The organism is Phenylobacterium sp. (assembly GCF_036501465.1).
Taxonomy (GTDB): domain Bacteria; phylum Pseudomonadota; class Alphaproteobacteria; order Caulobacterales; family Caulobacteraceae; genus Phenylobacterium.
The window spans coordinates 1-90955 of sequence record NZ_DASYAF010000091.1 but is presented as its reverse complement, the minus strand read 5'-3'; the positions used below and the strand labels follow the sequence as shown (position 1 = coordinate 90955).

The window sequence follows — 90955 nt, the reverse complement described above, 5'->3', positions numbered from 1 at the left end:
CCATGGCCCGCGCCACCTGCCAGCTCCTGCGCCGCACCGAGAACCCGGACGGCAAGGTCTGGAAGCCGCAGCCCTGGGACGTTCCCAAGCCGGCCGACATCGCCCCGCCGGCCGACAGCCGCGCCGGCATGGGCGGCATGTGGGCCATGCGCCGCATCGAAGGCGACTTCGGCTCGGTGGGCCGCAAGAAGGGCTGGCTGTCGGAGGTGCGCGAGCTGGTGGGCGGCCGGCCGCTGACGCCGTTCGTGCGGGTGGCGGTCTCGGCGGACTTCGCCAGCCCCTTCGCCAACGCCGGCGACAAGGGCCTGGAGTTCATCAACTCCGACGTCACCGTCTACCTGCACCGCGAGCCGGCGGGCGAGTGGATCGGCTATGAGGTGGTCAACCACGGCGCCACGGACGGCGTCTCGATCGGCGAATGCTTTCTCTACGACGAGCAGGGGCCGATCGGCTCGGCCTCCTGCTGCGCGCTGGCGCAGCGGCGGGCGCCGCGGCCCTGACCAAGAGGGCCGGATCGAAGGGTTCTGATCGGATAAGACGGGCCGTTTCGGGGGAGGAAGCGCCTCGAAACGGCCCGCCGTGCGTCGCGTGTGGTTGCTGATGCCGCGAAGCAACTGGAGATTGCAGCCAATACCCCCGAGTCGTTAACGTGGCAGGGCGTCACATCGTAGTTGTACGGAGGCCGGACTGCCCGCCGCGCGCGGCGGGAGCCGAGGCGTTGTGACTCCCGGAACCGCCGTGCCATGCTGCGCGCAAGGGCCGGCAAGGGCCCGCCGTTCCCGGAGAGGAAATCCATGCGCCCGATCAAGCTCGCCGCCGGCGCCCTGGCGCTCGGCCTTCTGGCCCTGGCCGGGCAAGCGTCCGCCAATCCGAAGAACGCGCTGGACGCCTATGTCGCCAAGCCCGATCCCGCCTTCGCCTGGAAGGTGGTCGGCCAGGTCTCCGGGCCCGGCTACCACGCAGCGGTGCTTGAGCTCACCAGCCAGACCTGGCTCACCGCCAAGCAGGTCGACAAGCCGGTCTGGAAGCACTGGCTGACGGTGATCACGCCGGACAAGGTGGACCACAAGACCGCCTTCATGTTCATCACCGGCGGCAACAACACCGACGCGGCGCCGACGAAGGCCACCGACCGCTTCGCCAAGATGGCGGTGGAGACCCATTCCATCGTCACCGAGCTGGACGACGTGCCGAACCAGCCGCTGCGCTTCACCGAGGACCCGAAGCCGCGCGTCGAGGACCAGATCATCGCCTACCAGCAGGCGAAGTTCGGCCGCGACCACAATCCGCTCGACCTGGTGCGCCTGCCGATGGTCAAGAGCGGGACCCAGGCGATGACCGCCATCCAGCAGTACCTGGCCAGCGACGCGGGCGGGAAGCTCCCGGTCGACGGCTTCGTGGTCTCCGGCGGCTCCAAGCGCGCCTGGACCACCTGGCTGGTGGGCGCGCTGGACCCGCGGGTGAAGGCGATCATCCCGATCGTCATCAACGTGCTCGACGTCGACGCCACCACCCGCCACCACTGGGAGGCCATGGGTTACTTCTCGCCGGCCCTGAAGGACTACGTCGAGAACGGCCTGATCCCGGCCCAGATCGGCAAGCCGGGGATCGAGGCGGACAACGTGATCGAAGACCCGCTGAACTACCGCGACCGGCCCTCGATGAAGATGCCGAAGTACATCATCAACGCCGTGGGCGATGAGTACTTCCCGCCGGACAACACCCGCTTCTCCTACCACCTGCTGCCGCAGACCAAGCGGCTGCGGATGATCCCCAACTCCAAGCACTCCACCGCCGGCACCGACATCAACGAGAGCATGACCGCCTTCTACGACGCGGTGCTGAACCACCGGCCGATCCCGAACTACTCGTGGATCGTGCGGCCGGACGGGGCGATCGTGGTGAAGTCGCCCACCAAGCCCACTGAAGTCCGCCTGTGGCAGGGGACCAACCCCAAGGCCCGCGACTTCCGGGTCGACACCATCGGCAAGAGCTTCACCTCCACCGTGCTCACCCGGCAGAAGGACGGGACCTGGGTCGGCAAGGTGGCCAAGCCCGCCACCGGCTGGACCGCCTACTTCGTCGAGCTGACCTATCCCTCGGCCTCGCCCTATCCGTTCAAGTTCACCACCGAGGTTTCGGTGATCCCCGACACCCTGCCCTACAAGTGGAAGGACGCCCGGCCGATCACAGCGCCAGATGGGAAGTAGGGTCTTCCCGTCGCGTAGGGGGTTCATCTCGGCTGCGGCTGCCCCTATGTCGGGAGCCGTAGCAGGGGATAGCCGCCGATGATCCTGATCGGGCAGTACGATTCGCCGTTCGTGCGGCGGGTGGCGATCGCGCTGTCGACCTATGGATTTGCGTTCGAGCACCGGCCCTGGTCCGTCTTCGGCGACGCCGAGGAGATCGCGCCGTTCAATCCCCTTCGCCGCGTGCCGACCCTGGTGCTGGACGACGGGGCGGTGATCACCGACAGCCTGGCGATCGTGGAGCTGCTCGACGACCTGGTGGGCGCGGACCGCGCGAGCCTGGCCCGGCCCGGCGAGAACCGGCGCGACCTGTTGCGCATCTCCGCCTTCGCCGCCGGGGCCGCGGAGAAGGGGGTGAGCCTGCTCTATGAGCGCGTGCTGCGCGCGGAACAGCTTCCGCTGTGGGTCGAGCGCTGCCGCGCCCAGGTGGGCGAGACGCTGGACCTGCTCGACGCCGAGCGGGCGAAGCGGACCACGCCCTGGCTGTTCGATGCGGCGCTCAGCCACGCCGACGTGGTGCTGGCGACGGCGACACGCTTCGTGCGTGAAGCCTTCGCCGCCGAGTTCGACTGGGGCCGCTGGCCGGCGCTCGCCGCCCATTCCGACCGCTGCGAGGCCCTGCCGCTGTTCGCGCAGATCTCCCAACCCCTGATCCCGCCGGGCAAGAGCCGATGAGTTTCGACGCCAAACCCCGCGCCGAGGTCCAGGCCCTGCGGATGTCGGAGATCCGCGAGGTCGCCAACGTCGGCATGGCCCGCGACGACATCCTGAAGTTCTGGGTGGGCGAGAGCGACCAGCCGACCCCGCAGTTCATCCGCGACGCCGCCGTCCAGGCGCTGGCGGAGGGCAAGACCTACTACACCCACAACCTCGGGCGGCCCGACCTGCGCGAGGCGCTGTCGGCCTATCTCACCCGCCTGCACGGCCAGCCGATGGCGTTCGACCGGCTGGCGGTCACCAGCGCCGGCGTCAACGCCCTGATGCTGGTCAGCCAGGCGGTGGCCTCGCCCGGCGACAAGGTGGTGGTGACCGCCCCGGCCTGGCCCAACATCGTGGAGATCCCGCGCATCCTGTCGGCCAGGCTGGAGATCGTCGCCCTCGAGCGCGCCCAGGGGCGCTGGCGGCTCGACCTCGACAAACTAATGGATGCGCTCACCCCCGACACCAAGGCGCTGTTCCTCAATTCGCCGAACAATCCCACCGGCTGGACCCTGCCGGCGCAGGACCGCGCCGCGATCCTGGAGCGGTGCCGCCGGTATGGCGTCTGGCTGATCACCGACGATCCCTACGAGCGGCTGATCTTCGGCGCCCCGTCCGGAAACATGGGCGACTGCGCGCCGTCGTTCCTGCCGCTCAGCGGCGACGACGAGCGGGTGGTCTCCACCAACACCTTCTCCAAGGCCTGGCGGATGACCGGCTGGCGGATGGGCTGGATGGTGCTGCCAAAGAGCCTGGTGGCCTCGATGGGCGTGGTCATCGAGTACAACACCTCCTGCGCCCCGGACTTCATCCAGTCGGCCTGTATCGCCGCGCTGAACGACGGCGAGCCCGCGATCGCGGCGCTGCGCGCCGAGCTGGCGGCGGCCAAGGACCAGGTGGTGGGCGCGTTGCGGCAGATGCCGGGCGTCGAGGCGCCGGAGCCGGAGGGCGGCATGTACGCCTTCTTCCGCGTCGACGGCGTCACGGACTCGGTCGCCGTGGCCAAGGACATGATCGACAAGGCCGGCATCGGCCTGGCGCCCGGCTCGGCCTTCGGCGAGGAGGGCAGGGGCTGGTTCCGCTGGTGCTTCGCCAACCGGCCGCAGACCAACGCGGCGGGGCTGGAGCGGCTGGCGGGGTATCTGGGGCGGCGGTGATTTGTTCACTTTTTGTTCTTGACTTTCCCTCGGGTTGTGAGAAGATGAGGATCGGCGGGCATGCGGTCGCTGGGCGGTGAATGACGGGAGACGATGGAATCCCCGTCTCACGACCAGCAAAGGAATTCAGATGGGGCAAAACCTGTGGGACTCATTGGCGTCCGCTGCCGAAGACGAAAAGAAGCGCTGGTACCAGGCACGCAATGAGGCCATCGCAAATGCCCAGAACCTCTATGAACGGGGGCGGCAAGCCTACGCCGACGCCATCCGGACCGGCCAGGACGTCCTTGCGAGAACACCGCAGGAAGTGACCGCGCTGGGCAGCGCGATCAAAACCGGCGCGGGCGCGGCCAATGCAGGTGTCAGAGCAGCCGGCAACGCCATTTCGCTTGGTTCGGCGGACAACTTGGAAGCCGGAACGGAAGCGCTGTTTGGCATGGGCGGCTCCGGCGACTTCGGCCAGCGCTACCAGCGGCAACTAGCGCTACAACATCAGGCGGATGCCCAAGCCGCCCAAGACCTCCCAGAAATCTACAAGTGGGGCGGCCGGGCTGGCGCGGTCGCTGGCATACTTGGAGCCGCTGAACCGAGGGTGGCTGGAGCAACGTTGGGGTTCATTCCGGGGGTCGCCGACAGTCTTAAGGCCATCCAAGGGGCAAAGCGGATCGGGTTCATCGGGGAGGGGCTTCCCGCTATGGCGGCGGTCGGGGGCGGAGCGGTCGGCGGCGTCACCCAATTGGCTTCCGATGCAGCACAGGGTCGGCCGACGTCGGCACGCGATTTAGCGGGCGCAATCGGTGGTGGCGCGCTCGGGGGAGTGGAAACCATCTATGGCGGCCCTGTTTTGGGAGCCGCCGTTGGCGGCGGAGCGACTGGGCTGTTCCAAGGCGATGACCCGGATCAGACGCTCAACGACGCGGAAATTTCGGGCTACTTCGGGCGCGGCCTGGGTACGGCCGGCGAACTGACGGCCAATGCATTGCCAGGCAACATCAAGGGCGCTCTTGGCGAAGGACTTAGCTTCGCAAAGTCTTGGGCGCGCGGGGAACCTATGCCCTGGGAGCCAGCGGATTCAGCGACGGTCGCCGCCGCGTTGCCTGATGCGGGGGGCCGAGCAGGTCCTCAACAATGGATCAAGCTGCCCAACAATCGCTACACAATCGCCGATTGGATCACAAACCAGGGCCGCGCTGTCGAGTCGAAATTCGGGAATTCGGCGGGCCTCACGCCCAATCAAAAAATGGCAGTTCCGACTTTCGGCGACCGTTATCTTACCGACCATTGGCTCCCTCGAGACATTGGCGATTTCAGCGGCGGCTGGTTTGGTTCCGGCCTAGGACCGGCGGTGACCGACGATGGCGACAATCCATGAAGACGCCGCGTCGGAAGACGAAGCGCGTCCTCTTTGCCGATGCCATCCGGCGCGAATGTGGCCCGATGCTCTTCGAGCTTGGCTTCCGCAATCCTCGGCGACTGGATCGCGACCGATGGCGCGTCGCGACCCGACGCGACGTCTATCTCCGCTGGAGGGGAACGACATTCGACTGTTTGGAAGTAAGCTGGGACCGATATGCGATCCCGCGGTGTCGCCTCTATTTCGAAACCTCCATGGTCGAACAACCTTCGGCGGGCGGACACCCGGCGATCCGGTCGGTCACGCCTGGCAATTTGCGAGCCAGGTCATGGTCTGTCGCCTGGATCAGTCCCGACTACTTTGGTCGGTGGTGGCATTCGGTCGATCAGGATCTGGCGGAAATCAAGTGTAGCCTCTTAGCTTGGGAGGCGTTCCTCCAATCCGGAACGGTGGACTGGCGCGTATGGGTCGCTCCGTCTCGACGGATCGGGTTCGAGGGAGACGGAACCTCTCCCGGCTGGAGGATGAGGGGCGATCCCTGGCTCGATCCTGAGTCCGACTACAAGCCGGGGTGACTCCACCTGAGAGACCCGCCGTCGCTTTCAATCGAGCGTCCGATAGGGGCGCTTAGGTCCTTGAGCATCTTCATCTTACGCGTCGTGCCCGGCGGTGATCCGCTTGGGCACGAAGGGGATGACCAGCAGGATCGCCGCATAGACCGCGATGGTCGCCCACAGCGCGGCGTTGAAGCCGCCATGGTGCGAATAGAGGTCCGCGCCCCACAGGTCGCCGAACCGCTGGGCGATCCAGTACATGGTCAGGAACAGCATCATCATGGTGCCTTCCAGGCCCTTGGGGCTGGAGCGGATGGTGAGGTCGGTGAACGCCGCCTGGCCGATGCCGCCCAGCAGGCCCATGGGCACGGCCGCCCAGAGCGCGCCGACCGGCGAATGGATGAACAGCAGGCTCGCCATCTGCGGCACCGCCAGCACGCCGCCGATCCACACCAGGGGGCGCAGGGGAATGCGCTGGGCCAGCCAAGCGTAGAGGCCGTAGACCGGGATGAAGCCGCCGTAGAAGATCGTGTAGAACAGCCCTACCTGGGTGTCGGTGGCGTGGATGTCGTTGCTCAGGTGGAACTGCATGGCGATGCCGGCGCCGGGCGCGAACTGCCAGAGCAGCTGGATCAGCAGCGCCGGATAGATCGGCCACCATTTCAGCAGGCGGATGAAGTCGCGCCCCGGCGAGATCGCCTCGGGCTCGATCCGCCCGTCCTCGTAGACCCGCCTGGGCCCGAGGGCGCCGAAGGCGGCGATCAGCAGCATCAGCCCGGCCCCGATCAGGAACACCGTGCGCAGGGCGCGGCCCGCGGGCAGGGCCTCGGTGGAGTCCGCCAGCAGGCCGCCCAGCCAGCCGCAGGCCACGGCGGGGATGATGATGGCGGTGTTCATCGCCGTCGACATCTGGCCGGACATGGCGTGGCGGCGACCGATGGCGGTGGCGATGCCGCTGGCCGCGCCGGTGACGAACTGCAGCAGGATCCCCACCAGAACGCCGCCGGCCAGCAGGACGGCATAGGTCGGCGTCGCGAAGGCGAGTGCGCCATAGGCCGCCGCCACGCCGAGGCCGAACACCACCAGGTGCGCCCGGTCGCCGCCGCCGAACGGGCTCCAGCGGTCGCGGACGAAGCCGCCCAGGAAGCCCACATAGGTTGGCGAAGCCGCGATCAGGGCGAACAGCGCCACCTGGTCGGGGCTCTGGTGCAGCCGGTTCTTCAGGAAGAACACCAGCGGCAGGGCGATGAGCTGCAGGTAGGGCGCGGCGAAGTTGATGACCAGGACCGGGACGGCGATCCAGAGCAGCAGCCGGGTGCGCTCGCCGGCCGGCAAGGCCGTGGCCGCGACGCCCGGGATTTCCTCGACGCCGGGCTCGATGGCGGACGCGCCGGCGGTCACGCGCGCGGCCCCGGCGTCATTGAAAGCTCTGGCATGTCTGCGTTCCCCGAACGCCTAGGCGTAGCGCGGCCCCGAGCCCGGCGGAAGGGGGCGCGAACGCGGCTGTTCGCCTCGGCGAGCGGTGCTAGGGTCGCGCCCGCACACTCAAGCCAAGGCCTACTCAGGCCAGGAGGGGACGATGGGGCGCGGACTTTGGGTTTCGATCCTGGCGGCGGGCGCCGTCGCGGGCGCGGCGATGGCGGCGGGCGTCCCGGCCAACATCACCGCGGCGCTCGGCGACCTGAAGCGCCCGCCCGCCGACAGCTCGCGCGACCTGGCCCGCAAGCCGGCCGAACTGCTGGCGCTGGCCGAGGTGAAGCCCGGCCAGAAGGTCTGCGACTTCATGATGGGCGGCGGCTATTTCACCCGCATCCTGTCGCCGGCCGTCGGGCCCAAGGGCCATGTCTACGCCTACCAGGCCGCAGAATTCGTCGGGTTCCGGGCGCAATACGGGACCGACCAGGACAAGGTCGTCGCCGACTACGCCAACGTCACCCCGCTCAGGGCCTCGCTCGGCAGTCCCGGCCTGCCGGACGGCCTGGACCTGGTGCTGACGGTCCAGAACTACCACGACCTGCACCTGAAGGCCTTCCGGCCCGACACCGCCGAGGTGATCAACCAGGACGTCTTCAAGGCGCTGAAGCCCGGCGGCCTCTACGTGATCGTCGACCATGCCGCCGCGCCGGGCGCCCCGCTCAGCGTCGCCGACAGCCTGCACCGCATCGACGAGGCGACCGTCAAGAAGGAGGTCGAGGCCGCCGGCTTCAAGCTGGTCACCGAGGACGACAAGCTGCTCGCCAACCCGGCCGACCCGCACGACAAGCTGGTGTTCGACGCCTCGATCCGCGGCAAGACCGACCAGTTCGTGCTCAAGTTCCGCAAGCCGAAGTAGCGGCGGCTTGCGCCCGCGCCCGCGAGTCCACACCTGCAGGGTGAAGCTTTAGGGAGGCCCCAAATGTTCGACCACCTGTCCGTCGGCGTCCGCGACCTGGCCGCCGCGCGCGCTTTCTACGATGCGTTCCTGGCGCCCCTGGGCTGTTCGGCGACGCAGTCCAGCGCCGCGGAGCTGGCCTATGGCGCGGGCGGCCTGGGCGCGCAGTTCTACCTCTATCCCGTCCGCGGCGATCAGGTGGCGGGCCTGGGGACCCACATCGCCTTTTCCGCCGACAGCCGCGCGGCGGTCGACGCCGCCTACGCCGCGGCCCTGGCCGGTGGGGCGCTCAGCGTGCGCCCCGCGGGCGCGCACCCGGACATCGCCGCCGACTACTACGGCTGCGTGCTGCTCGATCCCGATGGCAACAAGCTGGAGATCGTCGCGGGGACGATGCACTGAGGCGGAGACGGCTCCCCTAGCCGAACGGCAGGCCCGGCCGATCCGCGGCCTCGGGGCGGCGCGCATGGCCGGCCACGGCGATGAAGCGGCCCCCCTGCCAGAGTTCGACGCGGACGTCCGCCCTGGGCGCCGGCCGCAGGCGCGCCAGCGCCTCCTCGTCGGTCTTGCAGTAGAAGCTCGCGTCGGGCTCCTGGCGCCCGTCGTCGTGGACCAGGTAGATGCGATAGATGGCCATGGTCTGCTCCTTGGGGGCCCCCCTCGGGCTGGCGAACCGCTTCTAAAGGCGCAACGCGACGAGGGTGTGTCGGCCAAAAGTCCGGCGCGTCATGCCCGCGCCTTAGTTATGGCGGAGCTTTTCTGAGTTTGATGCGTTTCCGGTGTTACCGTCGAGGTGTGCGCGCGTCCGCGGCGTCGGGGAAGACGTACTCATCTAGATGTAGGTGGTAGGCGTAGTCAGGAAGGCGACTGAACGATGTTCCGCACCCTGCTCCAGGCATTCGTAAGCCCGGTGGCCGGACCCGTCGGCTTCATCCTGGCGCTGGCGATGTGCGGCCTGCTGGTCAGCACCGTCTACAACGCCGAAACCCGGGAGGCCGACCTGAGGGGCCAGATCGCCCAGCTCACAGCCCAGGCCCAGAGGAACGCCATCGCCCTGCATGCGCGGCTGGCGGCCTGCGAGGCGACGCCGGTCACGCTCGACCAGCGGCGCGCCGACAACGCCCGGCTGACGCCCGAGCAGCGGGCCCAGCGCCTCGCCGCCAATTCGCCACAAGGCTTTGACGTCTGTGCGCGCATGGAAAGCGCTGACCGCGCCGTGCTCGAGACCCTGAAATGAGGCTTCGGACCTGGGGTGCGGCCGCGGCCGCGGGCGGCTGCGCGCTCGCGCTCGGCGCCTGCCAGACCCTGAAGCCGAAGCCCCTGCCGCACCTGGACGTGCCGGGGCCGCCGGTCGCCGCCGCCAAGCCCCCGCCCGCACCCCCGCCGCCGGCCCCGCCCAAGGTGGTCGAGGTGCCGGTGAAACAGGCCTGCGTGCCGAAAACCTTCCCCAAGGCGCCCAAATATCCCGACTCCGACCAGGCGCTGCGCGACGCCGGCGGCGCGGCCGACCGCTACCAGCTCATGGCCGCCGGCCGGGTGCTGCGCGAACGCCGCCTCGCCGAACTCGAAAAGCTCGTCGAGGGCTGCCGCTAGCGGTCGGCAGAGCGCCTCGCCCTACTTGCCGCCCGTCGCCGCGCCCTTGGCCGCCTTGGCTTCCTTCTCCTCGGTGCGCGCGCCCGCCAGGATGCCGGGCAGGGCGTAGTTGCCCTCGTGGCAGGCGTATTCGTAGATCGGCCCCTTGGTGGAGTTCAGCGCCACCTCGCCGGTGTAGGGGGCGGTGTAGATCTGCGGGTCGTCCACCGTGAAGCTGTACTTGATCTGGCTGGGCGAGACGCGGGTGAAGCGCTCGACGATCTTCGAGCCGACCGAGGCGCCGCGGAAGTTCTGCTCGGGCCGCATGTTGGTGGTTTCCACCACCAGGGTGTCGCCGTCCCAGTGGCCGACGCTGTCGCCCATCCACAGCTTCATGTTGGCCGGGACGTGGCCGCCGGTCAGGTGGATGTGGCGCACGTCGTGGACCATCTCCACCTCGATGGCGATCTCGTCCTTGGTCTGCACGATCTGGTAGTTGTTGTTGTAGAGCAGCGGCAGCATCGGCGGGCCGGCCGAGGAGCCGAAGCTCATGATGCAGCGCTCGCCAAGCGAGCGGCCTTCAGGGTTGTCGGCGGCGCCCGCGCCGCCCCGGCCGCGGGCCCCGCCGAAGCGGGCGCGCATCGCCGCCTGGGCTTCCGGCTTCATCGGCGGCAGGCGGCCGTTGGCCGGCGAGACGATGATCGAGTCGCGCTTGATCCCGCCCATGTCGATGATCCTGGTGCCCGGATCGACCCAGGCGGCGTTGTAGCCGCAGTTGACCCCGGTGAAGCCGCGCCCGCAGTCGGTGGGCAGGTCGGTCACCTTGGCCTTGGGATCGGTGGGCTTGTTGCCGTCGGCGACCAGCTGGGCGTTGGCGCCTTCCAGCGCCTTCACCTCCTGGTCGGTGAGCGCCAGGCGGTCGCCGTACTTCGTCTCGCGCTCGAAGGGCGTGATCGTGGCGTTGGTCCAGTTGCCCTGCAGGTCGGGCTGGCCGTCCGGCGTGCGCGGCGCGTGATAGGGCGCGGCGGCGGCCCCGCACGCCAGCGAAAGCGCCAGCGCCCCCGCGCCGGCCAGGATGGAAAGCGTGCTCGGCTTCATGTCAGCGTCTCCCTGCGCCTGCCTCGGCCGGGGTCCTGGCGGACTCTCTCGATACCGATCCTTTGAAGTCTACGCCCGACGCGGCGCAAGCGCCAAGGGCGGGAGGGGTCGGCCAGCCGCTTGAACATGAGCGGCCGGTGTGCGAGGGGCGGCGCCATGACCGATACGCTTCCCAACGGCCTGCCCGACCGGCTGGCCACCGATCCCGACAGCCCCTTCTACGACGCCGATGTCCTCGGCCGGAACGTGGGCGTGCGCTTCCGCGGCGAGGACAAAACCAACGTCGACGAATATTGCGTCTCCGAGGGCTGGGTGAAGCTGGCCGTCGGCAAGGGCGTTGACCGGCGCGGCAAGCAGCTGACCATCAAGCTTTCCGGCCCCGTCGAGCCCTATCTGCGCGAGGGCTGAGGCGCGTCGCGCCGCCGCAGCGGTCTTAACCTGACGGTCAGATCACCCGTGGCCTTATGGCTGACGGCTGCGACCATCTGCGCCCTGACCAAGCACGGCGTTCGGTGAAAGAAGGCGGCCCGGGGCAGGAGCGCGCGATGTTTGATCTGAGCGTGGTGGCTTCCGACGGCCGTTGGCTTCTGGTCGACGAGTCCGAGGGCGAGCTGGGCGAGTACGACACCTGCGACGAGGCCCTGAAGGCCGCCGGCGATTTCGCCGTGCTGGACCGCGAACCGCGCCACGTGCTGATCCAGGACGCCGCCGGCGAGTGGCAGGAAGCCGTCGTCGGCCCCCCGCAATTCCATTAGCTGCCATCCCGGGTTCGCGACACGCGAAGACCGGGACCCATGAACTCCAATCGTTCAGGACGAACGCAGCGTCGCCGCGCATTGCTGCATCATAGTGTCCATGGGTCCCGGTCTTTCGCTGGTGCGAAAACCGGGATGACACCGCGGCCACGCTTCGTTGCGCGCAGCGGGGCGGCTGAAACAGAGCGGCCCTAACGCGGCCCCCTTCGCGGGCGAGCAAGGCTGCGGCCGCCCGTCGCGGCCAAGCTGTGGAGCCTCCCATGACCCAGTCCGCCATCCCCGGGTCCGACGCGCGTCGGGCGAGCTGGCCCAACCTCCTGTGGCCGACCGCCCGGCGTCGCCGGGCCGGCGTCGTCGGTGAGATCGGCCGGGTGATGCACTGGACAGGCGTGATCGCCGCGGCGCTCTGCGGCCTGCTGGCGCTGGAGTTCCTGGTGGAAGGCTGGGCGACGCGGCTGTCGATGAGCCTGCTCGCCACCGCCGCCGTCCTGGTCCTCGCCGCCCGCGGCCTGCGCTGGCTGCTGGCCCGCGAGTAACTTGCCAACCGGGCGTCGCCGGGGCTTTGCTGGGCTCATGAGCGAGCCGACGACGATCCCCGAGGATGGCTGGAAGCACACCGGCGTGCGCGTCGTCCCTGGCGACCAGCTGGGCGAGGTCAGCGCGACCACGCCCGGCATGGACCGCCAGGTGGCCATCGACCGGGCCCGCATGGGCGCCCAGAAGCTGTGGGCCGGCGCCGTCCACATCCACGCCAACGCCAAGACCGGCGCGCACCACCATGGGCCACTGGAGAGCGTGATCTATGTGGTCAGCGGCCGCGCGCGCATGCGCTGGGGCGAGCATCTGGAGTTCACCGCCGAGGCCGGGCCGGGCGACTTCATCTATGTGCCGCCCTTCGTGCCGCACCAGGAGATCAACGCCTCGACCGACGAGCCGCTTTCCTGCGTGCTGGTGCGCTCCGACAGCGAGGCGGTGGTGGTGAACCTCGACATCGAGCCGGCTGAGAAGCCGGAAGGCGTCGCCTGGGTGGACCCGATCCACAAGCATCCCTAGATCCTGATGGGTTCAGGTCGAAGCGACCTGAACGCTGAATCGTGCTCTGGTGCCGGCCCGGCCGGCCGCCTAAGCTGTCCAGGCCGGGCGCCGTGCCGCCCGATCCCCACAATCGAAATCCATTGGAGCCTTGCGATGCTGACCTCGGCGCGCCTGCAGACCCTTGTCCGGACTTCCGACGTGGCCCGCGCGGGCGCCTTCTACGGCGGGGTGCTTGGCTTGACGCCAGCCGGGACCTCGCACGGCGCCCTGGTCTATGCGGTGGGCGGCGGCGAACTGCGCGTTTCGCCCGTGCCGGAAACCCGGCCGTCGGAACACACGGTGCTGGGGTTCGCCGTGGAGGACGTGGGCGCGGTGGCCGAAGCCCTCGCGGCCAAGGGCGTGGTGGCGGAGCGGTTCGAGGGCTTCGCGCATGATCCGCGCGGCGTCTGGACCGCGCCGGACGGGACGCAGGTGGTCTGGTTCCGCGACCCGGACGGCAACCTGCTGTCGGCAGTCCGCTATGGGTGAGCCGCCTACTTCACCTTGTGCAGCACGCCCGCAGCGATGGGGCGCAGGGTGGACGAGCCGGGCGGCAGCATGCCGAAGTCCACCTTGAGCTCGTCGGCGCCTTTCAGCTCGTAGCTCAGCCGGAACGCGGGCTGGCCCTCGTCAGACGCGCTGGTGAACACCGCCGAGCGGCCGGGTTTCACGCTCACCTTCTCGTAGCGGATCACATGGCCCTCGCCGTCCACATATTCCGCGCCGAGGCCCACGCCCGCGGCATAGATCAGCATCACCTGGCTGAAGCCGCCGGCCGCCTTGCCGTCGGGATTGGTGAGCTCGGTGCGGTCGCGGCGCAGCAGGGCGCTCCCGTCCGCCTCGGCGGTGAAGCTGGAGGTCCCCACAGAGGTCTGGCCCGTGTCGGCGACCTTGCCCGCGTCGGCCTTCCACGCGCCGACCAGGAACGACAGCCCCGCCAGCGGGCCTTTGAGGGGTCCGGCTGCCGGCCGGGGTTGGGCGAAGGCGGGCGTCGCGAGGACCAGGGCCGCGACCGCTAGGACGAGTTTCAACCTTCCCTCCGGTTCGCGGCTATTGCCCCAGGTACTTGTCGAACCAGCCCAGGATGCGCTGTTTCAGGTCTTCCTTATGGTCGGCGTCACGGATGCCGTGGCCTTCGCCGGCGTAGATCACCAAGCTGTTGGGTACGTGCATGGCGTCGAGGCCCGCGTGGAACTGCAGCGACTGGTCGGCCGGGCACTCTACGTCGCGCTCACCGACGTAGATGAAGGTCGGCGTCTTGGCGGCCTGGATGTAGCGGATCGGCGAGAACTTGTCGTAGGCGGCCGGGTCCTTGTAGGCGGTGGTGCCGAAGAACGGGACCATCCACTGGTTGATGCCGTTCTCGCCGTAGTAGCTCACCCAGTCGGCGATACCGGCGCCGGCCACGCCCGCCTTGAAGCGGTTCGAGTGGGTCACCGTCCACATGGTCATGTAGCCGCCGTAGGAGTGGCCGTAGACGCCCAAGCGCTTGTCGTCGACGGGGGCGACCTTCTCCACCGCGTCCACGCCCGCCAGGATGTCGCGCAGGTCGCCGCCGCCGAAGTCCTTGACGTTGGCCTTGGTGAAGGCTTCGCCCTGCCCGAAGGAACCCCGGGGATTGGGCTGGAACACGAAGAAGCCGTGCTGCACCAGGTCGTTGGTCGTGCCCTTCCACATGTAGGTCGGCTGCACGGCCGAGCTCGGGCCGCCGTGGATCAGCACGATCATCGGATACGTCTTGCCCGGCTCGATGTTGGTGGGGCCGGTCAGCCAGCCCTGGACATTGAAGCCCTCGTTGGTCCAGCGCACCGACCTGGCGGTGACCTGGGCGCTCAGCGCGTCGTTCTCGTGGGTGATGACCTTCGGCTTGTCGATCGGTCCGGCGCCGATGTGCGGCGGCACGGTGAAGGTCTCGCCGACGCTGGCCATCAGCTTACCGTCGGCGCTGAGCGAGACCTTGCCCTCGCCGGAGGAGAAGGTGGCCTCGGAGGTGAACAGGGTCTTCACCGCCCCGTTCGCCGGATCGACGCTCAGCACGCTGTTGTGGTCGCCCTCGATGGCGGTGGCGAACAGGGTCTTCCCGCGCCAGGCCAGCGAGGTGAGGCTGCCCTTGTAGCTGGGCGTCTTGTCGATGGCCGTCCCGCCCGCGTAGGGGGCCACATAGAGGTCGCCGCCGGTCGGGCCGAAGTCGGAGTGCAGGCCGCCGATGAAGGTCACGCTCTTGCCGTCCGGCGCCACCTTCGGCCACTTCATCTGCACGCCGGGGTCGGCGATCTGGCGGAACGAGCCGTCGGTGCCGACCGCCACCAGTTTGGCGATCCACCAGTTGTTGTCGCCGTCGCCCTTGGCGGCGGTGGCGGCGAAGCCCTTGCCGTCGGGCGTCCAGTCGTACTCGTAGACGAAGGTGTCGGCCGGGGAGAGGAACTTCAGCGGCGCGCCGCCCCCTTTGCCGTCATTGGCTGCGGGCAGGATGGCGATCCGCTGCTCGTCGGTGACGGAATCGATCACCCCGACCAGGGCCGCGCCGGCCTGGGTGGCGCCAGTCTGCTTGCGCGGCCGGTCGGTGGCCAGCACCGCCAGCGTCCGGCCGTCCGGCGACCACAGCGGGTCTTCCAGCAGGCCCGCGAAGTCCAGCACCGGCGTCGCCTTGCCGTCGCGCACCACCTGCAGCGTGGCGCTCTTGGTCTTGCGATTGGAGGCGACGAACACCAGCGCCTTGCCGTCCGGCGACCAGCGCAGGCCGGCGTAGAAACAGGTCTGGCAGGGATCGTACTGGGCCAGGATCTTGCCGTCGGCCCGCTCGCGCACGATCACCTGGCCATGCGGCTCGGCCTCGGAGGCGAAGGGGTCGTCCGATTCCACCGCCGCGACCTGGTCGCCCTTCGGCGAGATCATCACGTCGTGATATTGCCGGACGTGGTCGGGGACCTTGTTCGGGGGCGTCGCCGCGGCCGCCAGCGCCATCGCCAAGACCAGTCCCGCCATCGTCCGCACTCCCCCAAAACCAACTGCCGGTTTTGGCTATGGGATTAGGCGGCCGGCGGCAAGGGGCGCTTCGTCGGACGGCGTCGCGATCAGGGCGGCGACGCGCTGGGCGTCCCGCAATGTCGCCGGATTGTAGATCAGCAGGCTGAGGTCCGTGCGGCCGTCGACCGCGAAGGTGGAATATTCGAAGCCGACCGGCCCCAGGACCGGGTGGTTGATCTGCTTGACCATCTCGCGGTGGATGGCCGCCGGCAGTTCGTTTTCCCGCCACAGGGCCCGGAACTCGGGGCTGAGACGGCTGAGCTCCTCCACCAGGGGCTCCACGTCCGCTGCGGCGCCCGCGCGGGCGGCGTCCAGCCTGAAGGCGCTCACAACGAACCGCGCCACGCTGTCCCAGTGGTTGTGCGCCGCCCGCGCCCGGGGATCGAGGAACAGGTGGCGCAGCATGTTGCGCTCCGCCGGGGGCATGGCGGCGTAGTCGGCCAGCATGACGGCCGACCCGCGATTCCAGGCCAGGACATCCCAGGTGGCGGTGCGGATCAGCGCCGGGGTCGGATCCAGCGCGTCCAGCACCCGCTGCAGCCTGGGCGTCACGCCCTCGTTCTTGCGGTAGCGCGCCTCCGGCGGGCGGCCGAGGCCCAGCAGGAACAGGTGCTCGCGCTCGGTGTCGGTGAGCATCAGGGCGCCGGCGATCCGGTCCAGCACGTCGGAGGACGGCGCACCGCCCCGGCCCTGCTCCAGCCAGGTGTACCAGGTGGGGCTGATGCTGGCGCGCTGCGCCACCTCCTCGCGGCGCAGGCCCGGCGTGCGCCGCCGCTCGGGCGGGAAGCCAAAGGCCCCGGGATCGAGCCGGGCGCGGCGGTCCTTGAGATAGGTCCCGAGCAGGGTCTCGGGCGCCAGGTGTTCGCTCATCCTGTTAGCTTATATACCATGATAAGATCACGACTTTAACAGGATATACTTTGGGGCGATGATTGTCTCCTGAGCTTTTTTCGGAGATTTCCCCATGCGTGTTTTCCTGACCGGCGCCAGCGGCTTCATCGGCTCGGCGGTCATCGCGGAGCTGAAGGCCGGCGGCCACGAGGTGGTGGGGCTGGCGCGCAACGACGAGAACGCCGCGAAGCTCAAGGCCGCCGGCGTGAGCGTCCATCGCGGCGACCTCAGCCAGCCGGAGACGCTGGCGGCGGGCTCGGCGGCCTGCGACGGGACGATCCACTGCGCCTTCATCCACGACTTCAGCAAGTTCATGGAGAACATCGCCATCGACCGGGCCAATGTGCAGGCGATGCTCACCGCGCTGGAGGGCTCCGGCAAACCCTTCATCCTGACCTCGGGAACCCTGATGGCCGATCCCGGTCGGGAGGCGACGGAGGAGGACGGGCCCTCGACCGAAGGCGCGGGCGCGGGGCGAGGCGCCACAGAGTTGCTGGCCGAGGACTACGCCAGGCGCGGCGTGCGCGCGATGATCGTGCGCCTGCCGCAGGTGCATGACACCGAAAAGGCCGGCCTGGTCACCTACGCCATCGAGGTGGCGAAGGAGCAAGGCGTCTCGGCCTACATTGGCGACGGCAGGGCGCGCTGGGCCGCCGCCCACGTGAACGATGTGGCGAAGGTCTACCGCCTGGCGCTGGAGAAGGGCGTGGCCGGCGCGCGCTACCATGCGGTGGGCGAGTCCGGCGTCGCCATGCGCGACGTGGCCGAGGCGGTGGGCAGGCGCCTGAACCTGCCGGTGAAATCGATCACGCCGGAGGCGGCGCCGGCCCATTTCGGCTTCCTGGCCATGTTCGCCGGGCGCGACGCGCCGACGTCCAGCCGCCTGACGCAGGAGCGCCTGGGCTGGACGCCGAGCGGTCCGAGCCTGGTGGAAGACCTGGTCGCGGGGTGAGACTGGACAGCTCCTCCCCGCGACGCGGGGGAGGTGGATCGGCGCGGAACGCGGCGAGACGGGGGGGGAAATGGCGAGGTCCAGCGCCCCCTCCGTCAGCTTCGCTGACACCTCCCCCGAAGTCTTCGCTTCAGGGGAGGAGCGCTGGCGCTAAGCCGCGTCGACCAGCACGACCTCGGCGTCTTCCAGCGCCCTGACCACCAGCTTGCTCTCGCCGGTGATCGCGGCGCCGTCGCGGGCGTCGAGGCGCACGCCGTTCACCTCCACCGCACCCACGGCGGCCACCAGATAGGCGTGGCGGCTGGGGTCGATCTCATAGTCGGTGGTCTCGCCGGCCTTGATGGTCGCGCCGGCCACCCGCGCCGAGGTGCGGATCGGCAGCGCGTCTTCGTCGCCTTTCAGGCCGGAGGCCAGGGTCACGAACTTGCCGGCCCGGTCGCCTTTCGGGAACGGCTGGGCGCCCCAGGACGGCGGGCCGCCGGCCTTGTCCGGCTCGATCCAGATCTGGAACAGGGTCGTGGTCTCGGGCTCCAGGTTGTACTCGGCGTGGCGCACGCCGGTCCCCGCACTCATCACCTGCACGTCGCCGGCGCCGGTGCGGCCCTTGTTGCCCATGGAATCCTGGTGGGTGATCGCCCCGGTGCGGACATAGGTGATGATCTCCATGTCGCTGTGCGGGTGCGGCGGGAAGCCGGAGTTGGGCGCGATCTCGTCGTCGTTCCAGACGCGCAGGGCGCCCCAGCCCATCTTCCTGGGGTCATAGTAGTTGGCGAACGAGAAGTGGTGCCTGGCCTTCAGCCAGCCGTGGTCGGCGCCGCCGAGGCCCGCGAAGGGTCGTTTGTCGATCATGGTGATGATCCTTTCTCGAGGCGGAACATAAGCTGCCGGATCGAGAGATAAAGCTGGTCTGTGGCGGAAGATTATATCCGGATCGGAACTAGTAATGGATCATCAGCGGTAGGTCGGGGCGCAGGTCGGCCGTGCGGCGCTGGGCGGCATGGTCCAGGGTCACCTCCATCAGCCACGCCCGGCCTTCGTCGAGGCCCGCGGCGCCGGCGGTGCGGATATACTCCGCCGCCGGCGGCAGCCCGGCGGCGGTGGGCGAGATGATCCGCAACGCGGTCAGCCGCCGCGCCCCGTTCGGGTGGCGGAAGATCGCCGCGCCCGGCCCGCCCGCGCGGATGGCGGCCAGGTTGGCGGCCTCGTCCACGCCGTTGACCGGGATGAACAGGCTGACCCCATGGCTGGCGCGCGGCGTCAGCATTTCGATGGAGCGCCCGGCGCCCATCCAGTCGGCCGTGACGTTCCAGGTCTCGAACGGGAAGCTGGCCGGCGTCGCGGCGGTGCGGCGGAAGCCCACGGCGAAGGGCGACCAGTCGTCCTCGCGCCAGTTCGAGCGGGCCACGAACTTGGCCTTGGCGGCCATCAACTCGGGCGAAACCGGGACGCTGTCGTCGGGCCAGAGCAGCTCCAGGAAGCCGTTCTCGAATTCCACGGTGATCGAGGCGGTCCCCTGCCCATCGTGGCGGTTGACGGCGGGGTTGATGCGGAAGCCGGCCCGCTCCAGCGCGCGGCGCTCCGGCGCACCCGGCTTCACGGCGATCCAGGCGTGGTCGAGCACCAGGGGCGGCGGCGGGACGGCGGCGGCGGCGCGCGCGGCCCTGGCCGACGGGGCGGCCAGGGCACACGGGAGCGCGCAGGCCAGCGCCACCGCAATGCCGATGGATCGCAACAGCCCGCCCATCTCAGCCTCCCCTCGCTGGACAGGCGCACTAAAGTCACGCTTCGTGTCCGAACCGGGGCGAGGAGAAGGCGAAAGGTGCGCAGGCTGGCGAGCGGTTTGGCGGCCCTGGCCGCGGTGGGGTCGATGGGCGCGGCGCCGGCCGCCGGCTGGCGGCCGCTGGACCCGGCGAACACCCTGGCGATCGACACCTCCAAGGGCCGAATCGTGGTCGAGATGGCCCCGGCGCTCGCGCCCAAGGCGGTGGAGCGGGTGAAGCGGCTGGCGCGCGAGGGCGTCTACGACGGCCTGCTGTTCCACCGGGTGATCGAGGGCTTCGTCGACCAGACCGGCAACCCCAACAACCACGACGGCGGGACCTCGGCCTACCCGGACCTGCCCGCCGAATTCTCCGCCCGCGTACCCTCCGGGGCGGTGAGCGGGGTGGTGGCGCGCAGCGACGGCATGGAGGGCTTCGTCGGATCGATCCCGGTGGCCGGGGTCTCGGCTAAGGAACAGGCCTTGGGGGCCGATCACCGTCCGCGGGTCTGGGGCGCCTATTGCGCAGGCGTGGCGGGCATGGGCCGCCAGGCGGGGATCGACACCGCCAATTCGGAGATCTTCTTCATGCGCGCGCCGGCGCGGCGGCTGGACCACGACTACGCCGTCTGGGGCCGGGTGGTCGCGGGCCTGGACGTGGTGCGCGCCGTGGCGGTGGGCGAGCCGCCGCCGGACCCCGACCGGATGACCCGCGTGCGCCTGGTCGCCGACCTGCCGCCGGCCGAGCGCCCGCGCCTGCTGGTCGAGGACACCGCCGGCCCCGCCTTCCGCGCCCGCGCCGCCGCGCTGAAGGCCAAACTCGGCGCCCGCTTCAGCATCTGCGACCTCGCGATCCGAACGCGGCTCCTCCCCTGAAGCGAAGACTTCGGAGGAGGGAACCACGACGTGGTGCAGGGGGCGCTGCCTCTGTCGCGGCGGAACGATCGGCGCACGGCCCCAACGCCCCCTCTGTCAGCTTCGCTGCCACCTCCCCGCAGGCAGGGGAGGAGCGCGGCTTCCGCACCCGTGCCGATTGAACTCCGTACAACTACGAAGTGCGACAACTGACCGCATGTTGCAGCGCACACTCGCACTTGGTGTCTTAACCCCTGGAATCTATCGCTGCAGTTGCAGAAGGCGGGATTCCATGAAGCTCGAAGTGGTCGAAGACCAAGACAACTGGATCGTGCGGCGAGACGGCGAGGACATCGCCCGCCACCGCGACCAGGACCAGGCCCTGGCCGACGCGGCCGAGCGGCTGCGCGATTGCCCGCCGCAGGAGCGGACCTACTCCTTCACCGTGCGCTACATGGAGCGCGGCTGAGGTTCCCCAGGGGTCGAAGTCCAGCCCCATTCGTCATCCCCGGCCTTGTGCCGGGGCCCCATACGCGCGAGCGTCGAAGGCAATTCCGCGAAGGCGGTGTCTATGGATGGCCGGGACAAGCCCGGCCATGACGGGCAAAAAGGGTAGGTCGACTCGACCGTCGCCAGTCCCGGGGGGAAGATGCTGCGATCGCTGAGCGTGAGGGTGGTGATCGCCCTGGTGCTGGGCCTGGCGCTGGGGGCCGCGGTGGCGGCGTTCGGCGGCGCGGGGCTCAGGAACGGCGTCGAGCTGGTCGAATCCGTCGGCAATCTGTGGCTCAACGCCCTGCGGATGACCGTGGTGCCGCTGATCTTCGCGGTGATGGTCACCGGCATCGCCGGCGTCGCCGACGCGGCCGCCACCGGCCGCCTGGCGGTTCGCGCCCTGGTGCTGATCGCCGTCATGATGACCCTGAGCGCGGTCTTCGCGCTGGGCTTCGCCCAGGTGTTCTACGCCGTCTGGCCGGTCAGCGGGCCGGCCGCCGCGGCGATCCGCGCCGGGGCCCGCGCCGCGCCCGAGGTGGCCCGCGCCGCGCCTACCTTCGTGGGCTTCGTCTCCGGCCTGGCGCCCGGCAACATCCTGAAGGCCGCCTCCGAGGACGCCATCCTGCCGCTGGTGGTGTTCGCCAGCTTCTTCGCCTTCGCCGCCACCCGCCTGCCGGAGCCGCGGCGCTCGGCGTTCGTCGGCCTGTTCGAGAGCCTGGGCGAGGTGATGATCACCGTCGTGCGCTGGGTGCTGTGGGCCGCGCCGGTCGGGGTGTTCGCACTGGCCCTAGGCGTGGGCCTGAGGGCCGGGGTCGGCGCGGCCGGGGTCATCGTCCACTACATCACCGCCATCGTGCTGGGGAACATTGGCATGACCCTGGTGGCCTACGTCATGGCCATGCTGGGCGGGGTCTCGCTCGGCCGCTTCGCCCGCGCCGCGGCCCCGGTGCAGGTGACCGCCTTCGCCACCCAGTCCTCGCTGGCCTGCCTGCCGGCGATGATCGAACGCTGCCGCGACGACCTGAATATCCCCGACCGGGTGAGCGGCCTGGTCCTGCCGCTGGCGGTGTCGATCTTCCGGATCACCGGCCCGGTGGCCAATTTCGGCGTCGCGCTGTTCGTGGTCCAAGTCTACGGCCTGCATCCCAGCGCCATGCAGTACCTGGGCGCGACCTTTGTGGCGGTGGCGACGTCCATGGCCTCGGTGGGCCTGCCGGGCCAGGTGTCGTTCTTCGCGTCGATCGCGCCGATCTGCCTGAGTTTCGGCCTGCCGGTGGACCTGCTGCCGATCCTGATCGCCGTGGAGGTGATCCCCGACATCTTCCGCACCGTCGGCAACGTCACCGCCGACATGGCCCTGACCAAGGTGTTGGCGCGCGGGGAGCCGCAGGCGGCGTAGACCCTATTTCCGCGGGTCACACCCGCGAGGTGATCGCCTCGAGGGTCTGCACCCGGGCTTCGCAGTCGTCCACGAAGCGCCGCGCCAGGTCGCGCACGCCGGGCGGATAGGCGTCGCCGCCCTCGGCGATCTCGGCGGCCATGCGTTCCACGTCGGCGATGGCGCGGGTCAGCGCCTGCACGTGATCCTTGGCCAGGGTCTTGGCCTCCGCCTGCAGCCGGCGCACGCGTTCGGCGACGGTCTCCACGCGGGAGGGTTCCACTCTGGCGGTCTTAAGGTCGTTGTCCGCGACCACGGAAAGAGAGGGTGACATAGCCGAAGCCTTCCGATCCCAACTCAGGTTTGTACGGGCCGCCCGCCGATCCGGACTTAGGGGACCAGCTCCAGGCCGCCCGGCCTGTTCGTCTCAATTACGGACGAGAACAGCACAGGTTCCCTGGCTGCTGCATGAACGGCGCCGGGTGGGATGCGGCGGACACAGGGCCTGATCGGCGCCTTTTCCCAAGAGGGGACAAGGGCCACGGGCGGCTCAGCCCGCCATCTTGCCGATCCAGATCGCCGCGGCCTTCCAGGCGGCGGTGTCGGCGACCTGCGGCTGGGTGAGCTGTTGCAGCACCAGGATGGCGCCCCCGATCAGATAGACCGGGTGCGGCCGCCCGCGGGTGCGCCAGTCGTAGCCCATGGCGATCAGCAGCAAGATGTCGCCTACCAGGGCCGGGGCGACGGCGACCATGGCCGGCGGGGCGGCCATGGCGGCGATGTCGGCGGGCAGGGGCGGGCCGCTGGGGGCCGGCGGCGGCGCGCTGAAGGTCAGGAACCAGCGAGCGATGGGCGCGCCCAGCAGCGAGACGGTCAGCAGCAGAAGGAGCCGCTTATGCACTTCCGGCCGCTTCACATAGACCATGGCCAGGATGAAGGCCGGGATCACCAGGGCGATCGCGCTGATGCTGACCCAGGCGAAGCCCAGCACGCCGTCGGTGATCGCCGCCGGCACGCCCGGCGCCGAGGCCTGGCGGATGCGCATGGAGACCACTCCGACCACGATGAACACCATGGCCGTGAGGATCGAGACCCCGACCAGGCCCCAGGTGCGGTGGTCGGCCACCTTGCCCCGCGCCGCCAGCCAGCTCTGGAAGACGAAGAACGCCACCCAGGAGAATAGGATCATGCCGTGCAGGTGGACGATGGGCGGGGCGGCGTACCTGCCCTGCGCCATGGGCACGAAATAGGTCGGCAGGAAGCCCACCACCGCGATCGCCAGGCAGGCGCAGGCCATCCAGAAATAGAACTGCGGCCGCGCCGCCGCCTTGGCGCGCACGCCGCCCATCGTCGCTTCGGCCATGGTGTCTCCCCGCGTCGCCGTGGAATGCGCCTGACGGCGGACGCACGGCCCTCGATCCTCACCCCAAGTCCTCCCGCGGGGTACTGAACATTTTTGGCAGCTCGGGGAGTCGGCTAGGCGAGACCCATCTGGATGGCGAGGTCCGCGAGGCGCCGGTCGAAGGACCAGAGGCGCGTATCCGGGGTGAGCCGCGCGGACGCTAGCAGATGAGCATCGACATAGCCGACGCCCCGGCCATAGAGCCGCTCCCGGTCGATGAACTCCATCACCTCATCCTCCGTGGCGATCAGCGCGGCGGGAAGGGCGCGTAACGATCCCAGCACTTCGGCTCGCCGGCCCAGGTTCCCCATGGCCAGTTCGCCGATCACCAGGGGATGACCAAGCACTTCGCCCGCGTCCAGATAGGCGGCCAGCATAGGATCGCCGTTGCGCAGGTGATGCACCCATACGGAGGTGTCGACGAGGATCATCGCCGCCGGGACGGAACCTCAAGCTGCGGCTCGCTGCCGCCCAGTCGCGCGAGCCGGCGCGCGCTCTCCCGCTGGATGAGGGCGATAAGCCCCTCGCGCACCAACGCCGATTTCTCCCGTACGCCGGTCAGCGCCTGAGCGGTGACCATCAGATCGTCGTCAAGGGCTATCGTGGTCCGCATGGTCCGCTCCGTTCATGCACGGAAAATAGCATCAAGTGATGTCGAATTCCATGCCTTCGAAACAAAAGAAGCCTAGCCCTAAGGCCCCTTCCGTCGCCGGCCCCGCATCTTGCGCATCTCCTGCGCCTTCTCGGCCCGGGCCTCGGCGCGGACCGCCTTCACGGCCTCGCGGTCGCCGGTCTGGCCGGCGCCGGCCAGGGCGTCGGCGGCGAACTCCAGGTCGAGCAGCTTCAGGCGCTTGACCTCGTCGCGCAGGCGCGCGGCCTCCTCGAACTCCAGGTTGGCGGCGGCTTCGCGCATGCGGCCTTCCAGGTCCTTGAGCGTGGCCTTGAAGTTGTCGCCCAGGAACGGCTTGGCGCCGTCCTCGGCCACGCCGGCCGGGACGGTGACGCGGTCCTTCTCGTAGGGCGAGGCAAGGATGTCCTTGATCGAACTCTTGATGCTGGCCGGCGTGATGCCGTGGGCGGCGTTCCACTCCTCCTGTTTCTCGCGCCGGCGCTTGGTCTCGGCCATGGCGCGTTCCATGGAGCCGGTGACGGTGTCGGCGTAGAGGATCACCCGGCCGTCGATGTTGCGCGCGGCGCGGCCGATGGTCTGGATCAGGCTGGTCTCCGAGCGCAGGAAGCCTTCCTTGTCGGCGTCGAGGATCGCCACCAGGCCGCACTCGGGGATGTCCAGGCCCTCGCGCAGCAGGTTGATGCCGACCAGGGCGTCGAAGGCGCCCAGCCGCAGGTCGCGGATGATCTCGATCCGCTCCAGGGTGTCGACGTCGGAGTGCATGTAGCGCACGCGCAGGCCCTGCTCGTGCATGTATTCGGTGAGGTCCTCGGCCATCTTCTTGGTGAGCACGGTGATCAGGCTGCGGTAGCCGCGCAGCGCGGTCTGGCGCACCTGGTCGATGACGTCGTCGACCTGGGAGAAGCCGTCGGCGGCGACGGGCTTCACCTCCACCGGCGGGTCGATGAGGCCGGTGGGCCGGATGACCTGTTCGGTGAAGATGCCGCCGGCGCGCTCCATCTCCCACGGCCCGGGCGTGGCGGAGACATGCACCGTGTCCGGCCGCATGGCGTCCCACTCCTCGAACTTCAGCGGCCGGTTGTCGATGGCCGAGGGCAGGCGGAAGCCGTATTCGGCGAGCGTGAACTTGCGCCGGTAGTCGCCGCGGTACATGCCGCCGATCTGCGGCACCGTCTGGTGGCTCTCGTCCACGAACAGCAGGGCGTTGTCGGGGATGTATTCGAAAAAGGTCGGCGGCGGCTCGCCGGCCCGGCGGCCGGTCAGGTAGCGGCTGTAGTTCTCGATGCCGGCGCAGGAGCCGGTGGCCTGGATCATCTCCAGGTCGAAGGTGGTGCGCTGCTCGAGCCGCTGGGCTTCCAGCAACTTGCCGTTGGCCACCAGCCAGTCCAGCCGCTCCTTCAGCTCCACGCGGATCTGGTTGACCGCCTGGTTGAGCGTCGGGCGCGGGGTCACATAGTGGCTGTTGGCGTAGATCTTCACGCCCTTCAGGTCGGCGGTCTTGCGGCCGGTCAGCGGGTCGAACTCGGTGATGGATTCGATCTCGTCGCCGAACAGGCTGATGCGCCAGGCCCGGTCCTCGTAGTGGGCCGGGAAGATCTCCAGGGTGTCGCCGCGCCGCCGGAAGGCGCCGCGCTCGAAGGCCTGGTCGTTGCGCTTGTACTGCTGGGCCACCAGGTCGCCCATCAGCCGCTTCTCGTCGATCCGCTGGCCAGGCACCAGGGTGAAGGTCATGGCCGTGTAGGTCTCGACCGAGCCGATGCCGTAGATGCAGGAGACGCTGGCCACCACGATCACGTCGTCGCGCTCGAGGATCGCCCGGGTCGCCGAGTGGCGCATGCGGTCGATCTGCTCGTTTATGGATGAGTCCTTCTCGATGTAGGTGTCAGTGCGCGGGACGTAGGCCTCGGGCTGGTAGTAGTCGTAATAGGAGACGAAGAACTCGACGGCGTTCTCCGGGAAGAAGCTCTTGAATTCGCTGTAGAGCTGGGCGGCCAGCGTCTTGTTGGGCGCCAGGATCAGGGCGGGTCTCTGGGTCTCCTCGATCACCTTGGCCATGGTGAAGGTCTTGCCGGAGCCGGTGACGCCCAACAGCACCTGGTCGTGCTCGCGCGCGCTGACGCCGGCCACCAGCTCGGGGATGGCGGTGAGCTGGTCGCCCGCCGGCTGGTAGTCGCTGACCAGCTTGAAGCGCTTGCCGCCTTCCGACTTGTCCGGCCGCGCCGGCCGATGCGGCTTCCACAGCATCGGCATGGTGTGCTCGTCGTAGTCGAACGAGGCCGACATGTCGGCGACGCCGGGCGCTGTGGTGACGGGAGGAGCGGCCATGGCCCGAAGGTAGGTTTTCTCCCGGCGCGGCGCCACCCTCCGCGACGCCGTGGCGCGCGGTTGCTGACAACAGGTTGGCAGCAGGTCAGGCCGTGGCGGCGGCTTTGCGCACGGCCTCCTGCAGATGGCTCCAGTCGCGCGGCGGGCTGTCGGTGTTGGTCAGGGTCACCCAGGTGACGCCCAGGTCCGTGAAGGTCTCGATGTAGGAGGCGAAGCCCTGGATGCCGCCGCCGTGGCCGACGGTGGGGTGGCCCTCGTGCGGGTCAAGGGACACGCCATAGCCATAGTGGACGTCGGCCTTGCCACCCTTGCCGTCGGGCGTGGTCGGCAGCTTGCCGTCGTTGAGGGTGACCGGCGTGAGCATGGCCTTGAGCGAGCCGGGGTCCAGCACCTTGCCGCCCAGAAGCTGAGCGTGCCAGGCGCAGAGGTCCCCGGTCGTGGAGCGGATGTTGCCCGCGCCGCCGGGGTAGCTCATGGCGATGTAGGAGGCGTTGTCGAAGCCGCTCTCGGCCTTCTTGTCGTTCGAGTAGCCGCTGGCCCGGTTCGGCACGACCATCGCCGCGTCGTCCACCGCCGTGTGGCGCAGGCCGAGCGGAGCGAACAGGCGGGCCTCCATCGCCTTGGCGTAGGCCATGCCGGTGACCTTCTCGATCACCACGCCCAGCAGGACATAGGCGGTGTTCGAATAGCGCCAGTCGGTCCCCGGCTCATAGGCCAGCTTCTCGCTGGTGGGCTTCATGGCCTCGACCAGCTGGGCGGTGTCGCGATCGGTGCGGCTGGCCTGCAGGAAGAGGTCGGGCCTGACCGCGGTGTAGTTCCCCAGGCCCGAGGTGTGGCTGAGCATCCGCCGCAGGCCCAGCCGCTGGGCGTTGGGGAAGTCGGGCAGGTAGACGGCCAGGTTGTCGTCGAGACTGAGCTTGCCCTCGTGGGCGAGTTGCAGGATCACGCTGGCGGTGAACTGCTTGGTGATCGAGCCGATGCGGCAAACCGCGGCAGGGCTCATCGGCGTCCCGGTCTCGATGTCCTCCCAGCCGTAACCCTTGACGAACAGCGGCGTCCCGCGCCGCGCGACGCGGATCGAGACCCCGGGGATCGCGCGGTCGGCGACCAGCTTTTTCGCCGTGGCGTCGATCTCAGCCCAGTGATCCGGGGTCTTGGCCCCGCCGGCCGCCTTGGCGGTCTTCGCCGCGGCCAGGGCCGGGCTCGCCGCCAGGCTCAGCAGCCCCGCGAGCGAGGCGCGCCGATCGAGATCCATGATTCCGCCTCCCAGAACTTCCCGGCTGAGCTTGTGGCCACAGGCGCGCGCCATGCAATGCTCTCGTCGTGCTGCGGAGGACTTCATGGCCGACGACGATCCGACCGCCCAGGCGATCCGCGCCGCCCAGGGCGTGCTCGACGCCTTCATGGCGGCCTTCAACGCCCGCGACATCCCAGCCTGGCGGGACACCTTCAACTTCCCGACCGCGCGCCTGGCCAGCCGGGGCCTGGTGCTCCTCGAGAAGGGCGACCTGACGCCGGAGCGGTTCACCTCCGGGGCCCTGGCCGAATGGGACCACTCGGCCTGGGAGCGCCGCCAGGTGATCCATGCCGGGCCGGACAAGGTGCACATCGACACCCGCTTCATCCGCTACCGCAAGGACGGCTCGGTGATCGGCGGCTTCGATTCGATCTACGTCGTGGACCGCCAGGACGGCCACTGGGGCGTGAAGATCCGGTCGAGCTTCGCGCCGTAAGATCCCCCTGAAGGGGAGGCCCTAGGCGCTACCGCCGCGCGTCGAGCCAGTCCTTGACCGTCCGGTCCACCAGGTCCTGGGCGTCGTGCTGCACGAAGTGGCCGGCGGTGGGGATCATCAGGATGGTGGTGTCCTTGGTGACGTGATCCCAGGTGCCGTTGTGGCCGGCGGCGTTCAGCGCGGTGTCCTTCATGCCATGGATCACCAGCACCGGCACATTGACCATCGGGGTCTGCGGCGGCGGGGCGGCGCTGTCGCCCACGCCCTTCGGATAGTTGGCGCGGTAGTAGTTCATCATCGCGCCGAAGTCGGAGCGCTTGAAGGCTTCGATGTAGCCGGCCTTCTCCTTGGGGTCCTTGACCCAGCCGGCCAGGCCCTCGGCGGTCAGGTTCTTCTCCGAGCCTTCCTTCTGGAAGTTGCGGGCGTACTGGCTGTTGGCCTGCTGGGCCTTGTTGGTGGCCAGCTCTCGCGCCAGCCCGGCCGGGTGGGGCACGGAGAAGATGATCAGCTTGTTGACCAGCTCGGGCCTGGCGAAGGTGGTGTTCCAGGCGATCGAGGCGCCCCAGTCGTGGCCGATCAGGATGGTGTCCTTGGCGTGCTCGGCGGCGATCACCGCGGCCACGTCGCCCACCAGGTTCGGCATGGCGTAGGCGGCCTCGCCCTGCGGCTTGTCGGAGAGGTTGTAGCCGCGGTTGTCCATGGCCACGGCCCGGTAGCCGTCGGCCGCCAGCGTCGCCATCAGCGGCTTCCAGGTCGCCCAGTAGTCGGGGAAGCCGTGGACCATCACCACCAGCGGGCCGTGGCCCTCGGCGACGTAGTGGATCTTCACCCCGTTGTTGGTGGCGTAGTGGTCCTCGAACCTGGCGGCCTTGGCGGAAGCGGCGTGCGCGGGCTTGTGGGCGTCGGCCGCGAGCGCCGCGGCGGGCAGGGCCATGGCGCCCGCGAGCAGAGCGCCGGCGAAGAACAGGTCACGCATGTCTGGAAGCCTCCCCTTGAGGCAGTGACCCTAGCACGGTTTACGGCGTAAGCGACAAGCGCCTCCGCGATCGTCGTGATCCCAGCGATCATACTATGCGCTAGACAGTGTGTATCACACAGTATATGATGCACAGCATGCCGACCGAAGGCGACATCTACGAAACCCTCCGACTGGAGCTGCGGCGCGGATCGCTGATCCTCGCCGTCCTCGGCCACCTGCGCCGCGAGCACTACGGCTACACCCTGCGCAAGGCCCTGGCCGAGGCCGGCGTGGAGATCGACGAAGGCGCGCTCTATCCGATGCTCCGCCGGCTGGAGGCCCAGGGCCTGCTGACCAGCGAATGGCGGGAGGAGGAGAAGCGCAACAAGCGATTCTACCGCCTGTCGGACGAGGGCCGGACCGTGCTCGCCCGCCTGGCGCAGGAGTGGGGCGCGCTCAACGCCTCGATCGGCGACATCCTGAAGGGAGAGGCCTGATGGACCTCATCGAACGCTACCTGGCCGCCATCGGCCGCCAGCTGCCGGCCACGCAGGCCGGCGACATCCTGGGCGAGCTGCGCGAGGAGCTGCTGTCCCGGCAGGAGGAGCGCGAGGCCGCGCTCGGCCGGCCGCTGACCCGGCAGGATGTCGAGGCCCTGCTGCTGGAATTCGGCCATCCGCTGGTGGTCGCCGCCCGCTACCGCAAGACCCAGCAGCTGATCGGGCCGGAAGTCTTCCCCTTCTGGCTGACCACGATCCAGTGGAGCCTGGCGATCCTGGCCATCGTCTGGGTGGTGCTGACGGCGATCGGCGTCCTGCTCGGCAAGACGCAGGCGGACGCGCGGCACGCCGCCCCGGACCTCATTCCGACCGCCTTGACGGTATTCGGCGCGATCACCCTGGCCTTCGCCGCGTTCGAACGGTTCGGCAAGGCGGGCTTCCTGCGCGACTGGAAGCCCTCGCGCCTGCCGCCGCCGGACCGCGCCACGCGCCCGCGCGCCGGCATCGTCGCGGAGATCGCCGTCGATGTGGGTTTCATCGCCTGGTGGCAGGGGCTGATCCGTTTCCAGGATTTCTTCCCCTATCCGGTCCATCTGCAGGTGGCGCTGGCCCCGGTCTGGGCCGCCTGGCACTGGCCGATCCTGGCCTATGCGATCTTCGGGATCGCGGCCGATCTCGTGGCCCTGGCCCGGCCGGCCTGGGTGCGGACCAACACCGGTCTGCGCGTCGGGCGCTATCTCTACGGCGTGGCGATCCTGGTCGAGGTGTTCCGGGCCGGACACTGGGTGGAGGTGGGGTCTCCGCTGATTTCGCCGGGGGTCCTGTCGATCATCCAGACCAACTTCGACCTCGGGATGCGGGTTGGGATCGGCGTCGCGATCCTGGGCATGCTGCTGCAGGTCGGGCTGGATCTGAGGCGGGGCTACCGCCAGCGCCAGGCGCAGCCCGACGTGGCCGCCAAGGCCTAGCCTCAGAACCCGCGCGCGCCGGTGACCAGCATCAGGAGGCTGGCCGCCAGGACGGCGATCGCGAGCAGGATGTGGCGCACGGCCGTACAGCTCCCCCAAACCCTTTCGGGTCTTAGGAAACTATACGGCCAAGGTTAAGATTCGGACGCGAATCCGGAAATCCGCGTTCCGCCGCGCCGGCTTAGTTGTGCGGGTTGTTTTCCTGCACCTTGCCGGCCACGGTGCCGGCCGCCGCGCCGACCGCCAGGCCCACGGGGCCGGCGACCACGGCGCCAGCCGCGCCGCCGGCGGCGGCCTTCTCCTCGGTGTTGGTGGCGCAGGCGCCCAGTGCGGCGAACGCGCCGGCGATGACGATCAGGCTCAAGGTCTTACGCATGGCTTGGGTCTCCTCCTGTGTGTCGGCCAGACAAACGGCAGGCTTCGCGGGAGGTTCCGAGACGCGCGCGAGACGAAGCTGGGCCCTGGCAAGATTGGCCCGTGAATTGCGGACCTTAGCGGCGGTTTCCCGGAACAGGACATCTGGATGGATGACGCCGTTATTGTGTTGCAACGCAATATAAGCTTGCCAAACGGCCCGAAGCTGTTCATACCTCCTTCACCATTTTCCGTCGCCTGTCCCCCTCGAGTCCGGGCCAGGCGAGCCTGCGACCACCGCCAGCATGAGCAGGGGCGGCCGCGGCGACCAGGTCGGGGGGCGCCCACGCCCTCGTCGCGCAGGACACGCTTGTTTTGATTTCAGTTCTCCAGGCGCGCGCCGCGTTGCGCGGGCCGTTGGGCGCTGCTTTGATGGGCTCCGGCATCGGCCTGGCCCTGGGCGCCGGCTACATGACGGCGGGCATGGCGCAGGCCATTTCCGATCATCATCGGGCGGTGCGGATCGCCGAAACGGCAGGCGGCGGCCTGTCGGAAACCATGTTGCAGCGCGAAATAGGACGCATGGACCCGGCCGCTGTCCGGGTGGCCCGCGCGCACGATCTCAACGCCGCCGACGGCCCCGCCAACGGCGTCGCCGGCCCGGCCCAGGCCTGGCCCGGCCGTCCGGGCGAGCGCCTGCCGGCAGGCCGCCGCGGTTCGGCCCTGGAGGCTACCCGCGACCTCGACTGCCTGACCGACGCCGTCTACTTCGAAGCCCGGGGCGAGACCCCGCGCGGCCAGGCCGCCGTCGCCCAGGTGGTGATGAACCGGCTGGCCAATCCGAACTTCCCCAAGACCGTCTGCGGCGTGGTGTTCCAGGGGGCTGCGACCCACGGCTGCCAGTTCAGCTTCGCCTGCGACGGCTCCATGCGCCATGGCCTGGAGGCCGACGCCTGGGACAAGGCCCGCAAGGTGGCCGAGCGCGCCCTCTCCGGCGTGGCCCTGGCCGCCGGGATCGGCAACGCCACCCATTTCCATGCCCTGGGCGTCCAGCCGGTCTGGGGGGCGCAGATGCTGCGCGTCGCCCAGGTGGGCCTGCACGTCTTCTATCGGGCCAACCCGCACTCTGCGGTCATCGGGCCCTCCGGCGGGCGCGCCGACAATCGCCCGGTGCTGGCCAGCCTGCCGATGAGCCCGGCCGCCAACCTGCGCCTGGCCGGCGCGGTGCTCGAGAAGACCGCCGAGATCACCACCGCGGTCGCCAGCCCGCTGGCCGGCCAGGCCGCCTCGGGCGAAGCCAGGACGCCGCATCTTTCGCCGCCGCCGGTCGCCGCCGCGGCCGACAAGTCCGCCGAACCCGCAAGCGACCGCGCGCCCGCCGACTTCTGACCCAGCGCCGGCGTCGGCTTGCGCCGAGCCGCCTTCCCCGCCAGCTTGCGCCCTGCATTCCAGGGAAGGGCGTCGCATGGCGGCAAACGCGCATCAGGAACTCTCCAGGCAGTTGTTGAGCTGTTCCTACGAAGAGCTGAACGACGTCCAGCGCAGCGTCATCGACCTCATCGCCAACGAGGCGCCGACCAATGTCGACAAGGCCTTGCGGCACGACGACCGCACCTTCGGCGAACGGCTGGCCGACCATGTGGCCGCGGTCGGCGGCTCCTGGGGCTTCATCATCGCTTTCGGCCTGTTCCTGACCATCTGGATGGGCTGGAACCTGCTGACCAAGGGCAAGACGGTCTTCGATCCCTATCCGTTCATCTTCCTGAACCTGATGCTGTCGATGCTGGCGGCCATCCAGGCGCCGGTGATCATGATGAGCCAGAACCGCGCCGCCGCCCGCGACCGCGAGGCCGCCGAGCACGACTACGTCGTCAACCTGCGCGCCGAGCTGGAAATCATGCACCTGCACGACAAGGTCGACGCCATGCGCGAGCAGCAGATGCTGGAGCTGTTGAAGCGCCAGAACGAGGCGATCCGCCTGCTGAAGGGCCAGGTCGAGAAGCTAACGACCCAGAAGAAGAAATAGGCCGCGCCATGCCCGTTTCCCGACGCGCCGTCGCCGCCTCGGCCACCGCGGTCCTGGCCGCCGCCGGCTTCGCGCCCCGCCGCGCCGCCGCGCAATCGGGCGCGATGTACGGCCTGATCTCGCAACTGTTCGCCCAGCCGGGGAGGCGTGACGACCTGGTCGCGATCCTGCTGGCGGCGTCGGCCGCGATGCCCGGCTGCCTGTCCTATGTCGTCGCCCGCGACGCGGGCCGCGAGGACGCCATCTGGATCACGGAGGTCTGGCGCGACAAGGCCAGCCACGCCGCCTCGCTCAGCCTGCCGCAGGTTCGGGCGGCGATCGCCAAGGGCGGGGCGCTGATCGCCGGCGTCGGGACCCGGGCGGAGACCGCACCGGCCGGTGGGGCAGGCCTGGCCGCCTAGGCTGGCGCTGCGCTTCGGGCGGAAGCGGACTGGGCCTTGTCCTGATCGGGGACGGCGGGTTTGATGCCCGCCGCCCTTTCCGGGTCAGGAGGCCTCCCCATGAAATACCGCAAGCTCGGCGCCAGCGACCTGGAGGTTTCGGAGATCTCCCTGGGCTCGTGGCTCACCTTCGGGGTGGGCGTGGAGGCGGACAAGGCCCGGGCCTGCGTCGACCGCGCCTTCGACCTCGGGATCAACTTCATCGACACGGCCAACGTCTATGGCCGCGGCGCTGCCGAGAGCTTCCTGGGCGAGGCGCTGAAGGACCGGCCGCGCGACAGCTATGTGCTGGCCACCAAGGTGTTCGGCCAGATGAGCGACACCGACCAGGGTCTGTCGCGCGCCCAGATCCTCAAGCAGATCGACGCCTCGCTACAGCGCCTGAAGACCGACTACGTCGACCTCTACCAGTGCCACCGCTACGACGTGAACACGCCGCTGGAGGAGACCATGGCGGCGCTGACCGAGGTGGTGAAGGCCGGCAAGGCGCGCTGGATCGGCTTTTCCGAATGGTCGCCGGAACAGATCGAGGCCTCGTTCAAGGTGGCGGGCGCGGAGCGCTTCATCTCCAGCCAGCCGCAGTATTCGCTGCTCTACCGACGCCCCGAGAAGAAGGTGATCCCGATCAGCGCGGCCAACGGCGTCTCGCAGATCGTCTGGTCGCCGCTGGCCCAGGGCGTCCTGTCGGGCAAGTACGCGCCGGGCGCCGCGCCGCCGGCCGGCAGCCGCGCGGCCAGCGATTCCATGGGCGGGCCGATGAAATCCTGGCTCGAGCCGCACATCCTGGAGGCGGTGGCGAAGCTCAAGCCGCTCGCCGCCGAGGCCGGCTGCACCATGAGCCAGTTCGCGCTGGCCTGGGTGCTGCGCGAGCCGAACGTCGCCTCGGCCATCGTCGGCGCGAGCCGTCCCGACCAGCTGGACGACAACGCCGCGGCCAGCGGCCTCAAGGTCGATCCGGCGCTGTTCGCCCGGGCCGAGGCGATCGTCGCCGAAGTGCGCCGCGAAACCGCGCGATAGGGAAGAGCTCGGGCCGGGCCTTCACCGCCCGACGATGGTGATCTCCTTGATCGCCGCCTGGACGGAGGGCTTGGCGCCCACGCCCCACATCAGCTTCAGGTAGGCCAGGGTCCGGCCCGCGGCCTCCTCGAACCGCCAGTCGCAGTCTTCGAAGCGGCAACGGTCGAACTGCGGAAGCTCGCCGCCCGCATAGACCAGCCGGCAGGCCGAGAAGGTGCAGTCCTCGAAGGCCTCGCCATCGAGTTCCACTGTCTGATGGTTGAAGCTGACGCCCGCCTGCACGCCTAGTCCTCCGCCTCGGAGGCGTCGCCCTGGGCCTGTTTCGCCGCCTCGGCAGCCTCGCGCTCGCGGCGCTTGGCTGCGGCCTTCTCGGCGAGCTTGGCGGCCTTCACCCGCTCGCGTTCCTGTCGCTCGAATTGGTAGTTCGGCTTGCGCGCCACAGCATTTCTCTCGTCGTCTGGGAGGAAAGTCCGCGTCCCTGAGGCCGCGAGCCGCCGCTGGTATCACGAAAGCCGGAAATCTCCGCATGGCATGCGACGCGATCGGGGGCGGCGCTCAGCCGAACGTGAAGGCAAAGGCCTCGACGCCGGGGTCCAGGAAGTCGATCCAGAAGGTGCGGTCCTTCACCGGGCCCTTCTGGCGCACGAGCTGGTAGAGCCGCTGGGTGGTGACCACGCCGGTCCCGTCGGCGGCCACGTCGACGCCAGCGTCCGCGCCCGGCGGCTTGCCGTCCAGCCGCACACGGAAGCGCACCGGCTTGCCATCGGGGCCCGGCCCCAACACCAGGTGCAGGTCGCGGGCGTGGAAGCGATAGACGATGCCGGCGTCCGGCGCGCCGGAAACCGCGTGCTCGGCGCCCACCGTCCAGACGTCGTCGAAGGTCCAGTGATTGCGCGCGCCCGGCGTGACCGGCATGTAGTCGGTGCGCTTGTCGTGGATCAGCCCGTTGCGGTTGGTGTTGCCGGCCGCCTTCTCATAGCCGACGTAGGTCTCCGGCGAGAGCTCGTCGTGGACGTCAGCGCTCGCCATGGCGCCGCCGCCCGCCACCTGCACGGTCCGGCCGGTGAGTCCTGTGGCGCCGTTCTCGGCCAGCAGGCGCTTGATGATCCGCTCGGAGCCGTCGTAGTCGCCCTCGCCGAAATGGTGGGCGCGGATGCGGCCCTGGCCGTCGATGAAGTAGTGGGCGGGCCAGTAGCTGTTGTGGAAGGCGTTCCAGATCGCCGAATTGTTGTCGACCGCCACCGGATAGGTGACGCCCAGGTCCTTCACCGCGCGGCGGACGTTGGCCAGGTCGTGCTCGAAGGCGAACTCCGGGGCGTGGACGCCGATCACCACCAAGCCCTTGTCAGCGTACTTTTTCGCCCAGGCCTCCACATAGGGCAGGGAGCGCAGGCAGTTGATGCAGGAGTAGGTCCAGAAATCGACCACCACCACCTTGCCCTTCAGGCTCTCGCGGGTGAGTGGCGGGGAGTTGATCCATGCGGTGGCCCCGGCCAGCGACGGCATCTGGCCCTCCACCGGCAACGGGGTCCCCTCAGCCACGGCGACCGAGTTCTTCGGGCCGACGCCCAGCCTGTCGAGCAGGCCCTGTTCCAGCTTCGACGTGCTGGCGAGCGACAGCCTGGTCAGCACCCCGGTGTCGAAGCCGAAGGCGATGGCGGCCACGGCGACCAGCACCACCACGCCCAGGCCACGCCGCACCCATTCGCTGGCCCCCAGCGAGCGCTTCATGGCCGCGAACACGCGCCCGCCCACCAGCAGGGCGAGCGCCAGCGACGTCGCCGCGCCAGCCGCGTAGGCCAGGAGCAGGACGGAGGTCCCCACGCTCGCCCCCTGCAACGCCGCCCCGGTCAGCACCAGCCCCAGGATCGGCCCGGCGCAGGGCGCCCACAGCAGGCCCGTGGCCACGCCCAGCAGCAGCGAGGCGCCGATCCCGCCGTCCGGCCCCGACGATCGCTCGGAGAGCCGCGCGCCCAGGGCCACCAGCGGCCGCGTCGCACGGTCGGCCAGGGCGGGGAACAGCAGCAGCAGGCCAACGGCGGCCAGCACCGCCAGCGCCGCGATACGGCCCACGCTATTGGCCTGCACCGCCCAGCCGCCGCCCACCGCCGCCAGGCTGGCCACCGCGGCGAAGGTCACCGCCATGCCGATCAGCAGCGGCAGGCCGCTCCTCACGAACGGCCGATCGGCGCGGGCGAACACGAAGGGCAGCACCGGCAGGATGCACGGGCTGACGATGGTCAAGGCGCCGCCCAGATAGGCTAGGATGAACAGCAGCATGCAGGCAGGTCTTTCAGGGCGTGCGGCGACACGATAGGAAGTCGAACTACATAACGATGGGCGAGGCGAGGGACGAGACCATGGGCCGGGAAATCGCACACGGGAAGCGGCTGAAATCTCTGATGCTGGGCGTCGCGGCCTTCGCCGCGAGCGGGGCGCTGGCGGGTCTGGCGATCCATGGCGCGCCTCACGCGGCGCCCGCACCGGCCGCGGCCAGCGGGGCCTGCAACAAGGACATCGGGATCACCCTTCCGCCCGGCTTCTGCGCCACCATCTTCGCCGACGACCTGGGCAACACCCGCCACATCGTGGTGGCGGCCGACGGCACGGTCTATGCCAACACCTGGAACGGCTCGTCCTACTTCCGCGGGACCAAGCCGGACCCGGCCGGCTTCCTGATCGCCCTGCAGGACACCAACCATGACGGCAAGGCCGACAAGGTCAGCCGCTTCGGCCTGACCGCGGCCGAGGGCTCCAAGGGCGGCACCGGCATCGGCCTCTACAAGAACGCCGTCTATGCCGAGATGAACGACGAGATCGTCCGCTATCCGCTGGCCAAGGGCGCCGACGTGCCCATGGGCAAGCCGGAGGTGGTGGTCTCGGGCATGCCGCTGGGCGGCGACCACCCGATGCATCCCTTCGCGATCAACGCCAAGGGCCAGATGTTCATCGACATGGGCACGGCCACCAACTCCTGCCAGCCGAAGAACCGCCAGCCGGGTATCCCGGGCGCGGAGCCCTGCGTCGAGAAGGAGACCCGCGGCGGCACCTGGCTCTATTCCGCCGACACGCTCGACCAGAAATTCTCGCCGGCCGAGCGCTACATCACCGGCCTGCGCAACGGCATGGGCCTGTCCTTCGACAGTTCCGGGCGTCTCTACGCGACGCAGCATGGGCGGGACCAGCTGATCCAGAACTGGGGCAAGCTCTATCCGGACGTGAAGCAGACCGTCGAGCTGCCGTCCGAGGAACTGGTGCTGGAAACCAAGGGCGCCGATTTCGGCTGGCCCAACTGCTACTACGACAACTTCCAGAAGAAGCTGGTGCTGGCCCCGGAATACGGCGGCGACGGCGGCAAGGCGGTCGGTGTCTGCGCACAGAAAACCGCACCGGTGGCGGCCTTCCCGGCCCACTGGGCGCCCAACGACATGACCATCTACAACGCCAAGGCGTTCCCGGCGGCCTACCACGGCGGCGCCTTCATTGCCTTCCATGGCTCGTGGAACCGCTCGCCCGCGGTGCAGGACGGCTTCAACGTGGTCTTCCAGCCGCTGAAGGACGGCAAGGCCAGCGGGAACTACATCGTCTTCGCCGACGGCTTCGCGGGCCCGAACAAGGCCTCGGGCAAGGCGATCTTCCGGCCCACCGGGGTCGCGGTCGGCCCCGACGGCGCGCTCTACATCTCCGAGGACACCAAGGGCCGCATCTGGAAGGTGACCTATCAGGGCGCCGCGGGCGCGCCGCTGCAGAGCGCGCCGCAGCCGACCTACGAAACCCAGGCGCCCGCCGCCGGAGCGGGTGAAACCGCGAGCCTCCTGGTTCCGGACGGCGCCACGGCCGCCCAGGTCGCCCACGGGCAGGCGGTGTTCAAGGGCGGCTCCTGCGGGGCCTGCCACGGCGCCGACGCGGCCGGCGGCCCGGTGGGCCCGCCGCTCAACACCGGCAGCCCGATCTGGACCGACGGCAGCCTGGGCTCGATCAAGACGCTGATCGCCAAGGGCGTGCCGGCGCCCAAGCAGTACCGCAGCCCCATGCCGCCCGAAGGCGGGGCGCAGCTTTCCGATGACGACCTGAACGCGGTGGCGGCCTATGTCTGGGCTGTCGGCCACGCCAAGAAATAGAGTTCCTTGAGGGAGGAAACCCGATGAACACCACGCTCCGCCTGGCGCTCTGCGCCACAGCCTTGGCCCTGGCCGCCGCCCCGGCGCTCGCCCAGGTGCACCGCTCGAACCCCGGCGACGCCGACGCCAAGACCGTGCTCGACATGATGCCAGGCAAGGCCAAGCTCACGGTCACCACCCCGGCCTTCAAGGCGGGCGAGCAGATCCCCTTCGAGAACACCCAGTACCGGACCAACACCTTCCCCGGCCTGAGCTGGTCCAAGGGGCCGGCGGGGACCAAGTCCTATGCGCTGATCATGCAGGACAACACGCTCATCCTGCGCGGCGCGCCGATCCTGCACTGGACCCTGATCAACATCCCGGCCAGCGTCACCAAGCTCGACGCCGGCATGGCGCCCACCGGCAATCCGGCGGGTTCGTCCTACGGCCCGAACTACATGGGCGCGGCCAAGCCCTACACCGGCCCGCGCACACCGCCCGGCCCGGGCGACGACTACCACTTCGAGATCTTCGCGCTGGACACCACCTTGCCGGACCCGGGCACGGACTTCTCCGTGATCACCAAGGCCATGGAGGGCCATGTGCTGGCCGCCGGCGAAGTCGTCGGCCACGGCATCGCCGACCCCAACGCCCCGCCGCCCGCGCCTCGGCCGGCGGCTGCGGCGACGCCGAAGCAATAGGTTCGCTCAGAGCCTCCTCCCACAAGGGGAGGAGGAATCTCGCCGGCTGCGACACTCGGCCTTGTAACTCCGTACGCCGTACCTAGTTTATGCAGCTGGGATTCGGCGTGGGGGGCGCTTTTCCGTGAGCCAGGAATTCACCGAGATCGAAAAGCGGGTCACGCTGTGGGGCGTGGCCATCGTCTTCCTGCTGTCGGCGCTGGACCAGACGATCGTGGCGACCGCCATGCCGCGGATCATCGCCGAGCTGAACGGCCTGGCGCTCTATTCCTGGGTGACCACGGCCTACCTGCTGTCGTCCACGGTGATGGTGCCGATCTGGGGAAAGCTGGGCGACCTGTTCGGGCGTAAGCCCGTGCTGCTGGCCGGCATCACCTTCTTCCTGGCCGGCTCGTGGCTGTCGGGGCTCTCCGGTGAGTTCGGGCCGATGCCGCTGATCGGCGGCGGCATGGTCCAGCTGATCGTGTTCCGCGCCATCCAGGGGATCGGCGGCGGGGCGCTGTTCACCACCGCCTTCGCAATCATCGGCGACCTCTATCCGCCGCGCGAACGGGGCAAGATCGGCGGCATGTTCGGCGCCGTCTTCGGGCTTTCCAGCACCATCGGCCCGCTGATCGGCGGCTATTTCACCGACCACGGCACGGTGAGCCTGGCGGGCCATGTGATCGCCGGCTGGCGCTGGGTCTTCTACCTCAACCTGCCGCTCAGCCTGCTCTCGTTGTTCATGATCATCGTGAAGATGCCGAAGATGAGCCACCAGGCGAAGGGCAAGATCGACTTCGTGGGCTCGGCCCTGATCATCGCCACGGTGGTGCCGCTGTTACTGGCGCTGACCTTCGGCGGCCACCAGTACGCCTGGACCTCGCCGCAGGTGCTGGGGCTGTTCGCCGGCTCGGCCGCGGGTCTGATCGGCTACATCTTCGCCGAGAGGTTCGCGTCGGACCCGATCCTGCCGATGGAGTTGTTCAAGAACCGGGTGTTCTCCACCGCCAATCTGGCGGGCTTCCTGGTCTCCATGTCGTTCATGAGCACGGTGGCCTTCCTGCCGCTGTTCCAGCAACTCGGCCAGGGCGTGGCGGCGACCACCAGCGGGCTCTCCACCTTGCCGCTGATGATCGGCATCTTCTCGTCCTCGATCCTCTCAGGCCGCCTGGTCACCCAGACCGGCAAGTACAAGGCCCTGATGATCGGCGGCCTGGTGGTCACCTTCGCCGGCATCTGGTTCCTGAGCCGCATGACCGCCGAGACCAGCCGCCTCGACCTCGCCTGGCGGATGCTGGTGCTGGGCATCGGCCTGGGCCCGGGCCAGAGCCTGTTCTCGCTCGCCATCCAGAATGCCATGCCCCTGAACCAGCTGGGGGTGGTGACTTCGTCCAGCCAGTTCTTCCGCCAGATCGGCTCGACCATGGGGGTGGCGATCTTCGGCACCTTCCTGACCGCCAACCTGAACACCGGCCTCGGCAAGATCATGCCCGGCGTCGACGTGGGCAAGCTGCGCGCCATGGGCGGGGCGGCGCATGTCGGCGCGCCGACAATCCTGCCGGAGTTCATCCGGGTGATTATCTCCGACGCCATCACCGGGGTGTTCTTCCTGGGGATCTACGTCGTCGCCGCGGCGCTGCTGGTCACCCTGCTGATCCCCAACATCCCCATGCGCGACCGCAGCTTCATGGGCGCCCAGGCGTCCAAGGAGGAGAAGGATCCGGACACCGTGATCCCCGCCGAGGCGCACCTCTAGCCGCCAAGATGCACGCTCGCCTTTGACGGGCATGATGTTGCCGTTCGCCGAACGCAGTGTTTGAGTGCCTTCCGGTTGGGGAGCCAAAGGGAGGTTCTGTGATGAACAGGCTGGTGACCAGCGGAGCGCTGATGGCGCTGCTGATGGGATTTGGAGCCGCGGGCCAGGCGCAAGCGTCGGATCCGCCGGTGCTCGGCGCCTATACGACCAGCGTCGAGTGCGATGCCGGCAACGTGACCGGCGTCTCGGCCTGCAGCGCCGTCGGCTCGGCGGCCTCGGTGAAGACCACGCCCTTCGTCCTGCTGAGCGCGACCGCGAGCGCCGGCGAGGGCAACTTCGCGGACGCTACGGCGGACTACGACTTCCTGGTCAGCGGCGGGACCGCGGGCGATGTCGTCACCGTTGGCTTCACCACGCTCATGGAGACAGACCTGACCGGCGGCGGCTCGAGCCACGCCCAGGTCGTCTGGTTCGATTCCGTCAAAAGCAGCGGGTTCAGCATCTGCTCCTCGCCGCTTCCCGAGGCGACCGCATGCGCCCACGGTGGCGGCATTTTCAGCGGCACGATCGACTTTTCCGCCGTCTCGGGCGAGGTCGGGCACATCCACCTGGACGTGGACGCAGGGACGGGCTTCGGCGGCTCGGGAACCGCCTCGCTTGACCCGTTCATGTTCGTCGAGAACGACCCCAACGGAATCTACAGCCTGCAGCTCAGCGACGGTGTTCCGAACGCTGTTGGCGGCGTGCCGGAGGCATCGACCTGGGCGCTGATGCTGGTGGGCTTCGGCCTTGCGGGGGCCTCGCTCCGCCGGCGGCGGGCGGGACTGCCCGCCACGTCATGAGCCGGCGACGCTGTAGGCTCAGTGGCGCGTGGGGACGTAAGGCTCCAGGTCGGCGGAAAGCGCGATCCGCACGGCCGCCGACAAGCTTCGCGCACCCAGCTTGTCCATCACATTGGCCCGGTACACCTCGACCGTGCGCGGACTGATGTCGAGTTCATAGGCGATCAGCTTGTTGGGCAGGCCGGTGAGCAGCGCCTGCATCACCTGGCGCTCTCGTCCGGTCAGCTCGGCGACCAGCTCCCGCGCCCGGGCCGCTTGCTGGCGGTCCTGGGTGGTCGTCTCCAGCTTGTCGAAGGCCATGGCGACCGCGTCGAGCAGCACCTGGTTGAGGTAGGGCTTTTCGAGGAATTCGATGGCCCCGTTCTTCATCGCCTGGACCGCGATGGATATGTCCCCCTGGCCGGTGAGCACGATGACCGGCCAGGCCACGCCGCGATCGGCGAGCCGCTTTTGGACCTCCAGGCCGTCCATCTTCGGCATGTGGATGTCCAGCAGGACGCAGCCCGCCGGCGCGCCGTCGAGCCGGGCGAGGAAGTCGACGCCGGACGGATAGCTCGTCACCGCGAAGCCGGCGGCCTCGAGCAGCAGCTCGGCGGACTCGCGCACGACATCATCATCGTCGATCACGTGCACTGTTCGCCTATCTGGCATGGGCCAGTTCCTTCGAAGCCAGGGGGAGAGTAAACCGGAAGTCGGCGCCGCACGCCGATGGCGCGAGCCACATCCGTCCGCCATGGGCCTCCACGATCCGATGGCAGATCGACAATCCGACGCCCATGCCGTCGCTCTTGGTCGAGACGAATGGCGAAAACAGGCGCTCGGCGAGGTCCGGTGGCACGCCCGGGCCGCTGTCGCGGACGGCGACCTCCGCCATGCCCTTCCTGACAGTTGTGGAGACCGTCAGCACCCGCGGCCCCGCGGTGGACGCCACCGCCTCGGCGGCGTTGCGGATCAGGTTGACCAGGATCTGCTGGATCTGAATCCGATCGGCCAGCACCCGCTGGGCCTTGGACGACAGGTTCAGGCGGACGTCGAGGTCGGCAGCCTTGGCGTTTGGCGCGGCCAGGGCCACGGCGTCCTCGATCAGTTGATCGAGGGGCTCGATCCGGGTGTCGGCCTCGCCGCGGGCGATGAACTCGCGCAGCCGCCGCACGATCTCGCCAGCCCGCACGGCCTGGCCCTCGGCCTGGTCGGCGGCGCGCGCCACGCGACCGCGCGCGGTGTCGTCCAGCGCCTTGCCGCCGTCCGCCAGCATCATCTTCAGCGCGCCCACCGAATTGCCGATCGCCGTCAGCGGCTGGTTCAGTTCATGGGCCAGGGCGGCGGCCATCTCGCCCATGGCGCTGAGCCGCGAGACATGGGCCAGTTCCGTGCGCAGCTCCGCCAACCGGCCGTCCCGCAGCGCCAGCTCCCGCTCCACCCGGCGCTCCTCGGTGACATCCCGGTAGATGCCGATGGTCCGCACATGCGCGCCCTCGGGCGAATAGAAGAGCCGCCGGACGCCAAGGAAGTCGCGTTCCTCGCCGTCGGCCCGCCGCATCCGGATCTCGTCGTTGTTCTGCTGCGGAAGATGGGCGGCGATTACGTCGTTGCGACCCGGTTGGGCGGCCACCACCAGGCTGTTCAGCTTGTCCAGGCTGCCCTCGAGGCCGCCCGGCTCGTAGCCCAGGAGCCGCTCGAAGCCGTCCTCGGCGACCAGGGTGCGCGCGGCGATGTCGGCGTCGGCGATACCGATGTCGTAGGCCTCGACCGCGAGCTTCAGCCGTTCCTGGCTTTCCTTTAGCGAATTGCTCGCCCGTCTCGTCTCGGTGACGTCGGTGAAGGTGGCGACGATGCGCGCCCCGCCGTCCAAACCGCCGTCCAGCCGCACCAGATGGCTGGCGACCCAGCGGATCTCGCCGCTGCGGGTGCGATGTTGCTGCTCGCCCCGCCATTCGCCGTCGCGCTGGAGCAGGGCGCGAATGGTGGCGCGCGCCTCCTCCGTCTCAGCGCTGATCAGGTCGCCGACCTGTCGTCCGACCATTTCGGCGGCCGTCCAGCCGTAGAGCGTTTCGCAGGCCTTGGACCAATGCTGCACAAGGCCGTCCGGGGTGCAGACGATGACCGTGGAGCGCTCCAGCGCGTCGGCGAGGCTGTCGCGATCCTGACGTTCGCGGCCGAGCATCCGCGCGGCCCAGAACGCCAGGAAGAGCAGGGCGCAGGCGCTCAGCACGATGATCAGCAGCATCCGCACGTCTGAGCCATAGAAGCCCTCGCGCACGCCGATGTTGGTGACGGACCCAATCGCGACCGGGATCAGGGCGACCGGCGCCAGCAGCCGCGCGATGCGGCCTTGCTCGCCGCGGCCGGTCACAACGCGCAGCCAGCCGGTGTCGCGCATCAGGATCAAGGCGCCGACGCAGAGCGCGCCGACCGCGACGGTGGTGTTCACCGCGATGCGAAGATCCTGGTGCAGGACCGAAAGTTGGGACGGGTCCTGCAGGAGATAGGGAAGGGCCGAAAGGCTGGCGACGAGGGCGCCGAGGCTCGCGGCGTGCACCGCGATCGCGCGTGACCGGGACGAGCGCGCCCCGATCCCCAGCAGCGACGCGGCGAACAGGGCGATGACCACGCTGGTGATGATGCTGGGGCGGCCCGGCCAGAGCGGCGCCGGCTTCTCCACCAGCACCCGGTCGCGGAACAAGGCCAGATCGATCGGCAGCGGCTGATGCGTCGCGTCGGCCCACAGCCATGTCGCGCAGGCCGCCAACAGGAGGCCGCCGGTCAAGACCTGCAGCCGGCGACGGCCCGTGGCGGCGGAGGCGAGGCCGCCGGCGCCCGCCATCAGGGCCACGGCGGTGGCGGGCCACAAGGCGACCGCTCCGGCCACCACCGAGATCAGGAAGACGCTGCCGATCTGCCAGCCGATCATGGCGGCAAGCGCGGTCGCGGCGACGCCGAGCGCGATGAAGATCGCTATCCGTTTCGGATTACGCAACCCTAGCGCGAGCGCCAAGTCAAACGCCCCCCGAGCCCGTCTGTCGGCGAGCATTAGGTCACGCCCGCAGGACGCAGGCCATGGCGATTATTGACGCAGGCCTTGCACCCGCCCACGGCGCCGGTCTCGAGCTCTTAAGATAACCTGGTATTCGAACATCTGCATCAGCGGGACATTGCGTTTCAATCCCCAGGTCATCCCAGCCGTCTGCTCCGTAGAATCCCCGGGTAGGCCCGCCGCTCCCACGCTGCCTACCGTCACGGGCCTGACCGGCGACGCTCACAGGGCGTCGGCCGCGCAGGCGGGGCGTACGCCGGCGGTTGCATGAAGAAGGACAAGGCCATTGTCGTCCTCGCGGATGCGGCCATCGCGTCCTCGCTGGAGATCGCCTTGCTGGCTGCGGGCCTGGCCCCAACGCTCTTCGAACCCGAGGAGAGCCTGGATCGCCTGCCGGTCGACGCCGCGGCCGTGCTGATCGTCGATCCGGCGGCGCGAGCGCAAGAACCACTCGCCCTCGTCGAAGAGCTGCGATCCCGCGATTGGCCCGGTCTGACGGTCCTGATCACCGGCGATCGCCGCAGCTTGCTGGGCGTCATCGGGCACGCCTCCCGGATCGCCATCCTGGAAATGCCCTTCGTCGCCGCCGACCTGATCGCTGCGATCTCATCGCATCGCTGAAGCGCACGGGGGTTCCGGAAGACTACGTATGTAGAACGCCTCAAATGCGTCCGAGCGGACGAGCACGCACAATAGGTCCGGGGCTCGACCGGGTCCCGAGGCGGCATGAGCCGTGCTGGAGGCGTGATGCGGGCGACAAGCCGACGGACATTCCGGGAATTGGCCATCGGTCTCGGGACGCTGGTCGCGGTCGTGCTCGCGCAGGCGACGATCGTCGGGGCCACCATCAACCACCTGCAGTCCACCGATCAGGACGACGACGAGGCGCGGGCGGAGGTCTTCCAATACGCCGTGGTGGTCGAGGCCGCCGATGATCAGCAGGCCAGCCTGCAGGCCGGGCGTCTGGGCGGCGGTCCTCCGGCGGTCGCGGCCTTTTCCGAAGCTCAGGCCCGGTTCCTGGCCGGCATCCCGCGCCTGCGCCAGCTCGCCGCCGACGATGGGCCCGCGATGCGCGCGCGGGTGGAGGACGCTATCCGCCAGGAGGCCGCCTGGAACCGCGAGGTCGCCGCGCCGCAGATGGCGGCCCTGCGCGCGGGCCGGCGGCCCGCCGCGGACGCCCCGCTGGGTCAGGCGCGGCTCGAGGCCCTGCGCAGTGACTTCGCCTATCTTCGCAAGCACGAGCTGGACCTGCTCGAATCCCGCGACCACGTCTGGGGCGAGGCCTTCAGCAACGGCCGCCTGACGCTGCTGCTGGGGTCATCCGTGGCGGTGTTGCTCGCCGGCGGACTGGGGTGGAGCTCCTACAAGCGCCTGGTGGCCCAGCAGGCCGCGGCCCGCGACGCCTCCGACCGTATGGCCAAGGCCCTGGAACGCGCCACCGCCTCTGAGCGCGCCAAGACGATCTTCCTCGCCAACATGAGCCACGAGATGCTGACCCCTCTGAACGGCGTGCTGGGCATGGCGGCCGCGTTGGATATGACATCCCTCAACCCCAAACAACACGACATGCTGGGGGTCATCCGCAACGCCGCCGCCGACCTCGAGGGGCTGATCGGCAACCTGCTCACTCTGTCGCGGGGGAACGCCATCGAAGGCAAGCGGACGACGGATTGGGCCTTCCACCTGGGCGACGAAATGCGGGTTGTCGCCGAGGACTATGCCGCGGCGGCCCAGACTAAGGGGCTGCGGTTTTCCGTGGACGTGCCGCCCGAGGCCGAGGTGCGGGTGCGCGGCGACGCGGCCCGCCTGGAGCGGGTGCTGACCTGCCTGCTGTCGAACGCGGTGAAGTTCACCGATCGTGGCGAGGTCCGTCTCGGGGTGATCCGGCTTGCCGGCGACGCCTACCGGTTCGAGGTTTCGGATACGGGAGTCGGCTTCGACGAGGCCCAGAAGGAGAGTCTGTTCGCGACCTTCACCCAGTCGGACGACAGCTCCACGCGGCGCTTCGGCGGAGCGGGCGTGGGCCTTGCCGTGGCCTCCAAGATCGCTGCCGATCTGGGCGGGCGCCTGGACGGCCATTCGCGGCCGGACGTCGGTTCGCGCTTCACTTTCGAGGTCGATCTGGCGGCGGCGGGTCCCGCCCCCGCGCCTGTCTCCCAGACGGCGCATCCGGCTCGCGCCGTCGCTGGGCCGGCCTGGGTCCGCCCCGCGACGAGCGCGCCGCCTAGGGCTTGATCTGGCTGGCCAGCATCTTCTTCACGCCCTCGCCATAGGGCGGGCGCAGCGCCTTCATGGGGCCGAGGTCGTTCTTCAGCTGCCGGTAGATCGCCTTTCGGTGGCTGAACTCGCGGAAGCCGTCGACGCCGTGATAGCTGCCCATGCCTGAGGGGCCGACACCGCCGAACGGCAGGTCTTCCTGGGCCACGTGGAAGATCACGTCGTTGACCGTCACCCCGCCGGAGGTGGTGTGGCCCAGCACCTTGGCCTCCTCGTCGGCGTCGGCGCCGAAGTAGTAGAGCCCGAGCGGCCGCTCGTGGGCGTTCACATAGGCGATCGCCTCGTCGACGTTGCGATAGGTCATCACCGGCAGGACGGGGCCGAAGATCTCCTCCTGCATCACCTTCATCTCGTCGGTGGGGTTGAGGATCAGGGTCGGCGGGATCTTGCGGTGCTCCTGCTGGCTGAAGTCCTCGCCGGCCGGGTTGATCTCCACCACCTCGGCGCCCTTGGCGCGGGCGTCGTCCACATAGCCCTTGATCCGCTCGTAGTGCCGCTCGGCGATCACCGAGGTGTAGTCGGGGTTATCCTTGATGGTCGGGAACATGGAGCCCACCGCGGCGGTGGCTTCCTTGACGAAGGTCTGCACCTGGTCGGCGGGCGCCATGACGTAGTCCGGCGCCAGGCAGATTTGCCCTGCGTTCAGGGTCTTGCCGGCCATGATCCGCGCCGCCGAGGTGGCATAGTCGGCCGACTTGCCGAGGATCACCGGGCTCTTGCCGCCGAGCTCCAGGGTCACGGGCACCAGGTTCTGGGCCGCGGCCTTCATCACGTGGCGGGCGATGGACGTCGCCCCGGTGAAGATCAGGTGGTCGAAGGGCAGCTCCGAGAAGGCCTGGCCCACCTCGGGCCCACCGGGGAAGACCGCGATCTCCTCTTCGTCGAAGGCCTCGGCGAACATCTGGGCCATCAGCTCGGAGGTGGCGGGCGTGAACTCCGAGGGCTTGATCATCGCCCGGTTGCCAGCCGCCAGCACCCCGGCCAGGGGCGCGAAGGTTAGGTTCACCGGGAAGTTCCAGGGGCTGATGATCCCCACCGTGCCCTTCGGCTGATAGCGGATCTCCGCCTTGGCGCCGAACAGGCCCAGGAACGCCGGCGTCGGCTTGCGCTTCTCCGGCTTCATCCAGGCGCGCAGATGGGCCTTGGCGTGCTTCAGCGGCCCGATGGAGCCGTTCACGTCGGTGATGCCGCTGACCGCCGGCGCGCGGGTTCCGAAGTCCTGCGTCAGCGCCCGCACGATGGCCTCATTGTGCTTGATCAGCAGGCCGACCGCCTTGTCGATGCGGGCGATCCGCGCCTCGGCGCTGGGGGCCCCGTCGCGGATGTGCGCGGCCTTCTGGCGACGCAGCACTTCGGCCATGCGGGCCGTCTGAGAGCCGCTCTCGAACTTCGGCGCCACGTTCATCGCCGGTCCTCCCTTATCGTTGATAATACGGTGGACCGCCGTTCGGCGGGGAGCAAGCGCAGTTCCCAAATTCAGCCGTCATCCCCGGCCCTGTGCCAGGCATCCCCATGCGCGGTCGTCGATGATCTACCTTCACCGACTGTGTTCATGGGTGGCCGGGACAAGCCCGGCCATGACGGCTCAGGTGGGGCTCACGCCGCGTCCAGGCCGATGTCCAGGACGCCGACCGAGTGGGTCAGCGCGCCCACGCTGATCACGTCCACGCCGGTCTCGGCGATGGCGCGGACGGTGGAGAGGTTCACGCCGCCGGAGGCCTCCAGGGTCGCGCGCCCGGCGGTGCGCTTCACGGCCTCGGCCAGGTCTTCCAGGGTGAAGTTGTCCAGCATCACCACGTCGGGCCCATACTTCAGGGCCTCTTCCAGCTGCCCCAGGCCGTCGATCTCCACCTCGACCTTCATCAGGTGACCGGCCGCGGCCTTGGCGCGGCGCACCGCCTCGCCCACCGAGCCGCAGGCGGCGATGTGGTTGTCCTTGATCAGGATGGCGTCATCCAGGCCGAAGCGGTGGTTCACCCCGCCGCCACAGCGCACCGCGTACTTCTCCAGCGCGCGCAGGCCGGGCGTGGTCTTGCGCGTGTCGACGATCAGGGCGGCGGTCCCTTGGACAGCTTTGACATATTCCGCCGTGAGGGTGGCGATGCCGCAGAGCCGGCCCAGCAAGTTCAGCGCCGTCCGCTCGGCCGAGAGCAGGGCCCGCGCGTTGGCCTCGACCACCGCCAGCGTGGCGCCGGCGGCGACCGCCTGGCCGTCTTCAGCGGTGGCGCGGAAGTCCGCCGCCGGGTCCATCTCGGCGATCGCCAGCCGCGCGCAGGCGAGGCCCGCGACCACGCCGTCCTTGCGGGTGCGGAAGATGGCGGACAGCCGCGCCTCGGCCGGCACGCAGGCCTGGGCGGTGACGTCGCCGGCGCGGCCGAGGTCTTCGGCCAGCGCGGCGCGGACCACCGGCGCGATCAGGAGATCAGGGAGCGGCTCGATCATCGGCTTTTTTTGATCACTCGGGGGTCACTCGGCGGCCAGCTTCCAGCTCGCGGGGAGCAGGTCGGCCCAACGGACGAAGGTCCGCCGCGGATCGGCGTCAGTCAGCGGGAAATCGCGGCGGAAATGGCCGCCCCGGCTCTCGCGGCGCGCGGCGGCGGCGGCGGCGACCAGGCGGGCGGCGACCAGGGGCGCGGCGCGACCGTGGGTGGCCTCCAGGGCGTCGATCAGGTCGAGCAGGCGGCCCAGGCCCTGGGCGTCGCGCACCACGCCCGCCTCGCGGCTCATGGCGCGGCGCAGTTCGGCGAGGTCGATGTCGGGCAGGGCGGGCGTGACCAGCCGCACCAGCCTGGCCGGCGCGGGCCAGGCCTCGGCGGCCGCGGCGCGGCCGGCCCGGGCGCCGAAGACGGCGGCTTCCAGCAGGGAGTTGGACGCCAGGCGGTTGGCCCCATGCACGCCGGTCGCGGCGCATTCCCCGGCGGCGAACAGGCCGGGCAGGGTGGTGCGTCCCTCGGCGTCGGTGGCGATCCCGCCCATGTGGTAGTGGCAGGCCGGGGCTACCGGGATCGGCTGGACGCGCGGGTCGATCCCGCCGGAAAGGCAGGCGGCGAAGACGGCCGGGAACTCGTGCGGGAAGGCCTCGCCCACCGCCTCGCGGGCGTCGAGGAAGGCGCCGCGGCCGGCCGTGCGCTCGGCGTGGATGGCGCGGGCCACCACATCGCGCGGGGCGAGCTCGGCGTGGTTCGAATAGCGCGCCATGAACCGCTCGCCGGAGGCGTCGACCAGCACCGCGCCCTCGCCGCGCAGGGCCTCGGTGGCCAGCGGCGCGGGATCGCGGCCGATGTCGATGGCCGTGGGATGGAACTGCACGAACTCCGGATCGGCGATCACCGCCCCGGCCAGGGCCGCCAGCGCCAGACCCTCGCCCTTCAGCTCGGCGGGCGTGGTGGTCTCGGCGTAAAGGCCGCCGATGCCGCCGGTGGCGAGGATCACGGCGCGGGCGGTGATCTCGACGAGCTCGCCCGCATGTTCGGCGACCACGCCGCGCACCCGGCCCTCGGCGTCCTGCAGCAGGCCGCGCAGGCGGTGGCCGTCACGCACCGTCACATGCCGCTGGGCCAACACATGGGCGGCCACCGCGCCCATGATCGCCGCGCCCGCCTGGTCGCCCTTCACCCGGGCCACGCGCGGCCGCGAATGGGCCGCCTCCAGGCTTTGGGCGAAGGCGCCGTCGGCCGTCCGGTCGAAGGGGGCGCCGAGGGCGGCCAGCGCGCGCACCGCGTCCGGGCCTTCGGTGGTCAGCAGCCGCGCCATGGCCGGATCGACCAGGCCCGCGCCGGCCGCGATGGTGTCGGCGGCGTGCTGCTCGGCGGTGTCGCCTGCCGACAGCGCCGCGGCCATGCCGCCCTGCGCCCAGGCCGAAGAGCAGCCGTGGCTGAGCGGCGCCTCGGTCAGCACCAGGGCCTTGCAGGGCGCGCAGGCCAGCGCGGCCGAGAGCCCCGCCAGGCCCGCGCCCACGATCAATACGCCGTCATGGCGGATGCGGCTGGCCATCAGGCCTTCCCCTTCAAGAGCCAGAAGAGGTCGGTGCGCAGCTCATCCGGATTGTCGGTCCAGTCGCCATAGACCTCCCAGCTCGCGCCGGTGATCTGGCGGCCCGCCGCCTGCGCCGCGGCCTTGGCGGCCTGGTGGCCCTGGAGCATCTGGTCGTAGGGACCGAAGTAGACCGCGTGCGCGACGTCGCCGGCCGGGGTCTCGACGGCGGCGACCTCGCTTACCGGCCCGGGGAACGGTGCGGACAGCCGCACCCCGATCCGCAGGTCCATCACCGTCGTGTTCGGCATCGGGCCGTAGTAGACGGTGGCGGCGCCCGGCGCGCCGTAGTCGCCGTCGGCCAGGACGTCGAACACCGCGTCCAGCCCCTGGCGGATCGCCTCGGGCAGGCCGGCGAACTCGCTCTTCACCTCGACCGCGGCCATGGGCTCGGCGGCGACGGTCTCGATGGCGACGGAGGCGATGCGGCCCATCAGATCAGCTCCACATCCACGTGGTGGCGCGCCTTCACCAGGTCGTAGCGGGCAGGCTTGGCGGGCGGCGGCAGGTCGATCATCCGCTGCACCGCCAGCCGCGCGCGCTCGGCGATCGCCGGGTCCACCGTCACCTCATGCATCCCGTACAGCAGGGCCTCGTAGATGTTCTCGAGCGTGATCCGCTTCATGTGCGGGCAGAGGTTGCAGGGCCGCACGAACTCGGTCTCGCGCGCGTCGGCCGCGACATTATCGGCCATGGAGCATTCGGTGATCAGCACCACCCGCTTGGGTTTGCGCGTCAGGACATAGTCGTTCATCGCTGCGGTCGAGCCGGTGAAGTCCGAGACCTCGATCACCTCGGCCGGGCATTCCGGATGGGCCAGCACCTCGGCGCCCGGATAGGCGGCCTTGATCTCCAGGATATCCTCGGCGGTGAAGCGCTCGTGGACCTCGCAGCGGCCCTGCCAGGCGATGATCCTGATGGCGGTCTGGCGGGCGACATTGCGGGCCAGGAACTCGTCGGGGATCAGGATCACCCGGTCGGCGCCGAACAGGCGGGCGGCTTCCTCGACCACCTGCACGGCGTTGGCCGATGTACAGCAGATGTCGGTCTCGGCCTTAACCTCGGCGGTGGTGTTGACGTAGGTCACCACCGGCACGCCGGGATAGCGCTGCTTGATCAGCCGCACGTCGGCGCCGGTGATCGAGGCCGCCAGCGAGCAGCCAGCCCGCAGGTCGGGGATCAGCACCGTCTTGTCCGGCGACAGCACCTTCGAGGTCTCGGCCATGAAGTGGACGCCCGCCTGGACGATCACGCGGGCCTTGGACTTCGCCGCCTCCTTGGCCAGCGCCAGGCTGTCGCCCACGAAGTCGCCGACCCCGTGGAAAATCTCCGGCGTCATGTAGTTGTGCGCCAGGATGACCGCGTCCTTGTCGGCCTTCAGCCGGTTGATCGCCGCGATCAGCGGCGCCTGGGCGCGCCATTCCATCGGCGTCACATGGCCCTGGACCTTGTCCCAGACCGGCGCGGTCGCGCGCTCGACCTCTGGGGTGAAGGGAAGATGGAAACCGTCCGCCGCCATGCCGAGCCTCCTTATGCTCAAAATGAGCATTTCTCGGTCCGAAAAAGACGCCAGGAGAGGTTCTCTCTTCCCCAGCGTTAGTTATGCTCAGTTAGAGCAAAACCATACAGGGACATATAGACCCCTGTCGGAAAACCGCAAGTCACGAATTCCTACCGGCGCTTCCAGCCCCGCTGGCAGGGGCTAGGCCGCCTTGCCCATCACCTCGTCGATGATCGCCGCCAGCGCCTCGGCGGGGTAGGGCTTGGTCAGCAGCGGCCAGGGCGCCTCCGACGCCGCGCCCAGGGTTTCGCCGGTGTAGCCGGAGGTCAGGATCACCGGCAGGCCGGGCCGCAGGGCGACGGCGGCGCGGGCCAGCTCCACCCCGTTCATGCCGCCCGGCATGATCAGGTCGGTGACCATCAGGTCGATGCTGTCGGGCCGTTCCAGGATGGTGAGGGCCGGAGCGGCGGCCTCGGCGCGCAGCACCTCGTGCCCCAGGTCGATCAGCATGGCCTCGACCATCTCGCCGACGCTGAGGTCGTCCTCGACCAGCAGCACCCGGCGCGCCGGCCCGCGCGGCGACAGCTGCGCTTCGGGATCGGTCTCCGTGGCCTCGGCTTCGGCGGCTTCCAGAGGCAGGTGGATCCGCACGGTCGTGCCGCGCCCGGGCGAACTGTCGATCACCGCCGCCCCGCCGCTCTGCCGGGCGAAGCCGTAGACCTGGCTGAGCCCGAGGCCGGTGCCGCGGCCGGGCTCCTTGGTGGTGAAGAAGGGCTCGAACACCCGCGCCACGGTTTCCGGCGACATGCCGGCGCCGGTGTCGTGCACCGACAGGCAGACATAGTCGCCGGCCGGCGCGTCCTCCGCCTCGCCGGCGGCCAGGGTGCGGACCTGGGTCTCCACCCGGATGCCGCCGCCGCCCGGCGTGGCGTCGCGGGCGTTGACCACCAGGTTCATGATCGCCGCCTCGAACTGGCTGGGATCGATCCGCGACACCGCCCGCCCGGCGCCCGGCGTCACGGTCATGGTCACCGCCTCGCCCACCGCACGACGCAGCAGGGGCTCGTTCTCGATCAGCAATTCGTCGACATGCACCAGTTCGGGCTTCAGCGCCTGGCGCCGCGAGAAGGCCAGCAGCTGCTGGGTCAGCCGCTCGCCGCGCCGGGCCGCGCCCTGCGCCGCCTCGATCATCCGTTCGCGCCGCGCCGCATCGCCCGGATGCCGCTGCATCAGGTCCAGCGCCCCGATGATCACCGTCAGCAGGTTGTTGAAGTCGTGCGCCACCCCGCCGGTGAGCTGGCCGACCGCTTCCAGCTTCTGGGCGCGATGCAGCTGCGCCTCGGCCTCGTCGCGCTCGGCCAGCGCCGCCTGCACCCGCTCGGCCAGCAGGTCGTTGATCCGCGTCAGGTCGGCCTGGGCCTGCTTGGAATCGGTGACGTCGAAGCCGACGCCGATGTAGCCGGTGAGCCCGCCGTCCGGCCCATAGCGCCGCTGCGAGACCGAACGGATCCAGGGCCAGTCGCCGTTCGCCGCGCGATAGCGCGCCTCCCAGACGAAGTCGCCGCCCGCCGCGACCGCCTGCGCTTCCTCATGGGCGATCCGCTCGAGGTCGTCGGGGTGGATCAGGGCCCGCCAGTCGAACTTCAGCGCCGCCGCGTCGTCGAGGCCCAGGAAGTCGAGGTAGGCGCGGTTCACGAACTCGCGGCTGCCATCCACCTTGGAGACCCACATCAGCACCGGGGCGCTGTCGGCCAGCATGCGGAACCGCTGCTCGGTGGCGATCAGGTCGGCCTGGACCTTGGCCTCGGCGGCCTTGGCCTCCTCCAGCCGCAGCAAGGTTTCGCGGAGCGCGGCGGCCACCAGGACCGTGGCGAAGCCGGACAGGCCGAACTGCACGATCACCCCGGTGCGCGAAATCGTCGCCACGACCGAGTTGGCGCCGAAGTAGCCCATCACCATGACCAGGGCGAGCGAGCCCCAGCCCCAGCGCGGGCCGGCATAGAGGGTGGTCAGGATGAAGGCCGGGAAATAGGTCGCCGAGAGCCCCGCGGCGTTGTCGAAGCCCAGCAGCAGGCCGCGGGTCAGGATCGCGCCGGCGAAAGCGACAAGCGTGATCAGCCCCGCTTGCCAGAGCGGCGTGGCGCGACGCGGCACGACCTGCAGCGGCCATTCGGACGGCGTCATGCGAGGGCGTTCTGCGGCATGAAGTCTGCAGGAGTCTCCCGAACTGGCGCCAGAATGGGAGCCCTGGCGGCGAGGCGCAACCGGCGATATGACGCTGGCCCGCTCGGTGCGGGACGCGCGAAATGGCGAGGCTTGTTCATTTTTTGGCCGGTTTGCGGCCCCAACGACGCCGCCGGACGTATCTAGGGCGACGGTGCGAGCAGGAAAGGGAGCCAGGATCCTCCAGGCGATCGACAAACGGACCCGTGCGGGGGTTTGGGCGACGCTGGCCCTGACGGCGGCGGTGGTCGCCCTGTGGCTGATCGCGGCCGCGCCGCGTCATGCCGACGCCTCGGTAGAGGCCCCGGCGGCCGGCGGGCTGCTGTCGCTGGCCAACCTGACGGACCAGGCGCTGAACGCCGAGGCGGCCCGGCTGGACCCGGCCACGCGGGCGATCGCGCGACGTCTCGACCCGGCGCTGCGCCGCCAGGACCTCTGGGACCGCCCGGTGGGCTGGGGCCGCTTCGACCTCGGCCAGCCGCCCGACCTGGGCTTCGACACCAAGACCGGCGAGGGCGCGGTGGCGCTCAACAACCTGCGGCCCTTCGCCGGCCTGCCGATCCGGCCCATGCGGCCCTTCGTGCTCGAGGCTTCCGCCGACGACAGCGCGCGCGCCCTGCACTGCATGACCCAGGCGATCTACTACGAGGCCGCCCGTGAGCCGGTGCGCGGCCAGCAGGCGGTGGCCCAGGTCGTGCTGAACCGGCTGCGCCATCCGGCCTATCCGAAGTCGATCTGCGGCGTGGTCTATCAGGGCTCGGCGCTCAGCACCGGCTGCCAGTTCACCTTCACCTGCGACGGCGCCCTGCGCTGGACGCCGCAGCCGGCCCTCTGGCGCCAGGCCGAGCAGGTGGCGAAGAAGGCGCTGGCCGGCTTCGTCGACAAGGACGTGGGCTCGGCCACCCACTATCACGCCGCCTACGTCGTGCCCTACTGGGCCCCGACCCTGGTGAAGATGACCCAGGTGGGCCAGCACATCTTCTATCGCTGGACTGGCCCCTGGGGCGAGCCGCCGGCCTTCACCGGCCGCTACGAGGGGCGCGAAGGCAATCTGTCGCCGCAACTGCTGGCCAGCCTCGATCCGCTCACCCAGGGCCGCCTGGGCGTGCGGCCTGCGGGCCAGCCGGCGGCGCCCAGCGAGCGGAAGATCACCTTGGCCATCGCCGGCGAGGTCCGCACCTACACGGTCGCCGATCCCGCCCAGCCGACAACCGCCGACCGCCCGCGCACGCCGGGCACGCTGGTCGCCTCGCGCCGCCAGCCGACGCCGGACGAGGTCAAGCGGATCAACGACTCCCTCGCGGCGCTGGAAAAGGGTGGCGACGCCGCCGACAAGGTCGCCGCCAAGCCGGACTAGGCGCCGCCAAGGCCGCAAGGCCGGCTATGCGCCAAAGGCGTCCGGATAGGCGACGGTCAGGGGCTCGGTGAAGGCTCCCTCCTCCAACGCCAGCGCCTGGAAGGCGGCGAGATGCGAGAACGGCGAGCGCACGCCCTTGGCCGTCTCGTTCGAGAAGCCGAAGCGGCCATAGTATTCCGGCTCGCCCAGCACCAGCACGCCGCGGCAGCCGAATTCCGGCGCCTGCTCGAGGGCCGAGCGCACCAGGGCCGCGCCCAACCCACGCCGCTGCAGGGCCGGCGTCACCGCCAACGGCGCCAGCGCGCCATAGAGCGCTGGGCTGTCCGCCCACAGGCGGCTGATCAGGATGTGGCCCTCGACCGCGCTATCCTCGGCGGCGACCAGTTCGAACACCACATCGCCGTCGGCGCGAAGCTGCTCCACCAGCCGCGCCTCGTCGGGCCGCCCGAAGGCCTCGGCGACCACGGCGAAGATGGCGGCATGGTCGGAGGCGTTCGCGTGGCGGATCATGGCCGCCAACCTAGGGCGCTTGCGACGAGCCTCCTAGTCGTCGCCGCCCCGGTTCCTCGCTCTCGGCCCGAAACTCCGGGGCTCGCTCGGGCGCTGATCGGCGCGGGCCTCGTTGCGGGCGGCCTCGGTGGCCAGCTTCTTCCAGCCGTCGGCGATGGTCGCATAGACCGCCTTCTCCGCGGCGCTCTTCGCGCGCGCGGCCATCCTCAGGACCTCCCTGGCCTGAGACTCGTAGCGTTCACTGTCACGCATGCGCCGGTACTTTCGCGACCCTCTTTAACAATTGAGAGTGCGACTCGGTTTCATCGACTCGGATTCGGGCGGGATTTTGAACTAAGCCGTTGACGAAGCTTGGCTATCGCGACGCGGTCACCAGACGCCGATCTTCTCGGCCTCGTGGTGGCTGATCGGATGGTGGGCCTTCCTATGGTCCTCCTCGGCCAGGAAGCGCACGGCCTCCAGCGCCGCCATGCAACCCATGCCGGCCGCGGTCACCGCCTGGCGATAGACGTCGTCGGTGACGTCGCCGGCCGCATAGACGCCCTCGACCGCCGTGGACGCCGTGCCGGCCTTCACCTTCAGGTAGCCGGACGCGTCCATCTCCAGCTGGCCCTTGAACAGCTCCGAGGCCGGGGCGTGGCCGATGGCGATGAACACCCCGTCGCAGGCGATCTCGCGCGCCGCCCCGCTCTCGACGTCCTTCAGCCGCACGCCGGTGACGCTCACCGGATCGCGGGCGCCCAGCACCTCGTCGATGGCTGAATTCCACACCACCTCGATCTTCGGGTGGGCGAACAGCCGCTCCTGCAGGATGCGCTCGGCCCGGAACTCGTCGCGGCGGTGCACGACGGTGACCTTCGAGGCGAAGTTGGTGAGGAACAGGGCCTCCTCCACCGCGGTGTTGCCGCCGCCGACCACCACGACCTCCTTGCCGCGATAGAACGGGCCGTCGCAGGTGGCGCAGGCGGAAACGCCGAAGCCCTGGAACGGCGCTTCGGAGGGCAGGCCCAGCCACTTGGCCTGGGCGCCGGTGGCGATGATCAGGGTCTCGGCCAGCCACACCTGGCCCAGATCCGTCGTCAGCCGGAACGGCCGCTGCGACAGGTCGGCGCTGAGCACGATGTCGCTGACGACCTCGGTCCCCACGTGCTCGGCCTGGGCCTGCATCTGGTCCATCAGCCAGGGGCCCTGGATCACGTCTGCGAAGCCCGGGTAGTTCTCCACGTCGGTGGTGATGGTGAGCTGGCCGCCGGGCTGGATGCCCTTGATCAGCACGGGTTTCAGCAACGCGCGGGCGGCGTAGACGGCGGCGGTATAGCCCGCGGGGCCGGAGCCCACGATGAGGCAGCGGACACGCCGTTCGGCGCCGGGCGAAGCTTGTTCGGAACGATCGTCAGCCATGACGCTTATGTAGGTGCGATTCTGGAGGCCTTCATGCAAGCCGAATTGAAGACCGCCGGCGTGGTCGGCCTGACGGGCGCTGCTCTGGGCGCCGGCGTCGCCCTTGGCCTGGGCCTGCGCCTGTTTTCCGCCGTGGCCATGGTGGGCCTGGGCACGGGCATCGCCCTGGGGGTCCTGCTGGGCGCGCACAAGGTGGCCGAGGAGCTGCCCCCGCCGTCAAAGCTGTAGGGCGAGGCAAGGTTAACGACGCCTTCAATCGGTCGGTCTAACCTCGCCGGCGATGAACGCCTCTCCAGAGATTGAGATCGCCGGCCGTCGGATCGGCGCGGGCCATCCGCCCTATGTGATCTGTGAGCTGTCGGGGAACCACAACGGCAGCCTGGAGCGGGCGCTGACCCTGATCGACGCGGCCGCCGACACCGGCTGCGACGCCATCAAGATCCAGACCTACACCGCCGACACCATCACCCTGGACGTCGACCGGCCGGAGTTCAAAATCCAGGGCGGCCTGTGGGACGGGCGCAGCCTCCACGAACTCTACCAGGAGGCCCAGACCCCCTACGAATGGCACGCGGCCCTGTTCGAGCGGGCGGCGAAGCGCGGCGTGACCCTGTTCTCCAGCCCCTTCGACGAGACCGCCGTCGACCTGTTGGATGGCCTGGGCGCGCCGGCCTACAAGATCGCCTCCTTCGAGGCCGTCGACCTGCCGCTGATCCGCTACGCCGCGGCCAGGGGCAAGCCGCTGATCATCTCCACCGGCATGGCCAACCTGGCCGAAATCGAGGCGGCGCGCGCCGCGGCGCTGGAGGCCGGCGCGGCCGGCGTGGCGCTGCTGCATTGCGTGTCCAGCTATCCGGCCGACCTCGCCGACGCCAATGTGCGCACCGTGGCCGACATGGCCGGGCGGTTTGCGAGCCCGATCGGCCTGTCGGATCACACCCACGGGACCGCGGCCTCGGTGGCGGCGATCGCGCTCGGCGCCAGCGTAATCGAAAAGCACTTCACCCTGGCGCGCGCCGACGGCGGGCCGGATTCGGCCTTCAGCCTGGAGCCGGCGGAGTTCGCCCATCTGGTCGCCGAGTGCAAGGACGCCTGGACCGCGCTCGGCGCCGCCCACTACGACGTCCTGGGCTCGGAGCGCGGCAACCTGCAGTTCCGCCGATCGCTCTACGTCTGCGCCGACGTTGCGGCCGGCCAGCCGATCACTCGGGCCAACGTCCGCTCGGTGCGCCCGGGCCTGGGCCTTGCGCCGGCCCACTACGAGGCGGTGCTCGGCCGCCTTGCCGCCCGCGACCTGAAGCGCGGCGAGCCGCTGGCCTGGGACATGCTGGGGTAGGCGTCACGCCGCAGGGCTGACTGCGGCAAAGTTAACCGCAGATTAGCCGAACTTACGGCCTCTTACCGATCCCTGCCGGGAGACCGTCCGATGACCGCCATGCCGAAGCCTCGTGAGATCCAGGCCGCCTCCCGGCCACGCCTGGGCGAGACCATGGTGGAGGACTTCATCCGCGACGGCGCGCATCTGTTCGACCAGCCGCTGGACCCGAACGCCTGCGCCGACCTCCTGGCGCGGATCAAGGCGACCCGCGATTTCGGCGCGGGTCTGTTCCTCTCCGAGGAGGAGTTCGACGCCGACCCGCAATACACCGGCGTCAATCCCAGGCCCGGCCGCAACCTCTTGGAACGGTTCGAGGACCGGCTGGGCTTCGTGGAAGACGATCCGCAGATCGTCGAGGGGATCGGCGCCCTCATCGGCCCCGGCTACGAGATCCTCAACAAGAAAGTGGTCTGCGGCGTGCCCGCCAGCGCCGTGCCGGCCTGGCTGCGCGAGCGGATCCTCGGCAATCCGGTGAACAACCTGGGCGCCTATGTGCGGCCGCAGTTCCGCGACGTGACCTATTTCTACGGCATCGACTTCCACCAGGACCTGATCGACTACAAGGCCCGCGAGGCCGACTTCCTGACCCTCTATATCTACCTGCACCCGGTCACCCACGCCGACGCGCCGCTCTACCTTCTGCAGGGCAGCCATGCGCTGGGCGGCTCGATGTTCCCGCACAATCTGACGCGGATCGGCGACACCGACTGGCTCTACCGCAACGGCGAGCACGGCGACGTGGTCGCCCGCCAGAAGATCCTCACCGGCGACACCGGCTTCGCCGCCGTCTGGCACGCCTGCACCCTGCACGGCACCCAGCCGGACGCCGCCGATCACGAGCGTATCTCCCTGCGCTACCTGATCGCGCGCAAGCACGCCGGCCCGGTGGGCCTCGAGCGGGTGAACGCCACGCTGCGCGGGCCCCTGAGCCTCGCCGACACCCGCAAGGATCTCGCCGCCGATGGCTCGGCGGTGATCAGGGCCAACACCGTCAACCGGGCCTAGGCGGCCGCGACGCATCATCGAGGAGCACGGGCCATGGCGGCCAAGACTTGGTTGAAGGTGATCGACGCCGGCGCGATGGACGCGAAGGCCCTGCGCGATCTGGTGTGCGCCGAGATGGCGGACACCGGCGTCCTGCGGCTGCGCAACGTGCGGCCGTCCGGCGATCCGCTGGTCTTCTGGCGTGGCGTCGGCGAAGCGGTGGGCGAGGCCACCGACACCATCGAGGACAGCGTCACCGGCGAACTGAGGATCGTGCCGGGCGCATGGATGGACGTGCGCTTCGAACCCGATCGCGCCGACACCTATCGCCATCACAAGGTCGGCCAGCCGCTGCATTCGGACGGCGCCTATGTGCCGCCGGACCATGTGCGCGACATCGCCCTGTTCTACCTGGAGCGCCAGGCCCGGTCCGGCGGCGAAAGCCTGTTCGTCGACGCCGCCACCGTGGCCCAGTACGCCAGCGCCAATGCGCCGGGCCTCTATGCGGCCCTGACCAGCCTGCCGGTACGGTTCGGCAAGGCCGGTCAACGCGGGCGCACCACGACCGTCCTCTCCCGCCGTGACGGCCGGCTGAAGATCAACTGGAACTATTTCCGCGTGCTCCCCGGCCAGGGCGGGGCCGTGGACCGGCTGCGTGAGGATTTCCGCCTGCTGCTGGAGCAGATGATCGAGGACGGCGCGGTGGAAAGCTTCCGGCTGGAGGCCGGCGACACGGTCTTCTTCCGCGACGAGGAGGTGCTGCACGGCCGGCGCGACTTCGCCGCCGAACACAGCGGCGACCGCCTGCTGTGGAAGACCTATTTCACCGGCCAGGCCCTAGCGGCCTAGATGCTGGTTCCGCGCCGATCGTTCGGCGCCGCGGGCGTCGAGCTCAGCGCCCTGGCCTTCGGGACCATGCGGCTGGCGCCGCCGAAGTTCGACGCCGGGAGCGCGCTCGCCCTGCTGCTGCACCTCAGCGACCATGGGGTGACCAGCTTCCACGTCTCGCACGAGTACGAGAGCCATCCCTTCGCCTGCGAGGCGCTGGCGGCCCTGCGCGCCGCGCGGCCCGCGGCGCCGATCGAGCTGATCGCCAAGATCGGCGCGCCGCACTTCGATGAGACCGGCTTTTCGGGCGCGGCGTTCCGGGCGCGCATCGAGGCCTTGCTACAGCAACTGCCGGCCGGGCGGGTGGACGTGGTTCAGTGGATGGTGCGCCACACGCCGAACGAGGATGCTCCGCGCCTGGCGATCCTGCGGCGGGACCGCGACGCGGTCGCCGAGGCCGCCGAGCGGCTGAAGGCCGAGGGCAAGATCGGCGCCCTGGGGATGTTCCCCTACAGCGAACCCTTCCGCGCCGCCGCGCTCTGCGAGCCCTTCGTCGACGGCCTGGTCGACTACCTGAACCCCAGCGAGCTGGAGGCGGCGCCGTGGCTGGACGCCGTGGCGGCGCGCGGGCAGGGCTTCGTCGCGCTCCGCCCGCTGTTCGCCGGGGCCCTGGCGCACGATCCGGCGCGGGTGGACGCCGCCCTGCGCTTTCCGCTGCTGCATCCCGCCACGGCGGCCATCGTGGTCAGCCTGTCCGACGTCCGCCAGGCCGACCAGGCCATCGCCGCGGCCCACACCGCCCCCGATCCGGACGCCTTCCGCCGCGCCTTGGCTTAAGCCGCCTTCAACGGGCATTAACCATAATCGCCGACGTTCGGGGACGAGTTTCCCGGAGTCGCCGCCCGTATGTCCGCCCCGCTGAACCTGTCGGTCCGCGACCCCATCGCCGAAGGCCGCGCGGCGCTCGCCGCCGGGGATCCCGCCCAGGCCGCGCAGCGCTTCGCCGAGGCCGTGCAGGCCCAGCCCGCCGACCACGAGAGCCGCTACTGGCTCTACAGCGCCCTGGTCGCCACCGCGCAGCCCAAGGCGGCGGCCGAGACGCTGAACGACGCGCGGAACCTGCACGCCATCGCCTGCCTGCGCGGCGCCGGCGTCGACATGGCGCGCATCCAGGACGACAAGGGCTATTGCGCCCAGGTGGGCCTGCAGCTCTACGCCGCCAACATGATGGGGCCGGCCAGCTTCTGCCTGGGCCGCGCGCTCGACGTCCAGAACCTCAACGCCCAGACCATGGTGAGCTACGGCCTGTCGCTGCAGCACCAGGGCCGGTCGGACGAGGCGGCCGCGGTCTTCCAGGCCGGGGCGGAACTCTTCAACGCCCCGCAGATCCACGAATTCATGCTCTATTCGCTGTTCCACGCGCCGGACGGCCTGGCCCGCGTCTCGCAGGAGGCGCGCCGCTGGGCCGACCTCTACGCCGCGCCTCATGCGCCGGCCCAGGCGGTTTTCGCCAACGACCGCAGCCCGGAGCGCAAGCTGCGCGTGGGCTACGTGGGGCCGAGCTTCACCCGCACCCAGGTCGCCCAGTTCCTGCTGCCCGTGCTCGAGGCGCACGACCCGGACGCCGTCGAGGTGTTCCTCTACTGCGCCGATCCGGCGGGCGAGGCCGCCCTGCCGGACCACTGCCGGCTCCGCGCCATCGACGGCGTTCCGGACGCCGAGCTGGCCGACATGATCCGGGCGGACCGCATCGACATCCTGATCGACACCTGGGGCCACAACGCCGGCAGCCGGCTGACCGCATTCGCGCGCCGCCCGGCGCCGATCCAGATCGCCTGGATCAACTTCGTCCAGACCACCGGCCTGTCGTCCATGGACTATGTCTTCCACGCCGACAGCATGGATATCCCGGGGACCGACCAGTACTTCACCGAGACGGTGTGGCGCCTGGGCCCGATCATGGCGCCGTTCCGCCCGCACGCCGACCGCCCCGACCTGGTCCGCACGCCGGCCCTGAAGAACGGCTACGTCACCTTCGCCTCGTTCAACAATCCCGCCAAGCTCAGCGAGATGACGGTGGCGGCCTGGTCGCTGATCCTGCGCGCCCGGCCAGCCGACCGGCTGGTGCTGAAGTACGCCTACTTCGAAGATCCGGTGCTGCAGCGCGCGACCCGCGCGCGGTTCGCGGCCTATGGCGCAGAGCCCGAACAGCTCGAATTCCGCGGCCATTCCAAGGGCGCGGACTACCTGCGCGAGTTCCAGGACATTGACCTGGCGCTGGACCCGTCGCCGTGCCCCGGCGGCACCACCAGCTGCGACGCGCTCGCCAACGGCGTGCCGGTGCTGACCAACCGCGGCGAGGATTTCTATGCCCGCATCGGCGTGCCGGTGCTGGAGCCCTGCGGCCTGACCGAGCTGATCGCCGCCGACTGGGACGACTATGTCGCCAAGGCGCTGGACCTGACCGCCGACTTCACGGCCCTGAACGCCCTGCGCGGGCGCATCCGCCCGGCGCTCGACGCCTCGCCCTATCGCGACGAGGCCGGCTTCACCCGCAAGCTGGAGGCGGCGTTCCGCCAGATGTTCGCCCGCTGGCTGGAGGCCCAGGCGTGAGCGCGGCCTCCACCGTCCTGGTGTTCCCGGCCGGCATGCCGGACGCCCTGGCCTACCGCGACCGCGCCAAGGCGCGCGGCCTGCGCGTCATCGGCGCCTCGTCCGTGCCCGGCGACCCGGCCCGCGACCAGTACGACACCTGGGAAGAGCTGCCCTACGTCAACGACCCGGCCTTCGACACCGCGCTCGCCGCCCTGATGCGCCGCCATGGCGTGGGCGCGGTGCACGCGCCGCACTTCGTGGTCTGGGACCACCTGGAAAAACACCTGGGCGAGATCGCGCCCGGCGCCCAGCTCACCGGCGAGGACCGCCCCCAGGACCACGAGCGCGCCTACAGGGCGCTGGAAGAGCGCGTGGCGGCGGCGCGGACCCCGGATTTCACCGCCGCCGTCCCGCCGCGAGCGCCGCTCGGCTTGCTGGAACGGATCGGCCTGATCCGCTTGATGAACACCGTCCCCGGCATGTGCGCCGAGGAAAAGGCGCTGGCGGTGATCGAGATCATGTGCTGCGCGCCCGAGGGCGACGTGGTGGAGATTGGCTCCTGGTGGGGCCGCTCGGCCACACTGTTCGTATGGCTCGCGCGTCGCCATGGCATCGGTCAGGTGCTCTGTGTCGATCCCTGGATCAGCGACGCCATGGGTCAGGGGGACGCCCTGCTGGACCGCACCAGCTTCGAGCTCGACACCGACCAGGCGTTGCGGATGTTCGAGATCAACCTGGCCCCGATCGCAGCCGGGCAGATGAACTATCTGCGAGCCCGCGCCGAGGACGCCGCGGCGCTCTATCGGCCGGGTCTGACCCTCCGCACCGAGGCCTTCGGCGAAACCCGCTACGAAGGCGCGATCGCGGTCCTGCACATCGACGGCAACCACGCCGAGCACCACGCCGAACTCGACACCCGCCTCTGGACCCCGCACGTGCGTCCGGGCGGCTGGATCATCTTCGACGACTACGAATGGGCCTTCGGCGACGGCCCGAAGAAGGTCGCCGACGCCTTCATCACCGCCAACGCCGAACGTATCGCCTGCCGCTTCCAGGCGGGTCCGGCCCTGTTCCTGCAGTTGAAGGACCGGCCGCATGGCTGATGGTGGCCTCGACCTCGCCGATCGCGCGGCGGCCGATCTTGCCGGACACGGCTGGACCCTGTTCGAGGGGGTGATCCCGGCCGACGAACTCGCGCCGATCCGTGCAGCGATCCTCGAAAGCGTGGAGGACTGCGGCCGCCGTCAGGTGGCTTCCGGCGCTCGATCCGAGCCAGACGGCACCTCGCACCACACGGTCGGGCAGTACCCTGCGCTGGACGCCTTCCTCGAACGCGCCTGGCTCGCGCCGCACGTCGCCCGCCATTTCGATGGCGCGCCATACATCCTGCACGCCTTCAACCCGGCGGTGGTGCGACCGCAGGCCCAGGTCTATCTGCACAAGATTCACCGCGACGTTGGAACTCACGCCGGCGACTTCCATCTGCTGATCAACATGCTGGTGATGGTCGACGCCTTCACTCTGGAGAACGGCGCGACCCATGTGCTTTCAGGCTCCCATCGCGAGCCTGCCAAGCCGGACGAGGACCGTTTCTGGAGCCAGTCCGACCGCCTGGTCGGACCGGCCGGCAGCATCGTCCTCTTCGACTCCAACCTTTGGCACGCGGCCGGAACCAATGTCTCCGACCAGCCACGCGCAGCGCTGACGCTGAGCTTCAGCCGCGCCTTCATGAAACAACAGATGGACTACCCTCGCTTCCTCGGCGAGGCCTATGGCCGCGGACTCAATCCGCAGATGCGCCAACTACTCGGCTATCGGGCCATGACGCCGGCTTCCTACGAGGAATTCTATCGCCCGCGCGAGACGCGGCTTTATCAGGATGATCAGGGATGACGGCTGAAGGCGACACCGCGCCGGCGCGCGACTACGACAAGGAAGCCGGTCAGTTCGGCGCACGGAAATACAACTACGATTTCGACGCCCGTGTGCGCGGCTTCATGATGCGCGCCTTCCAACCCCTGCTGCCCGCAGGTCGCGCCCTGGAGCTGGGTTGCTATGTGGGCGACTCCACAGCCTGGCTGACCGATATCTACGACGACCTCACGGTGATCGAGGCCGCGCCCAGCCTGGTCGAGGCGGCTCGCGCCCGGTTCGGCGAGCGCGTGCGCTTCTTCTGCTCGACGTTCGAGGCCAGCGATCTTACCGAAGAGTTCGATGCGATCTTCCTGATCAATACCCTGGAACACCTCGACGACCCGGTGGAGGTGCTGGGCAAGATCCGTCGCTGGCTGTCGCCCACGGGCCGCCTGTTCCTGCTGGTGCCCAACGCCCAGGCGCCGTCCCGGCAGATCGCCGTGAAGATGGGGCTGATCACCCACAACGCCGCCGTCACCGAGGCCGAGGCGAAGAACGGCCACCGCCACACCTTCTCGTTCGACACCCTGGAACGCTGCGTCAGCGAGGCCGGTCTTACGGCCTTCCAGCGTGGCGGTCTGGTCTTCAAGGGCCTGGCCAACTACCAGTTCGACGCCGCGCTTGAGGCCGGGATCATTTCGGATGCCTACATGGAGGGCTGCTACCAGCTCGGCATGCAGTACCCGGAGCTCTGCGCCAGCATCTATCTGATCTGTGGGCGCGGCGAGGGATGAGCGCGCCGGCCCTGACGCCGGATTGGGCTGGTGTCACCCTGACGCCTTTGACGGCCTCCGACGTGGAGCAGTTGAACGTCTGGCAAAATGACCCGCAGATTCGTGACCTGATCCGGGGGTTCAGGGGTCCCGTCCGGGCAGAGACCACGGCCGATTGGGTCAAGGCCGTGTCCGACCAGAACCTGAAGACCCGAGCGGTCTTCGCCATCCGTCATGACGGCGGCTTCAAAGGCTTGGCCCAGCTTCACGGCATCGACTGGGTTCAGCGCGACAGCCTGTTGGGCGTCTATGTCGGAGAGCCTACCGAAAGGGGCGCGGGCCTTGGCCGTGTGGCCACCAGCCTGCTGCTCGACTATGCCTTCCGTGGCCTTGACCTGCATCGGGTGACGCTTGAGGTGATCGCCGCCAACACGGTCGCCCGGCGGCTTTATGAGAGTCTCGGGTTCACCCTGGAAGGGGTGCTGCGACAGGCCTACCTGCGCGACGGCGTGCGCGAAGACGTGATGCTCTTCGGCCTCCTGCAGTCGGAATGGACGTTCGACCTGCCGCCTGACGCCAATCGCCTGTTGGCGTCGCGGACCTAGGCCGCCGCAGCGGCCATCGGCGCGCGGTAGGCTGGGAAGAAGCGGGTCCCGTCGCGCCCGGCGCTCAGCCGGTCATAAGCCGCCTGGTCCAGCACGGCGCCGCAGATGTGGGCCTGGACCTCGCCGTTGGCGAAGCCGCGCTTGAAGGCGGTGAGCCCGTCGTCGGCGTCGGCGAAGCCCGCGCCGCCGCCCAGGTTCATCACGCCGGCGTCCATGAAGCGCGCGATGGCGGCGTCGTAGAGGGCGAAGTTCGCGCCGTTGCGATAGCCCAGCTCATTGGCGGCGGTCAGGTGGTTGTAGACCGCGCCCTCGGCCTCGAACCACAGGGTCATGCCGGCGCAGGCGCCGTCCACGAAGGCGGCGAAAGCGCAGATCGCGGGCTCGGCGGCCAGCATGCGGAAATAGGCCTCGGAAAAGGCCGCCGGGCCGGTGATGCTGTGGCGCGCCACCAGGCCGTCGTAGAGCGCCGTCCAGTCGGCCAGATGGTCGCCCAGGGCCACCTGGCGCACGTCGCAGCGGCGATGGCCGCGCCGGATGCGCTCGCGATGGTGCTTGCTGGGCTCGAAGCCCCGCGCGGGCTCGACCAGGAAATGGGTCTTGAACGGTCGGCAGACCGCGAAGTCGCGGGCCAGGCCCGCGGCCGGGCAGAGCAGGGGGTCGGGCACCATCACCATGGAGACCAGGCCCTCGGCCGCCAGGCGTTGCAGCCCGCCGGCCAGGTCCGCGCCGCGCGCGAACACCTGCAGCGGATAGGTCCCGATGGCGTCGCACAGGCCGTCGGGCGTCGGCCGGCGGGTGACGTGGGCGCCCCATTCGGGAACCGCGATCACCGCCTCGCGCCCCGCCAGCGCCTCGGCGTAGGCCCGCGACGCGAGGGGGTGGCGCTCGCTCATGGCGCTAGGCGAGCGCCCGCTGCAGGGCGGCGGCCAGCCGGGCCACCTCGCCGGCGTCCATGTCGATCGAGAACGGCAGGCCGAGCGTCGAGGCGGCCAGGGCCTCGGTGGCCGGCAGGGGCTCGCGGCGGCAATCGGCGAAGGCGGGGCTGGCGTGGCAGCCGCGGTCCCACCACTGGCGGGTGTCGACGCCGTCCTCGCGCAGCACCTGGGTGACGTGCGCCGCCGCGCCGGCCGGCAGGCCGACGGTGCAGACGCTGGTCACCCAATCCGCGCCCCAGCCGGGCTGGAACCGCACCTGCGGCCGCCCGATCAGGGCGATGCGCAGCATCTGGGCCGCGCGCATCCAGCGCAGCCGCTCGCCGGGCCAGCCGTCCATCGCCGCCAGGCCCACGGCGCAGGCGTATTCGGAAAGCTTGGCGTTGGTGCCGGGCGCCTGGCTCTGGCGGCTGCCGCGGAAACAGAAGGTGGTCAGCTCGCGCACGCGGGCGGCCAGGGCGAGGTCCTCCGTCGCCAGGAAGCCGCCCTCGCCCAGGCCCAGCACCTTGGTGGCGTGCAGGCTGACCACCGAGGGCAGGCGCGCGTCTGCGAGGGTGTCGAAGGCGGCCGCGGCGTCCAGCAGCACCGGCAGGCCGGTCGTCTCGCGGAAGGCCAGCCAGGCGTCCACGTCCGGCATCCGGCCGAAGGGCGCGACGGGGATCACCGCGCACGCGTCGCGCAGCTTGGGCCCCAGGGCCGCGACGGCCGCCGGGTCCAGCATCCAGGTGTCGGGGTCGACGTCCACGAACCAGGGCTTCAGCCCCGCCTGGACCACCGCATGCGCCGTGGCCACGAAGGTCCAGGCCGGCAGGATCACATGGGCGCCGCCGACCGGCAGGTCCATGGCCTTCAGCGACAGGGTCAGCGCCTGGGTGGCGTTGGCCACGGTGATGACCTGGGTCGGCCGCGCGAAGCGGTCGGCCAGCCGCTGCTCCAGCTCGATCAGCAGGGGGCCGAAGTTGGAATACCAGCGCGCTTCGTCGATGCGCTGCAGGTAGGGCACGATCGCCTCGGCGTTCGGCAGGCGCGGACGCGCCACCGCGACCGGCGCGGGCGCGGTCTCGGCTTGCGGTCTCGGCGCGGATTGGGGCAGGGCCAAGCCTGGTCTCCGGAAAACTCCAAAGGCCAAGGCAACACGGGTGCGGTTAACGCCCGATTAGGGCTGGCGAAGCTCGGCTGCGGGCGGCGATCAGCCGCGGGCCGCGATCATCTTCACGAACACCTCGGCCGCCCGCGGCGCGCCCAGGCCGTCGCAGAGCTCGGCGCTGGCGGCGGCGAGGTCGCGGCGCAGGCCCGCGTCGGTCAGAAGCCGCATCAACGCCCGGTCGAACGCCGCCTCGAAGCCACCCTCGGAACCTGGGCCCGTGGCGTCGACCACCAGGGCGGCGCCGCGCTCGGCCAGGGTGGCCGCCGCCTGCCGCTGGTTGTCGGCCAGCACCACCATCAGGCTGGGCAGTCCCAGGACGCAGCGCTCCCAGGTCGACGAGCCCGCCGCGCCGATGGCGATGTCCGCCTCGGCGGTGAGCCTGGCCATGTGCGGGGTGTCCAGGTGCAGGATGATCCGCGTGTCGCGCCTGGCGATCTTGGAGAGGCTGGCCAGGCTGGGGGCCTCGGCGCCCAGCACCACGTCGATGCCCACCTCGTTCACCTTCGGCCGCAACCGCTCCACCAGCCGCCTGGTGATCCCGTCCAGGTCGGTGAGGCCGAGGGAGACCAGCACCCGGCCCACCGGCTCGCCGCGCCAGGCCAGCGCCTGGTCGCGCAGGGCGGCGAATTCCGGCCGCACCGGGGCGTACTGCGGGCCCAGCAGCAGGCGCACGTGGTCCGGCGTCAGGCCGGTGTAGTCCTCGGCCCGCCGCGCGGGCCCGGAATCCAGCAGCAGGTCCGCGCCCAGCGGCCGGTCGGCCAGGTCGTCGATCACCAGGGTCGGCTTGCCCTTGGCGATGGCGCGATGTTCGGCCTCGGCCAGGCCATAGTGGTCGAAGACCACCGCATCGAAGCGCTCGCCCGCCGCGGCGTCGGCCAGGTCGGCGGGCGCGGTGGAGGCGGCCGCGACGCGCGGCGTCTCGGGTGCGAAGGCCGCCAGGATGGCCTCGGCGGCCGGCGCGGCGACGAAGCGGCAGGACGCGCCCAGCTCGCCCAGCGCCCCGGCCAGGGTCAGCGAGCGCATCACATGGCCGCCGCCGACCTCGGGACCGGCGTCGACGACGAACAGGATGGCGGGGCCGCTCATGCGCGCTCGTGTCTAAGGGAAAGGCCGGCGCGGCCCTAGGGCGAATTCTTGCCCATCCCCAAAAGCCGGGGCTATCCCCAAAAGCAAAGGGCCGCCCCGAAGGACGGCCCCGCTTAGCCCATGGCCGGGCGGCTAGATGAAGTCGCCGGCGACGACGTCGTTCAGGCCGCGGCCCTGCAGGACCACCGCGTCGTCGGCCGAGGTGATCGAGCCGTCGCCGCTGGTGTCGGCGAACACCACCACGTCGGAGCCCAGCTTGATGACGATGTAGTGCGACCCGGCGTTCGCCTGCATGTCGGCGTTGGCCTGGGTCACCGCGGCGCCGAAGTTGGCGGCCGTCGCGGTGTCGCCGTTGAACAGGTGGCCGGCGCCGGCCCCGACCGCGCCGATCTGCATCTGGTCGTTGCTGGTCCAGTCGGTGATCACCTCGGCGTTGTTCTGGTTCGCCGGAGAGGTGCCGGCGGCGAACTGGAACAGGTCGGTCCCGCCGCCGCCGCTGATCACGTCGTGGCCGTTCACGCTGACCTGGGTGGCGCCGCCGGCGCTGATGGTGTCGTTGCCCGCGCCGCCGGTGATGGTGTCGGCCCCGGTGCTGAGCGAGATGCTGTCGTTGCCGCTCCCGGCGTCGATCAGCGAACTCTGGGTCGCCGAGGCGCCCTGGATCGTGTCGTCGCCGTCGCCGCCGGTGATCGCGCCCTGACCGGTGAAGTTGATCAGGTCGGCCCCCGAGCCGGTGTTGATGACGTCGGTGCCGGCGCCGGAGTGGACGGTGTCGGCCCCGTTGCCCGTGGCGATCGAGTCGCTGCCGGTCGCCCCGGTGGTGATGTTGTTGCCGCCGTTGCCGCCGGTGATGGTGTCGCCGGTGACCCCGGCGTCGGACGCGGTGTTGGAGCCGTCGCCGAGCGCGATGTTGTCGCCGCCCGTGCCCGCCACGCCGCTGCTCAGGGTCACGGTGTCGTCGCCGGACCCGCCGGTGATGGTGTTGTGACCGCCGGTGGCGGCGTCGGTGAGGGTGTTGGTCCCGTCGCCGAGCGCGATGCTGCTCGACCCGCCGCCCGCGCCCACCGTCACCTGGTCGTTGCCCGCGCCCGCGTCGATGGCGGCGCGGTCGCCGACGCCGGTGATGGTGTCGTCGCCGGCCCCGCCGGTGATCGTGCCGCCGCCGTTGCCCAGGTCGATCGAGTCGTCGCCGTTGCCGCCGTCGATGGTGTGCACCCCGACCGCCACCGTGATGGTGTCGGCGCCCGCGCCGGCCGAGATCTGCTCGTCGCCCGCGCCGCTGACGTGGATGATGTCGTTGCCGGCCCCGGTGGTGATGATGTTGGCGCCGCCGCCGTCGGTGATCGTGTTGTTGCCGCCGGAATCGGTGATCAGGTCGATGCCGGTCCCGGAGGTGATGAAATCATCGCCGTTGCCGGTGCTGATGGTGTCGTGGGTCCCGCTGACGGTGATCGTCGCGTTGCCGGCCCCGTGGGTGACGCTGTCGCTGCCGCCGCCGCCGACGATCACGTCGTTGCCGTCGCCGCCGTCGATGGTGTCGGCGCCCGTTCCGCCGTGGATGGTGTCGTCGCCGGCGCCGCCGCCCAGCGAGGCGCCGCCGTTGCCGGCGACCAGGCTGTCGTCGCCGCCCTCGCCCAGCAGGGTCGCGCCGTTGGCCGCGGCGGTCGAGGTGACGGTGTCGTTGCCCAGGTTGCCGTCCAGGAAGTCGGCGGCCGTTCCGCCGCCGTCGGTGATCTGGTCGTCGCCCTGGCCGCCCAGGATGGTGTCGGCGTGGGTCGAGCCGGTGATGGTGTCGTTGCCGAGGTTGCCCTGGGCGAAGTTGGTGGCCGAGGCCGAGGAGCCGGCGTGCGACAGGTCGAGGACGTCATTGCCCTGGCCGCCGAACAGGGTGTTCAGCCCGGTGCTCGCCACCAGGGTGTCGTTGCCCTGGTTGCCCTGCAGCAGGTCATTGCCGGCCGAGCCGCCGTTCAGGGTGTCGTCGCCGGCGGCGCCGAACAGGGCGTCCGCACCGGCCGTGCCGTTCGGGCTGGGGGTGTCGTTGCCCGTCGTGCCGACGAACAGTTCGGAGCCGTCCGGGAACAGCCCGATGGCGTGTCCGCGGATCGCCACCCCGTCGTTGGCGAAGGTGACCGTGTGGCCGGCGAAGCTGATGGTCACGCTCGGCGCGCTGTTCAGGGTCAGCGGGTTGAACAGCACAGTCGCCTGTGACGCGGTGCCGGTCGTGAAGACGAGCGTGTCCGTATTCACATTGAACGCATCGGCGTCCGTCTGCGTCATCTGATCGAAAAAGAAGGTCGCCACGTGCGTTCCCCGACTCAAAAGGTTTGCGGCAGCTTGCCGCGAGGATGTTGCGAAAGTCTTGCCAAACTCGCGGCGTGTTTACCATGACGCAAGTCGCGTCGAAGCCAAGCTAAGTCAGTTTTCGTGCGTCGAAACGTCTTAGGAGTTCCTCGGCGGCGCGCTCTGTTTCATCCAACGGCGGATAAGTCCAGGCATCGAAGGCGCCGCTGAACCGCCGCGCGATCCCGCGTTCCGCCAGGTCGCGGTGGAAGCGCTCGAACTTGCGCCCGCCGCCGGCCATCGCCAGCACATGCACCGGCCGTCCCGTGGTGGCCGCGTCGGTGGCCAGGTTGGTGGAATCCTCGGTGACCAGGATGTGGTCTGCCGCCGCCAGGAACGCGAAATAGGGGTTCTCGCCCGCCTGGCCGTCCTGGTCGTCCCAGATCCAGCCGGGCAGGGCGCCCAGCGCCTCGGTGAGGATCGCGCGGGCGGGCGCGGGCGTGCGCCGGGTGAAGCTGAGCAGCAGGGCGCCGCCGGCCGCGCGGACCGCCGCGCCAACCTCCTGCGCCATGGCCCGCGCGCGCTCGGGCGGCAGGTCGTGGGTCTTGGACTTGCCCCCGACGATCATGGCGATGCGCGGATGCGGCAGGGGATCGATCCGGTCGCTGAAGCGGGCCAGCTCGCGCTGGAAGCCTTCGGCGTGCATCCGGGTCGGCGAGCCCACCATCGGGAAGACGTTGGGGCCTTCGACCCCGTCGTGGACCGGCGGCGCCACCATGTCGAAGTCGCTCAGGGCCCCGCGCGGATTCTGGGTCTGGACGACCATGGTCTTGCCGCCCGACCAGCGGCGCACCCGGCGCGACAGCGGCAGGCTGGCGCGGCCGGCGCCGATCCAGATATCGGGCCAGGGCGCGGCGATGGGGCTGTCGGCGCGCAGCGCCAGCCTCGGCAGGGCCATGGACGGCAGGCGGCCCAGGCCCCAGCGCCAGCTCACCCGCTTGACGACGATCTGCGCCGGCCGGCGGCGCGCCACCGCCTCGGCCAGGCCCAGGGCCTGGGCCTCGATGCCCACGCGGCCGTCGGTGACGGCCCAGATGGTCAGGGGGCGGCGATCCGGAGAAGACGAGGCGGGGTCCGCCATCGAGGGGTGGCTAGACCCACTCGACCTTGGCGATCTCGTAAGCCTTCACGCCGCCGGGGGTGTTCACCTCGACCACGTCGCCGCTCTCCTTGCCGATCATCGAACGGGCGATCGGCGAGGTGATCGAGACACGGCCCTTCTTCACGTCGGCCTCGTGCTCGCCAACGATCTGGTAGCGGGACTGCTCCTCGGTGTCCTCGTCGATGACGGTGACCGTGGCCCCGAACTTCACCTGCTTGCCGGAAAGCTTGGAGACGTCGATCACCTGGGCGCGGGCCATCTTGTCCTCGATCTCGGCGATCTGGCCTTCGATCCAGCCCTGACGGTCCTTGGCGGCGTGGTACTCGGCGTTCTCCGACAGGTCGCCGTGCGCGCGCGCTTCGGCGATGGCGCCGACCACAGCGGGCCGCTCCACGGTCTTCAAACGCTTCAGCTCTTCGTCGAGGGCGTGATAGCCCTCGGCGGTCATCGGGACTTTATCCATCGGTGGTGGTGACTCGAGTTCGCCCTTAGTTGGAGGAGGAGTACCGGCCGCGGGCGCAGGCGTCCGGGGGGAAAAAGGATAGTGTTGTGCGCCGCAAAACGCAACCCAACCATAGCGGCGCTATGTGACCCCGCAACGTCGTTATCCATGGTTTCGCAAAGCAGCATGGGGATGCGACCCATTGGTGACAGGGCTCAGGCCGGCGGCGGCCGCAGCTGGCGCGGGTCGTAGAAGAAGCGCTCCTCGGCGATGCGATCGCCCTCCCAGCGCTGCAGGGTCAGCTCCTCCATGACCACCGGCGCGCCCTCGGCCGGCGTGAAGGTGAAGCGCCAGCGGATCACCACCTTGTCGCCATCGATGAGCAGGTCCGTGACGGGGTCGGTCTTCATCTGGGCGAAGCGGGCGATGGTCGCCTTCTCGCCCGCGATCAGCACATCCAGGCCGCCGCGGCGCTCGCCCTGATTGTCCTGCATGGTGGCGTGCGGATGGTAGAAGTCCTCCATCGCCTCGACGAACCTCGCCTGCTCCACCAGGGCGACGAAGGCCTGCACGCGGTCCCGGCTGGGCATCTGGCGATCTTCCTGTGGCGGTAGGCGAAGCGCGACCCTAGCTTAGGGGCCACGTCCCAAGAGATATCGCGAGAGATAGTGATGGCGAGCCCGCGTGGAATAACCCTCTACCATTCGCCGGCCAGCCGGGCCTTCACCGCCTACTGGATGCTGGAGGAGCTGGGCGTGCCGTTCAACGTGCGCACCGTCGACATCCGCAAGGGCGAACAGAAGCAGCCCGCCTATCTGAAGCTCAACCCGGCCGGCAAGGTGCCGACCCTCACCGACGGCGAGGTGGTGGTGAGCGAGAACCCGGCCATCGCCATCTATCTGGCCGACCGCTATGGCTACGGGACGCTCGCGCCGCGCATTGACGACCCCGACCGCGGGCCGTACCTGAAGTGGATGGTGTTCTCGACCGCCGTGGTCGACCCGGTCGCCACCCTGCACAAGAACAAGATCGACCTGCCGGGCTTCGATTTCTCGTTCGGCGCCTTCGACGACATGGTGGCCGTGGTCACCGGCGTGCTGAAGGACCGCGACTATCTGCTGGGCGATCGGTTCACCGGCGCCGACGTGGTGCTGGGCGGCACGCTCGCGCGGCTGATGTACCAGAAGGTGCTGCCCGAGACGCCGGAACTGGTCGACTACCGCGACCGCCTCACCCTGCGCGAAGCCTTCCACCGCGCCGCCGACGCCACCTGGCCGGCGGAGTTCTACGCCGCGGCCACGGTCTAGGGCTTCGCCTTGGCCGGCGGCAAGCTCCGCCCGTTCGCCGGGGCCTTCACCTGCGCCACGTTCAGGGTCATGGAGACCAGGTCGTAGTAGCCGGCGAGCGCGGTCAGATCGACGATCCCCTGGTCGCCCAGCACCTTGTGGGCCGCCTCATAGGTGCGGTCCGACACCTTGTGCGTACGGCGAAGCTCGGCGGTGAAGTCGTAGATCGCCGCCTCGTCGGGGGCCATGCCGCGCGGGCGGCGGCCATGGGCCAGGTCGGCGGCGATGGCCGGCGAGAGCCCGGCCTTCATGGCCAGCGGATAGTGCGCCGACCATTCGTAGTCCGCATCCCAGGCCCGCGCGGTGATCAGGATAGCGAATTCGTTCAGCCGGGGCGGGACGCTGGAATGGAAGCGCAGCTGTTCGCCCACCCGCTGCAGGCGATCGGCGGTCTCCGGGCTGCGCAGCCAGGCGTTGAACGGCCCGCCCAGGCTCGCGCGCGGGCCGGACACGATCGCCTCGGCCACCTTGCGCTGCTCCGGGCTCATCTGGTCTTGCGTGAGCTGCGGAAAGCGGTCGGCGGCGAAAGCGGCGAGGGGCGCCAGCCCCAGCACCCCGGCCAGGAGAAATCCTGTCGCTCGGCCCATGGCCCACCCTCCCGCTAGTCGCTGATGCTGACGATCGCACCTTTCAGCTCGTCTGGCTCGGGCGCCTCGTATACGCCCTCGATGAAGTCGAACATGTCCGGCGGCACGTCGATGGCGAAGGTTTCGCCGCGCACCTGATTGCGCCCGGCCACGCGGGCGCGGCGCACCTCGGCCGGGGCGTCGACGAAGTGGAGCTGCAAGGTCAGGCCAGCGCCCTCGGCGATCTGGCGCACCCGCTCGCGGTCGGCCCTCCGCATCACGCCGATGTCCAGGATCACCGGCGTCCCGGCCGCCAGCACGGCGGCGGCGACCGACCAGATCTGCATCTCGCAGCGGCCCACCCGCTCGACCATCCACTCGTATTCCAGCGGCTCGGGCATGTCGGGCCCGAACATCCGCGCCATCCAGTCGTCCAGGATGAAGGCCACGCCCTTCTCGCGCCGGGCGAAGGTGTGGGCGTAGGTGGTCTTGCCGGCTCCGCAGGGCCCGAAGATGACGTTGACGGTCGCGGACATGGGCTCGTGCTAGCGGACCGAAAGCCCGCCGTCGATCACCAGCTCGGCGCCGGTCACATAGCGGCTCTCGTCGCTGGCCAGCCACAGGATGCCGTTGGCGATGTCCTGCGGGAAGCCTTTGACGCCCAGCGGCACGGCCATGGTCGACAGCGCGTCCAGGTCGGGCGGGGCGTTGGCGCCGGGGTTCTGCGGGTTGACGATGGAGAGCCAGATCGGCGTCTCGATGATCCCGGGGTGGACCGAATTGACCCGGATGCCGTCCTTGGCCTCGGCGCATTCCATGGCCACCGACTTGGTGAACAGCCGCACCCCACCCTTGGTGGCGCAATAGCCAGCCAGGATCGCCGAGCCCTTCAGCCCCGCCACCGAGCTCATGTTGATGATCGAACCGCCCTGGCCGGAAGCGCGCATCAGCGGGATCGAATGCTTCACGCCCAGGAAGACGCCGTCCAGGTTCACCGCAATCTGCCGCTGCCAGTCGGCCAGCGTCATGGTCAGCACCGAGCCGCCCAGGCCGATGCCGGCGTTGTTGACCAGGATGTCGAGGCGGCCGTGCGCCGCCTTCACCTTTGCGACCACGGATTCCCAGGCCGCCTCGTCGGTGACGTCGTGGTGCAGGTAGCTGGCCGTGCCGCCCGCCTTCTGGATCGCCGCGACCGTCTCGGCGCCCTTGTCGTCCTGCAGGTCGGTGACGAAGACCACCGCGCCCTCGGCGGCCAGCGTCTCGGCGCAGCCGCGGCCGATGCCGCTCGCCCCGCCGGTCACCAGGGCCACCTTGCCTGCGACTCTTCCGTCCTTGGGCCCAGCCATGGTCATCCTCCCGTTCGATCCATCAGGAACGGAGGCCTAAACCACCCCGCATCACGTCGCCAGTGCGACGCGACGGAAGGCATCCCCGGTGTCGATCGGCCGGCGCGTTGGCGCCGGCCGCCTTAAGGTCAGTGCATCCAGCTCGGAGTGCCGCTGCCGGTGGACAGCGCCCAGATGAACGCTCCGATCATGATCACCGCCACGATGGCGATGACCTTGCCGACCACGCCCTCGAGCTTCAGGGCTGTGTTCTTGTTGGCGTGATGCCGGACTTCCGGATGGTCAGAGTGCATACAACGTCCTTCCCAATCTGCTTGGGGGTTCTCCGCCCCCGCCAGACTGCGTCAGACGCCATCGGGCGCCGTTCCGACCGTTCTTTCTCGGGCGGCCGGAGCACACCCGCTGAGCCTGCGCAAATCAGGCCTCTGAGGCAAAGGCTGCGCCCCGGAAGCACCCCGGTCAACGAAAACCCGCCACCGCCGACGCAATGTGATCGGCGTTCAGGTGCGCCGGACCGGCGGTTTCCGAACCGGAGTCCGCGTCAGTGCGAGGGCGCGCCGGTGGGCGGCAGGGGTGGACGGGGCTCGTCGTCGGCGACGCCCATCCGCCGGCGCAGGGAGACCACGGCGGCCTTGCCGGCGGCGTAGCTGGTGTCGGGCGGCGGCGGGGCCAGCACATGGGCGGTGAGGAACCGGAAACCGTCGCGCAGGCGCGGGCCCAGCGACTTGCCCAGGTGGTCGGCCCCGTGGACCAGGCGGTACTCGTGCGGGATCTGGTGGTCCCACAGCACCCGGTGCAGGTACTCATTGCCCTCGTCGAGGTGGAACATGTCGAGGTCGCCGACCTCCAGGTAGATCTGCAGGCCCGAGCTCAGGACCCTGGCGCGATTGTCGATGGCCATGTTGGCCGGGTTGGCCTTCTTCCAGAACGCCCGGTCCACCGGATCGCCGAAGATCGACTTGAAGAACGCGTCGTCGCGCTGGAAGCGGTTGCGCATCTTCACGTCGTCGAAGCTCAGCGCCGGCTCGATCCCCGCTTCCAGCGAGGCCAGACCGCCGAACACCTCGGGATGGTCGAGCCCCAGGCGCAGAGATCCCAGGCCGCCCATGGAGATGCCGGTCACCACGGTCTTCATGCGATCGGGCGAGAGCTTGTAGCGCTGGCGCACCGCCGGAATCAGCTCGCCCACGATGAAGCTCTCCCATTTCTGGGAGCCATCGCGGTAGTCCATGTAGAGCGAGCGCTTGGCGTCGGGGGTCACCACCACCAGCGGCGGCAGTTCGCCGGCCGCCCAGGCCTGTTCGATGGTCGGACGCATGCTGGCCAGGAAGCCGTTGTCGCCGCCGCCGCCGTGCAGCAGCAGCATCAATGGATAGGGACCCTTGGCCGGGTCGTAGCCGGGCGGCAGCAGAACCGTATATTTGACCGGTGAGGGCGCCAGCCTAGTCGCCAGCTCGGCCGTCTCCAGCTTCGAGCCCTGGGCGAGCGCCCCGCCCGCCAGCGCCCAGACCACCGCCGCCACCGCGACCATGCGCCCGATCATGCCGATCCTCCCCGTCTTCGCGGGAAGCCTAGCACGGCCCGACGCGACGGACAGATTTCAGGCGTAGCTCTGCAGCGGCCGCACCTCGAGCGTGTCCTCCACCGTGGCCACGATCGCCTGGGCGGCCGCCAGGGCCCCGGCGGCGGTGGTGTAGTAGGGGATCTTCATCATCAGCGCCGTGCGGCGCAGCTCGAAGCTGTCCACCAGCGACTGGCGGCCCTCGGTGGTGTTGAACACCAGCTGCACCTCGCCGTTCTTCATGGCGTCGACGATGTGCGGGCGGCCCTCCAGCACCTTCTTCACCAGCTCCACCGCCGCGCCCTCGCCGGCCAGGTAGGAACAGGTGCCGCCGGTGGCCAGCACCTTGAAGCCGTGGGCGATCAACAGCTTCACCGGCTCTAGCACCCAGGGCTTGTCGGCGTCCTTCACCGAGACGAACACCGTCCCGGCCTTGGGCAGCACCACGCCGCCGCCCAGCTGGCTCTTGGCGAAGGCGCGCGCGAAAGCCGGGCCCGGGCCCTCGCCGTCGCGCACCCAGTCCAGGCCCATGACCTCGCCGGTGGAGCGCATCTCCGGCCCCAGCACGGTGTCCACGCCGGGGAAGCGGGCGAAGGGGAAGACGGCTTCCTTGACCGCGACGTGGTCGTAGGGCGTCTCGGCCAGGTCGAAGTCGCTCAGCAGCTTGCCGGCCATCACCTTCGCCGCGATCGCCGCCAGCGGCCGCCCGATGGTCTTGGCCACGAAAGGCACCGTGCGGCTGGCGCGTGGATTGACCTCCAGGACGAAGATCCGCGGCTCGGCCGAGTGCGGCTCCTCGATGGCGAACTGCACGTTCATCAGGCCGCGGACCTCCAGCGCCCGGGCCATGGCCTCGGTCTGGCGCTTCAGCTCGGCGATGGTCTCGGGCTTCAGCGAAAACGGCGGCAGCGAACAGGCGCTGTCGCCCGAGTGCACGCCGGCCTCCTCGATGTGCTCCATGACCCCGGCCACGAACACCTGGCCCTCGGCGTCGCACAGCGCGTCCACGTCCACCTCGGTGGCGCGGGACAGGTACTGGTCGATCAGCACGGGAGAGTCGCCGCTGACCTGCACGGCGGTGCGGATGTAGCGGTCGAGCTGCTCGTCGTCGCGGACGATCTCCATGGCCCGGCCGCCCAGCACATAGGAGGGCCGGATCACCACCGGGTAGCCCACCTGGTGGGCGCCTTCGAACGCCTCCTCGCGGCTCCTGGCGATGGCGTTGAACGGCTGGGCGATCTTCAGGCGGTGCAGCAGCTGCTGGAACCGCTCGCGGTCCTCGGCCAGGTCGATGGCGTCAGGCGTCGTGCCGAGGATCGGGATCCCGGCGTCTTCCAGCGGCTTGGCGAGCTTCAGCGGCGTCTGGCCGCCGAACTGGACGATCACGCCCAGCAGTTCGCCGTTCGACTGCTCCACGTGGATCAGTTCGAGCACGTCCTCGGCGGTCAGCGGCTCGAAATAGAGGCGATCGGAGGTGTCGTAGTCGGTCGACACGGTCTCGGGGTTGCAGTTGACCATGATCGACTCCACGCCGATCTCGTCCAGCGCGAAGGCCGCGTGGCAGCAGCAGTAGTCGAACTCGATGCCCTGGCCGATGCGGTTCGGCCCGCCGCCCAGGATGATCGCCTTCTTGCGGCCCGACGGCTCGCTTTCGCAGTCCGGTTCCTGGCCCAGCGCCCCGGTCTCATAGGTCGAGTACATGTAGGGCGTCTCGGCCCGGAACTCGCCGGCGCAGGTGTCGATGCGCTTGAACACCGGCCGCACGCCCAGCGCGCGCCGCGCGTCGCGCACCCGAGCCTCGGTCGAGCCGGTGAGCTTCGCCAGCCGCGCGTCGGAGAAGCCCTGCGCCTTCAGCGCCCGCATGCCCTGGGCCGCGGCCGGCAGGCCTTCGAAGGCGATGCGCTTCTCCTCAGCCACCAGGGCCGCGATCTGGCGCAGGAACCAGGGCTCGTAGGAACAGGCGGCGTGGACGTCCTCCACCGACAGCCCGTGGCGGAAGGCCTGGGCGATGACCCGCAGGCGATCCGGCGTCGGCTGGCCCAGCGCGCGCAGGATCGCCGCATGGCCCATCTCCGGGTCCTGGGCGTTCTCGATCTCCACCTCGTCGAGGCCCGACAGGCCCGTCTCCAGCCCGCGCAGCGCCTTCTGCAGGCTCTCGGCGAAGGTGCGCCCGATGGCCATCACCTCGCCCACCGACTTCATCGAGGTGGTGAGGTACGGCTCGGAGCCCGGATACTTCTCGAAGGCGAAGCGCGGGATCTTGGTGACCACATAGTCGATGGAGGGCTCGAACGAGGCAGGTGTCGCCCCGGTGATGTCGTTCATCAGCTCGTCCAGCGTGTAGCCCACGGCCAGGCGGGCTGCGACCTTGGCGATCGGGAAGCCGGTGGCCTTGGACGCCAGCGCCGAGGAGCGCGACACCCTCGGGTTCATCTCGATCACCACCATGCGCCCGTCGGCCGGATTGACCGCGAACTGCACGTTGGAGCCGCCGGTCTCCACCCCGATCTCGCGCAGCACGTCGATCGAGGCCTTGCGCATCCGCTGGTATTCCTTGTCGGTCAGCGTCAGCGCAGGGGCCACGGTGATGGAATCGCCGGTGTGGACGCCCATCGGGTCGATGTTCTCGATGGAGCAGACGATGATGCAGTTGTCCGCCTTGTCGCGGACGACCTCCATTTCGTACTCCTTCCAGCCGAGCACGCTCTCCTCGATCAGGACCTCGGTGGTGGGCGACAGGTCCAGGCCGCGCTCGACGATCTCGCGGAATTCCTCGACGTTGTAGGCGATGCCGCCGCCGGTGCCGGCGAGCGTGAAGCTCGGCCGCACGATCGCCGGCAGGCCGACGAATTCCAGGCCTTCCAGCGCCTCGTCCATTGTGTGGGCGGCCTTGGACTTCGGGCTTTCCAGCCCCAGCTTGTCCATGGCGTCGCGGAATTTCTGGCGGTCCTCGGCCTTGTCGATCACCTCGGCGCGCGCGCCGATCATCTCCACGCCGTACTTTTTCAGCACGCCCGAGTTCTCCAGCGCGAGCGCGGTGTTCAGCGCCGTCTGGCCGCCCATGGTCGGCAGCAGGGCGTCCGGCCGCTCCTTGGCGATGATCTTCTCGACCATGCCGGGCGTGATCGGCTCGATATAGGTGGCGTCGGCGACGTTCGGATCGGTCATGATCGTCGCCGGGTTGGAGTTCACCAGCACGATCCGATAGCCCTCGGCGCGCAGCGCCTTGCAGGCCTGCACCCCCGAATAGTCGAACTCGCACGCCTGGCCGATGACGATGGGCCCGGCGCCGATGATCAGGATCGAGGCGATGTCGGTGCGTTTGGGCAATCTTGTCTCGCGCGCGGGGGCGTGCGCGCTCGACACGCGTCGCCCGGCCAAATCTGCAGGTTAAGCCGCCCGTTTAGAGACGCGCGACCTTGCGCGCAACCCCGCCCGGACTGCGGGCGGCGTCGGACCCCCGCCGCCCTGGCGCCGAACTTGAAAACAGTGGGTTTCCCGGCGCGGAAGCGTACAGCTTTGGCATACGGGGTTGCCCCGGCGGCATTCCGCGGGCAACGTTTGAGCTGTAACCTGGGCCTTGCGCCCGTTTAGCGAGTTCGAGTCGCGACCTTGGCCGCCGCAACCACCCCCGACGAGCTCGCCGCCCTCATGCGCCGCTGCGCCTCGGGTGAGCGCGCCGCCCTGCGACAACTTTACGACGCCACCTCTTCGAAGCTTTTTGCCGTCTGCCTTCGTATCCTCTCTGACCGCGAGGAGGCCGAGGACGTTTTGCAAGAGGTCTATGTCACAGTTTGGCGTCGTGCGGACCGCTTCGATGCGGCGCGTGCGAGCGTCATGACCTGGGTCTCCACGATCGCCCGTAACCGGTCGATCGATCGTCTTCGGGCGCGCGGTCCCATGGCCTATGCGGACCAGGTCGACGACCTGGAGATCCCGGACGGCGGTGTCAGCGCCGAGACCTTGATGGTCGCGGCGGGCGAGGAGGGGCGGTTGCACCACTGCCTCAGCGAGCTGGACCCGCGGACGGAAAAAGTCATCCGCACGGCCTTTTTCGAGGGCGTGACCTATGAGGCGCTCGCGCGTCGCATGGATACGCCATTGGGCACAGTCAAAAGCTGGGTGCGCCGGGGCCTGGCGAAGCTTAAGGGGTGTCTGTCGCAATGAGCGAAGCACCAGAACTCTCGGAAGCCGAAGCCCTCGCCGCGGAGCACGCGCTCGGCGTGTTGGGCTCGGCGGAACGGCGCGAGGCCGAGGCCCGCATGGCGTCCGACCCGGCGTTTGCGGCCGAGGTCGAGGCGTGGCGCGAAAGGCTCATGCCCATGGCTGAGAACGTGAACGGCATCGCCGCGCCGCAGGCGCTGTGGCTGCGGATCGAGCGCTCCCTGGGCGCCAACGACAATCTGGAGGCCGTGCGCGGCCTGCGCTTCTGGCGCGGGACGGCGGCCGGGTCGCTCACGCTCGCCGCCGCCAGCGTGGCGGTCGCGGTGATGCTGGCCAACCAGCCGGTCAGGACGGTGGTCGCCCCGACCGGCGCCCAGCAGGGCCAGTTGCTCGACGCCAGTCTGGTCAGCCAGTCCGGCGCGCCGGTGCCGCTGTTCGTGGCCGCCTACGATCCGACCCGCAAGGCGCTGATCGTCACCTCCCTGGTGACGCCCAACAACGATCCGGCCCACGTGCACGAGCTGTGGGTGATCCCGGCCGACGGCAAGCCGCGGCCGCTGGGCATCCTGGAGCCTGGCAAGACCAAGGCGATTCCGATGCCCGAGAAATACCTGCCGTCGCTGGCGGCGGGCTCGGCGCTGGCGGTCTCGGTCGAGCCGCCGGGCGGCTCGCCCAAGGTCGATGCGCCCTCCGGGCCCATCACCGCGGTGGGCAAGCTCGCCAAGATCTGACGCGGCGGCGCGTCAGCGCGGCCTAGCGGCCCTGGGTGATCGGTACGCCCAGGAACGCGTGGCGATGGTGGTGGTGGCGCCGGGGCGTCACCCCCTGGCCGGCCGCGGCATGGTTCAGGATCGACATGCCGGGGTAGCCCTCAGGGTGGGTCCCGTTGCGGTCGGTGACGACCACCGCCGAGCCGTTGGTGTTGTTGTCGCCAACGAACATGCCCACCTGCTCCGCCGGAGTAGGCTGAGCCATCGCCCCCCCGGCGATCATCGCCACCCCCATGGCTGGAACAAGAATCTTCAACATCATCAATTCTCCTCAGGTGCGAAGAAGAACGAACTGGCGAAGGCGAGGGTTGCGAAAGCCAGGCTAGGATCTCCCAAATGTTCCCTTATTGTTCTCATCTGGCGAAGATGCTAGCTTCGCTATGGAATGAACCACGGAACACACGGACCACACGGAAATCTGCTCTACGCAGAGGAGACGTTTCGAATCCGGGGCGTCGCGTTCGAGGTCTATCGCGCCATGGGCGCGGGCTTTCTGGAAGCCGTCTATCAGGAGTGCATGGCGATCGAATTCGCCGCACAGCAAATCCCTTACTCGGCGATGCAGCCGCTGGCGCTATCTTACAAGGGGCGTGAACTCCATCAGACCTATGTGCCTGACTTCGTTTGCTTTGATCGGATTGTGGTGGAGTTGAAGGCCACGCGCGAAATCGCGCCCGAGCATCGGGCGCAAACAATCAACTATCTGCATGGCGCGGGGCTGAAGCTCGGACTGCTTATCAATTTCGGCGCGACGCCCGGAGTCCGGATCGAGCGCTTCGCGCTCTGAATCCTTCCGTGTGTTCCGTGTATTCCGTGGTTTAAATTTCTACCTCTTCCTGTCCATCATCTCGGCGAAGCGCTCGAACAGATAGAGGCTGTCCGTCGGCCCGGGCGAGGCCTCCGGGTGGTGCTGGACAGAGAACACCGGCCGGTCCTTCAGCGCGATGCCGGCGTTGGTGCCGTCAAACAGCGAGACGTGGGTCTCCACCACCGGCGCGGGCAGGCTGTCGCGGTCGACGGTGAAGCCGTGGTTCATGGAGACGATTTCCACCTTGCCGGTGGTCAGGTCCTTCACCGGGTGGTTCGCCCCGTGGTGGCCCTGGTCCATCTTCCTGGTCTTCGCGCCCACCGCCAGCGACAGCATCTGGTGGCCCAGGCAGATGCCGAACACCGGCGTACCGCTCTCGATCAGCTTCCGGATCTCCGGCACGGCGTATTCGCCGGTCGCCGCCGGGTCGCCGGGACCGTTGGAGAGCAGCACCCCGTCCGGCTTGCGGGCCAGGATCTCCTCGGCGGTGGTCTTGGCCGGCACCACGGTGGCGCGTGCGCCGACGCTGGTCAGCGCGCGCAGGATGTTGCGCTTCACGCCGTAGTCGACGACCACGACCTCGTACTTCGGCTTGTCCGCCGGCTTCTCGTAGCCCTCCGGCCACGACCACAGGCCTTGGTCGAAGACGAACGGCTGCAGGCAGGAGGCGTCCTTGGCCAGGTCCAGCCCCTCGAGACCACTCCAGGCCGCCGCTTCCGCCACCAGGGCGTCGAGGTCGAACCGGCCCTGCGGATCGTGGGCGATCACCGCGTGCGGCATGCCCTTCTCGCGGATCGCCCGGGTGAGCGCGCGGGTGTCGACGCCCGACAGGCCGACGACGCCGCGCCTGGCCATCCAGGCCGGCAGGTCGGCATTGGCCCGCCAGTTGGCCGGTTCGGTCGGCAGGTCGCGGAAGATCGCGCCCCGGGCCGCCGTCTCCGCCGAGCCGGAGACCTGCTCCAGGTCCTCGGTGGTCGTGCCGGTGTTGCCGATGTGCGGGAAGGTGAAGGCCACGATCTGGGCCATGTAGGAGGGGTCGGTCAGGATCTCCTGATAGCCGGTCATGGCGGTGTTGAAGCACACCTCGCCGACCGCCTTGCCCACCGCGCCCACGCCGATTCCCTGCAGGATCGTGCCGTCGGCCAGGGCCAGCACGCCGGTGCATCCGGGCAGCAGGTCGCGGCTCATGGCGAGGTCCTCTTCGGGTCGGCGGGCAAACGGGCGCGTAGGTAGTGAGTCCCACCCGCGCGGTCAATGTGGGCATATGGCACGCGAAGCGTCGCGACATAACCCCACGAGGGGCCAGGGAGGGGACGGCGAATGACCGAAGGCTACATCGACCCGGACCGGGCGGCCTGGGACATCTTCAAATCCCTGCCGCGCGACCGGCCGATCCACATGCTGAACCTGATCCGCCTGCGCGAGACCGCCGCCTATCCCGAGGGCCATCCGAACCATGGCCAGGCGATCAGCGGCCGCGACGCCTATCGCGAGTACGGCCGCGCCATCGCTCCACATTTGGCGCGCCTGGGCAGCCGCCAGGTCTGGGCGGGCGACCCGCAGGTGATGGTCACCGGGCCGGGTTCCGAGGCCTGGGACCTGGCCTTCATCGTCGAATACCCGGGCTCGCAGGCCTTCATAGACATGGTCCGCGACCCGGACTATCGCGCCAACGTCGTGCCGCACCGCACCGCCGCAGTGGCGGACTCGCGCCTGCTCAGGCTCTCGCCGCTCGATCCCGACGACAAGCTGGGCCACTGACGGCCAACGTCCGGAAACGCCGCAACCTTGGCCTTCCGGCCGGACGGCGGATCGGGCAGGATGGGGCCATGCTGATCCTCAAGCCCAACTGCGAGTGCTGCGACCGCGACCTGGCCCCTGACAGCCCGGATGCGCGCATCTGCACCTTCGAATGCACCTTCTGCGCCGACTGCGCGGTGACCAGGTTCGGCGGCGCCTGCCCGAACTGCGGCGGCGACTTCACCGTCCGCCCGATCCGCCCGCCCGCCCTGCTGGCCAAGCACCCGGCCTCAACCGAGCGGTTCGTCGGCAAGCACAAGGCCTGTGCGGCTTAGGGCCCGCGCTGCTTAGGGGCCTGCGCGGCCTAGCGAGGCGGGCTTGCGGCGCGTAAAAGCGCGCGCCATGGCCATCACCACGGTCGGCCTCGATGCCGACGACACGCTCTGGCACAACGAGACGATCTTCCGCCTGACGCAGGATCGCTTCCGCGCGCTCATGGCCGACTACGCCGAGCCGGAATTCCTCGACGCCCGCCTGGCCGAGGTGGAGCGGCGAAACCTCGCCCTCTACGGCTATGGGGTGAAGGGCTTCACCCTGTCGCTGATCGAGACCGCCATGGACGTCACCGTCGGCCAGCCGCCCGGCCGCATGATCGCCGACATCCTGGCCGCCGGGCGCGAGATGCTGAGCCATCCGGTCGAGCCCCTGCCGGGCGTGCCCCAGGCGCTGGATGAGCTCTCCCGGCGCTACCGCCTGGTGCTCATCACCAAGGGCGACCTGCTGCACCAGGAGCAGAAGCTGGCCGCCAGCGGCCTGGGGGAGCTGTTCGTCGGCGTCGAGATCGTCAGCGAGAAGGACGCCGCCACCTACGAGCGGGTATTTTCGCGCTACGGCACCGGCGCGGGCGAGGCGGCCATGTGCGGCAACTCCCTGCGCTCCGACGTCATCCCGGCGCTGGACGCCGGCGCCTATGCCGCCCACATCCCCTATCCGCTGACCTGGGCGCACGAGGTCGCCGAGCCGCCCGTCGGCCACCCCCGTTTCGCCGAACTGGCCTCCATCGCCGAATTTCCCGGGTGGGTCCACTCGCTCCCCTAGATCCACAAGCTGTCATCCCAGGCCCTGTGCGGGGACCCATATGCACAGGCGTCGCCGGATCGGCATCGGCGTTCATGGGTGGCCGGGACAAGCCCCGCCATGACGATCTTTGAGGGAGCCGCGTGTCACAAACGCGCCGGCCCGTGCGTCCAGGTTTCCGAACAGAGGGAGCCTCGCCGTGGGCCGCGCCATCTCCGCCATCCTGGCCGTCGTCCTCAGCCTGAACGGCCTCGCCATGCTGTTCGCCGGCCTGTGGTGGTACGGCGTCGTCCCCGGCGTGATCGCCACGGGGCCCTACAATCCCCACTTCGTGCGTGACATCGGGGCGGCCTATCTGGTTGTAGGCCTGAGCCTCGCCGCCTTCGCCGCGTGGCCGCGCCAGGCCTGGCCGGCGCTCGCCGCGGCCAGCGCCTTCCTCACCCTGCACGCCGCGGTCCACGTCTTTGACGCCGCCTGCGGGACCCACCCCCTGAGCGACGTCGCCCGCGACTTCGCCGGCGTCTACCTGCCCGCCATCCTCACCCTTTTCCTCGCCCTTCGCCCGCAACGGAGTTCGTGATGCTCAAGGCCTATTTCTCCCGCTACCTCGACAAGTTCGAACGCCAGTGGAGCTACGACGCCAGCTACATGCGCGACGTGCTGGCGGTGAATTCCTGGAGCTTCCTGAAGTTCATGTTCGGGACCCAGGCGGCCGACCGCGCCGCCGCGCCGCCCGAGGCGATCCTGGCTGCCGGCCTGGCCGGCACGCTCAGCGAGGACTGCGGCCCCTGCACCCAGATCGGCGTCGACATGGCTGCGGCCCAGGGGCTGGATCCGGCGGTCATCCGCGCCGTCCTGGCCGGCGACGAGGCCGCCATGGGCGAGACCGCCGCGCTCGCCTGGCGCTTCGCCCGCGCCAGCCTGGCCCGCGACATGGAAGCCTGCGACCCGCTGCGCGACGAGATCGTCCGCCGCTGGGGCGACAAGGCGCTGGTCGCCATCGGCCTGTCGCTGACCGCGGCGCGGATGTACCCGACGCTGAAATACGCGCTCGGCCATGGCAAGGCCTGCTCGAAGGTCGTCGTCGCCGGGGTTGCCACGCCGGTCGTCCACCTGCCGTTGGCGGCGTAGGATGGGCGTCATGGACACGGCGAAGACCGACGCAGCCCGGAAGGACGCGGAACGGACCGAAGCCTTCGAGGCCCAGCGCCCACGCCTCATGCGGCTCGCCTACCGCATGCTGGGCTCGGTGACCGAGGCGGAGGACGCGGTGCAGGACGCCTGGCTGCGCTGGACCCGGGCCGGCGACGACATCGCCGAGCCCGCCGCCTGGCTGGTGCGGGCTGCGACACGGCTGTGCATCGACCGCCTGCGCGCCGCCAAGGCCGAGCGCGAGCACTATCGTGGCCCCTGGCTGCCCGAACCGCTGGTCGAGCCCCTGGCCGATCCGGTGGAGCGCGCCGAGGACGTCTCGGTGGCCTTCCTGCTGGCGCTGGAGCGGTTGTCGCCGCTGGAGCGGGCGGTCTTCCTGCTGCACGACGTGTTCGACGAGGACTACGCCTCGGTCGCCGGCACGCTCGATCGCTCCGAGGCGGCGGTGCGCCAGTTGGCCAGCCGCGCCCGCGAGCATGTCCGCGACGCGCGACCGCGTTTCTCGGTCGACGCGGCGACCGCCCAGAAGCTGGTCACAGCGTTCGCCACGGCCTCGGCCACCGCCGATTTCAGCGCGCTCTCCGCTATGCTGGCCGAGGATGCGGTGATGGTCACCGATTCCGGCGGCAAGCGGCCGGCGGCCCTGCGCGTGCTGGTCGGGCGCGAGGACATCCTGCGGCTGTTCCGCGGCCTGCAGTGGCGCCACGGCCTGCCGCCGGTGGAGCGCTTCGACATGGCCCGGATCAACGGCGCGCCCGGCCTCATCATGCACCTGCACGACGGGCCGGAGACCATGGTGCTGGAAGCCGACGCCGACGGGCGCATCGCCGCCGTCTACGTCATGCGCAATCCGGACAAGCTGACCCGCATCGGCGGGGGCTAGCGCCGCGTGCGCACGACGGCGCGCTTCAGCTGCCCCGCCCAGCGGCGCGCGGCCGCCAGCAGCGAGGTCGCCATGACCACGAAGAAGATCATCACCCAGAAGATCTCACGGGCCGGCGCATAGGCGGCGACGCGCGCGTCGTCGGCGGAACGGCCGCCCAGCACCCGGCTCACGCCGAAGTATTCCAGAGCGCCGATAGCGGCGAGCGTCACCAGCAGAGCGCCCGCGAGACGAAGCCACATGATCACGCGGCGGTCCCCCAAATCAGCACGCAACAGGAGGCCGCAACATCTCCCCTGGGGCGCGAAAGGTCAAATGTTCCTGGGGATCAAAATGGCCGGCCTGGGGAAGGAATCGGCGCTCAACTTGCGGCGCCACAGCCCCAAAGGCTCTATGATCCTCCCGTGCGCTTCGACGAACACTTCCTCGACGAGATCAAATCCCGGCTGCGTCCCTCCGACGTGATCGGCAAGACGGTGAAGCTGCGCCGGCAGGGCCGCGAGTACGTGGGCCTCTCGCCCTTCACCAAGGAGAAGACGCCCAGCTTCTACGTCAACGACGACAAGGGCCAGTTCTTCGACTTCTCGTCCGGCAAGACCGGCGACATCATCGCCTTCCTGCAGGAAGCCGAGCGCCTGACCTTTGTGGAGGCGGTGGAGCGGCTGGCGGCGGACGCCGGCGTGCCGCTGCCCGCCATCGACCCACGCGCGCAGGAGCAGGAGAAGGTCCGCCAGGGCCTCTCCGAATGGCTGGAACTGGCCGCCCAGTGGTTCGAGGCGGAGCTGCGCCGGCCCTCCGGCCGCGAGGCCCGCGCCTATCTCGAACGCCGTGGCCTGCCGGAGAAGGATTGGGCGCGGTTTCGCCTGGGTTTCTCGCCGCCGGGGCGCACCGCGCTCAAGGACTACCTTGTGGCCAAAGGCGCGCGACCGGGCGAGCTGGTCGAGACCGGCCTGTTGATCGCGCCGGAAGAGGGTGGGGCGCCCTACGACCGGTTCCGAGACCGGATCATCTTCCCGATCGGCGATGCACGGGGTCGCATCGTCTCCTTCGGCGGCCGGGCGATGGATCCGCAGGCCCGCGCCAAATATCTGAACGGCCCGGAGACCTCGATCTTCCACAAGGGCCACCAGCTCTATGGCCTCGCGGAAGCGCGGAAGATCATCGCCGCG

General features: G+C 69.7%; 99 protein-coding genes. 53 read left to right on the top strand and 46 right to left on the bottom strand.

All coding sequences use genetic code 11. The annotated features are described in order from the left end of the window. The 5 genes from VGL85_RS10065 to VGL85_RS10045 all read left to right on the top strand — a co-directional run. A partial coding sequence (locus VGL85_RS10065; RefSeq protein WP_414695224.1) for a hypothetical protein occupies positions 1-500 on the top strand: 500 nt, incomplete at its 5' end. 294 nt (positions 501-794) lie between these two features. Beyond that, positions 795-2210: a PhoPQ-activated protein PqaA family protein gene (locus tag VGL85_RS10060; protein ID WP_331588663.1), complete on the top strand. Its 1416-nt coding sequence runs from the start codon at positions 795-797 to the stop codon at positions 2208-2210. Positions 2211-2288: 78 nt separating this feature from the next. Continuing rightward, the gene (locus tag VGL85_RS10055; RefSeq protein ID WP_331588661.1) at positions 2289-2924 is read left to right on the top strand and encodes a glutathione S-transferase family protein; all 636 of its coding nucleotides are present in this window, start codon (positions 2289-2291) and stop codon (positions 2922-2924) included. Then, positions 2921-4105, top strand: a complete 1185-nt coding sequence (locus VGL85_RS10050; protein WP_331588659.1) for a pyridoxal phosphate-dependent aminotransferase — start codon at positions 2921-2923, stop codon at positions 4103-4105. The genes VGL85_RS10055 and VGL85_RS10050 overlap by 4 nt, the downstream gene beginning before the upstream one ends. Positions 4106-4235: 130 nt before the next feature. Next, positions 4236-5477, top strand: a complete 1242-nt coding sequence (locus VGL85_RS10045) for a hypothetical protein (protein WP_331588657.1) — start codon at positions 4236-4238, stop codon at positions 5475-5477. Positions 5478-6109: 632 nt separating this feature from the next. On the opposite strand, the gene VGL85_RS10040 is transcribed toward VGL85_RS10045, so the two are convergent. Beyond that, complete coding sequence (locus tag VGL85_RS10040; RefSeq protein ID WP_331588655.1) at positions 6110-7414, bottom strand: MFS transporter; 1305 nt, start codon at positions 7412-7414, stop codon at positions 6110-6112. Between the two features lie 178 nt (positions 7415-7592). Here VGL85_RS10040 and VGL85_RS10035 point away from each other — a divergent pair, with 178 nt between their 5' ends. Further along, positions 7593-8345, top strand: a complete 753-nt coding sequence (locus VGL85_RS10035; protein WP_331588653.1) for a methyltransferase — start codon at positions 7593-7595, stop codon at positions 8343-8345. A 63-nt stretch (positions 8346-8408) separates the two neighbouring features. Further along, positions 8409-8786, top strand: coding sequence for a VOC family protein (locus VGL85_RS10030; protein WP_331588651.1), 378 nt, complete (start codon positions 8409-8411; stop codon positions 8784-8786). A 16-nt stretch (positions 8787-8802) separates the two neighbouring features. Here the strand turns inward: VGL85_RS10030 and VGL85_RS10025 are convergent, their stop codons facing one another. Then, positions 8803-9021, bottom strand: a complete 219-nt coding sequence (locus VGL85_RS10025; protein ID WP_331588649.1) for a hypothetical protein — start codon at positions 9019-9021, stop codon at positions 8803-8805. Positions 9022-9258: 237 nt separating this feature from the next. Here VGL85_RS10025 and VGL85_RS10020 point away from each other — a divergent pair, with 237 nt between their 5' ends. Next, on the top strand, positions 9259-9621 hold the full coding sequence (locus VGL85_RS10020; protein ID WP_331588647.1) for a hypothetical protein: 363 nt from the start codon (positions 9259-9261) through the stop codon (positions 9619-9621). Then, entirely contained in the window at positions 9618-9977 is a 360-nt protein-coding gene (locus tag VGL85_RS10015; RefSeq protein ID WP_331588645.1) for a hypothetical protein, read from the top strand. The genes VGL85_RS10020 and VGL85_RS10015 overlap by 4 nt, the downstream gene beginning before the upstream one ends. 21 nt (positions 9978-9998) lie before the next feature. Here the strand turns inward: VGL85_RS10015 and VGL85_RS10010 are convergent, their stop codons facing one another. Next, positions 9999-11054, bottom strand: coding sequence for a hypothetical protein (locus VGL85_RS10010; RefSeq protein ID WP_331588644.1), 1056 nt, complete (start codon positions 11052-11054; stop codon positions 9999-10001). A gap of 156 nt (positions 11055-11210) precedes the next feature. Between VGL85_RS10010 and VGL85_RS10005 the strand changes: the two genes are divergently transcribed. The 5 genes from VGL85_RS10005 to VGL85_RS09985 all read left to right on the top strand — a co-directional run bounded on the left by VGL85_RS10005 (position 11211) and on the right by VGL85_RS09985 (position 13372). Next, positions 11211-11462 (top strand): DUF3297 family protein, encoded by a 252-nt coding sequence (locus tag VGL85_RS10005; protein ID WP_331588642.1) that lies wholly within the window; start codon positions 11211-11213, stop codon positions 11460-11462. A gap of 137 nt (positions 11463-11599) precedes the next feature. Next, positions 11600-11809, top strand: coding sequence for a hypothetical protein (locus VGL85_RS10000; RefSeq protein WP_331588640.1), 210 nt, complete (start codon positions 11600-11602; stop codon positions 11807-11809). A gap of 260 nt (positions 11810-12069) precedes the next feature. After that, on the top strand, positions 12070-12345 hold the full coding sequence (locus VGL85_RS09995) for a hypothetical protein (protein ID WP_331588638.1): 276 nt from the start codon (positions 12070-12072) through the stop codon (positions 12343-12345). A gap of 37 nt (positions 12346-12382) precedes the next feature. After that, positions 12383-12862, top strand: coding sequence for a cupin domain-containing protein (locus tag VGL85_RS09990; protein ID WP_331588636.1), 480 nt, complete (start codon positions 12383-12385; stop codon positions 12860-12862). 135 nt (positions 12863-12997) lie between these two features. Further along, the gene (locus tag VGL85_RS09985) at positions 12998-13372 is read left to right on the top strand and encodes a VOC family protein (RefSeq protein ID WP_331588634.1); all 375 of its coding nucleotides are present in this window, start codon (positions 12998-13000) and stop codon (positions 13370-13372) included. Positions 13373-13377: 5 nt separating this feature from the next. On the opposite strand, the gene VGL85_RS09980 is transcribed toward VGL85_RS09985, so the two are convergent. From VGL85_RS09980 to VGL85_RS09970, 3 genes are read right to left on the bottom strand one after another with little or no spacing between them, the layout of a single operon-like run. Continuing rightward, positions 13378-13914: a hypothetical protein gene (locus VGL85_RS09980; protein WP_331588632.1), complete on the bottom strand. Its 537-nt coding sequence runs from the start codon at positions 13912-13914 to the stop codon at positions 13378-13380. A 19-nt stretch (positions 13915-13933) separates the two neighbouring features. Next, positions 13934-15868: a S9 family peptidase gene (locus VGL85_RS09975; RefSeq protein WP_331588630.1), complete on the bottom strand. Its 1935-nt coding sequence runs from the start codon at positions 15866-15868 to the stop codon at positions 13934-13936. Positions 15869-15904: 36 nt separating this feature from the next. Further along, positions 15905-16780 (bottom strand): helix-turn-helix transcriptional regulator, encoded by an 876-nt coding sequence (locus VGL85_RS09970; RefSeq protein ID WP_331588628.1) that lies wholly within the window; start codon positions 16778-16780, stop codon positions 15905-15907. A gap of 94 nt (positions 16781-16874) precedes the next feature. Here VGL85_RS09970 and VGL85_RS09965 point away from each other — a divergent pair, with 94 nt between their 5' ends. Beyond that, positions 16875-17753 (top strand): SDR family oxidoreductase, encoded by an 879-nt coding sequence (locus VGL85_RS09965; RefSeq protein WP_331588626.1) that lies wholly within the window; start codon positions 16875-16877, stop codon positions 17751-17753. A gap of 150 nt (positions 17754-17903) precedes the next feature. Here the strand turns inward: VGL85_RS09965 and VGL85_RS09960 are convergent, their stop codons facing one another. Continuing rightward, complete coding sequence (locus VGL85_RS09960) at positions 17904-18602, bottom strand: pirin family protein (RefSeq protein WP_331588624.1); 699 nt, start codon at positions 18600-18602, stop codon at positions 17904-17906. 88 nt (positions 18603-18690) lie between these two features. Continuing rightward, on the bottom strand, positions 18691-19497 hold the full coding sequence (locus VGL85_RS09955) for a VOC family protein (protein WP_331588622.1): 807 nt from the start codon (positions 19495-19497) through the stop codon (positions 18691-18693). A 75-nt stretch (positions 19498-19572) separates the two neighbouring features. On the opposite strand from VGL85_RS09955, the gene VGL85_RS09950 reads away from it, so the two are divergent. The 3 genes from VGL85_RS09950 to VGL85_RS09940 all read left to right on the top strand — a co-directional run bounded on the left by VGL85_RS09950 (position 19573) and on the right by VGL85_RS09940 (position 22258). Beyond that, the gene (locus VGL85_RS09950; RefSeq protein WP_331588620.1) at positions 19573-20388 is read left to right on the top strand and encodes a peptidylprolyl isomerase; all 816 of its coding nucleotides are present in this window, start codon (positions 19573-19575) and stop codon (positions 20386-20388) included. A 271-nt stretch (positions 20389-20659) separates the two neighbouring features. Further along, on the top strand, positions 20660-20836 hold the full coding sequence (locus tag VGL85_RS09945; RefSeq protein ID WP_331588618.1) for a hypothetical protein: 177 nt from the start codon (positions 20660-20662) through the stop codon (positions 20834-20836). 180 nt (positions 20837-21016) lie between these two features. After that, entirely contained in the window at positions 21017-22258 is a 1242-nt protein-coding gene (locus VGL85_RS09940) for a dicarboxylate/amino acid:cation symporter (protein ID WP_331588616.1), read from the top strand. A 16-nt stretch (positions 22259-22274) separates the two neighbouring features. Here the strand turns inward: VGL85_RS09940 and VGL85_RS09935 are convergent, their stop codons facing one another. The 6 genes from VGL85_RS09935 to VGL85_RS09910 form a co-directional block, all read right to left on the bottom strand. Further along, entirely contained in the window at positions 22275-22520 is a 246-nt protein-coding gene (locus tag VGL85_RS09935; protein WP_331588614.1) for a hypothetical protein, read from the bottom strand. 267 nt (positions 22521-22787) lie between these two features. After that, entirely contained in the window at positions 22788-23600 is an 813-nt protein-coding gene (locus tag VGL85_RS09930) for a hypothetical protein (RefSeq protein WP_331588612.1), read from the bottom strand. Positions 23601-23713: 113 nt separating this feature from the next. Beyond that, positions 23714-24070, bottom strand: coding sequence for a type II toxin-antitoxin system VapC family toxin (locus VGL85_RS09925; protein WP_331588610.1), 357 nt, complete (start codon positions 24068-24070; stop codon positions 23714-23716). After that, positions 24067-24252 carry a type II toxin-antitoxin system VapB family antitoxin gene (locus VGL85_RS09920; protein WP_331588608.1) on the bottom strand — a complete coding sequence of 62 codons (186 nt, stop codon included), beginning with the start codon at positions 24250-24252 and terminating at the stop codon, positions 24067-24069. The genes VGL85_RS09925 and VGL85_RS09920 overlap by 4 nt, the downstream gene beginning before the upstream one ends. A gap of 78 nt (positions 24253-24330) precedes the next feature. Then, positions 24331-26595, bottom strand: a complete 2265-nt coding sequence (gene uvrB, locus VGL85_RS09915) for an excinuclease ABC subunit UvrB (RefSeq protein WP_414695222.1) — start codon at positions 26593-26595, stop codon at positions 24331-24333. Between the two features lie 85 nt (positions 26596-26680). Further along, positions 26681-27850 carry a serine hydrolase domain-containing protein gene (locus VGL85_RS09910; protein ID WP_331588606.1) on the bottom strand — a complete coding sequence of 390 codons (1170 nt, stop codon included), beginning with the start codon at positions 27848-27850 and terminating at the stop codon, positions 26681-26683. Positions 27851-27935: 85 nt separating this feature from the next. Between VGL85_RS09910 and VGL85_RS09905 the strand changes: the two genes are divergently transcribed. Further along, a complete protein-coding gene (locus VGL85_RS09905) occupies positions 27936-28328 on the top strand; it encodes a hypothetical protein (protein WP_331588604.1) in 393 nt (130 codons plus the stop codon). Positions 28329-28356: 28 nt separating this feature from the next. Here the strand turns inward: VGL85_RS09905 and VGL85_RS09900 are convergent, their stop codons facing one another. Further along, positions 28357-29304 carry an alpha/beta hydrolase gene (locus VGL85_RS09900; protein WP_331588602.1) on the bottom strand — a complete coding sequence of 316 codons (948 nt, stop codon included), beginning with the start codon at positions 29302-29304 and terminating at the stop codon, positions 28357-28359. 137 nt (positions 29305-29441) lie between these two features. Between VGL85_RS09900 and VGL85_RS09895 the strand changes: the two genes are divergently transcribed. Both VGL85_RS09895 and VGL85_RS09890 read left to right on the top strand, forming a co-directional pair. Then, positions 29442-29783: a PadR family transcriptional regulator gene (locus VGL85_RS09895; protein ID WP_331588600.1), complete on the top strand. Its 342-nt coding sequence runs from the start codon at positions 29442-29444 to the stop codon at positions 29781-29783. Then, positions 29783-30754 (top strand): hypothetical protein, encoded by a 972-nt coding sequence (locus tag VGL85_RS09890; RefSeq protein WP_331588598.1) that lies wholly within the window; start codon positions 29783-29785, stop codon positions 30752-30754. Before VGL85_RS09895 ends, VGL85_RS09890 begins: the two co-directional genes overlap by 1 nt. Before the next feature lie 181 nt (positions 30755-30935). Here the strand turns inward: VGL85_RS09890 and VGL85_RS09885 are convergent, their stop codons facing one another. Further along, the gene (locus tag VGL85_RS09885; RefSeq protein WP_331588596.1) at positions 30936-31130 is read right to left on the bottom strand and encodes a hypothetical protein; all 195 of its coding nucleotides are present in this window, start codon (positions 31128-31130) and stop codon (positions 30936-30938) included. A gap of 410 nt (positions 31131-31540) precedes the next feature. Between VGL85_RS09885 and VGL85_RS09880 the strand changes: the two genes are divergently transcribed. From VGL85_RS09880 to VGL85_RS09865, 4 genes are all read left to right on the top strand, one after another. Then, the gene (locus tag VGL85_RS09880) at positions 31541-32497 is read left to right on the top strand and encodes a cell wall hydrolase (protein ID WP_331588594.1); all 957 of its coding nucleotides are present in this window, start codon (positions 31541-31543) and stop codon (positions 32495-32497) included. 76 nt (positions 32498-32573) lie between these two features. Continuing rightward, positions 32574-33134, top strand: coding sequence for a DUF1003 domain-containing protein (locus VGL85_RS09875; protein ID WP_331588592.1), 561 nt, complete (start codon positions 32574-32576; stop codon positions 33132-33134). 8 nt (positions 33135-33142) lie between these two features. After that, positions 33143-33535: a putative quinol monooxygenase gene (locus VGL85_RS09870; protein ID WP_331588590.1), complete on the top strand. Its 393-nt coding sequence runs from the start codon at positions 33143-33145 to the stop codon at positions 33533-33535. Between the two features lie 99 nt (positions 33536-33634). Then, positions 33635-34591 (top strand): aldo/keto reductase family protein, encoded by a 957-nt coding sequence (locus tag VGL85_RS09865; protein WP_331588588.1) that lies wholly within the window; start codon positions 33635-33637, stop codon positions 34589-34591. A gap of 21 nt (positions 34592-34612) precedes the next feature. Here the strand turns inward: VGL85_RS09865 and VGL85_RS09860 are convergent, their stop codons facing one another. The 3 genes from VGL85_RS09860 to VGL85_RS09850 form a co-directional block, all read right to left on the bottom strand. Continuing rightward, a complete protein-coding gene (locus VGL85_RS09860) occupies positions 34613-34873 on the bottom strand; it encodes a hypothetical protein (protein ID WP_331588586.1) in 261 nt (86 codons plus the stop codon). A gap of 2 nt (positions 34874-34875) precedes the next feature. Continuing rightward, entirely contained in the window at positions 34876-35031 is a 156-nt protein-coding gene (locus VGL85_RS09855; protein ID WP_331588584.1) for a hypothetical protein, read from the bottom strand. Positions 35032-35146: 115 nt separating this feature from the next. After that, positions 35147-36871, bottom strand: coding sequence for a cytochrome c biogenesis protein DipZ (locus tag VGL85_RS09850; RefSeq protein ID WP_331588582.1), 1725 nt, complete (start codon positions 36869-36871; stop codon positions 35147-35149). Positions 36872-36927: 56 nt separating this feature from the next. On the opposite strand from VGL85_RS09850, the gene VGL85_RS09845 reads away from it, so the two are divergent. The 4 genes from VGL85_RS09845 (at position 36928) to VGL85_RS09830 (ending at position 41972) form a co-directional block, all read left to right on the top strand. Next, positions 36928-38712: a c-type cytochrome gene (locus tag VGL85_RS09845; RefSeq protein ID WP_331588580.1), complete on the top strand. Its 1785-nt coding sequence runs from the start codon at positions 36928-36930 to the stop codon at positions 38710-38712. A 23-nt stretch (positions 38713-38735) separates the two neighbouring features. After that, positions 38736-39392: a YbhB/YbcL family Raf kinase inhibitor-like protein gene (locus VGL85_RS09840; RefSeq protein WP_331588578.1), complete on the top strand. Its 657-nt coding sequence runs from the start codon at positions 38736-38738 to the stop codon at positions 39390-39392. A gap of 124 nt (positions 39393-39516) precedes the next feature. Next, positions 39517-41130 (top strand): MDR family MFS transporter, encoded by a 1614-nt coding sequence (locus tag VGL85_RS09835; protein WP_331588576.1) that lies wholly within the window; start codon positions 39517-39519, stop codon positions 41128-41130. Between the two features lie 131 nt (positions 41131-41261). Beyond that, positions 41262-41972: a PEPxxWA-CTERM sorting domain-containing protein gene (locus VGL85_RS09830; RefSeq protein ID WP_331588574.1), complete on the top strand. Its 711-nt coding sequence runs from the start codon at positions 41262-41264 to the stop codon at positions 41970-41972. 18 nt (positions 41973-41990) lie between these two features. Here the strand turns inward: VGL85_RS09830 and VGL85_RS09825 are convergent, their stop codons facing one another. Next, complete coding sequence (locus VGL85_RS09825) at positions 41991-42623, bottom strand: response regulator transcription factor (protein ID WP_414695220.1); 633 nt, start codon at positions 42621-42623, stop codon at positions 41991-41993. Further along, positions 42613-44967: a PAS domain-containing sensor histidine kinase gene (locus tag VGL85_RS09820; protein WP_331588570.1), complete on the bottom strand. Its 2355-nt coding sequence runs from the start codon at positions 44965-44967 to the stop codon at positions 42613-42615. Before VGL85_RS09820 ends, VGL85_RS09825 begins: the two co-directional genes overlap by 11 nt. Before the next feature lie 306 nt (positions 44968-45273). On the opposite strand from VGL85_RS09820, the gene VGL85_RS09815 reads away from it, so the two are divergent. After that, entirely contained in the window at positions 45274-45627 is a 354-nt protein-coding gene (locus VGL85_RS09815) for a hypothetical protein (protein WP_331588568.1), read from the top strand. Positions 45628-45786: 159 nt separating this feature from the next. Beyond that, positions 45787-47241 (top strand): ATP-binding protein, encoded by a 1455-nt coding sequence (locus VGL85_RS09810; RefSeq protein WP_331588566.1) that lies wholly within the window; start codon positions 45787-45789, stop codon positions 47239-47241. On the opposite strand, the gene VGL85_RS09805 is transcribed toward VGL85_RS09810, so the two are convergent. The 6 genes from VGL85_RS09805 to VGL85_RS09780 all read right to left on the bottom strand — a co-directional run bounded on the left by VGL85_RS09805 (position 47231) and on the right by VGL85_RS09780 (position 55000). Continuing rightward, complete coding sequence (locus VGL85_RS09805; RefSeq protein WP_331588564.1) at positions 47231-48688, bottom strand: coniferyl aldehyde dehydrogenase; 1458 nt, start codon at positions 48686-48688, stop codon at positions 47231-47233. The genes VGL85_RS09810 and VGL85_RS09805 overlap by 11 nt on opposite strands. 191 nt (positions 48689-48879) lie before the next feature. Beyond that, positions 48880-49725, bottom strand: a complete 846-nt coding sequence (gene nadC / locus VGL85_RS09800) for a carboxylating nicotinate-nucleotide diphosphorylase (RefSeq protein ID WP_331588562.1) — start codon at positions 49723-49725, stop codon at positions 48880-48882. A 24-nt stretch (positions 49726-49749) separates the two neighbouring features. Continuing rightward, positions 49750-51279 carry an L-aspartate oxidase gene (locus VGL85_RS09795; protein ID WP_331588665.1) on the bottom strand — a complete coding sequence of 510 codons (1530 nt, stop codon included), beginning with the start codon at positions 51277-51279 and terminating at the stop codon, positions 49750-49752. Beyond that, positions 51276-51749: a hypothetical protein gene (locus tag VGL85_RS09790; protein WP_331588560.1), complete on the bottom strand. Its 474-nt coding sequence runs from the start codon at positions 51747-51749 to the stop codon at positions 51276-51278. The genes VGL85_RS09795 and VGL85_RS09790 overlap by 4 nt, the downstream gene beginning before the upstream one ends. After that, entirely contained in the window at positions 51749-52864 is a 1116-nt protein-coding gene (nadA, locus tag VGL85_RS09785) for a quinolinate synthase NadA (RefSeq protein WP_331588558.1), read from the bottom strand. The genes VGL85_RS09790 and nadA overlap by 1 nt, the downstream gene beginning before the upstream one ends. Before the next feature lie 153 nt (positions 52865-53017). Next, positions 53018-55000, bottom strand: coding sequence for an ATP-binding protein (locus VGL85_RS09780; protein ID WP_331588556.1), 1983 nt, complete (start codon positions 54998-55000; stop codon positions 53018-53020). A gap of 193 nt (positions 55001-55193) precedes the next feature. Between VGL85_RS09780 and VGL85_RS09775 the strand changes: the two genes are divergently transcribed. After that, positions 55194-56396 carry a cell wall hydrolase gene (locus VGL85_RS09775; protein ID WP_331588554.1) on the top strand — a complete coding sequence of 401 codons (1203 nt, stop codon included), beginning with the start codon at positions 55194-55196 and terminating at the stop codon, positions 56394-56396. 24 nt (positions 56397-56420) lie between these two features. Here VGL85_RS09775 and VGL85_RS09770 read toward each other — a convergent pair whose 3' ends face one another. The 3 genes from VGL85_RS09770 to trxB all read right to left on the bottom strand — a co-directional run bounded on the left by VGL85_RS09770 (position 56421) and on the right by trxB (position 58307). Further along, positions 56421-56906: an N-acetyltransferase gene (locus tag VGL85_RS09770; protein WP_331588552.1), complete on the bottom strand. Its 486-nt coding sequence runs from the start codon at positions 56904-56906 to the stop codon at positions 56421-56423. A 33-nt stretch (positions 56907-56939) separates the two neighbouring features. Beyond that, on the bottom strand, positions 56940-57110 hold the full coding sequence (locus VGL85_RS09765; RefSeq protein WP_331588550.1) for a hypothetical protein: 171 nt from the start codon (positions 57108-57110) through the stop codon (positions 56940-56942). 165 nt (positions 57111-57275) lie between these two features. Then, a complete protein-coding gene (gene trxB, locus VGL85_RS09760; RefSeq protein WP_331588548.1) occupies positions 57276-58307 on the bottom strand; it encodes a thioredoxin-disulfide reductase in 1032 nt (343 codons plus the stop codon). 33 nt (positions 58308-58340) lie between these two features. On the opposite strand from trxB, the gene VGL85_RS09755 reads away from it, so the two are divergent. The 10 genes from VGL85_RS09755 to VGL85_RS09710 all read left to right on the top strand — a co-directional run bounded on the left by VGL85_RS09755 (position 58341) and on the right by VGL85_RS09710 (position 67324). Next, entirely contained in the window at positions 58341-58535 is a 195-nt protein-coding gene (locus VGL85_RS09755) for a hypothetical protein (protein ID WP_331588546.1), read from the top strand. Positions 58536-58587: 52 nt separating this feature from the next. Further along, entirely contained in the window at positions 58588-59643 is a 1056-nt protein-coding gene (gene pseI / locus VGL85_RS09750; protein WP_331588544.1) for a pseudaminic acid synthase, read from the top strand. 90 nt (positions 59644-59733) lie between these two features. Beyond that, on the top strand, positions 59734-60690 hold the full coding sequence (locus VGL85_RS09745; protein ID WP_331588542.1) for a hypothetical protein: 957 nt from the start codon (positions 59734-59736) through the stop codon (positions 60688-60690). Positions 60691-60723: 33 nt separating this feature from the next. Further along, positions 60724-61518, top strand: coding sequence for a TauD/TfdA family dioxygenase (locus VGL85_RS09740; protein ID WP_331588540.1), 795 nt, complete (start codon positions 60724-60726; stop codon positions 61516-61518). Next, entirely contained in the window at positions 61519-62334 is an 816-nt protein-coding gene (locus tag VGL85_RS09735) for an aldo/keto reductase (protein ID WP_331588538.1), read from the top strand. Positions 62335-62403: 69 nt separating this feature from the next. Further along, positions 62404-64110 (top strand): tetratricopeptide repeat protein, encoded by a 1707-nt coding sequence (locus VGL85_RS09730; RefSeq protein ID WP_331588536.1) that lies wholly within the window; start codon positions 62404-62406, stop codon positions 64108-64110. Continuing rightward, the gene (locus VGL85_RS09725) at positions 64107-65195 is read left to right on the top strand and encodes a class I SAM-dependent methyltransferase (protein ID WP_331588534.1); all 1089 of its coding nucleotides are present in this window, start codon (positions 64107-64109) and stop codon (positions 65193-65195) included. The genes VGL85_RS09730 and VGL85_RS09725 overlap by 4 nt, the downstream gene beginning before the upstream one ends. Next, positions 65188-65985 (top strand): phytanoyl-CoA dioxygenase family protein, encoded by a 798-nt coding sequence (locus tag VGL85_RS09720; RefSeq protein WP_331588532.1) that lies wholly within the window; start codon positions 65188-65190, stop codon positions 65983-65985. Before VGL85_RS09725 ends, VGL85_RS09720 begins: the two co-directional genes overlap by 8 nt. Next, the gene (locus tag VGL85_RS09715) at positions 65982-66740 is read left to right on the top strand and encodes a class I SAM-dependent methyltransferase (protein WP_331588530.1); all 759 of its coding nucleotides are present in this window, start codon (positions 65982-65984) and stop codon (positions 66738-66740) included. Before VGL85_RS09720 ends, VGL85_RS09715 begins: the two co-directional genes overlap by 4 nt. Next, positions 66737-67324: a GNAT family protein gene (locus VGL85_RS09710; RefSeq protein ID WP_331588528.1), complete on the top strand. Its 588-nt coding sequence runs from the start codon at positions 66737-66739 to the stop codon at positions 67322-67324. The genes VGL85_RS09715 and VGL85_RS09710 overlap by 4 nt, the downstream gene beginning before the upstream one ends. On the opposite strand, the gene VGL85_RS09705 is transcribed toward VGL85_RS09710, so the two are convergent. The 7 genes from VGL85_RS09705 to VGL85_RS09675 form a co-directional block, all read right to left on the bottom strand. Next, positions 67321-68217 carry a GNAT family N-acetyltransferase gene (locus VGL85_RS09705; RefSeq protein WP_331588526.1) on the bottom strand — a complete coding sequence of 299 codons (897 nt, stop codon included), beginning with the start codon at positions 68215-68217 and terminating at the stop codon, positions 67321-67323. The two genes, VGL85_RS09710 and VGL85_RS09705, sit on opposite strands and share 4 nt — an antisense overlap. A gap of 4 nt (positions 68218-68221) precedes the next feature. After that, positions 68222-69355: a DegT/DnrJ/EryC1/StrS family aminotransferase gene (locus tag VGL85_RS09700; protein WP_331588524.1), complete on the bottom strand. Its 1134-nt coding sequence runs from the start codon at positions 69353-69355 to the stop codon at positions 68222-68224. A gap of 90 nt (positions 69356-69445) precedes the next feature. Then, positions 69446-70489, bottom strand: coding sequence for a UDP-2,4-diacetamido-2,4,6-trideoxy-beta-L-altropyranose hydrolase (pseG, locus tag VGL85_RS09695; RefSeq protein ID WP_331588522.1), 1044 nt, complete (start codon positions 70487-70489; stop codon positions 69446-69448). 132 nt (positions 70490-70621) lie between these two features. Continuing rightward, entirely contained in the window at positions 70622-72790 is a 2169-nt protein-coding gene (locus VGL85_RS09690; RefSeq protein WP_331588520.1) for a calcium-binding protein, read from the bottom strand. 109 nt (positions 72791-72899) lie between these two features. Further along, the gene (locus VGL85_RS09685) at positions 72900-73910 is read right to left on the bottom strand and encodes a mitochondrial fission ELM1 family protein (RefSeq protein WP_331588518.1); all 1011 of its coding nucleotides are present in this window, start codon (positions 73908-73910) and stop codon (positions 72900-72902) included. A 10-nt stretch (positions 73911-73920) separates the two neighbouring features. Then, on the bottom strand, positions 73921-74394 hold the full coding sequence (gene greA, locus VGL85_RS09680) for a transcription elongation factor GreA (protein ID WP_331588516.1): 474 nt from the start codon (positions 74392-74394) through the stop codon (positions 73921-73923). Between the two features lie 194 nt (positions 74395-74588). After that, a complete protein-coding gene (locus VGL85_RS09675; protein WP_331588514.1) occupies positions 74589-74963 on the bottom strand; it encodes a nuclear transport factor 2 family protein in 375 nt (124 codons plus the stop codon). 81 nt (positions 74964-75044) lie between these two features. Between VGL85_RS09675 and VGL85_RS09670 the strand changes: the two genes are divergently transcribed. Continuing rightward, positions 75045-75680 carry a glutathione S-transferase family protein gene (locus tag VGL85_RS09670; protein WP_331588512.1) on the top strand — a complete coding sequence of 212 codons (636 nt, stop codon included), beginning with the start codon at positions 75045-75047 and terminating at the stop codon, positions 75678-75680. Here the strand turns inward: VGL85_RS09670 and VGL85_RS09665 are convergent. The 6 genes from VGL85_RS09665 to carB form a co-directional block, all read right to left on the bottom strand. Continuing rightward, positions 75677-76306, bottom strand: coding sequence for a carboxymuconolactone decarboxylase family protein (locus VGL85_RS09665; RefSeq protein WP_331588510.1), 630 nt, complete (start codon positions 76304-76306; stop codon positions 75677-75679). The two genes, VGL85_RS09670 and VGL85_RS09665, sit on opposite strands and share 4 nt — an antisense overlap. Before the next feature lie 14 nt (positions 76307-76320). Then, entirely contained in the window at positions 76321-76821 is a 501-nt protein-coding gene (locus tag VGL85_RS09660; RefSeq protein WP_331588508.1) for an ATP-binding protein, read from the bottom strand. A 9-nt stretch (positions 76822-76830) separates the two neighbouring features. Beyond that, a complete protein-coding gene (locus VGL85_RS09655; RefSeq protein WP_331588506.1) occupies positions 76831-77631 on the bottom strand; it encodes a glucose 1-dehydrogenase in 801 nt (266 codons plus the stop codon). A gap of 128 nt (positions 77632-77759) precedes the next feature. Further along, entirely contained in the window at positions 77760-77924 is a 165-nt protein-coding gene (locus tag VGL85_RS09650) for a hypothetical protein (protein WP_331588504.1), read from the bottom strand. 248 nt (positions 77925-78172) lie between these two features. Continuing rightward, complete coding sequence (locus VGL85_RS09645) at positions 78173-79174, bottom strand: alpha/beta hydrolase-fold protein (protein WP_331588501.1); 1002 nt, start codon at positions 79172-79174, stop codon at positions 78173-78175. A gap of 57 nt (positions 79175-79231) precedes the next feature. After that, complete coding sequence (carB, locus tag VGL85_RS09640) at positions 79232-82522, bottom strand: carbamoyl-phosphate synthase large subunit (protein ID WP_331588499.1); 3291 nt, start codon at positions 82520-82522, stop codon at positions 79232-79234. A gap of 282 nt (positions 82523-82804) precedes the next feature. On the opposite strand from carB, the gene VGL85_RS09635 reads away from it, so the two are divergent. After that, positions 82805-83359, top strand: coding sequence for a sigma-70 family RNA polymerase sigma factor (locus VGL85_RS09635; protein WP_331588498.1), 555 nt, complete (start codon positions 82805-82807; stop codon positions 83357-83359). Further along, complete coding sequence (locus VGL85_RS09630; protein WP_331588496.1) at positions 83356-84087, top strand: anti-sigma factor; 732 nt, start codon at positions 83356-83358, stop codon at positions 84085-84087. Before VGL85_RS09635 ends, VGL85_RS09630 begins: the two co-directional genes overlap by 4 nt. 22 nt (positions 84088-84109) lie before the next feature. Here VGL85_RS09630 and VGL85_RS09625 read toward each other — a convergent pair whose 3' ends face one another. After that, positions 84110-84385 (bottom strand): hypothetical protein, encoded by a 276-nt coding sequence (locus VGL85_RS09625; RefSeq protein ID WP_331588494.1) that lies wholly within the window; start codon positions 84383-84385, stop codon positions 84110-84112. 126 nt (positions 84386-84511) lie between these two features. On the opposite strand from VGL85_RS09625, the gene VGL85_RS09620 reads away from it, so the two are divergent. Next, the gene (locus VGL85_RS09620; protein WP_331588492.1) at positions 84512-84913 is read left to right on the top strand and encodes a GxxExxY protein; all 402 of its coding nucleotides are present in this window, start codon (positions 84512-84514) and stop codon (positions 84911-84913) included. A gap of 39 nt (positions 84914-84952) precedes the next feature. Here VGL85_RS09620 and carA read toward each other — a convergent pair whose 3' ends face one another. Further along, complete coding sequence (carA, locus tag VGL85_RS09615) at positions 84953-86122, bottom strand: glutamine-hydrolyzing carbamoyl-phosphate synthase small subunit (protein ID WP_331588490.1); 1170 nt, start codon at positions 86120-86122, stop codon at positions 84953-84955. Between the two features lie 132 nt (positions 86123-86254). Between carA and VGL85_RS09610 the strand changes: the two genes are divergently transcribed. From VGL85_RS09610 to sigJ, 6 genes are all read left to right on the top strand, one after another. Then, complete coding sequence (locus VGL85_RS09610) at positions 86255-86695, top strand: DUF1330 domain-containing protein (RefSeq protein ID WP_331588488.1); 441 nt, start codon at positions 86255-86257, stop codon at positions 86693-86695. A 68-nt stretch (positions 86696-86763) separates the two neighbouring features. Beyond that, positions 86764-87009 carry a DUF1272 domain-containing protein gene (locus tag VGL85_RS09605; RefSeq protein ID WP_331588487.1) on the top strand — a complete coding sequence of 82 codons (246 nt, stop codon included), beginning with the start codon at positions 86764-86766 and terminating at the stop codon, positions 87007-87009. 67 nt (positions 87010-87076) lie between these two features. Further along, complete coding sequence (locus tag VGL85_RS09600) at positions 87077-87772, top strand: HAD family hydrolase (protein WP_331588485.1); 696 nt, start codon at positions 87077-87079, stop codon at positions 87770-87772. A gap of 178 nt (positions 87773-87950) precedes the next feature. Further along, the gene (locus tag VGL85_RS09595) at positions 87951-88331 is read left to right on the top strand and encodes a hypothetical protein (RefSeq protein WP_331588483.1); all 381 of its coding nucleotides are present in this window, start codon (positions 87951-87953) and stop codon (positions 88329-88331) included. Next, positions 88331-88882, top strand: a complete 552-nt coding sequence (locus tag VGL85_RS09590; RefSeq protein ID WP_331588481.1) for a hypothetical protein — start codon at positions 88331-88333, stop codon at positions 88880-88882. Before VGL85_RS09595 ends, VGL85_RS09590 begins: the two co-directional genes overlap by 1 nt. A 10-nt stretch (positions 88883-88892) precedes the next feature. Further along, the gene (sigJ, locus tag VGL85_RS09585) at positions 88893-89786 is read left to right on the top strand and encodes an RNA polymerase sigma factor SigJ (protein ID WP_331588479.1); all 894 of its coding nucleotides are present in this window, start codon (positions 88893-88895) and stop codon (positions 89784-89786) included. Here the strand turns inward: sigJ and VGL85_RS09580 are convergent. Further along, positions 89783-90028 (bottom strand): hypothetical protein, encoded by a 246-nt coding sequence (locus VGL85_RS09580; RefSeq protein WP_331588477.1) that lies wholly within the window; start codon positions 90026-90028, stop codon positions 89783-89785. The genes sigJ and VGL85_RS09580 overlap by 4 nt on opposite strands. Positions 90029-90190: 162 nt before the next feature. On the opposite strand from VGL85_RS09580, the gene VGL85_RS09575 reads away from it, so the two are divergent. Beyond that, positions 90191-90955, top strand: a 765-nt coding sequence (locus tag VGL85_RS09575) for a DNA primase (RefSeq protein ID WP_331588475.1), incomplete at its 3' end; no start/stop codon positions are given.

Coding starts and splice junctions, on each gene's coding strand:
- VGL85_RS09780 (WP_331588556.1), bottom strand. CDS start 55,000: ATGACGCCGTCCGAATGGCCGCTGCAGGTCGTGCCGCGTCGCGCCACG.
- pseI (WP_331588544.1), top strand. CDS start 58,588: ATGAACGCCTCTCCAGAGATTGAGATCGCCGGCCGTCGGATCGGCGCG.
- VGL85_RS09905 (WP_331588604.1), top strand. CDS start 27,936: ATGGCCGACGACGATCCGACCGCCCAGGCGATCCGCGCCGCCCAGGGC.
- pseG (WP_331588522.1), bottom strand. CDS start 70,489: ATGAGCGGCCCCGCCATCCTGTTCGTCGTCGACGCCGGTCCCGAGGTC.
- VGL85_RS09920 (WP_331588608.1), bottom strand. CDS start 24,252: ATGCGGACCACGATAGCCCTTGACGACGATCTGATGGTCACCGCTCAG.
- VGL85_RS09900 (WP_331588602.1), bottom strand. CDS start 29,304: ATGCGTGACCTGTTCTTCGCCGGCGCTCTGCTCGCGGGCGCCATGGCC.
- VGL85_RS09665 (WP_331588510.1), bottom strand. CDS start 76,306: ATGGGCCGAGCGACAGGATTTCTCCTGGCCGGGGTGCTGGGGCTGGCG.
- VGL85_RS09850 (WP_331588582.1), bottom strand. CDS start 36,871: ATGCTGCTGTTCATCCTAGCCTATCTGGGCGGCGCCTTGACCATCGTC.
- VGL85_RS09930 (WP_331588612.1), bottom strand. CDS start 23,600: ATGGCCGAAGCGACGATGGGCGGCGTGCGCGCCAAGGCGGCGGCGCGG.
- VGL85_RS09670 (WP_331588512.1), top strand. CDS start 75,045: ATGGCGAGCCCGCGTGGAATAACCCTCTACCATTCGCCGGCCAGCCGG.
- nadC (WP_331588562.1), bottom strand. CDS start 49,725: ATGATCGAGCCGCTCCCTGATCTCCTGATCGCGCCGGTGGTCCGCGCC.
- VGL85_RS09790 (WP_331588560.1), bottom strand. CDS start 51,749: ATGGGCCGCATCGCCTCCGTCGCCATCGAGACCGTCGCCGCCGAGCCC.
- VGL85_RS09755 (WP_331588546.1), top strand. CDS start 58,341: ATGCAAGCCGAATTGAAGACCGCCGGCGTGGTCGGCCTGACGGGCGCT.
- VGL85_RS10005 (WP_331588642.1), top strand. CDS start 11,211: ATGACCGATACGCTTCCCAACGGCCTGCCCGACCGGCTGGCCACCGAT.
- VGL85_RS09940 (WP_331588616.1), top strand. CDS start 21,017: ATGCTGCGATCGCTGAGCGTGAGGGTGGTGATCGCCCTGGTGCTGGGC.
- VGL85_RS10045 (WP_331588657.1), top strand. CDS start 4,236: ATGGGGCAAAACCTGTGGGACTCATTGGCGTCCGCTGCCGAAGACGAA.
- VGL85_RS09600 (WP_331588485.1), top strand. CDS start 87,077: ATGGCCATCACCACGGTCGGCCTCGATGCCGACGACACGCTCTGGCAC.
- VGL85_RS10055 (WP_331588661.1), top strand. CDS start 2,289: ATGATCCTGATCGGGCAGTACGATTCGCCGTTCGTGCGGCGGGTGGCG.
- greA (WP_331588516.1), bottom strand. CDS start 74,394: ATGGATAAAGTCCCGATGACCGCCGAGGGCTATCACGCCCTCGACGAA.
- VGL85_RS09890 (WP_331588598.1), top strand. CDS start 29,783: ATGGACCTCATCGAACGCTACCTGGCCGCCATCGGCCGCCAGCTGCCG.
- carA (WP_331588490.1), bottom strand. CDS start 86,122: ATGAGCCGCGACCTGCTGCCCGGATGCACCGGCGTGCTGGCCCTGGCC.
- VGL85_RS09610 (WP_331588488.1), top strand. CDS start 86,255: ATGACCGAAGGCTACATCGACCCGGACCGGGCGGCCTGGGACATCTTC.
- VGL85_RS09580 (WP_331588477.1), bottom strand. CDS start 90,028: ATGTGGCTTCGTCTCGCGGGCGCTCTGCTGGTGACGCTCGCCGCTATC.
- VGL85_RS09845 (WP_331588580.1), top strand. CDS start 36,928: ATGGGCGAGGCGAGGGACGAGACCATGGGCCGGGAAATCGCACACGGG.
- VGL85_RS09590 (WP_331588481.1), top strand. CDS start 88,331: ATGCTCAAGGCCTATTTCTCCCGCTACCTCGACAAGTTCGAACGCCAG.
- VGL85_RS09840 (WP_331588578.1), top strand. CDS start 38,736: ATGAACACCACGCTCCGCCTGGCGCTCTGCGCCACAGCCTTGGCCCTG.
- VGL85_RS09745 (WP_331588542.1), top strand. CDS start 59,734: ATGACCGCCATGCCGAAGCCTCGTGAGATCCAGGCCGCCTCCCGGCCA.
- VGL85_RS09710 (WP_331588528.1), top strand. CDS start 66,737: ATGAGCGCGCCGGCCCTGACGCCGGATTGGGCTGGTGTCACCCTGACG.
- VGL85_RS10035 (WP_331588653.1), top strand. CDS start 7,593: ATGGGGCGCGGACTTTGGGTTTCGATCCTGGCGGCGGGCGCCGTCGCG.
- VGL85_RS10025 (WP_331588649.1), bottom strand. CDS start 9,021: ATGGCCATCTATCGCATCTACCTGGTCCACGACGACGGGCGCCAGGAG.
- VGL85_RS09620 (WP_331588492.1), top strand. CDS start 84,512: ATGAACCACGGAACACACGGACCACACGGAAATCTGCTCTACGCAGAG.
- nadA (WP_331588558.1), bottom strand. CDS start 52,864: ATGCTCATTTTGAGCATAAGGAGGCTCGGCATGGCGGCGGACGGTTTC.
- VGL85_RS10060 (WP_331588663.1), top strand. CDS start 795: ATGCGCCCGATCAAGCTCGCCGCCGGCGCCCTGGCGCTCGGCCTTCTG.
- VGL85_RS09975 (WP_331588630.1), bottom strand. CDS start 15,868: ATGGCGGGACTGGTCTTGGCGATGGCGCTGGCGGCCGCGGCGACGCCC.
- VGL85_RS10050 (WP_331588659.1), top strand. CDS start 2,921: ATGAGTTTCGACGCCAAACCCCGCGCCGAGGTCCAGGCCCTGCGGATG.
- VGL85_RS09970 (WP_331588628.1), bottom strand. CDS start 16,780: ATGAGCGAACACCTGGCGCCCGAGACCCTGCTCGGGACCTATCTCAAG.
- VGL85_RS09650 (WP_331588504.1), bottom strand. CDS start 77,924: ATGCACTCTGACCATCCGGAAGTCCGGCATCACGCCAACAAGAACACA.
- VGL85_RS09955 (WP_331588622.1), bottom strand. CDS start 19,497: ATGGGCGGGCTGTTGCGATCCATCGGCATTGCGGTGGCGCTGGCCTGC.
- VGL85_RS10020 (WP_331588647.1), top strand. CDS start 9,259: ATGTTCCGCACCCTGCTCCAGGCATTCGTAAGCCCGGTGGCCGGACCC.
- VGL85_RS09805 (WP_331588564.1), bottom strand. CDS start 48,688: ATGAACGTGGCGCCGAAGTTCGAGAGCGGCTCTCAGACGGCCCGCATG.
- VGL85_RS09660 (WP_331588508.1), bottom strand. CDS start 76,821: ATGTCCGCGACCGTCAACGTCATCTTCGGGCCCTGCGGAGCCGGCAAG.
- VGL85_RS09645 (WP_331588501.1), bottom strand. CDS start 79,174: ATGATCGGGCGCATGGTCGCGGTGGCGGCGGTGGTCTGGGCGCTGGCG.
- VGL85_RS09675 (WP_331588514.1), bottom strand. CDS start 74,963: ATGCCCAGCCGGGACCGCGTGCAGGCCTTCGTCGCCCTGGTGGAGCAG.
- VGL85_RS09765 (WP_331588550.1), bottom strand. CDS start 57,110: ATGGCCGCGCGCGCGAAGAGCGCCGCGGAGAAGGCGGTCTATGCGACC.
- VGL85_RS09735 (WP_331588538.1), top strand. CDS start 61,519: ATGCTGGTTCCGCGCCGATCGTTCGGCGCCGCGGGCGTCGAGCTCAGC.
- VGL85_RS09990 (WP_331588636.1), top strand. CDS start 12,383: ATGAGCGAGCCGACGACGATCCCCGAGGATGGCTGGAAGCACACCGGC.
- VGL85_RS09925 (WP_331588610.1), bottom strand. CDS start 24,070: ATGATCCTCGTCGACACCTCCGTATGGGTGCATCACCTGCGCAACGGC.
- VGL85_RS09655 (WP_331588506.1), bottom strand. CDS start 77,631: ATGGCTGGGCCCAAGGACGGAAGAGTCGCAGGCAAGGTGGCCCTGGTG.
- VGL85_RS09770 (WP_331588552.1), bottom strand. CDS start 56,906: ATGATCCGCCACGCGAACGCCTCCGACCATGCCGCCATCTTCGCCGTG.
- VGL85_RS09910 (WP_331588606.1), bottom strand. CDS start 27,850: ATGGATCTCGATCGGCGCGCCTCGCTCGCGGGGCTGCTGAGCCTGGCG.
- VGL85_RS09885 (WP_331588596.1), bottom strand. CDS start 31,130: ATGCGTAAGACCTTGAGCCTGATCGTCATCGCCGGCGCGTTCGCCGCA.
- VGL85_RS09605 (WP_331588487.1), top strand. CDS start 86,764: ATGCTGATCCTCAAGCCCAACTGCGAGTGCTGCGACCGCGACCTGGCC.
- VGL85_RS09995 (WP_331588638.1), top strand. CDS start 12,070: ATGACCCAGTCCGCCATCCCCGGGTCCGACGCGCGTCGGGCGAGCTGG.
- VGL85_RS09625 (WP_331588494.1), bottom strand. CDS start 84,385: ATGTTGAAGATTCTTGTTCCAGCCATGGGGGTGGCGATGATCGCCGGG.
- VGL85_RS09880 (WP_331588594.1), top strand. CDS start 31,541: ATGGGCTCCGGCATCGGCCTGGCCCTGGGCGCCGGCTACATGACGGCG.
- VGL85_RS10015 (WP_331588645.1), top strand. CDS start 9,618: ATGAGGCTTCGGACCTGGGGTGCGGCCGCGGCCGCGGGCGGCTGCGCG.
- VGL85_RS09830 (WP_331588574.1), top strand. CDS start 41,262: ATGGCGCTGCTGATGGGATTTGGAGCCGCGGGCCAGGCGCAAGCGTCG.
- VGL85_RS10030 (WP_331588651.1), top strand. CDS start 8,409: ATGTTCGACCACCTGTCCGTCGGCGTCCGCGACCTGGCCGCCGCGCGC.
- VGL85_RS09685 (WP_331588518.1), bottom strand. CDS start 73,910: ATGGCGGACCCCGCCTCGTCTTCTCCGGATCGCCGCCCCCTGACCATC.
- VGL85_RS09825 (WP_414695220.1), bottom strand. CDS start 42,623: ATGCCAGATAGGCGAACAGTGCACGTGATCGACGATGATGATGTCGTG.
- VGL85_RS09965 (WP_331588626.1), top strand. CDS start 16,875: ATGCGTGTTTTCCTGACCGGCGCCAGCGGCTTCATCGGCTCGGCGGTC.
- uvrB (WP_414695222.1), bottom strand. CDS start 26,595: ATGGCCGCTCCTCCCGTCACCACAGCGCCCGGCGTCGCCGACATGTCG.
- sigJ (WP_331588479.1), top strand. CDS start 88,893: ATGGACACGGCGAAGACCGACGCAGCCCGGAAGGACGCGGAACGGACC.
- VGL85_RS09630 (WP_331588496.1), top strand. CDS start 83,356: ATGAGCGAAGCACCAGAACTCTCGGAAGCCGAAGCCCTCGCCGCGGAG.
- VGL85_RS09865 (WP_331588588.1), top strand. CDS start 33,635: ATGAAATACCGCAAGCTCGGCGCCAGCGACCTGGAGGTTTCGGAGATC.
- VGL85_RS09815 (WP_331588568.1), top strand. CDS start 45,274: ATGAAGAAGGACAAGGCCATTGTCGTCCTCGCGGATGCGGCCATCGCG.
- VGL85_RS10010 (WP_331588644.1), bottom strand. CDS start 11,054: ATGAAGCCGAGCACGCTTTCCATCCTGGCCGGCGCGGGGGCGCTGGCG.
- VGL85_RS09720 (WP_331588532.1), top strand. CDS start 65,188: ATGGCTGATGGTGGCCTCGACCTCGCCGATCGCGCGGCGGCCGATCTT.
- VGL85_RS10000 (WP_331588640.1), top strand. CDS start 11,600: ATGTTTGATCTGAGCGTGGTGGCTTCCGACGGCCGTTGGCTTCTGGTC.
- VGL85_RS09870 (WP_331588590.1), top strand. CDS start 33,143: ATGCCCGTTTCCCGACGCGCCGTCGCCGCCTCGGCCACCGCGGTCCTG.
- VGL85_RS09715 (WP_331588530.1), top strand. CDS start 65,982: ATGACGGCTGAAGGCGACACCGCGCCGGCGCGCGACTACGACAAGGAA.
- VGL85_RS09740 (WP_331588540.1), top strand. CDS start 60,724: ATGGCGGCCAAGACTTGGTTGAAGGTGATCGACGCCGGCGCGATGGAC.
- VGL85_RS09895 (WP_331588600.1), top strand. CDS start 29,442: ATGCCGACCGAAGGCGACATCTACGAAACCCTCCGACTGGAGCTGCGG.
- VGL85_RS09730 (WP_331588536.1), top strand. CDS start 62,404: ATGTCCGCCCCGCTGAACCTGTCGGTCCGCGACCCCATCGCCGAAGGC.
- VGL85_RS09985 (WP_331588634.1), top strand. CDS start 12,998: ATGCTGACCTCGGCGCGCCTGCAGACCCTTGTCCGGACTTCCGACGTG.
- VGL85_RS09945 (WP_331588618.1), top strand. CDS start 20,660: ATGAAGCTCGAAGTGGTCGAAGACCAAGACAACTGGATCGTGCGGCGA.
- VGL85_RS09705 (WP_331588526.1), bottom strand. CDS start 68,217: ATGAGCGAGCGCCACCCCCTCGCGTCGCGGGCCTACGCCGAGGCGCTG.
- trxB (WP_331588548.1), bottom strand. CDS start 58,307: ATGGCTGACGATCGTTCCGAACAAGCTTCGCCCGGCGCCGAACGGCGT.
- VGL85_RS09875 (WP_331588592.1), top strand. CDS start 32,574: ATGGCGGCAAACGCGCATCAGGAACTCTCCAGGCAGTTGTTGAGCTGT.
- VGL85_RS09960 (WP_331588624.1), bottom strand. CDS start 18,602: ATGATCGACAAACGACCCTTCGCGGGCCTCGGCGGCGCCGACCACGGC.